Below are 111,665 nucleotides of genomic sequence, written 5' to 3' on the forward strand. Positions count from 1 at the left end.
CTCACCATGGGCATGGTGCTGTCGCTGCCGATGGTGCTGGCCGGCATCTGGGCGATGGCCACAGCCAAACCGGCGCCGCAACCACAGCCGGCATGACACGGCTGAAGACCCGCATCGTCGACCTGATCGGCGCGCTCGGCCCCCTCCCCGTCAACGAGTACATGGCGCTCTGCCTGTTCGATCCCAGCGACGGCTACTACACCACGCGCGAGCCGTTCGGCGCCGCCGGCGACTTCGTCACCGCACCCGAGATCAGCCAGATGTTCGGCGAACTCGTCGCCGTCTGGCTCTATCAGGCCTGGCTGGCGATCGGCCGACCCCTGCCGGTCACCATCGCGGAGATCGGGCCTGGCCGCGGCACGCTGATGAAGGACATGCTTCGCACCCTGACGCGGCTCGATCCGGCTATCGCCGCCGGAGCATCCTTCGCTCTGGTCGAGACCAGTCCGCGGCTGACTGAAATCCAAAAGCAGACGCTTGCCGAAACTTCGGTTGAGCTCGGCTGGCACGAAACCATCGCCACACTACCGCAGGCGCCGTTGCTGATTGTCGGCAACGAATTGTTCGACGCTGTGCCGATCCGCCAGTTCATCCGCGCCGGCGCCGGCTGGCGCGAACGGGTGATCGGCCTCGATGTCTCAGACGAGTTGAGCTTCTTCGCCGGCGCCGGCTCGGTCGAGGCGACGCTGCTGCCGGAAGACGCCGCCGAGGCGCCACAAGGCTCTATTTTCGAAATAGCACCGGCCCGCGCGGCACTGATGGCGACCATTGCCGAACGCATAGCCGACCACGGCGGCGCCGGGCTGTTCCCCGATTACGGCCATCTCCAGCCCGGTTTCGGCGACACATTGCAGGCCGTGCGCAGGCACGCCCCCGAAGATGTGCTGGCCAATCCCGGCGAAGCCGATCTCACCGCCCATGTCGACTTCGCGGCACTGGCCGCCGTCGTGCGGGCGCATGGCCTCGATGTGGAATTGGCGACGCAGGGCGACTTTCTGCTTGGCACGGGATTGCTTGAGCGAGCTGGCCAGTTGGGCAGCCAGGCAAGCCAAGAGGCACGACAAACCATTGCCGATGCCGTCGAGCGCCTGGCCGGCCCCGACGGCATGGGCACGCTGTTCAAAATCCTGAAAATCCTGCCGCATCAGCCAGTCTGACCCTCAGAGATCGTTACAAGCCGTCTCGCCATGTCGCTTGTGGTCGCATGCCTGCTTTTGGCCAATGCAAAGTCGACGCGGCAGCACTGTCGCAATCACTCGGCCGAACTTCGCCTTGACGAAAACGCCGGCGCGGACAACAAACCCATCCATGCTGAATCAGACCAAACCGGATCCTGTTCGCTCGCCGCTGCTGGAAGCGGCCAAGCCGCGAGGTATCCGCCATGGCTATTTCACCCGTATCGGCGGCGTCTCCGGCGGCATCTATCAGGGACTTAACATCGGCACCGGCTCGGATGACGATCAGATGCTGGTCGCCGAGAACCGCCGCCGCGTCGCTGCCTGGATGGGTGTGCCGGCCAGCCATCTCCTGACCGCGCATCAGGTCCACTCGCCCGATGTCGTTATTGCCAGGGAACCCTTTCCCGGCCCGCGGCCCAAGGCCGACGCCATCGTCACCGACCGGCCGGGCATCGCCATCGGCGCCTCGACGGCCGATTGCGGCCCCGTGCTGTTCGCCGATGCGCAAGCGCGCATCATTGGCGCTGCACACGCCGGCTGGAAGGGCGCTTTCACCGGTGTGCTTGAAAACACCATTGCCGCGATGGAAAGCCTCGGCGCCCGCCGTGAGCGCATCATTGCGGTTCTCGGTCCTTCGATCGGCCCCGACAATTACGAGGTCGGGCCGGAATTCGTCGCCCGTTTCGTCGAAGCCGATGCCGAAAACATCGGCTATTTCGCGCCTTCGGCCAATCCGGCGCATGCAATGTTCGATCTCAACCTCTATACGGTCGACCGGCTGAAGAAGGCTGGCGTGACCGCGCAGGGGCTTGGCCGCTGCACCTATGCCGAGGAGGATCTCTTCTTTTCCTACCGGCGCGCGACGCATCGCAAGGAACCGGACTACGGTCGGCAGGTTTCGGCAATTGTTTTGGAGAACGGATAATGGCGCTGCATTTCGAACGGTCGGAATTTGACGCCCGGCGTGACCGGTTGATGATCGAGATGACGGAAAAGAGGCTCGATGCTGTACTGCTTTTCGCCCAGGAGAGCATGTACTGGCTAACCGGCTACGACACGTTCGGCTTCTGTTTCTTCCAGTGCCTGGTTGTGAAGGCTGACGGCTCGATGGTGCTGCTCACCCGCTCGGCCGATTTGCGCCAGGCGCGCCACACATCGATCATCGACAACATCGTGCTGTGGACCGACCGCGACGGCGCCAACCCGGCGGTCGACCTGCGCAACCTGCTCAACGACCTCAATCTCCTCGGCGCCCGCATCGGCGTCGAATACGACACCCATGGCCTGACCGCCTTCAATGGCCGCCGCGTCGACGAGCAGCTGCAGACCTTCGGCCAGATCGCCGACGCCTCCGGTATTGTCGGCCGTCTGCGCCTGTTCAAGAGCCCGGCTGAAATCGCCAAGGCCGAAAAGGCCGCCAACCTTTCCGACGACGCGCTCGACGCGGCCCTGCCGCTGATCAAGCAGGGCGGCGACGAAGCGCTGATCCTTGCCGCCATGCAGGGCGCGGTGTTTGCCGGCGGCGGCGACTATCCGGCCAATGAATTCATCATCGGCTCGGGCATCGACGCGCTGCTCTGCCGCTACAAGGCCGGGCGCCGCAAGCTGACCAAGAACGATCAGCTGACGCTCGAATGGGCCGGCGTGTTCCATCACTATCACGCGCCGATGATGCGCACCGTGCTGACCGGCAAGGCGTCGAAGCGCCATCAGGAGCTGTTCGACGCCGCCCGCGCGGCTCTTCTGGCGGTCGAGAAGGCGATGACGCCCGGCAACACCTTCGGCGACGTCTTCGACGCGCATGCCCGCACGCTGGAGGCGCACAGCCTGACCAAGCATCGGTTGAACGCCTGCGGCTATTCCGTCGGCGCCCGCTTCACCCCGTCCTGGATGGATATGCCGATGTTCTACCAGGGCAATCCCGAGCCGATCGCGCCCAACATGACATTGTTCGCGCACATGATCATCATGGACTCCGAAACCGAGACGGCGATGACGCTTGGCCGCACCTACCTGACCACCGAATCCCAGCCGAAGCCGCTTTCACGCCATGATCTCGACTTGATCGTACAGTGAATCCATAATGGTTGGTCCACGCGGGGGGTTCGCGACTAAGGAGTTTTCGGGCAGATGAGACGATCGCATGTGACGACCGTGTCATTGCTCGCAGCGCTTGTGCTGGCCGCTTGCACCAATGCCAAGGACGTCCTTGAGCCGTCCGCCATCACGCCGCCGGCAGCCTCGGCCCAACCGGCTCAGCCCTTGGCTGCCCCGGGCATCGCGCCCGCCGCCACACCAGCGCCGGCCGTCGGCGCCACGACACCCGCCAACCCCGCGCAGAGCGCCGCCGCTTTGTCGAAGACCCGGCTGCAGATCGCGCCGATCGTCGGCGCCTCCGTGGAAGCGGCAACGCCGCTGACGGCCGAACTGCAGACACGCGCCAAGCAGCGCGGCATCACCCTTGCCGGCAGCGCCGACCAGGCCGCCACCCATGTGCTGAAGGGCTACTTCTCGACGATGACGGAAGGCAAGGATACCACCGTTATCTATGTCTGGGACGTCTATGACCCCGCTGGCAACCGGCTACACCGCATCAATGGCCAGCAGAAGGCGCCCTCGGTCAACGCCGCCGAAGGCTGGCCCGCGGTTGCACCCGCTACCATGCAGGCGATCGCCGACCAGACGATCGACCAGTTCGCGGCCTGGCTCGGCGGCAGCGCCGGCTGATCCGCCTGTTACCGGCTTCCGTTCACTATTGACGTTTTTGAGATTAGCCGGCGGATTCCCGTCAACGAGGCTTGCAATACCGGCACGGCTCGCTACAAGCCCGATTAAGAGGACCTCCCCATCCTTCGCCAGGAACGGTGCATGAAGCTTTTCGCGGGCAATTCCAACCGGGTGCTGGCCGAAGCGGTCGCCCGCTATCTCAATGTCCCGCTGGGCAAGGCCAGCGTCAGACGCTTCGCCGATCAGGAAATCTTCGTCGAAATCCAGGAAAACGTGCGCGGCGAGGATGTCTTCATCCTGCAGTCGACCTCGTTCCCGACCAACGATCATCTGATGGAACTGCTCATCATGATCGATGCCTTCATGCGCTCCTCGGCCAAGCGCATCACCGCGGTCATCCCCTATTTCGGTTACGCCAGGCAGGATCGCCGGGCCTCGGGCCGCACACCGATCTCGGCGAAGCTGGTCGCCAACATGATCACCCGCGCCGGCGTGGACCGCGTCTTGACGCTCGACCTCCATGCCGGCCAGATCCAGGGTTTTTTCGACATTCCGACCGACAATCTGTTCTCGGTGCCGGTGATGGCCCGTGACGTGAAGGCAAAATACAAACAGCTTGCCAATGTCGTCGTCGTCTCGCCCGACATCGGCGGCGTGGTGCGCGCCCGCGCGCTCGCCAAACGCTTCGACGCACAACTGGCCATCGTCGACAAGCGCCGCGAACGTCCCGGTGAATCCGAAGTGATGAACATCATCGGCGCGGTCGCCGGCAAGGATTGCCTGCTGATCGACGACATCGTCGATTCCGGCGGCACGCTGTGCAATGCCGCCGATGCGCTGCTCGCCAACGGCGCTACCAGCGTCACCGCCTATATCACCCACGGCGTGCTGTCGGGCGGTGCGGTCGCCAGGATCAGCGGCTCGAAGCTGCAGGAACTGGTGATCACCGATTCCATCCAGCCGACGCAAGGCGTGCTCGACGCCCCGAATATCCGCGTCATCTCCATCGCCGACCTGATGGGCGAGGCGATTTCGCGCACAGCGACCGAAGAGTCCGTGTCGAGCCTGTTCGATTAATCCATGTTGCCCAAAAGCGTGCCCCCGGGCCTGGCTCGGGGGTAATCTCGTTTTTGGAATCTGCCCCAAACCGTCGTGAAAGGAGCGCAGCTGATGCGCAATCGAATCAAGGCTGCAGGCATCGCAGGAATGCTTCTCGCAATCGGCATCGCCAGCGCGGCCTATGCGCCGACAATCGCTCCGGTTTCGACCGCGCAGGCGCAGACGGAATATCTTCCCACCGAAAAGGATTTCATCGGCAAATGGAGCATCGCAGGGTCGGCAATCCGGCCACCACGTGATCTGAAAGAGCCGGCGAAGCCCGACCAGGAAGCGGCTGCGACCGAATTTCAGCAGACTGTGACCGCCTTTTATGGCGCCTTCGACTATCTGGAGATCACGGCGGACGGCCGCTACAATTTTCACCAACCGGGTGACCCGGCATCGGGGCCTTGCGTCTGGTGCGGGACATGGTCGTTCAAGAACGATTCCGTGTGGCTCGAACTGGACACGGCACCCAGGCTCGACATCTACACCGAGGGCGGCGACATGCAGATGACCTACACGGCCGAGCCTGAAGAGACGTCACGATACAAATGGCTTGTTTTCAGCTGGACCAAGGCTGATTGAACTGAGGGGTGAGGCGTTCTCGCGCACGCCAACCGAAGCATCGGTGTCAAGCCCGATCTCCTGAGGCGGGCAGTCAGTCCATGGTTGCATTGTGCGAGGAGTTCACCATGGCCATACTGCCCTCCAATCAACGGAGGAGTAGCAGATGCGGCGTAGGACTTTGCTCGGGCTCGCGGTTTCCATCGCAGCCACCCTTTCAGTACCGGCGGCCTGGGCCGCCGATTTTCCGGACCGGACCATCACCATGGTTGTCCCCTTTTCCGCCGGTGGCTCGACGGATCTGGTCGCGCGCCTAGTCGCCAACAAGATGTCCGAAAAGCTGGGCCAGCAGATTGTCGTCGAAAATGTCGGCGGCGCCGGGGGCAGCATCGGCGCTGCCCAGGTCGCCCGAGCCGAACCGGACGGCTACACGATCCTGATGGGCACGGTCGCAACCCACGCGCTCAACCCGCTGATCCTGAAGACAAAGCCCTACGACGCGGAGAAGGATTTTGCGCCGATATCGTTGCTCGTGCTGGTGCCAAACGTCCTGGTCGTAAACCCTGAATTCCCCGCCAAGGACGTCAAGGAACTGATCGAGATGCTGAAGAAGGACCCGGACAAATATGCCTACGCCTCATCAGGCAATGGCACCCCGCTGCATCTCTCCGGCGAGCTTTTCAAGACGATGGCCGGCGTCAGTATGCAGCACATTCCCTACAAGGGCGCCGGACCGGCCTTGAACGACGTTATCGGCAATCAGGTGCCGATGATGTTCGACAACCTCCCCTCTTCATCGGGCCATATCAAGAGCGGGACGCTGAGAGCGCTTGGCGTCACCACCAAGGAGCGCGTTCCCTCCTTCCCCGACATACCGGCCATTGCCGAAACCATTCCCGGCTATGAAACCTACAGCTGGAACGCTCTGTTCGCGCCCGCAGGCACGCCGCCGGAGGTCGTCGCCGTTCTTCAGAAGGCGGCAGTTGAAGCCCTGAAAGACCCTGATGTGATCGCCCGCATGGCCCAGTTCAGCGCCTCGATCGTGGCCTCCACCCCGGAAGAGCTTGGAGTGCATGTGAAGGCCGAACTCGCCAAATGGGAACCGATCGTCAAGGCCAGCGGCGTTCAGCTGGACTAGGGCCTACGGCAAAGTACTGCGGGCTTTTCCTGGCGCTACGGCGCCGGGGCCTCAAGTCGAGGCTGAGCCCGCCGAATGCCTTCGTCGCGGGCGCCGCGCATATAGCCGCGCGGCGAGGCGCCGAGCATGCGCTTGAACATGGTTATGAATGCCGGCACGCTGTCATAACCGAGGTCGAGCGCCACCCTGGTGATCGGCTCGCCATCGGCGAGCCTGGGCAGGGCCGCAAACAGGCAGGCCTGCTGGCGCCAAGTCGACAAGGACAGTCCGGTCTGGCGCTGGAAGGCGCGGGTGAACGAACGGCGGCTCATGCCTGCGGCATCCGCCCACTCGTCGATCGTGGCGTGCGGCGAAGGTGCCGCGACAAAGCGTCGGCAGAGCGCCGCCAGCTTCGGGTCGGACGGGAACGGCAGCCCGAGCGGCCGTTCCGGCAAGGTCGGGATCTCGTGCAGCAACAGGTTCATGATCAGCCCGCCGCGGCCTTCCAGTTCGCCGCCTTGCGGCAGCTTTTCCGATTCGACGATCAGGCTGTGCATCAGCTCGGTGATGCCGACGACGCGCAAACCTTCCGGCAGGCCGGGGATAGCGCCCGGCATGACATAGACCGAGCGCATCGAGACATCGCCCAGCATTTCGACAGAATGCTCGGTGCCGGCCGGTATCCACATTGCGTGGTCGGGCGGCACCATCCAGCGCCCGTACCTGGTCGTCACCAGCACGACACCGACCAGCGCATGCAGCAGCTGGCTGCGGCTGTGGCGGTGTTGCGGCACGAGGTAACCGTCGGGATATTCGGTCGGCAAAGCCACCGCCGGCCCGGAAACCTCCTCCAGCCACTGCCAGCGGCTTTCGTGCAATCGGCCGAGATCGGCATTGCCGGCGCGGAAGATGTCCCTGCCATGTGGCATCGGCTATGGCCCACTTGCGAAACTATTGGACCAAACCACGAAAGAAGTCGCCTCGCAAGCGGCTTATAAGGCAGCCATCCCCAAGGCGCTCCGCACGGGCGTCGCCCAAGCGCTTCAGACGAGCGTCCTTAAGGCGGTCCGCGGGAGCGGCCGCCAAGCCTGCCCGCGGGCAAACACCCGCCAAAAAGACCTCGGAGCCTGCCTTGACCGATACGACAGCCACCAGCATTGCACCGCAGCCAAGCGCCAGCCTCCCTTCAGCCCAGGCGACCGCCTTCACCGTCATTCTGGCGGTGAGCTTTTGCCACGGCATCAACGACATCATGCAATCGCTGCTGCCGGCGATCTATCCGCTGCTGAAAGAGAATTACGGTCTCGATTTCTGGCAGATCGGTCTTCTGACCTTCACCTTCCAGGTCACGGCGTCGCTGCTGCAGCCGGTCATCGGCATGATCACCGACAAGCGGCCAATGCCCTATTCGCTGCCCTACGGCATGGCGTCCTCGCTGATTGGCCTGATCGTTCTGGCCTATGCCGGCCACTATGCGCTGCTTCTGGTCGGCGCCTCGCTGATCGGCATCGGCTCGGCGATCTTCCATCCGGAATCCTCGCGCATTGCCCGCTTTGCCTCCGGCGGCCGCTTTGGCCTGGCGCAATCTTTGTTCCAGGTCGGCGGCAATTTCGGCCAGTCGATGGGGCCGCTGCTCGCTGCCTTCATCGTTGTGCCCTTCGGCCAGACCAGCATTTCATGGTTCGCTGTCGGGTCTCTGATCGGCATCATCGTTTTGTCGCGGGTCGGCGGCTGGTACAGCCGGATGCGCGCCGCGCAGGGCAATCGCAAGGCGGCAAGCTTCGTCTCCCCCTTCCCGCGCAAGAAAGTGATGGGTGCGCTCATCGTCCTGACGTTGCTGGTGCTGACCAAGAATGCCTACATCGCCTCGCTCTCCAGCTACTACACCTTCTATTCCATCCATAAGTTCGGCGTGTCGGTGCAGATGAGCCAGGTCATGCTGTTCCTGTTCCTCGGCGCCTCGGCGCTGGGCATCCTGCTCGGCGGACCGTTCGGCGACCGCTACGGCCAGAAGGCGATGATCTGGTTCTCGATCGTCGGCGTGCTGCCGTTCACGCTGGCGCTGCCCTACGCCAATTTCGAATGGACGATGGTGCTGACGGTGCTGATCGGCCTGATCCTGTCCTCGGCCTTCTCCAACATCGTCGTGTTTGCGCAGGAGTTGGTGCCGGGACGTGTCGGCACCATCGCCGGGATCTTCTTCGGCTTCGCCTTCGGCATGGGCGGCATTGCAGCCGCCGTGCTCGGCGTCGTCGCCGACATGAAGGGCATCGATTTCGTCTTCCAGATCTGCTCGTATCTGCCGCTGCTCGGCCTGCTGACGGTGTTCCTGCCCAACATGAAGGAAGCCAGGAAGGCGCAAGCGGCGGCCAGATAAAACCGGTCGATTTTGCGGATTTGACGCAGGGCGCGGCATTGCTGCGCCCTCTGTGATTCTTTCACCATGCGCTGGTTGAAAAGCCTGCTAGAGATAGTCATCAACGAAGGCTTGGGGCCTTCGACGTCTCTGGGGGATGACATGCGCAAGATCGTATTGGCCGTATTGGGTGTGCTTCTTGTTACCTTGCCGGCGACGGCACGCATCGTTCCCTTTCCGCCGGGTTTCAAGACGCAGTCCGTCGAAACCAACGGCACCAAACTCTATGTGCGCGTTGGCGGCAAGGGTCCCGCCGTCGTGCTGCTGCACGGCTTTGCCGATACCGGAGACATGTGGGGCGCCGCGGCCATCGCCCTCGCAAAGGACCACACCGTCATCGTGCCGGACCTGCGCGGCATGGGTCTGTCGGCCCACCCGGAAGCGGGCTACGCCAAGAAGAACCAGGCCGTCGACATCGCCGGCGTGTTGGATGCCCTGAAGATCGACAAGGCAGATCTCGTCACCCACGACATCGGCAACATGGTCGGCTATGCGCTCGCCGCTCAGTATCCCAAGCGCATCACCAAATGGGTTATCATCGACGCGCCGCTGCCCGGCATAGGCGACTGGGAAAAGATCAAGCAAAGCCCGCTGCTTTGGCACTTCAACTTCCGCGGCCCTGATATGGAGCGGCTGGTCGCGGGGCGCGAGCGCATCTATCTCGACCGCTTCTACAACGAGTTGTCGGCTGACCCCAAGAAGATCGACGAGGCGACGCGCAGGCACTACGCCAAACTCTATGCCCGCCCGCATGCGATGCATGACGCCTTCGAGCAGTTCAAGGCGTTTGACCAGGACGCGATCGACAACCAGGCGATGCTTGCCGCCGGCGGCAAACTGACCATGCCGGTACTGGCTGTCGGCGGTGAAAAATCCGCCGGCACTACGCAGGCCGATCTCCTGCGGCTTGTTGCGACCGATGTCACGGGCGGCATCGTGCCCGCTTCCGGACACTGGATCATGGAGGAAAACCCCGACGACACCGTCAAACTGATCACTGGTTTTCTCGATAAATAGGCACTGTCCCGCTGACATTTCGACGAAAGCAAATGCACCCGCCCGGCGGCGGGTGCCTTGCCTATCCAACTGGACGATGTCTATTCAACTGAACGATTCTACGCCTTGAAGAACGCCAGCAGGTCGGCGTTGATCACATCGGCGTGGGTGGTCGCCATGCCGTGCGGGAAGCCCTTGTAGACCTTGAGCTCGCCCTTTTTGAGCAGCTTGACAGCCAGCAGCGCGGAGTCGGCGATCGGAACGATCTGGTCGTCGTCGCCATGCATCACCAGCACCGGCACCTCGATGGCCTTCAGATCGTCGGTGAAGTCGGTTTCCGAGAACGCCTTGATGCAATCGTAATGCGCCTTGGTGCCGCCCATCATGCCCTGGCGCCACCAATTCTCGACGACAGCCTGCGACACCTGGGCGCCGGGGCGGTTGAAGCCGTAGAACGGGCCGGCCGCAACATCGTGGAAAAACTGGGCGCGGTTGGCTGCCTGGGCGGAGCGGAAACCATCGAACACCTCGATCGGCAGGCCACCCGGATTGGCCGCCGTCTTCAGCATGATCGGCGGCACCGCGCCGAGCAATGCGGCCTTGGCGACACGGCCACCGGAGCCGTACTTCGCGACATAACGGGCCACTTCGCCGCCACCGGTGGAATGGCCGACATGGATGGCGTCTCTGAGGTCGAGATGCGCCGCAAGTTCCGCGACATCGGCGGCATACGTATCCATCTCGTTGCCGGTATCGGTCTGGGTCGAGCGGCCATGGCCGCGCCGGTCATGGGCAATGACGCGGTAGCCCTTGGAAAGGAAGAACAGCATCTGGGCGTCCCAGTCGTCGCTGCTCAGCGGCCAGCCGTGATGGAAGACGATGGGTTGTCCCGTTCCCCAATCCTTGTAGAAAATTTCGGTGCCGTCCTTGGTGGTGATCGTGCTGCTGCCGGGCTTGGTCATCTCGCTCTCCATTGATTGCTTCCGCGATAATCAATATCGCGATAACCATAAGATTAGCGCAGGTCCAAATCCTTGTCTACAGAAAAATATATCGCGATATCATTTTTCGTGGTACATATTGATGTGCTCAGTCGGCAAAGGAATGCCTCGTGCCTCTCCCGTTGGACAACCAGCTCTGCTTCACGCTTTACGCCACCAGCATGGCAATCAATCGCACCTACAAGCCCATGCTGGACGAGATGGGCATCACCTATCCGCAATATCTCGTGCTGAACGCACTTGCCGAAGCCGGCGGGATGTCGGTCGGCTCGATTGCGCACAGGCTCGCTTTGGAATCGAGCACCATCACGCCGCTGGTGAAGCGCATGGAACAGGCCGGTCTCGTCACCCGCCAGCGCAGCCAGACGGACGAGCGCCAAGTGCAGGTCGACCTTACGCCTGCCGGCGGCGCGCTGCTCGTCCAGTGCAACTGCCTCAACGAAACCCTGATCGAACGCTCGGGCATGACGATGGCTGATCTCGATGCCTTGAATCGGCGGATTCAGGCGCTGCGCGAAGCGTTGAGCAGCAAGCCGGACTAGCTGCCCTACAAACACGCCAGGCTTAATCCTTGCCGGCCAGCCAGCGCACGACGTTGCCCATCAGCTTGCCGTAGAGCGGCCATCCCAAAAAGTCCTGCGACAGCCAGTGCGGGCCGATGTCGGTCGCCCACGCGACGGTGCGGCCACGGCCATGCTCACGAACCGCAAGCAGCGGCCAGTCCGTGCCACGATAATGGCAGGTCGCCAGAAGCTGGGACGAGCCGTCGCGCCTGAAATCGAGTTTGTTCATGCCGAGGATCGGCGGCAACGGACCCGCGACACCGGCAAGGATCGGATGCGACGCCTGAAGGATCGACGGCTGCAGGCCTTGCGGCACTTCCAGCCCGTCCGAGAATGGCAGGCAGCGCACGGGCAGCACGTCCTCGACCGGGGTGTCGTGGAAACGCGCCGTGCCGAACATGCCTTGGAACCCCATATAGCCGCCGGCCAGCATCAGCCCGCCGCCGCCTTCGACATAGGCCTTGAGGACGTCGAGGCGGTTGACGCCGATGCGCCCGGCGCGGGCCTCCGGCGTGACCAGCAAGGTCAGCGCGCCGACATCGGAGATCACCACCGCCTGGTATTCGGCCAGCGCGTCGAGGTCATACGGAAATTCGGCCGCACAGCGATCGCCACCGATCTGCGTCACCGCTATGCCCTCTGCGGCAAGGGCGGCATTGAAGGCCGTCGCGCCATTCACCCATGTCGCACTTGTCAGAACGTCGCCGCCGGCAGCGACCGACGTCGTCGCCGCGAAGGTCTCGCCTGCCAGCAAAAGTTTCATCGTCGCCCTCACGCTTTTCGACTGAGGATTGAAAGGCGAGCGCCGGCTCGAGCCGGCGCCCGCAAAGCCTTGGGAGGCTTAGAACTTAAACTCGGCCAGATTTTCCGGCGTCACGATCTTGGCCGGGCCGAGGATCAGTTCACCGCTGGCGCCGATCGTGTACTCGCCGAGCCTGCCTGCCGTGAACTTCTCACCTTCCTTGCCGGTGATCTTGCACTGCGCCAGCGCCTGGGCCGCCTGATAGGTCAGGTAGCCGAGATCGGTGACATTCCACCAGATATCCTGGGCAGCGCCATCCTTGATGTATTTCGAAATCAAAGTGGCCGGCGCAAGGCCGGTCAGCTTGACCTTGCCGATCATACCGGCTTCCTCGAGTGCGCGCGCGGCCGCCGGAAGGCCTATGCCTGCCGGCACGATGATCACCTTGAGATCCGGAAACGCCTGCACCAGCGCCAAGGCCTGCTGCTGGTTGACCTGCTCGCTCTCCTCGCCATAGGCGACCTGCACCAGTTTCATCTTGGCGTATTTCGGCTCTGCCGCCATCTTCGCCTTCATGAAGTCGATCCAGGCGTTCTGGTTGGTCGCCGTCGGCGTCGACGACAGGATGGCGAACTCGCCTTCGCCGCCGCTGAGGTTGAATGCGCTTTCCAGCATCATTTCGGCCAGACTGTCGCCCTTCACCTGGTTCACGAACACCGCGCGCGCATCGGCCGCGACGTCGGAATCGTACGAGATCACCCGGACGCCTTGCTGAACGGCGCGCTTCAGCGCAGGCGCAACGGCATTGGCGTCGTTGCCGGCGATAGCGATGACGCCGACCTTCTGCGACACAAGGCTGTTGATGAATTCGATCTGTGCCTCGGCCGTCGCCTGCGACGGGGCGACCTGGGTGGCGGTGCCGCCAATTTCCTTCGCCGCCTCTTCGGCGCCGCCGAAAGCCACCTTGAAGTAGGGATCGGTGTCGAGCTTGGGCAGGAAGCCGACGGTCACCGGTTCCTTGGCGCATTCCTGGCTGTAGGCCAGCGAGGCCGGCGCAAGCAGAACCGCGGATGCGAGCAGGGCTATTCTAAACGCTTTCATTGTGTCTCCTCCGTCAGAATTCGGGCTTGAAGAAAGGGGCCCGAGATCACCCCTTGGTTTCGCGCAGGACGCGCGATCTTGACAGCCGCTCCTCCAGGGAGCGCCAGTAATTGCCGACCAGCAGCGAGCCGATCAGAAGCAGGCCGATGATCATGCCTTGAGCGTCGCCGCCGATCTGGTTGAGCGCCAGCACATTTCGGATGATGGCGATCAACAGCAGCGCCAGCATGACCCCCGTGAGCCGCCCCTTACCACCGAAGACGCTGACGCCGCCGAGCAGCACGATGGTGATGACATCGAGCTCCATGCCGAGCGCATTGTTGGCGCGGGCGTTGGAGAGGCGCGCGGTGTAGACGATGCCGGCGATGGCTGCGACCATGCCCGAAACGACGAACAGCTTCAGCACCATTTTGCGCGTATCGATGCCGGAATAACGCGCCACTTCGGGGCTGCCGCCGAGCGCATAGATGCGCTTGCCGGTCGGCGTCTTCTGCAGCACCACCGCGAAGATCGGCGCCAGCAGCAGGAACGGCACGATGGTCCACGGGATTTGTGTGCCCGGCAGATTGCTGATGCCGAAATCGACGACCGCCGGCGGCAATATGTTGACCGAACCGGTGCCGAGCAGGATGTAGCCAATGCCCCGATAGAGCGCCATGGTGCCGAGCGTCACCACCAGCGACTGCAGCCCCAGCCCTGAAACCAGATAGCCATTGAAGGCGCCGAGCAGGCCGCCGAAGACCAGCGTCAGCGGAATGGCCGCCAGCGTCGGCACGCCGCCCTGGACGAGCAGGCCAAACACCACGGATGTCAGCGCCAGCACCGAGGCGATCGACAGGTCGATCTCGCGGGTGATGATGAGCAGCGTCATCGGCAGGATCAGCAACGCCTTTTCCGAGGCGCTTGCGGCCAATTGCGAGAGGTTGAAGCCGGAGACGAAATTCGGCACGAAGACCGCCGCATAGATAAAGACGGCGAGGCAGGCGGTCGCCAGCAGCAGATCCCAGAAGTCGATCGAGCGGATAAACTTTCTCATCTCGCCCTCGCCTGTCTCGCCTGTTCGGCGCGCCGCACGATGAAGGTGTCGATGCCGATGGCAACCAGGATCACCAGGCCATAGACGCCCTGCAGCCAGAGCGGATCGACGCGCACCAGCGTCAGCCCGTTCTTGATGACCAAGAGCGTGAGCGCGCCAAGGATGATGCCGAGCAGCGTGCCCGAGCCGCCGCGGATGGCGACGCCGCCGACCACCGCAGAGGCGATCACCGTGAGTTCGAAGCCGAGCGCGACGCGGGCATCGATGGTGGCGTAGCGCGAAGCCCACAGGGCGCCGCACAGGCCGCCTAGCAGGCCGGCCATGCCGAAGGCCAGCAGGATGCGCCGGTCGACCGGAATGCCGATCAGCCTTGCGCCGTCCGGGTTGGAACCGGTGGCAAACAGCTCGCGCCCGGTTGCGGTGCGATAGAGCAGCACATAGCCGGCGCACAGGATGGCAATAGCGATGATGACGATCAGCGGCACGCCTGCGATCTTCAGCCCGGTCATGTCGAGCCAGGCTTGCGTGACTTCGTCGGCGCTGACCTGGTCGCCCGCCGCCCAGATCGAGTTGAAACCGCGGAAGATCGACATCGAAGCCAGCGTAACGACGATGGCCGGGATCTTTCCCCTGGTAACGACAAGGCCGTTGAGCAGTCCGGCAAAGCCGCCGACCGCGCAGGCGGTGATCAGGCCGATGCCGATGTCCAATCCGGGATAGGCCTGAACCATGCTGGCCGCCATATAGGCGGAGAGGCCGATCACAGCTGCGATCGACAGGTCGATGTTGCGGGTGATCAGCACCAGCATCTGCGCCAGTGCGGCGACAATCAGCAAGGCCGCGTCCATCGACACAGCGGTGAGGTTCGCCGCGCTCACCATGCGCGGGTTGATGATGGTGACCGGAATGGCGACGGCGAGCATCGCCGCAAGCAGGCCGAATTCCCGCCGCTTCAGAAAATCGAACGGTCCTTTTGCCTTTTCCTCCTCGGCGGCGCGTTCTATCTGCGCTGCCTGGCCGGCACGTTCATCGGTCCTGGTCGCCGATTCCAGTACCTTTTCCTGCGTGGCTTGCCCGCGCGAAAACTCAGCAGTCTGGCGGCCTTCGCGCAGCACGATAATGCGGTCGCACATGCCGATCAGCTCGGGCATCTCTGACGAGATCAGCAGGATCGCCATGCCTTGCGCGGCAAGGTCAGCGATCATTGCATGCACTTCCGCCTTGGTACCGACATCGATGCCTTGCGTCGGCTCGTCGAGGATGAGCACGCGCGGCTCGGTGCGCAGCCACTTGGCCAGCACCACCTTCTGCTGGTTGCCGCCGGATAACTCTTTCACCGGCTGCCCGTAGCCGGAAAAGCGCAGCTTCATGCGCTTCAGCCAGTCCGCCACCAGACCGATGGCGCGGTCGGTGCCGTAGAGACCGCGTTGTGCGGCCTTGTCGAGAACAGGTAGCACCGCATTGTCGAGGATGGAGAAATCCATCACCAGGCTCTGGCCCATGCGATCTTCCGACACATAGGCGATGCGCGCATCCATGGCGTCGCGCGCCGAGGCGAACTGCACGGGCTTGCCGTCGATCAGGATTTCGCCGGCGTCGGGCCGGTCGATACCGAACAGCACGCGCGCAATCTCGGTGCGTCCGCTGCCGACCAGACCGCCAAGGCCGAGCACCTCACCTGCGTGAAGCTTGAGGTCGATGCCGGTAAAGCCGCCGGCGCGCGAAAGTCCCTTCCCCTCCAGCACCAGCGCGTCTGAGGCATGGCGCCGTTCGGGATAGAGGTCGGTGACTTCGCGGCCGACCATCATGCTGATGGCGGCAGCGCGGCCAAGCTCGGCTTTCGGCTTGACGCCGATCAGGCGCCCGTCACGCAGCACCGCGATGCGGTCGGCGATGCGGAAGATTTCATCCATGCGGTGGCCGACGAACATCATCGCCACGCCGTGCAGCCTGAGATCGGCAACGACGGAAAACAGCCGCTCGACCTCGCGTTGCGACAATGCGGCCGTGGGCTCGTCCATGATCAGCACGCGGGCATCCAGCGACAGCGCGCGGGCGATCTCGACCAGTTGTTGTTCAGAGGTACGCAGTGTTCCCAGCCGCGTTGCCGCCGGCACGTCGAGCCCGACGGTGGCCAGCACCTTGCGGGCGCCGGCCAGCATGGCGGCATTGTCGATGCCGCCGAAGCGGTCGCGCGGCATGTGGCCGAGATAGATGTTCTCCGCCACCGACAGATCGGGAAACAGGCCAGGATGCTGGTGCATGACCGCAATGCCGGCCGCTTGCGCGTCATGCGGCGAATGGAAGACGGCTGATTTGCCGTCAACCTCGACATGACCGCTGGTGGGAGAATGCACACCGGCCAGAAGCTTCACGCAGGTGCTCTTGCCGGCGCCGTTTTCGCCAAGCAGCGCCAGCACCTCGCCGGAGCGCAATTCGAAGGAGGCGTCCTTGAGCGCAATCGTGCCGCCGAAAGCCTTCGCCGCCTGAACCAGCGCAACGGGAACAGCCCGCACCACCGCAGCGTCGGCTTCGCTTTGTGTGCCCGAGTGCAGCACGTCTCCTCCCGGTCTAGTTATTTTTTCAATTTGCTATATTAAATAGCGCAAAGGCGCAACGGCAAAAATTGACTTCCATGGTTCCGACGCGCACTGTCGCCGCCAACATAGGCACCGCAGGGTGCGCTCGGCCGCAGGTGGTTTGCGGGCTTCGCGCCGGGAGCGGGACATTTGGGGAGTGCGGGTTTTGTCAGGGAAAGGTAGCAATTCTGTCAAAGTTCGGCACTATAATGAGCGTTTCGTGCTCGACGCCATCCGCCGCCTCAAGGAAGCGTCCAAGTCCGATCTGGCGCGCGCGGCAAGCCTGACGCCGGCGGCGGTCGCTGCCATCGTCGACGGCTTGGAATCCTCCGGTTTCGTAAAGCAAGTGGGGAAAAGGTTCGGGCAACGCGGATCGCCCTCCACGCTTTACCGACTGACACCAGAACGCATCTACAGCGTCGGCATCAAGATCGGCCGGCGTGCGCTGGAAGCTGTTCTGGTCGACTTCGCCGGTGAAATCCGCGCAAGAGAGTCGCACGAATACCGCTTCCCCGATCCTGATCTGGTGCTGAAGGCCGGCAACATGGCGCTGGCCACGTTCGAGAAACTCGTCGACGGGCTTGGCGATGCAAGCATCGTCGGCGTCGGCATTGCCTCCCCCTATTTCCTCGGCGGCTGGAGCGAGGAACTCGGCTTTCCCGACGATCTCGGCAGCCGCTGGGAAACGATCGACCTGACGACATGCTTTGCCACGCCGGCAAAGACGCCGGTGTTCGTGGAAAACGACGCCACGTCGGCGGCGCTGGCCGAACTTGTCCAGGGCGCCGGCGCCCGCTTCCGCGATTTCATGCACATCTCGATCGACACTTTTGTCGGCGGCGGCCTGGTGCAAGGCGGCAGGGTCCACACGGGGCCGCATGGCAACAGCGCTGCCCTCGGACCCTTGCCGGTCTCGCCCTCAAGCCTCGATTCGGTGGCGGCGAAGCCTGCGCGCTACCAGAGCCTGCTGCATCGCGCCTCGATCTATGTGCTGGTCAATCACCTGAGGTCGCGCGGCGTAGTGATCAATCGTGTGCGGGAACTCGATCCGTTGCCACCCGAAGCGCGCTTGCCGCTGTTCGAATGGATCGACGATTGCGCGAGCGCGCTGGTCGAGGCGATCATCGCCATCACCTCCATCATCGACATCGAGGCCATCGTTCTCGACTCGATCCTGCCCAGGCCGATCCATCTCGAACTGCTGGCAAGGGTGCAGACCCAGTTCAACCAGGCCAGCGCAATCGGCATCGTGGCGCCGGAGATCGTGTCGGGGCAATTCGGCCCTGAGGCCTCCTCGATCGGCGCTGCCATGCTTCCGTTCTCGGCGCTGCTGGCGCCCGACAGCGGCGTGCTCATGATCGGCAAGGACCGGACGAAACTGCTGAGCGCTCTGTCCACGCTCGGTGGCGCCAAGGGAAACGGATCAAATCCGCCCACCGACCTGCCGGCCTGAGCGCAATGCGGCGCGCCCAACGCAGGCATCGGCCGCCCTTGCCCGCCATGGCTTGCACGCCTGCCCGCCTTCCGCTATAGAGCCGCCACCCGCGTAGACACCCTTGGAGGCAACGCGGCGGAAGGCTGCCTTCCCTTGTGATCCCGAACAAAGCTCCGCGTATGCGGTTTCTGGCATTCGGACATCCAGGCCTGGCGGCTTTCGACGTTTACGGTCCAGGCACACTGCCACCGCAAACGCTCCATAAAACGCGAAAGGAAATGCCATGAGCCACGATACTTACGAGCTCAAGGCCGAAGCGCGCGAACAGGTCGGTAAGGGGTCCGCCCGTGCAGTTCGCCGCAACGGTAAAGTGCCTGCAGTTATCTACGGCGACAGACAGCCTCCCCTGGCGATTGCGCTGAACTACAAGGACGTCTTCTACAAAATCCATGGCGGCGGGTTTTTGACCACGATCGCCACGATCGATGTCGACGGCAAGAAAATCCAGGTTCTGCCCAAGGATTTCCAGCTCGACCCGGTCAAGGATTTCCCGGTCCATGTCGACTTCCTGCGCATCGGCAAGGACACCGAGGTCAACGTCGACGTGCCCGTCCACTTCATCAATGAAGACAAGTCGCCCGGCATCAAACGCGGCGGCGTGCTCAACATCGTGCGTCACGAAGTCGAGTTCCACTGCCCGGCCAATGCGATCCCGGAATTCATCACCGTCGATCTCACCGGCGCCGACATCGGCGATTCGATCCACATCTCGGCGGTTACCTTGCCGGCCGGCGTCAAGCCGGTGATCTCCGATCGCGATTTCACCATCGCGACCATTGCCGGCTCCTCGGCGATGAAGCCGGAGACGGAAGAGACGGCGGAAGCGGCAGCCCCCGAAGCGGCGGCTCCTGCTGCCGAAGAGAAGTAATTTTCGGGCCCGGAGTTCACGATGCTTGTCTTTGCAGGCCTCGGCAATCCGGGCGCGAAATACGCTGATAACCGGCACAATGTCGGCTTCATGGCGGCGGACGCAATTGCCCGCCGCCATTCGTTTTCGCCCTGGTCGAAGAAGTTCCAGGGCCTGATCGCCGAAGGCACGATTGCCGGCGAAAAGATTCTTCTGATCAAGCCGCAGACCTTCATGAACCTGTCGGGACAGCCGGTCGGCGAAGCCCTGCGCTTCTACAAGCTCGGCCCCGAGGCGCTGACCGTCTTCTACGACGAGATCGACCTGCCGGCCGGCAAATTGCGGGTCAAGGTCGGCGGTGGCGCCGGCGGACACAACGGCATCCGTTCGCTCGACCAGCATGTCGGCAAGAACTTTCGCCGCGTGCGCATCGGCGTCGGCCATCCCGGCGTCCGGGAAATGGTGCAGTCCCATGTGCTCGGCGATTTCGCCAAGGCCGACCGCGAATGGCTGGACGTGCTGCTCGACACCATCGCCGACGATGCCGGGCTGCTGGCCAAGGGCGACGACAGTTCTTTCATGAACCGGGTGACGCTGGCCTTGCGCGACAAACTAACGCCAACCGGCGACGACGACCGGCCGCCGCCAAAGGCGCCGAAGGCTGAGGGCCCGAAAGCTCAAAGCCACATCCGCCAGGCACGGCCACAGCAGGCGCCGGCCAAGCTGCCGGAAAGCGGCCCTATGGCCGCCATGCTGAAGAAACTGTTCGGCAAGAAGGACTGAGCGTCGATAGGATCGGGACCGCGGGGCTTGACGTTGCTCACCCCTATCGCCCATAGCCCTCATCAAATTTCTAGTTTCCCGATAGGACCGGACACATGGGTTTCAAATGCGGCATCGTTGGCTTGCCCAACGTCGGCAAGTCGACGCTTTTCAACGCATTGACCAGGACGGCGGCGGCGCAGGCCGCCAACTATCCGTTCTGCACCATCGAACCGAACACCGGCGAGGTGGCGGTGCCTGATCCGCGGCTGCAGAAGATCGCCGCAATCGCCAAGTCTAAGGAGATCATCCCGACCCGCATCTCCTTCGTCGACATCGCCGGCCTGGTGCGCGGCGCCTCCAAGGGCGAAGGGCTGGGCAACCAGTTCCTCGCCAACATCCGTGAGGTCGACGCCATCGTGCATGTGCTGCGCTGTTTCGAGGATGACGACATCACCCATGTCGAGGGCAAGATCGACCCTGTCGCCGACGCCGATACGGTCGAGACCGAGCTGATGCTCGCCGACCTCGACAGCCTCGAGCGCCGCATCGTGCAGATCCGCAAGCGCGCCGGCAGCAAGGACAAGGAAGCAACCACCGTGCTGCCGATGATGGAGGCCGCACTCGAGCTCCTCCAGGCCGGCAAGCCGACCCGCATCCTGCTCAACGGCATTTCAGCGGAAGACCTGCGCATCCTGCAGGGACTGAACCTCTTGACCTCGCACCCCGTGCTCTATGTATGCAACGTCGCCGAAGCCGACGCCGCCACCGGCAACGAGCACACCAGGGCCGTGGAAAAGATGGCGACCGCGCAGGGCGCCGGCACCGTGGTGATCTCAGCCGCGATCGAAGCCGAAGTCGCCCAGCTCTCCGACGAGGAAGAGATGGAGTTCCTGTCCTCGCTCGGCCTCGACGAACCTGGCCTCAACAAGGTCATCCGCGCCGGCTACGATCTGTTGCATCTCATCACCTATTTCACCGCCGGGCCGAAGGAGACCCGCGCCTGGACGATCCACAAGGGCGACAAGGCCCCGCAGGCGGCCGGCGTCATCCACACCGATTTCGAGCGCGGCTTCATCCGCGCCCAGACCATCGCCTATAACGACTACGTCACACTGGGCGGCGAAGTGGCGGCCAAGGAAGCCGGCAAGGCGCGCGACGAAGGCAAGGAATATGTCGTCCAGGATGGCGATGTCCTGCTGTTCAAGTTCAACACCTGAGGCGCCGAGGCTCTCGCGGCTCGCGCGCTGACGGCGGCCGATCACGGCTTCGTCAAGTGGAGGAGCCGGCATGCCGCTTCGCTTGACTGCCCTTGGCACCGGGTCTATGGCCGTTTGCATGCGACTTGGCCGTCCCCGTGGGAACGGCGGCGCGTGCAAGACCCATCGCTATTAAACGAAACCTTGGGCTCAACCAACGGAGACCGGCGATGATCAAGGCCTTCGTCGTCGACAATGATCGCCTGCGCCTCGCCGACGATCTCGTGGCCAATGGCGATCAGGTCGTCTGGGCCGACCTTCTCAACCCGACCAAGGAAGAAGAAACAACGATCGAGACCTGGCTCGGCGTTGCCATCCCGACGCGCGAGGAGATGGAGGAGATCGAGATTTCGAGCCGCCTCTACATCGAGGACGGCGCCTACTTCATGACCGCCACCTTGCCAGCGCAGACCGAAATCGATGATCCCTTGATGTCACCGGTTACCTTTGTGCTTGCCGGCCCGAGACTGGTCACCATCCGTTATCATGAGCCGAAGGCGTTCAAGACCTTTCCCCTGCGCGCCGAGAAGGTGGCGACAGGCTGCACCACCGGCAACACCATCCTGATCGGCCTGCTGGAGGCGATCGTCGATCGCCTAGCCGATATTCTCGAACGCGCCGGCCGTGACATCGAGACGATCTCGCGCGATATCTTCGAAGCGCGGTCGACCAAGGTGAACAAGCGCAATCGCGACTTCCAGGAACTGCTCAAGGCCATCGGCCGCAAGGAGGACATTGCCTCCTCGATCCGCGACAGCCTTATCTCGCTGCAGCGCCTCACCGGCTTCCTTGCCCATGTCGCGACCCAGATCAAGATGAGCAAGGACGTCCGCGCCCGCATCAAGACAGTATCGCGCGACGTGCTGTCGCTCGCCGACCACGCCACCTTCCTGTCGCAGAAGATCTCGTTCCTGCTCGACGCGACGCTCGGCATGATCTCGATCGAGCAGAACGCCATAATCAAGATCTTCTCGGTCGCCGCCGTCATCTTCCTGCCGCCGACGCTGGTAGCTTCGATCTACGGCATGAATTTCGACGTCATCCCGGAGCTGAAATGGGAGCTCGGCTATCCCTTCGCCATCGGCCTGATGATCCTGTCGGCGATCCTGCCGTTCTGGTATTTCCGCCGCCGCGGCTGGTTGTAGGCCCAATAGAATTCGCTTGACCAAACGCCGCCCGGACGGCATCCGGATGCCCGGTGATCGTACAACCGGATTGGGATCATGACCGCAAAAAGCTGGGCCTACGAGGATTTCACCGAGGGCGCATCGATCGACCTCGGCGCCAAGCAGGTGAGTGCGGCCGAAATCATCGAATTCGCCACCGAATTCGACCCGCAGCCGATGCATCTCGACGAAGCCGCCGGCAAGGCCAGCATCCTTGGCGGCTTGGCCGCCTCCGGCTGGCACACCTGCGCGATCTTCATGCGCATGCTGTGCGACGCCTTCCTGCTCGACTCGACCGCGCAAGGCGCGCCCGGCATCGACCAGGTCAAATGGAAGAAGCCGGTGCTGGCCGGCGACACACTGGCCGGCAGCACCAGCGTGCTTGCCAGGCGCCTGTCGAAATCCAGGCCTCAGCTCGGCCTCGTCACCTTGCGCAGCGAACTGTTCAACCAGCGCGGTGAAAGCGTCTTCGAACTTGAGAACACTGTCATGTTCTTGACCCGCGAGGCCGGCGCATGAGTCTCGACGCGTTCTTCCGCATCGGCGATACCATCAACCTCGGTTCGCACACATTCGAAGCCGAGGCGATCAAGGCGTTCGCCCGCAAGTACGATCCACAGGTCTTTCATGTCGACGAGGAGGCGGCGAAGAAAAGCGTGTTCGGCCGCCTCTGCGCCTCAGGCTGGCACACCGCGGCCACCTGGATGAAGCTCAATCTCAAAAATCCTATGGACGCTTCTCAATGGACCGGACCCGGCCCGGTACCAGAATTCGGCCCCTCCCCCGGCTTCAGGAACCTGAAATGGCCAAAGCCGGTCTATGCCGGAGAAACCGTCACCTTCATGCGCACGGCCCTGTCCCACCGCCCGCTCGCCACCCGCCCCGGCTGGCGGCTGCTCGCGCTGCGCTCGGAAGGATTCGATTCTACGGGCGACAAGGTGCTGGAGTTCGACAGCGCGGTGCTGGTGAAGGCTGGGTAGGGCTAGGGTTTAGGCAGTAGGGATTAGGCAGCAGTGGGTGCTGCTCCTTGCACGGAATGCGGAGCTTCACTCCCTACTCCCTACTCCCTACTCCCTAATGCCCCTCAAACCCGATCAACGTCCGCACCGGCACGCCCAGCGCTTCGAGCTTCGCCCGTCCGCCGAGATCCGGCAGGTCGATGACGAAGCACGCGGCAAGAATATCGGCGCCGATCTGCCTCAGCAGCTTGACCGCCGCCTCCGCCGTGCCGCCGGTCGCGATCAGGTCGTCAACCAGGATCACCTTCTCGCCCGGCGCAACGCCGTCCTTGTGCATCTCCATCTCGTCCAGCCCGTATTCCAGGCTGTAGGCGACGCGTACCGTCTCGTAAGGCAGCTTGCCCTTCTTGCGGATCGGCACGAAGCCGGCCGAAAGCTGGTGCGCGACCGCACCGCCGAGGATGAAGCCACGCGCCTCGATGCCGGCGATCTTGTCGATCTTCTGGCCGGCATAGGGATGCACCAGCTCGTCGATGGCGCGGCGGAAGGCGCGCGCATTGCCGAGCAAAGTGGTGATGTCGCGAAACAGGATACCGGGCTTGGGGTAGTCCGGAATGGTGCGGATCGCGGCGAGCAGCGTGTCTTCGAGCGAGGATTTCATGGGTCGAGATTACCTGAAACGGAGGTTGTTGCGCGACAATTGTTCGATCGAACTGCAGCCCATCAGCTTCATGCCGCGCTCGATCTCGATCCGCATCTGCTCCAGCGCCCGCTCGACGCCCGGCTGTCCGGCCGCCGCCAAGGGGAACAGATAGTAGCGGCCGACGCCAACAGCCTTGGCGCCGAGCGACAGCGCCTTCAGCACATGGGTGCCGCGCTGCACGCCGCCATCCATGATGACGTCTATTCTGTCGCCGACGGCATCGACGATCTCGGCCAGTTGGTCGAACGCCGCCCGCGAGCCGTCCAGCTGCCGGCCGCCATGGTTGGACAGCACAATGCCGCTGCAGCCGATCTCGACGGCGCGCTTGGCATCCTCCACCGACATGACGCCCTTGAGACAGAACGGACCTCCCCACAGTCTGCCCATCTCGGCAACATCGTCCCAGGTCATCGACGGATCGAGCATCTCGGTGAAGTAGCGGCTGATCGACATCGTGCCGCCGCCCATGTCGACATGCTCGTCGAGCTGCGGCAGCTTGAACCCCTCATGGGTGAAATAGTTGATCGCCCATCCCGGCTTCAGCGCGAACTGCAGCATGCCGGCAAGGTTGAGCTTGAAGGGGATGGCAAAGCCGGTGCGCTTGTCGCGCTCGCGGTTGCCTCCGGTGATGCTGTCGACGGTCAGCATCATCACTTCGACTCCAACCGCTTTCGCCCGCTGCATCATCGCCCGGTTGAGGCCGCGATCCCGGTGGAAATAGAACTGGTAGACCTGCGGGCTGCTGCTGATCTTGCGCGCTTCCTCAAGACTGACGGTGCCGAGCGAGGACACGCCAAACATAGTGCCGAATTTGGCCGAAGCCTTGGCCACCGCGCGCTCGCCTTGATGATGGAACAGCCGCTGCAAGGCGGTCGGCGAGCAATAGACGGGCATGGCCAGCTTCTGGCCCATCACCGTCACCGACATGTCGATCTCGCTTACCCCGCGCAGCACGTTGGGAACGAGGTCGCAGCGCTCGAAACTCTCGGTGTTGCGGCGATAGGTGACCTCGTCGTCGGCCGCGCCATCGATGTAGTTGAAGATTGGGCCCGGCAACCGCTGCTGGGCCATGCGCCGGAAATCGGAAAAGTTGTGACAGTCGCGTAGCCGCATCATCGATCCAAATGCCCCTCTAGCCGGCTATCCGCCGGGCGCGCGTGCAATACCAATCGCATGGCGCCGTGCCAACGGACTTCTTACTGGACGGCTGCTGCGCCAAGATGCGAACCATGTCCGGTTTGGCAAGCAAAAAGGGCGTCCGAAGACGCCCTTTCCATTTCCGAGGAATAAGATGCGGCTTAGTGCGCCACGCCTTCCCATACCTTGCGCTTGGTCAGATACATCAGCGCCCCGAACAGAAGCAGAAACACCAGCACGCGGAAGCCGGTCTTCTTGCGGTCTTCCATATGCGGCTCGGCCGCCCACATCAGGAACGCCGAGACGTCGCGCGAATACTGGTCGATCGTCTGCGGCGAACCGTCATCATAGGTGACCTGGCCGTCGGAGAGCGGCTTGGGCATCTTCAGCGACACGCCGGACATGAAGTATGGATTGTAGTGGGTGCCTTCGGGGATCACCATGCCGGCAGGTGGCGTCTCGTCGTAGCCGGTCAGCAGCGAATGGATGTAGTCCGGGCCGCCCTGCGCATATTGCGTGAAGATGTCGAAGACGAAGCGCGGGAAGCCGCGCTCGACGCCGCGCGCCTTGGCCAGCAGCGACATATCCGGTGGGGCAGCGCCGCCGTTGGAAGCGGCAGCCGCCTCCTCATTGGCGAACGGCGCCGGGAAATGGTCTGACGGCTTGCCCGGCCGGTCGAACATGTCGCCGGCATCGTTGGGTCCATCATGGATGGTGTACTCGGCCGACAGCGACTTGATCTGCGCTTCCGAATAGCCGAGGTCCTCCAGCGTGCGGAACGCCACCAAATTCATCGAGTGGCAGGCCGAGCAGACTTCCTTGTAGACCTTCAGGCCACGCTGCAGCTGCGCCTTGTCGTAGGTGCCGAACGGACCGGCAAAAGTCCAGTCCATCTCCTTCGGCTCGTGGATCGGGAAATGCGTCGGTGCCGCCGCGTTGTGCGCCTCTTCAGCGGCGATCGCCACACTGCCGACGGCTCCGATGCCAGCGGCAAACACGCCTAGCAGGGCGAGCGAGGTGAGAATCTTTTTCATGCCAAATCCCCTTAGATTCTCACTCAGCCTTTGGTTTCCGGCGCGGCGGTCGCACCGGCCGGATGTCCTCCTCCGGCACCCTTGTTCTTCTCCAGCACCGCCTCGGTGATCGAATTCGGCAGTCTGCGTGGCGTCTCGATCAGGCCAAGCACCGGCAGGATGACGAGGAAGAACGCGAAGTAGAACAGTGTCGCCGCTTGAGCGTAGCCAACGTAGTTGCCCGAGACCTCACCTATCAGGAGGGTCAACAGACCGCCGCCTTCCGCCGGCTGCGAGCCAAGCCAGCCAAGCAGGACAGCGTCGGCGACGAACAGCCAGAAGAACAGCTTGTACCAGGGGCGGTAGACCGCCGAGCGCACCTTGGAGGTGTCGAGCCAAGGCACCAGGAACAGCATGACGATGGCGCCGAACATGCACAGCACGCCGCCGAGCTTGGAGTTGATCGGCCCGATGTTGAAGGTGATGGCGCGCAGGATCGCGTAGAACGGCAGGAAGTACCATTCCGGCACGATGTGGGCCGGCGTCTTCAGCGGGTTGGCGATCGTGTAATTGTCCGGATGACCGAGAAAGTTCGGCAGGTAGAAGACGAAATAGGCGAAGAAGAACAGGAACACGATCATGCCGAATGCATCCTTGATGGTCGCATAGGGCGTAAAGGCAACGGTGTCGGTCTTCGATTTCACCTCGATGCCGGTCGGGTTCGACTGGCCGACCACGTGCAGCGCCCAGACGTGCAGCACGACGACGCCGGCGATCATGAACGGCAGCAGGTAATGCAGCGCAAAGAAGCGGTTGAGCGTCGGGTTGTCGACGGCGAAACCGCCGAGCAGCAGTTCCTGGATCCAGTTGCCGACCAGCGGAATGGCGCTGAAGAAGCCGGTGATGACGGTGGCACCCCAGAAGCTCATCTGACCCCAGGGCAGCACATAGCCCATGAAGCCGGTCGCCATCATCAGCAGATAGATGATGCAGCCGAGGATCCACAGCAGCTCGCGCGGCGCCTTGTAGGAGCCGTAATAAAGCCCGCGGAAGATGTGGATGTAGACGGCGACGAAGAAGAACGAGGCGCCGTTGGAATGCATGTAGCGCAACAGCCAGCCCGAATTGACGTCGCGCATGATCTTCTCGACCGAATTGAAGGCGAGATTGGTGTCGGCGGTATAGTGCATGGCCAGCACGATACCGGTCAGGATCTGCGCCACCAGCATGATCGTGAGGATGCCGCCGAAGGTCCACGCATAGTTGAGGTTGCGCGGCACCGGATAGGCGATGAAGCTGTCATAGACCATGCGCGGCAGCGGCATGCGGGCGTCGAACCAGCGTTCGATACCGGTCTTGGGCGTATAGGTCGAGTGTCCCTCGCTCATCGAATTATCCCCTGCCTCAACCGATAAGGATTTTGGTATCGGAAATGAACTTGAATACCGGCACGGCCATATTTTCCGGCGCCGGGCCTTTGCGGATGCGGCCGGCGGTATCGTACACCGAACCGTGGCACGGGCAGAACCAGCCGCCGAAATCGCCTTCCTGGCCAAGCGGAATGCACCCCAGATGCGTGCAAACCTGCACCATCACCATCCAGGCTTCCTTGCCGGGCGTGGTGCGGTTGGCGTCGGTCGCCGGCGCATCGGCGGGCAGATTGGCGTTGCGGGCAATAGGATCCTTGAGGTCGGCAAGGTTCACGGCCTCGCCGTCCTTCATCTCCTGCTCGGTGCGGTTGCGCACCACGACCGGCTTGCCGCGCCATTTGACAATCAGCGACATGCCAGGCGTCAGCGAGGCGACATCAACCTCAACCGAGGCGAGCGCCAGCGTCGAGGCATCGGGGCGCATCTGGTCGATGAACGGCCAGGCAACGGCGCCTGCGCCAACGACTGCGGCCATGCCGGTGGCGACGTAGAGAAAATCACGACGGTTGGGATCCTGGGTGTCGGTTGCGCTCACGGGTGCCTGATCCTTTCGCCTCTTCCGAGCCGGCGGCCGAGCTTTGTCCCCGCTCCATCGCGCCGGCCCGACAGCGCATGGCGAACAAGCTAGCGAATTCCTCCGGCATTTGGATTTCGGTTTATGCGTGAAGCCCGTTTTTGTCCAGCGGGCTGAAGCCACAAGGGCAGATTGTCGCGGGGACAGAACAGCGCGTCAGTTGGCCAGATGCCCAAAGGTCGGCAAAGGCGGCTAAACAACAGGGAAATATCAGCAAATCCGAGGCTCCCCGCCTGTCTCGACAGGATAGGTTGCCGTGATCTAGTTTCGCCGGCATGGCACATATTATCGACCGCGAGACCTGGACCAGGACGCCCGGCCGCTGGCAGGGCGAACTGCAATGCGGCGCCTACGACTCCAACTCCTGCCTGATTTTCAACTATCAGGAAGAGATTGGCGGCGGCCCGCGCCTGCACACGCATCCCTATTGTGAAATCTTCATCATCCGGCAAGGCACCGGCCTGTTCACGATCGGCGACCAGCAGATAGAGGCCACGGCCGGCCAGATCCTGATCGTGCCGCCCGATACGCCGCACAAATTCACCAATCTTGGCCCAGGCCCGCTCGAAACGACCGACATCCACGAAAACGGCAGCTTCATCACCGAATGGCTGGAATGATTGTTGCCGGCTGGTGACCTCTAGCTTGCACCGAGCCTGACCAGCACGGCCCTTGGGATATCGTATTCGCGGATGGCCGACTCATGCCGGCGCAGGCCGCAGAGTTCACGCTGGATGAAATAGGCGTGCACCGCCGCGGCAGCCTCCTTGAGCAGCCGCGGTCGCTGCTCCTCGTCGCCGTTGTTCTGACGGAGCTTGGCCAGCGTTTCCTCGACCCGTTGGCCGGCACGGCCGAGCGCTGCGGCCTTTTCAGCCAATATCTCATGGCCGAGGGCGTCGAACGCGGCTTCGGCAGCCGAGGCGCCTAGGGATGGCGGACGCAGTGACATCTCAGCCTCCTTTTATGTCTTGAGAGAGCATCATGCGGTGCGTGACGAATTCTTCGCTCACCACCGGCTGGAAACCAAGCCGTTCATAGAACCCAAAGGCTTCTTGTGGCGCGCGGGTGTTCAGCACGGCAAAATGCTGACGTGCCCTGTCAATGACGGTCTCGACCAGCATGCGGCCAATGCCGCTGCGGCGATGACGCGCGCTGACGAACAGGTGCCTGACCCGGCCGCGGTCCCTGCCTTCGAAATAAGGATCGATGTTCAACCCGCACACACCAGCGAGTTCTCGGCCATGCCATGCACCAAACAGCGCCTCGCCTCGTTTCAGGAACTTGTTGCGGCCGCCCGCCCAGCCATCCGCCAGCCGCACCAGCATCCAGTAGCCTTCCAGCCGGCTCTCCTCCTTCAGCGCATCGAAGGCCGGCGCGGTTGGCCGCAGCCGCTTGAGGACGTAGCCGATATCAGGCGACGCTGCCATGCCCTACTCCGCCGGCCGTGTCTCTTCCAGCACGCTTTCCTCGTGGTAGAGGAAGCCGCCGGACTGCCGCTTCCACAGCCGCGCATAGAGCCCGTCGAGCGCCACCAGCTCGTCATGCGTGCCCTGTTCGACGATGCGGCCTCCGTCCAGCACCACAAGACGGTCGAGCGCGGCGATGGTCGACAGCCGGTGCGCTATGGCGATGACCGTCTTGTTCTCCATCAGCCTGGCCAGATTCTCCTGGATCGCCGCCTCGATGTCGGAATCGAGCGCCGAGGTCGCCTCGTCGAGGATCAGGATCGGCGCATCCTTGAGGAAGACGCGGGCGATCGCGACGCGCTGGCGCTGGCCGCCCGACAGTTTCACGCCGCGCTCGCCGACAAAAGCCTCGTAGCCGGTACGGTCCCGGTTGTCGCGCAGGCCCAATATGAACTCGTGCGCCTCGGCCTTCTTCGCCGCCGCGATCACCTCGGCGTCAGTTGCATCCGGCATGCCGAGCTTGATGTTGTCGCGTAGCGAGCGGTGGAACAGCGCCGTGTCCTGGCTGACCACGCCGATATTGGCGCGCAGCGAGTTCTGCGTCACCTCGGCGACGTCTTGCCCGTCGATCAGGATTTTCCCGCTCTCGAGGTCGTAGAGGCGCAGGATGAGATTGGCTAAGGTCGTCTTGCCCGCACCGGACGGCCCGACCAGCCCGACCTTCTCGCCAGGCTTGACCACAAGGTCGATGCCATTCAGCACGCCAAAACCCTTGCCGTAGTGGAACTCGACATTCTTCACCTCGATGCGGCCGCCGGCGACGACAAGCTCTTTCGCATCCGGCGCATCGACAAGGCCAAGCGGCTGCGAGATCAGCGCCTTGGAGTTTTCCAAGACGCCGAGATTTCGCAATATGCCGTTGAGCTGCATCATCACGCGCCCGAGCAGCATGTTGAGCCGCAAGACCAGCGACAGCGTGAACGCGACGGCGCCGACGGTGATCGACCCTTCGACCCAGAGATAGACGGCAAAGCAGCCAATCGCGGTGATCATGATGCCCGACAGCGTCGTCAGCGCCATGCGCACGCCGGTCAGCCGGCGGGTGAAGGGCCGTAGTGCATCGAGATAGATGTCGAAGCCGTTCTTGATGTAGCGGTCGTCGCCGTCGGCCGAGAACAGCTTCAGCGTCTGCACGTTGGAATAGGAATCGATGATGCGCCCATTGATCATCGAGCCAGCTTCAGCCGTGGCCTCGGCATGCCTGCGGATCGAGGGCAGATAGAGCTTGGCCAGCCAGGCGAACGCGAGGATCCAGATCACCACCAGCACGGCCAGGCGCAGATCCAGCCCGGCGACCAGCGCCAAGGTCGTCACCGTATAGATGAGCATGAACCAGATGACCTCGATGAAGCTCTCCATCAGGTCGCCGGTCGCCTGCCCCGCCTGCCAGACTTTTGTCGCGATACGGCCGGCGAAATCGTTCTGGAAGAAGGTGTAGGACTGGCGCGATACGTGCCGGTGCGCCTGCCAGCGCACCAGATTGTAGAACCCCGGCGTGATCGTCTGTTCGTTGACCAGCGCCGACAGGCCGACGACGATGGTGCGGATGACCAGCACCACTGCGATCATGAAGACAAGCTCAGGCCCGGCGGCGGTCCACAGCGCGTCCCAGCTGCGTTCACCGGGAAGCTGATCGAGAATATCGACCAGCCGCCCGACGAAGTAGAAAAGCCCGGCCTCGATCAGCGGCGCGATGCCGCCGATGACAAGCATGGCGAAGAAGGCGAACTTCGCCTGGCCGACATAGTGCCAGAGGAAGCCGCCGACGCTTGACGGTGGCCGAAGGTCCGCCGGCTCCCTGAACGGATAGACCCAGTCCTCGAACCAGCGATAGACGGCTGTCATCATGCTGACGTCATCACTCTGCGGCTTCACCCTTCACGCCGATGTCGTTGGCAACAGCGTCATTGGCGGCATCGACCGGACCGTCATCGAGCAGGAACCCGCCCGACTGGCGCTGCCAGAGCTGCGCGTAGAGCCCGCCGCTGGCGACGAGTTCCTCGTGCGACCCCTCCTCGATGACACGGCCCTTGTCGAGGACGACGAGCCTGTCCATCGCCGCGATGGTCGACAGCCGGTGCGCAATGGCGATGACGGTCTTGCCTTGCATGAGCTTGTAGAGATTCTCCTGGATGGCGGCCTCGGCTTCGGAATCCAGCGCCGACGTCGCTTCGTCAAGGATAAGTATCGGTGCGTCCTTCAACATAACGCGAGCAATGGCGATGCGTTGCCGCTGGCCGCCGGACAATTTGACGCCGCGGTCGCCGACATGAGCGTCGAGCCCTTTACGTCCGGTGTGATCCGAAAGCCTGCCGATAAACTCCAGCGCCTCGGCCCGCCCGGCTGCCTCGACAAGCATTTCCTCCGTCGCATCGGGCCGCCCGTAAAGAATGTTGTCGCGCACCGAACGATGCAGCAGCGAAGTGTCCTGCGTCACCATGCCGATCTGCGCGCGCAGCGAATCCTGCGTCACCGAAGCGATCTCCTGGCCGTCGATCAGGATCCGGCCGTTCTCGAGGTCGTAGAACCGCAACAGGAGATTGACCAGCGTCGACTTGCCCGCACCCGAGCGCCCGACAATGCCGACTTTCTCGCCGGGCTTCACCGTCAGCGACAGGTTCTCGATGACGCCCTTCTGCTTGCCATAGTGGAAACGAATGTCGTCGAAGCGGATCTCGCCCTTGGTGACGGCAATGTCCTTCGCCCCCGGCCGGTCTTCGACCAGGCGCGGCAGCGAGATCGAGGCGATGCCGTCTTGCACCGTGCCGATGTTCTCGAACAGGCTCGACATTTCCCACATGATCCACTGCGACATGCCCCACATACGGAGCACGAGGCCGATGACCACGGCGACGGCACCGATCGTCACCGCCTGGCCGAGCCACAGCCACAGCGCCAGCGCCGTCACCGAAAACAGGAGCAGCGCGTTGAGGATATAGAGCAGCCCGTAAAGCACCGTCACCAGCCGCATCGACCGGTAGACCGTGTCGAGGAAGCCTGCCATGCCTTCTTTGGCGAACGTTGCTTCGCGCCGTGCATGGGAAAACAACTTGACCGTCTGGATGTTGGTGTAGCTGTCGACGACGCGGCCGGTCATCGTCGAGCGCGCATTGGCCTGCGCCTCGCCGACCTTGCCCAGCTTCGGGATGATATAGCGCAACAACCCGATATAGCCGAGCAGCCAGACGCCGAGAGGTGCCGCCAGCCGCAAGTCGGCCGAGCCGACGATGAACAGCATGCCGAGGAAATAGACGATGACGTAATTGAGCACCTCGATCACCTTGATGACGCATTCGCGCACGGCGAGTGCCGTCTGCATCAGCTTGGTGGCGATGCGGCCGGCAAATTCGTCCTGGTAGAAGTTCATCGACTGCTTCAAGAGATAACGATGCACCTGCCATCGGATGCGCATGGGGTAGTTGCCCATCAGCGTCTGCTGGTTGAGCAAAGAATGCAGCCATACCGTACCCGGCAGCGCGAACAGCACGACGAAGGCCATGCCGGCGAGCTTCCAGCTCTCGGTCTGCAGGAAGGTTTCGCGGTTCTGCCCGGACAGCCAGTCGACGATGTGGCCCATGAAGCCGAACATCCACACTTCCGCGATGGCAATCGCCGTCACCAGCACCGCGTCGACGATGATGTATGGCCAGGCGCCGCGCGTATAATGCACGCAGAAGGCAACCAGCGTCTTCGGCGGCTCGACCGGTTCCGCTGCGGGGAACGGATCGAGCCTTCTTTCAAACCAGCTGAACATAGTGATGCTCACAAAACTTTTGTCCGCTCATGCGGCGCGGGAAAAATCCCCGGGGCGCTCCGCGTCCCCAGACCGTACGTCGGCGGGGACCGACGGCCCGGAATCACCCGGGCCATCGGTCCTGCTTCGCGCAATATAGGGACTTGCGGGCTTTTCACCGACAGGAGCCTTCGAATGAGCTGACGGCACGCCGCCGCCAGTCCGGTTTTTCGCGCCCGGCCGGATCAGCCGGATGATCCGGCGCACCAGCGACGGCCGGCTGTGGTCGGGAACCGCACGCGAGAAATCGACATCCGGCAACATGCCGCGATGCGGACGCCGGCGGGTCTGCGCGTGAACCGCCGACGAATAGGTCTCGCCGACCAGCAACGCCCAGGTCGCCGTCTTGCGTTCGTGCAGGCTTCTTGAACCCGGTATCTTATAGGGATCGAACATCGGTCCGTCCTCCGTGTGAAAATAGACATAAAAAGGCGAAGCAATGTCGTGCGCCGGCGTTCGGCCGGAGGCACGGATTGTATCCGTCGGGACACGAGGATAGGCCTCGGTCGCGACATGCTCAGCTGGGGCGCTTGGCCCCTTTAACCGGTTGAAAAACATCGCAGGATTCCTTCGAGAGCCGAAAATCGGGTTCGGCGGGAATCGGTGCGATCAGATCTAAGAAATCAGGTAAATCGTCGTACCGAAACCGCCAGCAGGCAGGTAAGCCCACGGGAGGGGCGCTGGATGTGCATGGTCATCATGAAATACCCCTCCATCGGTTCGGGTTGACAATGCGTGCGGTATAATCGACTTCGCAGAAAATGGCCACCCGCAGGTCCAGCAATTTCCAAAACCAGCCACCCGCTGTGGCCGATCTGCCACTTATTAGAAAGACGCGGAAATGAACCACCGTCTCCGCATCGCCCTCTACCAGCCTGACATCGCCGGCAACACCGGAACTATCCTGCGCTTCGCCGCCTGCCTCGGCCTTGGCGTCGACATCATCGAACCAGCCGGGTTTCCGCTCTCCGACAAAGCGCTCAAGCGTGCCGGGATGGACTACCTCGAAATGGCTGCCCTGACCCGCCATGTCGACTGGAACGCCTTCGAGGATTGGCGCAAGGGCGAAGCCTGCCGGCTGGTGCTGCTCACCACCAAAGCCGCGACCCCCTATGCGGGCTTCAGCTTCGCCCAAGGCGACATCCTGCTGTTCGGCCGCGAATCCGCCGGCGTGCCGGATCCTGTCCATCAGGCGGCGGATGGGCGGCTGACGATCCCGATGCAGCCGGGCACGCGCAGCATCAACGTCGCGCTGTCGGTCGCCATGGTCGCCGGTGAAGCCATCCGGCAGCTCGGCTAGACCCTTCAGCGCGTTGTCGTCATCGCCAACGGCCGTTGCGTCTTGCATCATTCTCACCCAGGCGCACATCGCCTTCTCCTCAATTGCCCTATCGACCTTTCCTGGCTACAAGCTCAACTTAAGTTGAGGTCAAGCGGAAAATCGAGATGGCTCCGGTAAAGGAATTGACGGTCGGCCAGTTGGCCATGCGCAGCGGCGTGGCGGTTTCGGCGCTGCATTTCTACGAGCGGCGCGGGCTGATCCGCAGCCACCGCACGTCGGGCAACCAGCGGCGCTATGGCCGCGACGTGCTGCGGCGGGTGGCAATCATCCGGATCGCCCAAGAGGTCGGCATTTCGCTAGCCGAGATCGGCGCCGCACTTGAATCGCTCCCAGAAGGCCGTACCCCGACGCGCGAGGACTGGAACCTGTTGTCGACCGGCTGGCGCGACGACCTCGATCGCAAGATCACTCAGCTAAAGAAGCTGCGCGACGGCCTGACCGACTGCATCGGCTGCGGCTGCATGTCGATCGACAAATGCCCGCTGCGAAACAGGGAAGATCGCTTGAGTGCGCAAGGGCCGGGCGCAAGGCGACTGCTTGCGGAATTCTAATCCGCCGCAGGCAGCCGCCGTATCGTGAATTCGATGACGTCGCCTGGCCGTTCGAACCAGCTTTCGATCTCGGTCCAGTAGGCCTGCTTGGGAAAGCGTTCGAACCATTCCTTGGCTTTGAGCCGCGCATCGGGGCGCGGCAAGACAAAGGTCTCCCGCAAAAACCCGTCACGCGGCATGCGCTCGCGCTCGGCGCGTGAACGATCGAGCCTTTTCTTCAGGCCATGCAGCGGCGGTCTTGCCGGCGTGCGCATGAAAGAACTCCTGGGCCGAACCAGATGACACTTGACCCTTGCCCCTAAGAGATTAGGGATCGCGCCCGGAAAAGGCTAGTGGTCCGATTCCAACATTCGCCTCCCTAATCCCCAGGCGCCGTTGCGAATGTTGGAATCACAAGGACCGCTAGCAAGTTTATGTTTCTAGCAGAGTTTTCGAATTTGACATTTGCGTCGTGCCCTGCGCCACGCTGTGTGCAAATGTCAAATTCACTCCACTAGGTCCTTTGTCGGCTGCGACCGGAGACAGCATTTTGGAACGACCAGAAATACCGGCAGGCCTGCCAGCCGACATCGAACAGAAGAAAATGAAGGCCAGGCTCTGGTTCGAGACGCTGCGGGAGCGCATCTGCACCACCTTCGAGCAGATCGAGCACGACTTGACCGGTCCGCTGGCAGAATGGTCGCCCGGCCGCTTCGAGAAGACGCCGTGGGAACGCGACAATGGAAAGGGCGGCGGCGGCACCATGTCGATGATGCGGGGCCGCGTCTTCGAGAAGGTCGGCGTCCACACCTCGACCGTCTATGGCGAGTTCTCGCCCGAATTCAGGAAGCAGATGCCCGGCGCGGAGGAGAATCCGAGCTTCTGGGCATCAGGCATTTCGCTGATTGCGCATCCGTGGAACCCCAACGTGCCGGCCGTGCACATGAACACCCGCATGGTCGTGACGTCGCGCCACTGGTTCGGCGGCGGCGCTGACCTGACGCCGGTGCTTGATCGCCATCGCACCGAAGACGACCCCGATACCATCGCCTTCCATCGAGCCATGCAGTTCGCCTGCGAGAAGAACGCTGCGATCGCCGACCACCCCAAATTCAAGGCCTGGTGCGACGAGTATTTCTATCTGCCGCACCGCCACGAGCCGCGCGGCGTCGGCGGCATCTTTTTCGACTGGCTGCATTCGGGGGAGGAGAAAGGCGGCTGGAATGCCGATTTGAACTTCGTCCAGGATGTCGGGCGTTCTTTCCTTGTCGTCTACGGCCACCTGGTTCGCGCCCATTTCAACGAGAACTGGACCGACGACGACCGCGACGAGCAGCTCATTCGCCGCGGCCGTTACGCAGAATTCAACTTGCTTCACGATCGCGGCACCATTTTCGGCCTGAAGACCGGGGGCAATGTCGCCTCGATCCTGTCCAGCCTGCCGCCGGAGGTCAGGTGGCCGTAAACTATCGGTGAGCGCAACGTGAGCCGCATTGACGTCCCATTCGCCGAATCTGGGCAGCCAATGTGGCATCGCCATTATCTTTTTCGTCTAATAGGCAATTGAAATAAAAAGACTATTTGTCGTTTCGGGCCGGGAAGCGCCGGCGGTTCAGTCCCGAACCGCGACACGACGCTACCGGACGGCCCTGAACAAGGCGGAGCATTTTCCAAACGGATGCCCGCATTTCCAGGAGTATTACATGCGAAAGCTCATTGTTTCGGCAGCCGCCGCTGCCCTTCTCGCTTCCGGTTCGGTCGCCTTTGCCGCGGTCAAGCACACCACCGGTACGGTCAAGACCTATGATGGCACGGCCATGAGCCTTGTTCTGGACGATGGATCCACCTTCACGCTGCCCCAGACCTTCAAGGATCCAGGCTTGAAGGCCGGCGAAAAGGTCCGCGTTTCCTGGGACATGAGCGGCAAGAACAAGGTTGCCGAGTCCGTCAAGATCGAGAAGTGACCGGGACAAGACCGAACGTTCTCGCCTTGGCTTAGCCCGGCAAGAGGGGCGGAGCAGCGCTGCTCCGCCTTTTTCGCACCCACGGCAACCAAAATGGTCGAACCGTGTTATGCTAGCTCCCCCGTGCGTGCCCCCGAAACCGACTGCTGTGACAGGGCGCGGAACAGAGATGGCGGAGCTTCGTGTGCCCATGAGAGACACAGGCTCCAAGGAGGAAAGGAGAAAATCCCATGAAGGAATTCCATTGCGGCTCGCTGGTTCCCGGCTGTGAGTGGCACACGCGTGCCGGTGAGGAAGCCGAGGTCATGCGCCGCGCCGTGGACCATATGCGCGAGACACATGGCGAAACGGTCATTCGCGAGACGATGATCGAGGCGATCCGCTCGCGCATCGAGAAAGTTCGCGACGCGGCCTGAGCAGTCCTATCTGGCCTTCAAGGCTTCCGCGGCGCGCTCCAGCAGCGCGTCGCGATCGAGCGCAAAGCCGGACCCGATCCATTCCTTTTCCAGGTTTTTCAGGATCGCACCGAGTATTGGCCCCGGCGACGCGCCAAGCGCCGTCAGATCGCCGCCCTTGACTGGGAACACCGGTTTTTCCCATTTCAGCGCAAAAGCGAGCAGGCGCGAAAACCCGCCGGCCTGAACCAGCGCGTCATTGTCCTCGAGAGCCCGCGCTCGCGCCGACGCCAGCGACAGCCGCAGGCGATCGAGAAAACCCTGGCGCTCGCCGGAATAGAGTTTCTTGGCCAGTTCCGCTTCGCTTGTCTTGGGCTCGACGGCAGCCGTCAGCGCCCAGTGGCGCAGGCGCTCCGCCTCAGTGGTCGAAAGTTTCAGCCGCTCGGCCACTGTCTTCATCCGCGCCGCATCGGGCGGCACGATCGCCTCCAGCCTGAGCAGCGGGTCCGGCGCCCAGCCCAGATCCTTCTCTGTCTTGGTCAGCCCATGAATGGCATCGATGCCCCATTTCTCGCTTTCCGGCAGGGCGCTGGTGAGCACGCCGGCCTGGCGCATCCACAGCAAGGCGCGCGACGGATCTGGGGCCGATAACAACTTCTTCAGCTCGGACCAGATGCGTTCGGCCGAGAGATGGGCGAGACCGTCCTTGAGCCGGGCGCAGGCCTTCAATCCCTCGGCATCGGGCCGACCCTCGCCATACCAGGCGAAAAAGCGGAAGAAACGCAGGATGCGCAGATAGTCTTCGCGGATCCGCTGCTCGGCATCGCCAATGAAGCGCAGCCTTCGTGCCTCGATATCGCCGACGCCGCCGACCAGGTCCACGACCGTCCCGTCAGCCTCCGCATAGAGCGCGTTGATGGTGAAATCGCGCCGTTCGGCGTCGGCCTTCCAGTCGCGGCCGAACGACACTTTGGCGCGGCGGCCATCGGTCTCGATGTCGGCGCGCAGCGTGGTGACCTCATAGGGCGCGCCGCCGGCAATCACCGTGATCGTGCCGTGCTCGATGCCGGTCGGCACCGCCTTGAAGCCCGCCGCCTCGGCGCGGCGAACGGTTTCCTCGGGCAGGCAAGTGGTAGCAAGGTCGATATCGGCGACCAGCTGCCCAATCAGCGCATTGCGCACCGCGCCGCCCGCGATGCGGGCTTCCTCGCCGCCCTGCGCCAGCACGGCAAGCAGCCGCTGCAGATGCTTTTCACCCAGCCAGTCGGCTCTGCCCGCCAGCGATATCGGATCACTCAAGCATAGAGCCTTTCATAGAGCGTGCGGATGATGCCGGCGGTGACGCCCCAGATGCGCTGGCCGCCATAGGGCATATCGTAGAAGAACCATTCCAGGTCGTTCCACATGCGGCTGTCCCTGGTGTGGTTGGCCGGATCCATCAGGAACGAAAGCGGCACTTCGAAGGCGGCGTCGACCTCGTCGGAATTGAGCGACAGCGTAAAACCGGGCTCGACGATCGCCAGCACCGGCGCGATGCGATAGCCGCTGCCGGCGACATAATCGGGCATGCGGCCGATGATCTCGATGCGGTCCTGGCCGAGCCCGATCTCCTCGAAGGTTTCGCGCAAGGCCGCTGCTTCCGGGGTCGCATCGGTGGGATCAATGGTGCCGCCGGGAAAAGCCACCTGCCCGGAATGGCTGCGCAGTTTTTCCGCCCGCTTCGTCAAAAGCACGGTCGCGTCGCGTCCATGATCGACGACCGGGATCAGCACCGCGGCGTCGCGCAGCGCTTTGAGCTGCGTCAACCGTGGATGGCCGGGGTTGAAGCGATGATCGCCATAATCGTCGCCGGCATGGGCTTCAGCTTGCGCCGCAACCCGCGCGCGAAAATCCGCTGTGGAAAACGGCGGCGGCCTCACCTGATCCATCATGCGCTCAGCCGCTTCAGTTTTTCCGCCGGCATGATCGGATAGATTTCGCCTTTCGAGCGCACGGCAAACATCGTCTTGCCGCCGATATCGATCTCCTCGCCATGCTCGACCAGTTCGTACATCACCGGCCGCGCCACCAGCGCTTCCAGCCTCCCGCGCACCAGCACATAGGGTTTCAGGCCGCCGGTCTCGTTCTCGTCGACGAAGCGCAGCGGATGGCCAGGCCCGGCCTCGACGACATCGCCGACATTGGTGCGGAAAGTGATGGTCTGCTCGGCGCCGGCGCCGGAAACATCCATTTCAACCGCGATGAAAGGCGCGTCCACGACGCGGATGCCGACCCGTTCGACCGGCGTCACCAGATAGGTCCTGCCATCCTCGTCCTTGCGCAGCACGCTGGAAAACAGCTGCACCAGCGGCATGCGGCCGATCGGCGTACCGAGATAGAACCACGTTCCGTCCTGTTTGATCTCCATGTCGAGATCGCCGCAGAAGTCGGGATTCCAGCGCTCCACCGGCGCCGCGCCCTTGCCGGCGCGAGCCGCACGCGAGATCAACGCTTCGAGACCGCGCGCCTCGGTTGCGGCAGCAAGGCTGTGTTCGCGATGTTCGGAGCGTTCCGTCATGGTCACGAAATAGTCACTGTTGTTCCGCTTGTCAGCCTAAGTCTGTGATTTAAATTCATTCGTAGGCGCCAGGCGAAGCCGAATCGCGGCATTCTAAGGCACTACAGTGCAAGCCGGTACTTCCAGCACAAGGATCGATGCGGCATGAGCGTAATGGTAAAGGAAAGCCCAATCAGCGAAAAGGACATGATCGCCCAGGCCGAGACGGCGCTGGCCGATATTTCCAGGGTGCGCGACGGCGTCGGCCGCGTCATTTTCGGCCAGGAAGTGGTGGTCGAGCGCACGCTGGTGGCGCTGCTTGCCGGCGGCCATGCGCTGCTGGTCGGCGTGCCCGGCCTTGCCAAGACCAAGCTGGTCGAAACGCTCGGTGTCGTGCTCGGCCTCGATTCGCGCCGCATCCAGTTCACACCCGACCTGATGCCGTCGGACATTCTCGGCTCAGAGGTGATGGAACAGGACGAGGCCGGCAAGCGCTCCTTCCGCTTCATCTCCGGCCCGATCTTCGCGCAATTGCTGATGGCCGACGAGATCAACCGCGCCTCGCCGCGCACCCAGTCGGCGCTGCTGCAGGCGATGCAGGAATATCACGTCACCATCGCCGGCATTCGCCACGACCTGCCCGCGCCCTTCCATGTACTGGCGACGCAAAACCCGCTGGAGCAGGAAGGCACCTATCCCCTGCCCGAAGCGCAGCTCGACCGCTTCCTGATGCAGGTCGACATCCTTTATCCCGAAATCGAGGCCGAGCGGCGCATCCTGCTCGAAACCACCGGCATCGAGGACGCCAAGGCGCAAAACGTGCTGCAGCCGGCGCGGCTGAGGGAAATCCAGACGCTGATCCGCCGTATGCCGGTGCCCGAAACCGTCGTCGACGCCATCCTCAAACTGGTGCGTTCGGCGCGTCCCGGCCAGGGCAATGCCGAGACCGACAAGCATGTCGCCTGGGGTCCCGGCCCGCGCGCCAGCCAGGCGCTGACGCTGTGCGCCCGTGCGCGCGCGCTTTATGACGGGCGGCTGGCGCCGTCGGTGGACGACATCCGCGCGCTGGCCGAACCGGTGCTGCAGCACCGCATGGCGCTGACCTTTGCCGCCCGCGCCGAGGGCACGACCGTGCGCGACGTGGTAGCGAAACTGGCCAAAGGAATCTGATGGCGCGTATCGGCGAAGTCCAGGCACCGGCAGCGACGCGCGACGCGCTCGCCAGGGGCCGGTTGCGGGCTTCGCTGGTGCCGGACCTGCTGGTCGAGGCACGCCGTATCGTCAATACGGTAATTGCCGGCTGGCATGGCCGCCGCAAGCGCGGCATCGGCGAGAATTTCTGGCAGTTCCGCCCCTATGTCGAAGGCGATTCCTCGCGCATCGACTGGCGCCGTTCGGCCCGGGACGACCACACCTATGTGCGCGACCGCGAATGGGAAGCAGCCCACACGGTGTGGCTTTGGGCCGACCCATCGCCCTCCATGCTCTACAAATCGACTGGCGCCAGCGTTTCCAAGGAATCGCGCGCGCTGGTGCTGGCACTGGCCATGGCCGAATTGCTATCTCGCAGCGGCGAGCGCATCGCGTGGCCCGGCCTGACCGATCCGTTCACCGCCCGCAACGGCGCCGAGCGCATCGCGGCGCAATTGATGCACGCCGCCGACCCGCCGGCAAAGCCTGACCTGTCCGCCGTCCGCCGCTTCTGCGACATCGTCGTCGTCAGCGATTTCCTCGACCCGGTCGAGGAGACCATGGAATGGCTCGATGTGCTGACGCGGCATGGCGTGCGTGCGCATCTGATCGAGGTTGCCGATCCGGCGGAGGAGACCTTTCCCTATGCCGGCCGCACCGAATTCACCGATCCCGAGACCGGCGACAAGCTGACCGCCGGCCGCGCCGAAATGCTCGGCGACGAATATCGCCTGCTCTACACCGCCCGCCGCCAGGAGCTGGCCAGCTGGTGCAAGCGCCTCGGCTGGAGCTATACCGTCAACCACACCGACCGCCTCGCTTCCGAGGCGCTGGTGCGCATCCACATGGCGATGACCGCCGATGGCGCATTCGTGGGAAGGGCCGGCGCATGAGCTGGCTGCCGCTCTCCTTTGGCGCTCCCATCGTGTTGTGGGGCCTGCTGGCGCTGCCGGTGATCTGGTGGCTGCTCAGGCTCACGCCGCCCAAGCCGCAGTCCGAAATCTTTCCGCCGCTGAAGATCCTCGCTCGCGTGCTGAAGCGCGAGGAAACGCCGCAGCAGAGCCCGTGGTGGCTGACGCTGCTGCGGCTGCTGATGGCAGCCCTTGTCGTCGCCGCTTTGGCCGAACCCGTCTTCAATCCGCGCGAAAAATTGCCGGCCGAGGGCGCCGCCCTGGCGCTGGTCATCGACAATGACTGGGCGAGTGCCGCCGACTGGGGCAAGCGCGTCGCCACCGCCCAGCGGCTGATCGCCGATGCCGGTTCGAACGGCGTACCGGTCGTCATCGCCTTCACCGCCGAAAAGCCGAACGCCGAGATCGGCCCCTTCGATGCGGCGGCTGCCCTCGACCGGCTGCGCGCCGCCAAGCCGAGGCCGATCCCGACCGACCGACCCGCTGTCTATGCCCGCGTCGCCGGCGTGCTGGAAGCCTTGCTCGGCGCCAGCGTTGCCGTTCTCGCCGACGGCCTTGCGGCAAAGGGCGACGAGGCCGCCTTCAACACACTGCTGTCGAAAAATGCCGCCCGTGTCGTCTGGGCCAATTCCGACCGGCTGGCGCTGACTGGGCTCACCGGCGCCGAGAACGAGGTCGACGGCTTCGCCCTGACCGCCATTCGCGCGCCCGGCGATCCGGCGCCGGCACAAGTCACAGCCGGCGCCTTCGACGACAAGGGCCGCCGCATCGCCGACGCGACGCTGACCTTCGCGCCGGGTGAGACCACCGCCACCGGCACGATGGCGGTGCCGTTCGAACTGCGCAACGACTTCGCCTCGATCGCGCTCGACGGCGAACGCCAGGCAGGTGCGGTGCGCGTGCTCGACGAAAGCTCCAAGCGCCGCCGCGTCGGACTTTTATCGCAGGCCGAGGCCGACCAGGCGCAGCCGCTTCTGTCGCCGCTCTATTACATCAGGCGCGCGCTGCAGCCTTTCGCCGATCTGGTCGAACCGTCGAGCGTCGATCTCGCCGACGCCATCCCGCAGCTTCTCGACCAGAAGCCGGCGATGATCGTCATGGCCGATATCGGTACCATTCCGCCGCAGGTCCATCAGCGGCTGGTCGACTGGGTCGACAATGGCGGCACGCTGGTGCGCTTTGCCGGTTCGCGGCTGGCCGCCGCCGGCAATGACGATGATCTGTTGCCGGTCAGGCTGCGCACCGGCGAGCGCTCGCTTGGCGGCGCGCTGTCATGGACAACGCCGCAAGCGGTGACCGAATTCCCGAAGAACGGCCCGTTCGCCGACCTCGCACCGCCGGCCGAGGTCACGGTGAGCCGGCAGGTGTTGGCCGAACCGACCCCGGACATCGTCGAACGCACCTGGGCAACCCTTGCCGATGGCACCCCGCTGGTGACCGGGTTGAAGAAGGGCAAGGGCACGCTGGTTCTGTTCCACATCACCCCGGAAGCGACATGGTCGACGCTGCCGATCTCCGGCAGCTTCGTCGAGATGCTGCGGCGCATCGTGCAGCTGTCGCGCAACCAGGGTGCGGCGGTCGCCAACGCCGAAGCCGCTGCTACGTCGCTGGCGCCTTATCGCATGATAGCCGCCGACGGCACTTTGGTGCCGCCGACGCCGGACGCACGACCGCTGGTCCCCGGCGCCGGCTCGCTGCCGGTGACGTTCGAGAACCCGCCCGGCCTCTATGGCTCGGAAACCGGCGTTTTCGCCCACAATCTGCTCGACCCGGCCACCGCCTTCGCGCCGCTGGTGCGCCCGCAATTCACAGTGCCGGTGACCAATATCCAGTACGCTTTCGATGAATCGCGCGACCTCAAGGGATCGCTGGTCACAGCGGCACTTGTGCTTATGCTACTCGACACGCTGGCGGTGTTCTGGATGGGCGGGCTGATGTCGCGCCGGCCGCGCCGCGCCCGCTCGGCTGCGGCAACGACGGCTGCGCTGCTGCTTGGCCTCGGCATGCTGTTTGGCCATGCCGACCTCGCCCGCGCCGACGATGCCAAGCCCGGCGATGCCGCGGCTATCGAGGATATTGCCAAGACCCGCATCGCCTATGTGCTGACCGGTGTGCCCGGTGACGATTCGATCAGCCGCGCCGGGCTCGAAGGCCTGACCCGCTTCCTGATCGAGAAGACCGCGCTCGAGCCGGGCGCGCCGGCGGGCGTCGATATCTCGAAGGACGAGCTTTCCTTCTATCCGCTGATCTACTGGCCGATCGATCCTTCCGCGCCGATGCCGAGCCAAGCCGCGATCGCCCGCATCGACGCCTATATGCAGCAGGGCGGCACGGTGCTGTTCGACACGCGCGACCAGTTCGCCAACGGCATCGGTGCGGATTCGGCGAGCCCGGCGACGGAACGGTTGCGCGACATTCTCGGCAATCTCAACGTGCCGCCGCTGGAGCCGGTGCCCGCCGACCATGTGCTGACCAAATCCTTCTTCATCCTGCCCGAATTTCCCGGCCGCTTCTCCGGCAGCCCGCTCTGGGTGGAAGCCTCGCTGGAGGCCAGCAATGCCGAGAATCGGCCGGTACGCGTCGGCGACGGCGTCTCGCCGATCCTGATCACCGCCAATGATTTTGCCGGCGCCTGGGCCGTCGACGAGAATGGTGACCCGCTTTTGCCGACCGTGCCATCGGATCCGATGCAGCGCATCTATGCGCTGCGCGCCGGCGTCAACATCATGATGTACATGCTGACCGGCAACTACAAATCCGACCAGGTGCACGTGCCGATCCTGCTCGAACGGCTGGGGCAGTAAGCCTATGAACTGGTCGGTTTCCTTCGAACCGCTGCTGTCCTGGCCCTTGCTGGCTTTGGTGCTCGCACCGCTGCTGGTGCTGGCGGCTGTCGGCTTGTGGTTTCGCCAGCGCGGCGCGATCTTCCGCTTCGCGGCGCTGATTGCGCTGGGCGCAGCACTCCTCAATCCGGTCTTCCTCGATGAGGAGCGCGAGGCGCTGAAGAGCGTCGTTGCCGTCATCGTCGACCGCAGCCAGAGCCAGGATATCGGCGACCGGACCAAACAGACCGACGAAGCGCTTGCCGGTTTGCAGCAGCGCCTTGGCCGCTTCAAGCAGTTCGACGTCCGCGTCGTCGAGGCCGGCAAGTCGGAAGCTGCCGACGAGCTCACCGAGACCAAGCTTTTTGCAGCGCTTGAAGGCGCCTTCCGCGACGTGCCGCCCTCGCGCATCGGTGGCGCCATCATGATCACCGATGGCGAGGTGCATGACGCCCCGGCCGCCCCCGACTTCAATGCGCCGCTGCACGCGCTGATCACCGGCAACGAGCACGAGAAGGACCGCCGCATCCGCTTCGAGAACGCGCCGCGCTTCGGCCTCGTCGGCAAGCCGCTCGACATGACCTACCGCGTCATCGCCACCGACGGCGAAACCGGCCCGGTCGATGTCCGCGTCTCGGTCAATGGCGAGCAGGTCGCGGTCGAAGAGGCGACCATCGAACAGGCGATGCCGCTGCAGGTGACCATCCCCGGCGCCGGCCGCAACATCGTCGAACTCTCCATTGACCGCGAGCCGGGCGAACTGACCGACGCCAACAACCGCGCCATCGCGCTGATCGACGGCATCCGCGAGAACTTGCGCGTGCTTTTGGTTTCCGGCGAACCGCATGCCGGCGAGCGCACCTGGCGCAATCTGCTGAAATCCGACGCCTCGGTCGATCTCGTCCATTTCACCATTCTGCGGCCGCCGGAAAAGCAGGACGGCACGCCGATCAACGAACTGTCGCTGATCGCCTTCCCGACCCGCGAGTTGTTCGTCGAGAAGATCAAGGATTTCGATCTCATCATATTCGACCGCTACCAGCACCGCGACGTGCTGCCGATCCTCTATTACGACTACATCTCCGAATACGTCGAAAAGGGCGGCGCGCTGCTGATCGCCGCCGGGCCGGAATATGCCGGCGACTCCTCGATTGCCCGCACCCCGCTAATGTCGTCGCTGCCGGCAATGCCGACCGGCGAAGTCATCGACAAGGCCTTCTATCCGCGCCTCACCGATCTCGGCCAGCGCCATCCGGTGACGCGCGGCCTCGACGGCTCGGCGACCGAGCCGCCGCGCTGGAGCCGCTGGTTCCGCACCATCGGCGTGCAGAACCCCGAAGGCGAAGTGGTGATGAAGGGCGCCGACAACCGCCCGCTGCTTCTGCTCGATCATAAGGGCGAAGGCCGCGTCGGCATGCTTCTGTCCGATCAGGGCTGGCTATGGGCGCGCGGCTTCGAGGGTGGCGGGCCGCATGTCCAGCTTTACCGCCGCATCGCCCACTGGCTGATGAAGGAACCTGAACTCGAGGAAGAGCGGCTGACCGCCGACGGCCGCGGCATGATGCTGGAAATCCGCCGCCAGACGATGAGCGACGATCCCGGCCCGGCGCAGGTGATCACCCCTTCGGGCAAGGCGCTGATCGTCAAGCTGGAGAAGTCCGAACCCGGCGTTTTCCTGGGCAGCATCGAGACCAAGGAGATCGGCCTCTACCAGATCGGCAATGGTGACCTGACCGCACTCGCCCATGTCGGCCCGGTCAACGCGCCGGAATTCTCCGACGTCGTCTCTACCGAGGACCGCTTGAAGGCTCCGACTGAGGCCACCGGCGGCAGCGTGCGCCGGCTGGCGGCCTCCTCCACCCTTGGCCAGCTCACCGGCAGCGTCGCCCTGCCCTCCATCGTCCCGGTCCGCGCCTCCGGTGCGGCCTCGGGCGCAGACTGGATCGGCCTGCGCAGCACCGACGACAGCGTGCTCAAAGCCGTCTCGCGCGTACCCCTGTTCGGCGGCTTCCTCGGCCTTTGCCTGCTGCTGCTGGCCATGGGCGCGATGTGGTACAGAGAGGGAAGGTAAGGATCCCTTCTCCGTCACTATACGGGGAGAAAGACGCTCAACCTACTCCTCCGGCTCCGTCGTAAACAGCAGCGGGTACCCCTTGGCCTTGGCCGCGTCGACGGCCCGTGTCGCCTTGGTCTCGGCGACATCCCTGGTGAAGACGGCAACGACGCAAACGCCGAGCCGGTGCGCGGTGATCATCACCCGGTTAGCCTGGTCTTCGCTGAGCTTGAACTCGCCCTTCAGCACCGTCACCACGAATTCGCGCGGCGTAAAATCGTCATTGATGAGGATGACCTTGTAGAGCTTCGGCCGCTCGGTCCGCGGCTTGGTCTTGGTGCGGGGTTTGGAACTGATTTCAGGCATCGGGAACCGGTATCGCGCGAGGGGTCGCTCTCACTTTGTCATGGGGGAAAGCCGTCGTCCATTTTGATCGGCGCGCCAAACCGGCTTCCCGGAAGTGCTGCCGTTCACAAATTTAGGAACTGTACGCTGCGGTTCAACGGCTCTGGCGATCGGCGACGCGACGAGCCTGGAATTGCCGTGCGCTGGATGCCGCATCCGGCCTTGATCCGGCCGCCTTGTATTCGACCCAGGCGACCGCGAGCCAGCCGAAGAAGCAGGCCAGCGCCGCGCCGGTGATCACGGTAAGCAGCAGGCTTTGCCATGGTGTGATGTATTGCCAGCTGCTGGAGATTGCCGGTGCAAACAGCGACGGCTCCGTGCGCCCGCTCACCGGATCGGGCACCGGGCTGGCGGTGAACTGGATCAGCACCCTGACCATTGCCGAGGCCACAAGGCCGCCGATGGCCATCGAGCGCAGAATGGATGAAAGCCGCTTCTTCATGCGGGCTATCCTACCGGACCGGCATTGCAAACGGGTTAAAGTCCTGGGTGGCCGGCACCCATCAACGGGTAATCATGCACTCACACGACAAGGCCGCTCCAGCCGGGGGGGTGCTGGAGCGGCCTTGTTACAGACAAGCCTGTTGGCTGTCTGGATCAGGCCTTCGGGGCGTCCGTCTTGACGACCTTCTTCGCCTTCTTGTGCTTCTTGACGGGCTTCTTGGCGACGACCTTCTTCACCGGGGGCTTGGCGGTCGTGGTCGCCGGAGCGGTGGTCGTGGAAGCAGCCGGAGCAGCGGTCGTGGTGGCAGCGGCATTGCCCAGAGCCGGCATTGCGAAAGCGAGAGCGACGGCGAGACCGGTGGCGGAGAGGATGGACTTTTTCATGGCTTCATTTCCTTCTTTGTGCGGGTCGAGTTTCGAGTGTCACTGAACCGGGTCGATCGGTGTCACTCCAAGCAGCTTCAAAGCGTTCGCGAGCATCCGGATACCCTGTGCCTGTTTCTTGTTGGCGCAGAACCGGTTTCCCTTTCTTTGCAGTGCTTTCGCCGCGGTGACCTGCGTTGCCGCGGCATGGGTTTCAAGGGCTTCGTCTACCTGGCGATTGAGATCGATGCAGCGCTCGCTCCTTGTGATCGGCGTCACCTTTGCGGTTGTGGCTCCGACCGCGGCTGTGACGAGCGGAATGCTGAGCAGCGCACCCATCAAGCTGATCGTGAACCTGTGCATTGGTGATGTCCGTTACTCCGGAGACTTCGCGTCGCAGCCGATGTCCTGACCGCCACGGCACCTTTTATGCCCTTGATTTTTTTCGGGAGTTTTTCCGGACTATAGAATTTTGTTTCTGGATTGTTTCTGGCAAATCGGCTTTGCGGGCGATCATCGCCGCTGGCCAACATGTGGCCAGAATTCTATCGTGTGGGTGACGCCACAGAAGCAGACTCAGAAGGCAGCCGCCGACCGGCCGCCAGCAATGACAGGATCGCCGTGAAATCCGATGCGCACATACTGATCGTCGACGACGACAAGGGCATTCGCGACCTGCTTCAGGAATTCTTCCAGAAGCGGGGCCTGCGCACTACGGTTGCCGCCGACGGCGTCGAGATGGAAGACATACTGCGCCGCACGCAGGTAGACCTGATCGTGCTTGATGTGATGCTGCCAGGAAAGAGCGGGCTGGAGCTCTGCCGCGACCTGCGCGCCAGCTACTCGACGCCGATCATCATGCTGACGGCGGTGACCGAGACCACCGACCGCGTCGTCGGCCTGGAAATGGGCGCCGACGACTATGTGCCCAAACCCTTCGATCCGCGCGAGCTGCTGGCCCGCATCCGCGCCGTTTTGAGGCGCAATGGTGCTGCTGAGCCGAAGCGCGCCACCACCAAGCAAATCTACCATTTCGCCGGCTGGACGATGGACTGCTCGCGCCGGCGGCTGATGGCGCCGGGCGATGTCAGGGTCGAGCTGACGATGGCGGAGTTCAACCTGTTGCAGACCTTCGTCAAAAGCGCGCACCGCGTGCTCACCCGCGACCAGCTCATCGAGCTTTCCGGCGGTGACAGCGACTATTCCTTCGATCGCAGTATCGACATCCTGGTCAGCCGTCTCAGGCGCAAGATGGAAGACGACCCCAAGACGCCGAAACTGATCCTGACTGTGCGCAGCGGCGGCTACCAGTTCCTGCCCGAGACCACCTCCGAATGAGACGTTTCCTGCCGCAAACCCTGCCGGTCTGGGTTTTGCTCATCGTCATTGCCGGCCTGCTGATCAGCCAGGTCGCCACGCTCTACATCGTCTCGCGCGATCGTGCCGTCGCCAATGACGAGGTCGATCTCTACCGGCTTAACGACCGCGCCTATTCGCTGGTGCAGCTGATGCATGACGACACGCCGGAGCAGCGCAAGCTGACGGCCTCCGGTCTGTTCAACGCCACCTATGCGCTCACCGTTTCGGACACGCCCGCGGTCACCTCGTCGATCGCCGGCGACGACGAACTGGCCGAGCTCGAGGACATTCTGGTCGGGCGGCTGTCGAAATTCGGCATCACCGACGCCCGCGTCCGGCGCGATCCGGCAACCCAGGCAGCCAACGCGCCTGGCGGTGTGGCCGTGACCAAGGATGTTGGCGCGGTGGAGCGCGACCTGTTATCGCTGGCGGCCAGCTTCGCCCAAAGCGACAAGCTGACGGCCTCTGTCCGCTTCGCCGACGGCCAATGGCTGAATTTCACCGAGCCCAACACGCCGGTCGGACCGATATTGAGCTTCGACAGCCTGCCGCTCTATTCGCTGATCGCGGCCCTGGTGGTGATCATGTCGATCTGGTCGCTGCGCCGGCTGACGGCGCCCTATCGGATGATGGAAACCGCGGTCAACCGGATCGGCACGGATCTGAAGAGCCCGCCGATCGCCGAGACCGGCAGCCGCGAAATCCGCGCCGCGGCCAAAGCCGTGAACGCCATGCAGGTGAGGCTGCGCGACTATGTCGAGGACCGCGAACATCTGGCCGCCGCGCTCGCCCACGATCTGCGCACGCCGCTGACCCGCATGCGGCTGCGCCTCGAACTGTTGCGCAGATCGACGGCGCGCGAGGCGCTCGCCCACGACCTCGCCGACATCGAGAGCATCGCCAGCTCCGTCATCGACTTCGCCACCTTCGAAGTCACCGAGGAGAAGAGCGAGCGGATCGATTTCTGGTCGCTGGTGGAATCCATCGCCGACAGTTTCGAGGACGTCACGTTCGACCATGACGGCGCCAGGCCGCGTGGCATGATCTGCATGGCGCGGCCGGTGGCGCTCAAGCGCTGCGTCAACAATCTGGTCCAGAATGCCGTGACCTACGGCAAGAAAGCCCATGTCAGCCTGCGGCAGTCGGACGGCACGGTCACGCTGGTTATCCGCGACGAGGGGCCGGGCATACCGCAGGCGCAGCTCGATCAGGTGTTCGGTTCCTTCGTGCGGCTGGAGCAATCGCGCAACCGCCAGACCGGCGGCCTCGGCCTCGGCCTGACCATTGCCCGCAACATTGCGCGTGCCGCCGGCGGCGATGTCAACCTGTCCAACCATCCCCGCGGCGGCCTGCTGACGGAGCTCAGCCTGCCGCTGGCGGCATAAGGCAGCAGACTAGCGTCTCGATGGGCTCCGGGGGTGGATCAACCAACCCGCCCTTGCAATAGTGCGGCCGCTCGAACAGGAGGAGATCGCCGCATGTTTTACGCCATCCTGGCCTATCACGTCGAACAGACCATCCAGTCCCTGACGCCGCAGCAGGATGCGGCGCTGATGCACGACCTGCTCGAAGTCAACGCCAGGCTGACCCGCGAAGGCAAGCTTGGGCCGGCGGCAAGACTGGGCGCGACCGCCGAGGCCGTCACGCTGCGCGGTCCGGGCGAAGGCATCGTCATCGACGGGCCGTTTGCCGAGACCAAGGAACAATTGCTGGGTCTTTATGTCCTCGACTGCGCCACGCAGGAGGCGGCGATTGCGGCTGCGCGCGACTTGCGCCGCGTGAATCCCTCGGCAGTCTACGAAATCCGGCCGATCACATTTTACCTTCCCGGCGTGACGTTTCCCGCTACGGAGAGCGATTTAAAGGAGGCCGCCAGCGGCTGAGAACTACCCCATGGCCGGTCAGGCAGAAGCGATCTCGTTGCCCAGGCGGACCGTTTCGGCGACGAGAAGGTCGAGATCCTCGCGCCGGGTCCGGTGGTTGTTGATCGCCACCCTCAGGCAATGCTGGCCTTGCACCGTGGTATCGGAAATGGCGGCGATGCCCTCTTCCTGCAGCCTCAGCATGATCTCGGTGTTGAGCGCTTTCGCGCGCTCGCCATCGAGACCATCCGCGCGATAGCGGAAGCAGACGATGTTGATGCTGGTCGGCGCCGTCAGTTCGAGCGCTGGTTCGGCCGCGATCAGCCCTGAGAGATACTGCCCCTGCGCAATGTTCTGGTCAATCAGGCGGCCGAATTTTTCGACGCCGTGTTCTCGCAATGCCATCCACACTTTGAGTGCCTTGAAGCCGCGTGACGTCTGCAGGCCGTAATCGTGCAGCCATTGGCCGGAGGCGAGGCCGCGCGGTGTCGACTCCAGATATTCCGGCGTCACCGCGAAGGTCTTGCGATGCGCCGAGGCATCCCGCACCAGCGCGCAGCCTGCCTCGAAAGGCGCATGCAGCCATTTGTGCGGATCGAGCGCGATGGAATCGGCCCATTCGATGCCGGCGACGCGATGTGCATTCTCAGGCGCGATCGCGATCAGCGCGCCGATGCAGCCGTCGACATGGAACCAGAGGTCCTCCTCATGCGCCAGCTTGGCCAGCGCCTGCAGATCGTCGATGGCGCCGGTGTTGACAGTGCCGGCGTTGCCGATGATGCAGGCCGGCTTGAACCCGGCCGCGCGATCTTCCGATATCGCAGTCCTCAAACCTTCAATGTCGATGCGCAGGCCGGCGTCGCTGGCAATGCGGCGCAGCGCCTTGTTGCCGAGACCGAGCGCTTCCATCCCCTTGCGGTGACAGGAATGGACCTGGTCCGAGCCATAGAAACGCAACGGCTTTTCGATGGCGGCAACGCCGTGCTCGCGCACGCCGATGCCGGCCTTGGTGTTGCGCGCCACGGTGAGCCCGATGATGTTGGCCATCGAGCCGCCGCTGACCAGCGTGCCGCTGGCCGAAGCCGGCATGCCCATCATCTGCTTGCACCAGTCGACCACCTGGCCGTCCATCAGGGCGGCGGCATGGTTGCCGCCGCCGAGATTGGAGCCCTGGATTGCCGCCAGGAAATCGCCGATCGCGCCGGTAAAATTGCTCGACCCCATATACCAGGACCAGAAGCGCGGATGGATGTTGCCCATCGGATAGGGCATCACCTTGTCCACGACATCGCCATAGATGTCGGCAAGCGGGGTCGGCGATTGCGGCAGCGAGGCGGTGAAGAAATCCCTCACATCTCCAGGCATCTCCTGCCACACCGGCCGTTGCCTGACATCGCGCAGGTAAGCGACGGCATCGTCAACGATCCGATGCGACAGGCTTTGCACATCGGCCCAGTCCGAGGGGTCAAGCGTTTCCTCGGTACTGGTAGCCGAGTGTCCAGGCATCGCGTCCATGCAATTTGCTCCCGCGTCATCATGCCGGGAACTGACAACCGGGCGTCGAGCGCGAGAGAGCAAGCTCTTCCGCATTCATCTCGGCCTCGATGCCGTCGAACAAAGGCGTGGTCATGTAGCGTTCACCGGTATCGGGAAGCATGCACAGGATCACCGATCCGGCCGGCGCCGTGCCGGCGATCTGGCGCGCCACGGCAAAAGCCGAACCGCCGGAAATGCCGGTGAAGATGCCTTCCTGCTGCGCCAGCGCCTTGGCCCATTTCATGCCCTCCGGCCCGGCGATCGGCATCACCTCGTCATAGAAGTTGCCATCGATGGCCTCCTGCAGGACGTGCGGGATGAAATCCGGCGTCCAGCCCTGGATCGGGTGCGGTTCGAAAGCCGGATGGCTGGCGGCCGGCGCTCCGCCGGCGCCACGCATCTGCGGCTTGCCGCTGCCGACAAGCTGCGCGTTGGCCGGTTCGGTGAGCACGATCCGGGTCTCAGGCCGCTCGCGGCGCAGCACCCGCGCCACGCCGGCGACGGTGCCGCCGGTGCCGTAGCCGGTGACGAAATAGTCGAGCCGCGAGCCGGCGAAATCGTTGACGATCTCGCGTCCCGTGGTAGCTTCATGAATGTCGGCGTTGGCCTTGGTCTCGAACTGGCGGGCCAGGAACCAGCCATTGGCTTCGGCCAGTTCCGCCGCCTTCTTGTACATGCCGAAGCCTTTCTCGGCGCGCGGCGTCAGCACCACCTTGGCGCCCAGCATCCGCATCAGCTTGCGGCGCTCGACCGAGAAACTGTCGGCCATCGTCACCACCAGCTTGTAGCCCTTCTGCGCACAGACCATGGCAAGACCGATGCCGGTGTTGCCGCTGGTCGCCTCGACAATGGTCTGTCCAGGCTTGAGCGCGCCGGTGCGTTCACCTTCCTCGATGATGTTGAGCGCCAGCCGGTCCTTCACCGACGCCGCCGGATTGAAGAACTCGGCCTTGACGTAGATGGTGGCGTGCGCCGGTCCGAGATTATTGACGCGGATGACCGGCGTGTCGCCGATGGTGTCGAGAATGCTGTCGAACAGGCGGCCGCGGCCGGCCGTGGTTCTGATTTTCTGCTGATGCAACATGGTAGACTCCTGGTTCTTGCTCACGGGCCGGTTACACACCGGCGGTTTGGGCGGCGAGATTTCGACACCTTGCCGCACTACAGGTCCTTGACGTGCGGCAGTGTGGTAAACACCACATTCGGCGCACAAATTTTGCGAGCCGGGTGCACTTTGTCGTGCTCGGTGGTAAAGCAGGGGCCGGCAGGTCAGCGTGGGAGCAGGCGTGGTATCTGGCGTGGAATCGAGCCTGGCGAGCAGCCATCAAGGTGTTGTCGTGCGCCTGTTTGGGCCGCCGACAATTGCGCGCGACGGCGTCCCGGTGGTCTTGCCGGCATCGCGCAAGCTGCGCGCGCTGCTGGGCTATCTGGCGCTGGCGCCCCATCCGGTCGGACGTGGCAAGCTCTGCGAGTTGCTGTGGGATGTTCCAAATGATCCCAGGGGTGAGCTGCGCTGGTGCCTGAGCAAGCTGCGGGCCGCGCTCGACGAACCGGGCCGCCGCAGGATCGAAACATCGGGCGATACGATCGCGCTCGATCTCGACGGCATCTCAGTCGACGTTCTGGATGTCGCGGCGGCGGCTGCCGCAGGCATCGAAACGCTCGAGCCGACGCGACTGCAGTTGCTCTCCGACCTGTTCGTCGGCGACTTCCTCGAAGGGCTGGAAATCGACCGCAGCCCTCTCTTCAACAGCTGGCTGACCGCGCAGCGCCGCCGTTTCGGTTCCTGCCAAGCTGCTATACTGGAACATTTGGTCAAGACGCTGCCGGCCGATTCCGAAGACGTCTCCGCCCATCTCGAAAAATGGCTGGAATTGACCCCGTTCGACAGCAGCGCCCATGTCGCACTCCTGGTGAGGCTGGCGCGGCGCGGCCAGTTCGGTGCCTGCGAGGACCATCTTGCCGCAGCAGCATCGCTCTTCCAATTGGAAGAGCTGGATTTCGGCCCTGTGCGCCAGGCGTGGCTTGCCATTCGCGCGGAACGTCACTGCGCGACTTTGCCGGCACAGCCTGCGGTAGCGCCGGTGGCGGGCCACAGCCCGATCGCGCGTGCCCCCACCGAAGCCGCGACGCCCCACAAAGCTTCGCTTGCCGTGATGCCATTTGCCGAAGATGCCCGCGGCGTTTGTGGTGGGCTGGCCGACGGCTTGACCCACGACATCATTACCCGCCTCGCCAAGCTCAGGGACTTCTTTGTAATCGCCCGGGGCTCGGTCTTTGCGCTGGCAGAAAAGAACATCGCGCCGGAAGATGCCGGCCGCAGGCTGAATGTCGACTATGTCGCCACCGGCATGGTGCGCAGCCTGACCGGCCGCCTGATCGTCACCGTCGAGCTTCTCGAGGTGCGCACGGCCAGGATCGTCTGGGCCGAGACCTTCGAGCGCAAGCCCGAGGACATCTTCATTGTCCTCGACGATATCGGCAACAGCATCGTGGCCTTCATCTCATCCGAGATAGAGATGGTCGAGCGCAACCGCGCCATGCTGAAGGCGCCCAATTCGCTCAATGCCTGGGAGGCCTACCATCGAGGACTCTGGCATATGTATCGCTTCACCCGCAGCGAAAACGAGCAGGCCAGGCATTTCTTCGGCATCGCACTGCAGCAGGATCCGACCTTTACCCGCGCCTATGCCGGCCTGTCCTTCACCCATTGGCAGAGCGCCTTCCAGCGCTGGGGCGACCGCGACCAGGACAGCGCGCTTGCCTTTGAGGCGGCCGGCCAGAGCGTTTTGGTCGACGATCATAATCCCGCCGCGCACTGGGCGATGGGCCGGGCGCTGTGGCTGCGCGGCGAGGGTGATGCGTCCGTGCTAGAACTGCAAAGAGCCGTCGACCTCAGCCCGAACTTCGCGCTTGGCCACTATGCGCTGTCCTTCGTGCATTCGCAGTCGGGCGACCCGCACGCGGCGATCGGATCGTCGGATCATTCGCGCCATCTGTCGCCGTTCGACCCGATGCTGTTCGGCATGCTGGGCGCACGCGCCATGGCGCATGTCCGCCTCGGCCAGTTCGACGAGGCGGCCGAATGGGCGCTGAAGGCGGCCGCCCGCCCCAACGCACATGTCATCATCCTGTCGATCGCCGCCCACTGCCTGGCGTTGGCTGGGCGGCTGGACGAGGCGAAAAACTTCGCCGCCGCCATCCGCAAGACGCTTCCGGATTACCGAGCCGACGACTTCATCGACACCTTCCGCTTCGACCGGGATGCCACAGCCCTGTTCAAGCTCGGCGCCACGCGCATCGGGCTGGCTTAGAGCATGATCCCAAAAAGTGGGTACCGGTTTTTGGAAAAGATCATGCTCCAACAAAGGGTTAGATCATGATGAGATTTCAACCAAATCTCATCATGATCTAGCGCCGCAACACCGCGCTCAGCACATCGCGTATCCCGATCGCGCCGACAAAGCGCGACTGGTCGTCGAACAGCGCCACGGGTGCCGTCTGCGAGCGGTGCATGGCCAGCATCACCGTCTTCAGCGAGGTCCCGGGGTTGGCCCAGAACACTTGCGCCGTCTCCTCCGGCTGCGCCTCGACATCGGCGCACGACACCCATACCGCCGGTTTGCCGTCGCGTTCCGCCGCCGCCACCAGCCCGTGCTCGTCGATCTTGAAACGCGTCGTCTTGCGCCGGTCGAGCCACACCCAGCCATTATCGCCGTGCTCGAGGTCGCGGCTGTCGCGCATGACGTTCCAGGCGGTCAGCACCGACAACGGATTCACATTGGCGATGAAGTCGCGGACATAGTCATTGGCGGGCTTGAGCACGATGTCTTCCGGCGCCCCGGTCTGCACGATGCGACCGCCCTCCATGATGGTGATGTGGGTGCCGATCTTCAGCGCCTCTTCCAGATCATGGCTGACGAAGATGATGGTCTTCTTCAGCTCCGCCTGCAGCTGCAGCAATTCGTCCTGCAGCTTGGTGCGGATCAGCGGATCGAGCGCCGAGAACGGCTCGTCCATCAGCAGGATCGGCGCCTCGGTGGCGAAGGCACGGGCCAGGCCGACGCGCTGCTGCATGCCGCCGGACAGCTCATGCGCGTATTTCTTCGACCACTGGTCGAGATTGACCAGTTTCAGCTGGCGTTGCACGCGCTCCTTGCGCTCTTGCTCCGGCACGCCGGCGAGTTCGAGGCCGAGGCCGACATTCTCCTCCACCGTACGCCAAGGCAGCAGGCCGAACTGCTGGAACACCATCGCCACCTGCTTCTGCCGCAGCCGCCGCAGCGTCGCCTGATCGCAGGTCACGACATCGACGATATTGTCGCCGTCCTTGACCAGCACCTGGCCGCGCGACACCACGTTGAGCCGGTTGACCGCCCGCAGCAGCGTCGACTTGCCGGAGCCGGACAGGCCCATCAGCACCGAGATTTCGCCCTCATGCACGGTCAGGCTGGCGCCGGCGCAACCCAGCACATTGCCGGTCTTTTCAAGGATTTCGGCGCGCGTGGCGCCGCCGTCGATCAGAGCCAGCGAACCGGCCTGGTCGGAGCCGAAGACGATATCGACATTTTTGAAATCGACGGCGACGGTCATTTCTTGCCTCCAACGCCGATACGCGTCATCCGGTCGAGCACGATGGCGAGTACGACAATCGCCAGGCCCGCCTCGAGCCCGAGATCGATGCGGCGCGAGCCGAGCGCGCGGTTGATTTCAGTGCCGAGGCCGCCGGCGCCGATCAGTGCTGCAAACACCACCATCGACAGCGACAGCATGATCGATTGCGTCAGCCCGGCCATGATGGTCGGCAAGGCCGAGGGCAGCTCGACCTTCCACAGCAGCTGCTGCTTGGTGGCGCCGAACGCCTCGCCGGCCTCGATGATCGACTTCGGCACCGAGACGACGCCGAGATGGGTGAGCCGGACCGCGGTCGGGATGACAAAGATGATGGTGACGATGAGGCCGGGCGCGTTGCCGAGACCGAACAGGGTCAGAACCGGGATCAGGTAGACGAAGGTCGGCAGCGTTTGCATCAGGTCGAGCACCGGCAGCATGATGCGGTAGACCTTCGGCTTGTGCGCGGCCCAGATGCCGAGCGGCACGCCGATGGCCATCGCCATGGCGGCGGCGGCCACGACCAGCACCAGCGTCTGCACCGTCTGCTTCCAGAGGTTCTGGTTGATGATGAAGATCAGGCCGAGAAAGACGCCTATGGCCAGCGGGCGCGAGCGCTGCAGCAGCCAGGCGATGATGGCGATGATCAGCGCCAGCAGCACCGGCGGCACCATCAAAAGGATGCCAACCAGCCCGTCGAGCAGGAAATTGAGGCCATTCGAGAAGGCCCTGAACACGGTGTCGAAATTGTCGGTGAGGAAACCGAAGAACGCCTTTCCCCAGGCGCCGATCGGTATCTTGTGATCGACCATGAATTTCGAAATCGGATCCATATCGCCCCTCTCATGCGAGAGACCGCCTGCTTCCGGCCTCCGCTCTCATTAGGTCATCTTCTCACAGGATATGAAAAAGGGCAGCCTTTTCTAGATTGGCTGCCCTTCCTGGTTCGGCTTGGCCGAATTAGTCGGCTCAGCTTCCGAGCGCGGTCTTGACCGCCGCTGCCGCATCGCCGCCATCGAAGGTGGTGACGCCGGCAATCCACGGCGCAACCGCGTCAGGGTGCTTCTTCAGCCAGTCGGCTGCGACCGTGTTGGCGTCGCCGCCCTTCAGGATCGCGTCCATCATCTCGCCTTCCATGTCCAGGTTGAACTTCAGGTTGGCGATGAACTTGCCGGCATTCGGGCATTCGGTGGTGTAGCCCTTGCGCACATTGGTGTAGACGGTGGCGGCGCCGAAGCCGCTGTCGCCCATGCCGTCGAGATAGGTGAGCTTCATGGCGCCCATCACCGGATGCGGCGTCCAGCCGAGGAACGCGATCCACTCATTGTTCTTGATCGACTGCTCGGCCTGCGTCAGCATGCCGGCTTCCGAGGACTCGACCAGCTCGAAGCCTTCGAGATTGTCCTTCGGGTTCTTGATCATGTCGAGGATGATGCGGTTGCCGTCATTGCCCGCCTCGATGCCGTAAATCTTGCCGTTGAACTTGTCCTTGAACTTGCCGATGTCGGTCAGCGACTTGACGCCGGCCTCCGCGACATAGGTCGGTACGACGATGCCGTAGCCGGCGCCGGTCAGGTTGGTGCCGATCGTCTCGACCGAACCATCGGCGGTGTAGTCCTTGATGTCGTTGGTCATCGACGGCATCCAGTTGCCGAGGAAGACGTCGAGATCCTTGTTTTTCAGCGACGCCATGGTCACCGGTACCGATAGCTGGATCGTCTGCGGCTCGTAGCCGAGCGCGGTGAGCAGCACCGAAGCGACGCCGGTGGTTGCCTGGATGTCGGTCCAGCCGACATCGGAAAGGCGCACCGCCTTGCAGCTCTCCGGATCGCCGGCAAGTGCAGCGCTCGTGGACAGAAAAGTCGCCAGGCCGAGGCCGGCGACGAAGGTGTTCATACGCGACATTGGCAGTCTCCCATTGTGATTCTTTGGCGAAGCGTAGTTACGGTTTCTCTGCCCGCCTTGTTTCGTCAGCCAAACACCATTCTGGTGTGGTTTCAAGCGCTAAGACAATCACGATCAACGGCGCGGACTGGCCAAACAGCGACACGCCCGCCGCTTTTTCGATTGCAGACGGCTTTTCCCATCAAATGCAGCGGTGCCCTCTCCCCGCGCCGCGCCAACTCGGCTTAAAAGGACGGCATGGCCAAGCTCTACTTCCACTATGCGACGATGAATGCCGGCAAAACGACAATGCTGCTGCAGGCCGCGAACGCGGTATGACGACGATGCTGTTCGTCGCCGGCCACTACAGAAAGGGCGACACCGGGCTGATCTCGTCGCGCATCGGCCTGGAGACGGAGGCCGAGATGTTCCGCGACGGCGACGATCTCTACGCTCGCGTCGCCGAGCATCACGAACATACGACGGTGCATTGCATCTTTGTCGACGAGGCGCAATTTCTCGAGGAAGAGCAGGTCTGGCAGCTCGCCCGTATCGCCGACCGGCTGAACATCCCGGTGATGTGCTACGGCCTGCGCACCGATTTCCAGGGCAATCTGTTTTCCGGTTCGCGAGCGCTTCTCGCCATCGCAGACGATCTGCGCGAAGTGCGCACCATCTGCCGCTGCGGCCGCAAGGCGACGATGGTCGTGCGTCTCGGCGCTGACGGCAAGGTGGCCAGACAAGGCGAACAGGTGGCGATCGGCAAGGACGTCTATATCTCGCTCTGCCGCCGCCACTGGGAAGAGGAAATGGGCCGCGCCGCGCCTGACGATTTCATTGGCTTCACCAGAGGCTGAACGGCCGGGACAACATGAAAATTCTGCAGTTCACAGTCGATTGCCCGTTTCCGCCGGTCTCCGGCGGAGAGATCCGGAACGCCGCCAATGCACGCGCCCTGGCATCGATGGGCGAGGTCCTGACGGTAAGCCTGACTGGCGCCCCGGCACCCTCCACACCGCCGAACATCCGTCACCGGATCATCGAGGCAGCGCGCGGCAGGGCGCCGTGGGGTAGGCGCGGCCCGCACCCGACCGTGCATATGATGCCGGACGACGAGCTGGCCGAGGCCGACGCCATCTGGAGGGAATTCGCGCCCGATCTCGTGGTAATCGAGGAGATCGTGCTTTCGCAGCTGCTGACGCTGGCGCCGAAGCATCGCGCGCGCACCGTCCTTGACCAGCACAACATCGATTCCCGGACGGTGTCCGACCGGATCGCCGGCCTGACGCTGTGGCAGCAAATTCGAGACTGGCGCCAAAACAGGCGAAGGAAGGCAGAGGCGCGCGAAGCCGACAGGTGTGCGGCTGCCGTGGCCGACCAGGTCTGGGTTTGTTCGCGGGCCGACGAAGCGCTTCTGTCCGCTCTCGGCCCCGTCAACGACATCAGGCTCGTCGGCAACCCCATTCCAGACGAGAGCGTGCTTTCCCTGCCGATTGCTGCCGAGCGCTTCAGTGAGCTCAGCCTGTGTTTCATCGGCCATCTAGGCTATTTCCCCAACATCGACGCCGTCAAGCAGATCGGCCGCGCGATGGCGCCGCGCCTCGCCGCTTCCGGCCGGCCCTGGTCGATCACCGTCGCCGGCAGAAACCCGCGCGATGTCGTGCGCGGTCTATGCACCAGGCATGGTCTGCGGTTGATCGAGAACCCGCCGCATCTGCCGGAATTGCTTGGCCGCGCCGGCTATGCGCCGATCCCGCTGCGCTTCGGCGGCGGAACCCGCATCAAGGTGCTGGAGGCGATGGCGGCGGGCTTGGTCGTCGCCGCCACCGAAAAGGCCGTCGAAGGGCTTGGCCTGCAGGCGGGCAGGCATTTCCTGTCCAGCGACGATGCCGGCAAGTTGGCATCGAAAATCATCGATCTCGCGACACGCCCGCAAGCGGCCGCCGAGATGGCGGAGATCGGCCGCGCTTTCGTGCGCGACAATCATTCGTCGGCGGCGATTGAAAAGCAAGTCAAGCAGGCGGTTGCGGCGATCCCGCGCACGGATTGAGCCCGGTCCGCTATCCAGCCGCCATACTGCGTTTGTTAAGGCCTGCTGCCTATTTTGCCCTCAACAAGAGCCAGCCGGGACCCGCCATGCTTCGAGCCATTTCATCAGCCCTTGTCATTTACTTGGCCGGTATCCTCGCCGCGCAGGCCGACGGCGATGCAGCACTTGGCAAGAAAGTATTCTACCGCTGCATGGCCTGTCACGAGGCGGCAAGCGACCGCGACAAGGTCGGCCCGCATCTCCTCGGTATCGTCGGCCGCACCGCCGGCACCGCCCAGAACTTCAACTATTCGCAGGCCATGAAGGACGCTGGCGCGGCCGGCCTCGTTTGGGACGAAGCCAACCTCAAAGCCTATCTCGGCGCTCCCAAGCTGAAAGTACCCGGCAACAGGATGGGCTTCTCCGGCCTGAGCAGCGACGAGGACATCGCCAACGTCATCGCCTATCTGAAGGCCGATCCGAAGCCTTGAACGGCGCGATGCGTAGCGTGATGGCGACGGCTTCCGCCAGCTGTCTCGCGCTTGCAACTCATTGAGCCCTCTGTCGAATTCAGCACACCCACACTGTCCGAGATCGACTTCTTCGCAGCCGTCAAAGTTCATGACAATTGAACAATACTTGGCCGGCTGGTTAATCACGCCATGACCCCGCCTTCATTGCCTTTCAAGACGACCAGGCATTTTTTTGTTTTCGGGGCGGGTCTTGTCTTGCGTCTTTCAATCCCCTGTTACCCCACATATATTCGCCGCTGTTCGCAGCCAGCGACCGGAAGCCGAAGCGGGAGGCCCCTATGGCGACATTGCAGAATTTCGATGCCGAAATTGCCAAGACCAGGCAGGTCGTGCAGGACATGCGCTCCAAGATCGAGCAGTCGGGCACGGTGCTTGATACGCTGGCCACCGCCGACAAGAAGATCGGCGACGCCAATTTCGACATCGAGAATGCCCGCATCGAGGACGTGCTGAAGCAGCAGAAGGTGATGGAAGGCAACATTGCCGACCTGATCATCGGGCTGGAAGACGCCACCAACGTCTTCGGCACCGAATTCGAGAGCATGAAGAACTACACCGGCTGGGAAAGCTTCGTCGGCGTCTTCTCGGCGCAACGCAAGCAGCGCATGCGCACCGACCGCGTCCGCAACATGTCGCTGGCCGGCAATCTGCAGGAGCTTCTGGTCAAGTCCGACACCATCGTCGGCATCCTGAAAGCGCAGAAAGAGGTCCTCGACCAGCGCTACAAGACCTCGGAAAACAGCCTGTCGCAGGTGATCGAGCGCCGCAAGGTCACCATGACCAACCTCGAGGCGGTGCAGAAGCGCATCGAGGAGGTCAATCCGCTGCTGCTCGACATCGAAAACAAGATCGCCGCTTCTACCAGTCAGAAGGAGCGCACGCAGCTTGAGGGCGAGCGCTCGAAACTGGCGACCGAATACAATGAAAAGCAGGCCAAGGAGCAGGAGCTTCTGGCCGAAAGCCAGACGCTGGAACGCTACACCTCGATGTTCCAGACCTTCGTCGATTCGCTCAACAATCAGATCGCAGCGCAGTCGACGCTGATCAACAAGCTGACAATCGATACCGAGCAGCGCATCGTGCTCTACAAGGCACTGGAAGATTCCTTGAAGACCGCCGCCCAGCAGGATGTCGCCCACAAGATCAACACGCTGGGCAGCCAGGTTGACAACACCGCCGAAGAGACCATGGCCGGCATTGGCGCCGCCTCGCAAAAGCACATCGGCGATCTCCTCGAAATGCACGAGAAGAACATGGTCGCCAGCTCCGACATCCAGCGCCGCAAGAAGCTCGCCGACGACGCCTTCGCCCGCCGTTTCGACGACGTGATGAAGAAGCACAATTCGGCCAACTACGTGCAGTCGTAAGGAGCGGCTGCACGCGGGCACACCGGCATGACTCCCGAAAACGAAGCGGCGGCGCGCTATTTTTCCGCCATCACGGCGGCACTCAGCGGCCTCGAAGTGTTCATGCGCGACGACCGCTCGCCGCTTTACCGGCACGGCATCGTCGCCAAGATTGTCGCCGAATACATTGCCCGGCTGGACAAATCGTTTTCCTGCTGGCGCAACCGGCTCGGCTTCATGGACACGTTCCGCATTTCGCGCGCCGACAGCGGCTATCCCGTCTTCCAGAACCTGCTCGAACTGGAAAACGACCGCCGCCAGGCCGAGGCGCGGCTGGCCAACATTCCGCTGGCCGGCGAATTGCGCGAGGAAATGGCCGACTTCATCCTGCGCCACAAGGAATTCCCCGAAGCGCTGCAGAAGTCGATGGCCGAGCGGCTCTATCTCGAGGACGTCAAGAGCGAACAGACTTTTGGCCCGTTCTCGCTGGCGCAGACGGCCAAGGTCTCGGTCAATCCAAAGACCGGGCGCCCCTATTACCTCGTGCACTGGGCGAGCTTCGACGGCAGCGCCAACCTGCCGCTGGTCTACATGGTGACGGTGGAGGATTCCTCCGAAAGCATGATCCGGCAGCTCGTTGACAGCAGCGGCAAGCTCAATGAACGGGTCGACATCCCGCTGCCGGTGGACGGCCTGCTCAACCCCGAACTCGCCCATCGCTTCGACGATTTCACCGAGAAGAATTCCGCCTACACGCTTTCGCCCGCAACGATTGCGGTCAATCTCGACAAGGATTTCGAGCCGCTGCACCCTAAGCAGCTGCGCCGCGTCGTGCTCGGCCCCTTTTATTCCGCAGGCATTACGGACAACAATTCGACCGTGACCGAGGTGCTGGCCAAGGTGCGCAAACCGGAAAATGCCTGGCTGCTCACCTGGACCATCCAGGAGGTCTACTCCAAGGGCGAGAAACCCGGCCGCAAGGGCCTGTTTTCGAGCGAGAAGACCACGCAGGAATTCTTTATCAACACCGACGATCTCGAAGCCGCGCGCCAGGGTGTGTCGAGCTACGAGAACCACGCCCTGATCCCGCACGAAGCCTATCAAGCACTCTACGCCGCCGGCGAAGCTCAAAAGATCTTTTCCGGCTACAAGGTTCACATCCTGTCAAATGGGCAGGTGATTTCAGATGTCTGACCGTCACATCGCGGAGCATCCTTCATGGACACCGGCCTGACCACCATTCCGGAAGCGGCTATCGAAAAGCACCGCGCAACCGCGCAAAGCTTCATCACTCGCGTCGTCGTGCTGGAGGATCCTTCACGCGAATCCGGCACCGCGCTTGCCGGCACCAACCGCCGCTTCGTCTCCACCGTCTCGGTCGGCTCGGTGCGCCGCACACGCGAGGTCGAGCTTACCAAGACCGTCGCCGCGATCCATCCCGACGACCAGTTGATGAGCATCCCGCAGCACACGCTTTTGTTTCGCGCCCGCCGCGGCCTGGCGATTGCGCTCGCCATTTCCGATGTCTTCGCCGAAGGCTCCGACCTTGAAAGCCTGCAGGCCAAGAACACCCGCGCACCGCTCGAAGGCGATGAAGCCGCGACCTTCAAGAAGCTTCTGTCAGCCTCTGCTTACGTTTCGGCCTTCAGCCTTGCCTCCTATCTGTTCCAGCTGATCGACAGCGATGGCGAGGCGCCCAACGATATCCCCGAACCCGACTTCCTGTTCGACACGCCGCAGGACGCGGTGAAGTCGATCGTGGCTGGGTTGGACAGGGCGATCACCGGGTCGAAGGACGATGGCGACCTGACGACCCGGGCGCGTGCTTTCGCCCGTGTTGCCATTGATGGGCTGCTGGCCCGCAAGGGCCGCTTCGACGGCATCGGCCCGTTCGAGAACGCCCATATCCGCATCGACGCCGACGATTTCACCCTCGACGGCTTCGACGTCGCGCCCGGCAAGCGCTCCAAGCCGCTGGTGATGACCTTCAAGAAGCCCGAAGAGGTCGTCGGCAACCACATCGCCAAATACCAGTCGGTCAAGCTCGCCAAGATGCTGATGGCCTATGATTTCGAGCGCGAGCTGAACCCGTTCGTCGAGCTCGGCGGCTTCCTCTTCACCTTCATCGGCGATGGCGCGCCGGGCACCGGCAAGACGACGCTGATCCAGATGATCGCCGGCCTCGTAAACGGCTATTGCCAGGTTGCCGGCTATCCCTTCGCCTATGAGAATTTCGGCGTCGACCAGATCTCGTCCTACCAGGGCAAATCCGGCCAGAACTGCCGCCAGTTCATCAACAATGTCTTGAACCCACGCGTCATCGGCTTCGGCACCGTCGACGACATCGACCAGGTGGCGGCCCGCCGCTCCGACGACCGCGCCTCGGCCGGCCAACAGGAAATCACCGGCGTCTTGATGGACGCCTTTGCCGGCGCCGGCACGGTGGTGCGCGGCAATTGCTCGTTCGGCATGTTTTCCAACTATCCCGAAAATGTCGACGATGCGCTGCGCCAGCGCGCCGGCGCCCGCTGGCTGGTCGACGGCCCACAGAGCCGCGACGACTATATCGACATCTTCGTCCTGCTTGCCGGCAAGAACCACAAGATCCCACTCGGCGACCACAAGCTCTACGCCGCGCAGGAGATCCAGCGCGCGGTGACCGAAGCCTATGAGGAGCACGAGAAGCCTCAGGAAGACGGGCTGATGAAGGTCTATGAGCGCTACATGAAGGAGAATGGCGCGCCGAAATCGATGGCCGACATCGGCACTTATCTGCACCTGATCAAGGATGCCGAGCCGCGCTTCACCGGCCGAGCCATCAAGAACGTCACCGACGCCATCAAAATGCGCGCCATGGACATCGAGCTGCCCGACGACTGGTTCGAGAAGCCGGAAGCCTTCATGCACAAGGGTTACAACGAAAAGAAAGCCATGATCGAGGAACTGCGTGGGCCGTTCTCGATGGACATGGTCATGCAGGAGATCAACCGCTACGCCGACTCGGAGTTCCGCTATTCCGACAAATCCGACGACGCCGCGGTGGAGAAGCTGCTGCGCGACGCACGCCTGCGCGAACGGGCGGGGCGCGAGATGGAGGAGATGAAGAAGAAGGGGCTCTGGAATGCGTGAGCTTCCTTCGCTGCCCGCGGGTGCTGAAAGGCTTGGCGCTAACGCTGACGCCCCCCTCTCCCCGTCCTTCACGGGGAGAGGGTAAGGGTGAGGGGCGGCGCATGCGTGGACCAGAGATCGCTACGACCATACTGGCAGCTATCGAACAGCGCCTCGATCGGCACATCCGGACCAATGATCTTCGATTTATTGACGCCAAAGGCCATGGGGAGACATGTCCTTGAATGCTAGCGCTGCCCCTCACCCTTACCCTCTCCCCGTGAAGAACGGGGAGAGGGAGGCGTCAGCGTTGGCGCTTCGCCACAACAGGCAACGCCACTCGGAACGTTCTGCATGAGCCACGCCAAAAAGCCCGACCTTCTCCGCGACAATGAGCTGATCTACGGTCGCTTGCTCACCGTCGACGAGTCGCACCTCATCCAGCGCTACAACAAGGCGCTTGTTGCCTTTGGCCTCAAGCCCACCAAGCTGAAGAGCTTCCAGATCGACCGCACCGGCTTCTCGCCCGAAGTGGCCGAGGAATGCGGCGATTACGATTATCTCGACCCCAATGAGGTCAACCGCCGCTTCATCATCCTGACGCCGTCGCAGATCGATCTGCCGGTGGTGCACACCGCCTTTTCCAACACCTCGCAGCTGATGTTCGAGTTCATGTCCAAGAACCAGCGCGCCATCGATGCGCTGACCATCAAGGATGTCATCTACGGGGAGATCGAGGATTCCGTTCCCCTGGTCAACGACATCGAGGATCTGCTGTCGATCAGCCAGGTCGAGTTCAGGGTGCTTTCGGCCGAGGACGTGCTGGGCAAGGCCGCCGAACTCGGCAAGCTGGTCGACCGGCTGAAGCAGGAGCCCGATGCCTGGCGCGACAACACCATGCTGAGCCGTATGGTGGAACTGGCGAAGGTGTGCGGCGATATCCGTGAGAATGCGCTGGTGCCCGACCAGGTGATCTTCCGCCACAACGCCTACTGGACCAGCCATTTCGGCGGCGTCTACGTCTTCGTCGATCCTGATATGACTACCGTCATCGGCGACCCGGCCGCCCCCGGCTTTCGCCGTTCGCGGCCTTGGCAGGTCAGCTATCTCTCGATCAACGATGCCGACAAGGTGTTCAAGTTCCTGGCCAGCACCGGCCGCATCGAATTGCCGCGCGCGTCATGGGTCGAAAGCTCGGGCTATCTCGAGCATCGCGCCGAGATGGTGGTGCGCTCTCTCATCCGCGACACAGAGCCGAACCGCAATTTGACCGAGGTCGACAAGGTCTGGCTGCAGACCTGGATCCATGGCCATGCCGATCTGATCACCAAGGACGGCAATTTCCCCTTTCTCAACGCCGCCAAGCGTGAGATCGCCCAGCTCGGCCATCTCAAGATCGAGGATGTGTTTCCGCAACAGCGCTTCCTGGTCGTGCGTGGCAAGCCCGACCATCCCGACGCCTGGCTGACCAACCAGCTGATCTCGGATTTCGTGCAGCAGGACTTTGTCTCGCGTTACGTCTTCAACAAGCCGGGCTTCTACAAGGACTATGACGGCTACAGCGACGCCTGGCGGTCGCATGTTGTGGACGTTCTGAAAACCACATATTTGAAAGACAAAGTGGCGTTTCGCACGCGCCTTTACGGCCTGACTGACTGAGGGGTGAACGAGAGCCATGCTTGATCCGATCGTGAATTTCTTCACCCGCATCTTCCAATGGATAGGCCGCGGCATCGGCCTCGTCATTGGCGCGATCCTGTGGCCGTTCCTCTGGGCTGGGCGCTGGTATACGCAGCGCGGCTGGATCCTGAAGGCTGTGGTCGGCCTCGCGCTTCTGGTATTGATCGGCCTCTACGCCAATTTCTTCTACGCCACCCAGTGGTGGAACAAGTTCGATCCCAACTACGTCGACAAATACACCTTCGAGAACCGCAACATTTCCGCCGGCGAACAGGTCGCCGCCGGCGCCGGCACCGACACCGCCAAGACCTGCGGCAATTCGGGCATCGCCCAGGTGGCGGCCGACCTGACGGACTTCAACGTCAACCAGAATGCCTGGATCTCGTCGATGATCCTCTACAAACTCGGCCTGTTCGGCATCGACTGGGACAACACGCCGTTCATGGACAACAAGGCCTCGTTCCAGCGCGGCATCAACCAGGCGGTGCGGCGTACCGCCACCGAGCTTGCCGACAATCTCGGCCGTGTTCGCACCACATCGCAGATCGACGGCGACCTGCAGGATGCGCGCGGCAATCTGCAGTTCGACGAGGAGACCTGGTATTTCGGCCTCAACCCGTTCGGCCCCAAGACGCCGACGCCGAGCTATTATCGCGATGCCGTCACCAAGCTACGCTCCTTCAACGCCCGCCTCGGCAGCTGCCAGGCGACGTTCGATGCCCGCGCCGACAATCTGAAGCAGTATATCGACCGCATCTCCTCCGACATCGGTTCCACCTCCGCGATCCTCAAGGAGCGCGCCGAAAACCATAACAATGGCTGGTTCGACTTCCGCGCCGACGACCGCTTCTGGTTCGCCTATGGCCAGCTCTATGCCTATTACGGCCTGATGAAGGGCGCCCAGGCCGACTTCGAGGACGTCATCAAGGAAAAGCATCTCGGCAATCTGTGGGACACGATGGATGCGCAATTCGTCTCGGCCCTGCGCATCCAGCCCTTCATCATCGCCAATGGCCGCGAGGATGGCTGGATCATGCCGACGCACCTGACGACGATGGGTTTCTACGTGCTTCGCGTGCGCTCCAACATGGTCGAGATCAGCAACGTCCTGACTCAGTAGCGTCCACAGCTTTCCCGGCGAGCGATGGCGAATTTGCGCCGTCGCCTCTGTCGCATTCCGTGCATTGGGCGGCTGTTTTGAGACGGCGGAACGTCGCGTCCTCTGGCTTCTATACGGCGCGGCAACGGAGCCAGGAAGAACCGGCGACAGGTCGGCCGGCCGCGGAGACACTTTCTTCATAGGAAACATAGTTGCATGCAAGTTGACGCCGCGGGAGCGACAGGGTTAGAACATGCCCGCGCCCTGGTTCAACATGCCTGCGAGTGAGATCAAACCCGTCCCCTCCACCGTCCAATCCGAAGGAAAGCCGTCATGGCCGAAGTGAAGTCCGACATCGAGATCGCGCGCGGCGCCAAGAAAAAGCAGATCCAGGAGATCGGCGCCAAGATCGGCATCCCGACCGAGCACCTTTTGCCCTACGGCCACGACAAGGCGAAGATTTCGGCCGAATTCATCAAATCGGTGAAGGGCAACAAGGACGGCAAGCTGATCCTCGTCACCGCCATCAACCCGACGCCGGCCGGCGAAGGCAAGACGACCACCACCGTCGGCCTCGGTGATGGCCTCAACCGCATCGGCAAGAAGGCGATCGTCTGCATCCGCGAGGCTTCGCTCGGCCCGAATTTCGGCGTCAAGGGCGGTGCCGCCGGCGGCGGCTACGCGCAGGTCGTGCCGATGGAGGACATGAACCTCCACTTCACCGGCGACTTCCACGCCATCACCACGGCGCACAATCTTCTGTCGGCGCTGATCGACAACCACATCTACTGGGGCAATGAGCTCGGCATCGACACCCGCCGCGTCGCCTGGCGCCGCGTCATGGACATGAACGACCGGGCGCTGCGCGAAATCATCTGCTCGCTCGGCGGCGTCGCCAACGGTTATCCGCGCGAGGCCGGCTTCGACATCACCGTCGCCTCTGAGGTGATGGCTATCCTGTGCCTGTCCACCGACCTCAAGGATCTGGAAAAGCGCCTCGGCGACATCATCGTCGCCTACCGCCGCGACAAGACGCCGGTCTATGCCCGCGACCTCAAGGCCGACGGCGCCATGGCGGTGCTGCTGAAGGACGCCATGCAGCCAAACCTGGTGCAGACGCTGGAGAACAACCCTGCCTTCGTGCATGGCGGCCCGTTCGCCAACATCGCGCATGGCTGCAACTCGGTGGTCGCCACCACCACGGCGCTGAAGCTCGCCGACTACGTCGTCACCGAAGCCGGCTTCGGCGCCGACCTCGGAGCCGAAAAATTCTTCGACATCAAGTGCCGCAAGGCGGGTTTGAAGCCGGCGGCTGCCGTCATCGTCGCCACCGTGCGCGCCATGAAGATGAATGGCGGCGTCAAGAAGGAAGATCTCGGCAAGGAAAACATCGAGGCAGTCAAGAAGGGCTGCCTCAATCTGGGCCGCCACATCGAGAATGTGAAACAGTTCGGCGTGCCTGCGATCGTGGCGATCAATCATTTCACCACCGATACCGAGGTGGAAATCCAGGCGATGAAGGATTTCGTCGCCTCGCTCGGCGCCGAGGCGATCCTGTGCAAGCATTGGGCCAATGGCTCTGCCGGCATTGAGGAGTTGGCGCGCAAGGTCGTCGAGATCGCCGAATCCGGCGCCTCGCAGTTCGCGCCGCTCTATCCCGACGCAATGCCGCTGTTCGAGAAGATCAACACCATCGTCCAGCGCATCTATCGCGGCGACGAGGCGATCGCCGACAAGTCGGTGCGCGACCAGCTGCATGCCTGGGAGCAGGCCGGCTACGGGCACCTGCCGGTCTGCATGGCCAAGACCCAATATTCCTTCTCGACCGACCCGAACCTGCGCGGCGCGCCGACCGGGCACACCGTGCCGGTGCGCGAGGTCAGGCTTTCGGCCGGCGCCGGCTTCGTCGTCGTCATCTGCGGCGAGGTCATGACCATGCCCGGCCTGCCCAAGGCGCCGTCCTCGGAAAAAATCTTCCTCAACGAGGCCGGCCAGATCGAAGGCCTGTTCTGAGATTTGTCTCGACAACCAAGGGCGCCGCAGCCATGCGGCGCCCTTTTGCTTGCCGGGCTTCTCACGCCACTGTCGAGGACCCGAACTTCTTGATCCCGGCGACCGACATGCTGACGAACTGGTCGAGAATGGTGAAGAAGATATCCAGACTGAACCCAAACAGGAAGGAGAAGGTGAAGAGGCTGAAGCCTATTCCCGAAGCCTCCTCTCCAAGCTTGGTGCCCGGTGCTACAAACCAGGCAAGCACCATGCCGGCCAGCGCCCCCAGTGCGATCCTGTGGATCAGCCGCGACAGCGGTGGATTGGGCAGCAGCGGATTGAGGATCATCCGCATGTGAAACATGATGGCTCCGAGCGCGCCGTAGAAGGCCGGGAGTATCCACAAGGCATATGGGCTGAGAACCTCGTCCAGCGTCTTTATCTGCGCGGTCAGCGTGTAGATCGAGTTCGGCGCGATCGTGATCACTCCGTCGCACTGCAGGCTGCGCGTTGCCTCGTCGAAATCGGCATTCACGTCCGTCACTTTTTCCGAAGACGTACCTTCAAGATTGTTCGGGTTTTTCTTTTCGGTGTTTATCTGCGCGCAATAGGCATCCGGCTGATTGGGGAGCTCCTTGAGCTTGTCTGGAGGCGTGGATTTACTCACCCCCAGCGGCTGGTCACAGAACTGGTCTATGGCACCTTGCTGGGAATACTGAGCCTGGCCCGCCGCTACGCCATCTGCCGTGGAGGTTGAATAAAATTTGCAGTACATCCATTGCATTCCCCAGATCGGGAATTGCGCGTCCTCAGTCATGAACCCTTGCGCTCTTCTCACCAGGGAGGAAAAGCGCTGGTCGAGAGCGTGAAGGCTATCTTCCGAATTGTAATAGGCGTCCTTCAGAAGCGTCAGATCCGTGGTCGAAGCCTGCTCGGACGATGCCGAGCTCAGTTGTTTCTTCGTCGCCCAAACCTGGCGTATCGCCTGTCCGAACCGTGCGCTGAAATCATTGTTGTCGATTTCTATGAGTTCGGAGTTTATCGCGACTCCCTTGTTGTAAATGTACGTCAATCTTCCGGTTACAACCATGAAAAGCACGGAAAGAGCCACGAGAAAGTACGTCGCCAGCGCGGTCTTGCGCGACATGTCACCGGGCGACCAGCCCGATCGCAGTGCCGCCAGGGTGGCAAATGGCACGGTGCCGGAACAATCGTTGAAAACCGTCTGAAGATTGACGACCTCAGGCTGGCTGGCCGTCGCATCGTCGAGCTTTTCGGCATTGCCGATGGCCGCAAACAGGGAACTGTCCTTGAACACACCGTAGCGGCCGTAGTTGGCGACCAGCTTGGCGTCCGCGATGAGTCCAGAAACGAGAGGGTCGGCCGGTGTCGTCGTCATCGTGAAATCCCCCCGCCTGACGACTACCCTAGATACCCCGGCACATAGCCGTATTGCGACGGGCACCCGCACGGATATCCGGGCGGGCCGGGCGGCTGCGCCCAGCACCAGAAGGATTGAGTGAAGCAGATCGTCCCCGGCGCGTGCGAAGGGACCTGGGCGAAAGCGGGCCATGGCAAGAGTGCCGCGGCACCAGCCAAGGCGAGAACGACTGTAGTTCGTGCAATTCGCGCTTTCACTTGTTTCTCCCGGGGAAGTCTACCCCGTCCCACCCCTTGATCCAGATATACCGTTCCTCGGAGAGAGGCCTTCGTCTGTGAAAGACTTCACTCTGTTCTCCAGTTCCCCATCCTGAGATAGAGCCCGATCTGAGTTTCTTGCGTTTAGCCGGCTCATCATCCGGGCCCAGCCGAAAAGACTTCCAAACGAGGCCACGCCCCGGTGTTCGTGATCAGGAACGCCAAGGGGCGCCGCAGACTGCGGCGCCCCTGTTCCTTCGCGGCAATTTGCCTATGCAGCGTAGCGCGCCAGCGCGCGCTGGTTGGACGCATAGGGCGTGTCGCGTTCGGGCAAAGCACCGGTCTTCAGGCAATCGATCCATTCGGCGGTCTTGAGCACGGCCGCAAAGCGCGACTGCAGGATGATGGACACCACGCGGTGGATCTCCTCGGCCGAGGCGTAGCCGGCGCTGTTGGCGTAAGGCAGCGAACCGGTGGCGTCGGACAGGAACTCGACCGCAAAGCCGACATGCGCGGCGTGGATGATGCTCGACAGGTCGCAATTATGCGTCATGTAGCCGATCACCGTTATCGTATCGATGGTATTGGCGCGCAGCCACGCCTCGAGGTCGGTGCCGGCAAAGGCGCTAGGCAGTGACTTCTCGACATAGTGGTCGCGGCTTCGCCGGGCGATCTCGGGATGCAGTTCGCCGCCATGGCTGCCCTTGGCGAAGACTGGCGAGGTCTCGGGCGCCATCTGCTTGACGACCACCACCTTCACGCCGGCCGCAGCGGCGGCATCCATAGCGCGCGCGACATTGACGACGCTGTCGCGGAACGGCGGACACTGGATGGCGAGGTTGCCGCCATCATAATCATTCTGGACATCGATAACGATGAGTGCGCGGCGTGGCGTGATATTGGCGGACATGGTGTTCTCCTTCGAGCTCGAATGGGACAGGAAATAGGCGAATCGCCCGACTGCCAAAAGTGGCCCGATTGACATCAGTCGAAAGAATTGGGACAATCCGCTTTTCGCTTGCTGGAAACACGCATGGCCGACCCGATCATTGCCGTTCTCGCCTTTGACGGCATCAGCCCGTTCCACCTCTCCGTGCCGTGCGTGGTGTTCGGCACCGACCGCACCATGCTTGGCCTGCCGCGTTTCGACTTTCGCGTCTGCGCGCTCGACGATGGAGCGATCCACACCGATGCCGGGCTGACCATCGCGGTGCCGTATGGCCTTTCCGCATTCGACGATGCCGACATCGTCATCGTTCCGAGCTGGAAGGATCTCGAGGCCCCACTTCCGCCGCCGCTCCTGGCAGCGCTCACCCACGCGCACCGGCGCGGTGCGCTGATCGTCGGCCTCTGTCTCGGCACCTTCGCCATTGCCGCCGCCGGGCTGCTTGCGGGCCGGCGTGCGACGACACATTGGGCCTCCACCGACCGGTTGCAGGCATTGTACCCGGACATCGAAGTCGACGCCGACGTGCTCTATGTCGACGACGGCGACATCGTCACCTCGGCCGGCGTCGCCGCCGGGCTCGACTGCTGCCTGCACATTGTGCGCGCGCGCTATGGCGCAGAGGTAGCGCTGCGGCTGGCAAGGCACATTGTACTGTCGCCGCACCGGCAGGGTGGGCAGGCGCAGTTCATCGAGCGCCCGCTGGCGAAAACCCCGGCCACCGACCGCTTCACCCTGGCGCTGGACACGGTGCGGGCAACGCTCGGACAAACGCACAACCTCGACCGCGTCGCGGAGGCCGCGGGCCTGACTCGGCGCACTTTCACCCGCCGTTTCCAGAAATCGATCGGCACCAGCTTTGGCGAATGGTTGGCCGGCCAACGCACCGAACTGGCGCAACGGCTGCTGGAGGCGACGGAAAAATCGATGGACATGGTGGCCTTCGAAGCCGGCTTCGGCAGCGCCACCTCGCTGCGCCAGCATTTCGCCGCACGGCTCAAGACGTCACCGGCCCAATACCGGCGTGAATTCTCGCGGCGAGCCGGTCCGGACGAGCGCATGGCACGTACGGCTTCATACTGACCGCCCACGACGAGTTCAGCCCCGCTTGACCGCCCGCGCCGGATTGCCGACCACTGTGGTGTTGTCAGGCACGTCGCGCGTCACCACCGCGCCGGCGCCGACTATGGCGCCATCGCCGATGCTGATGCCGCCGAGGATGATGGCGCTGCCGCCGATCCAGGCGTCATTGCCAATGGTGACCGGCCGGGCAATCTCCAGTCCCGCCTGACGGCCCGCGGCCTCCTTGTGGTGCTCGGCGCAGTAGATCTGCACATTGGGGCCGAGAAGCGTCCGCCTGCCGATACGCACCGGCGCGGTGTCGAGGATGGTGCAGCCGGCATTGAGGAAGGCGCCGTCGCCGAGATGGATGTTGAAACCGTAGGCGCAGTGGAACGGCGCCTCAATGCGGCCGCCCTCGCCCGTGCTGCCGAGCAGCACCGACAGCGCCGGACCGATATTGCCGCGTTGCTGGGGCGGTAGCGTATTATGCTCGAACACCGCATCGCGCGCGATCACCCGCAGCGCCTCTAGTTCGTCGTCGATGCAGGTGTACCATTCGCCTGCAATCATCCTTGTGCGTTCGCTTCCGGCCATCACAGCGACTCCGTCCGTTCGTCATGTTCGACTGGTTACCAAAGTACAATGCTCACTGATGGAAGAAGCACCATCGCCTACTCTCGTCAAACGCAGGACCTATGCTAGCTTGCCCTCGTAGGCCAGTCCCGGGCCTGCTTTCGAGGGGATCGACATGCTCTATTTGCTTGCACTTCTGATCGGCGTGATTGCCGGTCTTCGCGCCATGACCGCGCCGGGCGCGATCGCCTGGGGCGCCTATCTCGGCTGGCTGCCGGTGGCCGGCACCTGGGCAAGTTTCATGGGCCATTGGGCCGCCGTCGGTATCTTCACCATCCTCGCCATCGTCGAACTGGTCACCGACCAGCTGCCCTCGACGCCGAGCCGCAAGGTGCCGCAGCAATTCGGCGCCCGCATCCTGCTTGGCGCCTTCAGCGGCGCGGTGATCGGCGCCACCGCCGGTTCCACCATTGGCGGCCTGATTGCCGGCGCCATCGGCGCCGTCATCGGCACCTATGGCGGCGCCGAAGCGCGCGGCCGGTTGGCCGCCGCCTTCGGCAAGGATTTGCCTGCCGCCCTCATCGAGGACGCGGTGGCGATCATCGGCGGCCTGCTGATCGTGGCGGCGGTGGTATGACTGCCCAAGCCTCAGACGCCAAGACATACGACGCCATCATCATCGGCGCCGGACAGGCCGGCCCTCCTCTCGCCGGCCGGCTGACGTCAGCCGGCATGAGCGTGGCGCTGATCGAGCGCAAGCTGGTCGGCGGCACCTGCGTCAACACCGGCTGCATGCCGACGAAGACCATGGTCGCCAGCGCCTATGCCGCGCATCTGGCGCGGCGTGCCGCGGACTATGGCGTGACGTTCTCACGCCCTGTCGGCGTGGACTACAAGAGGATCAAGGCGCGCAAGGACAAGGTCACCAATGACTCCCGCACCAATCTGGAGACCTGGATCGCCGGCATGAAGGGCTGCACGCTCTATCGCGGCCATGCCCGCTTCGAATCCGCCAACACGGTGCGCGTCGGCGACGAGCTTCTGACTGCCGAAAAGATCTTCCTCAACACCGGCGGCCGCGCCTCGGTGCCCGACCTGCCCGGCGTCAACGACGTCGACTACCTCACCAACTCCTCAATGATGGACCTCGAAATTCTGCCGCGCCACCTCGTCATCGTCGGCGGCAGCTACATCTCTCTTGAATTCGCGCAGATGTTTCGCCGCTTCGGCTCTGAAGTCACCGTCATCGAGAAGAGTTCGCGCCTGACCGGCCGCGAGGACGAGGACGTGTCGGCGGCCATCCTATCGATCCTCGAAAACGAAGCCATAGAAGTCCATGTCGGCGCCGACGACATCCGCTTTGCCAGACAGGGCAAGGACATCGCCGTGACCTTCTCATCCGGCAAGCCGCCGGCGGTCGGCTCGCATGTGCTTCTGGCACTCGGCCGCACCCCCAACACCGACGACCTCGGCCTCGACAAGGCCGGCATCACGGTCGATCTGCGCGGCTTCGTCACCGTCGACGACCAGTTGCGCACCAGCGTGCCCGGCATCTGGGCGATGGGCGACTGCAACGGCAAGGGCGCCTTCACCCACACCTCCTACAACGACTATGAGATCGTCGCCGCCAATCTGCTCGACGACGATCCGCGCAAGGTCAGCGACCGCATCGAGGCCTATGCGCTCTACATCGATCCGCCGCTCGGCCGCTGCGGCATGACCGAGGCGGCGGTGAAGAAATCCGGGCGCAAGGCGCTGGTCGGCCAGCGACCAATGACCCGCGTCGGCCGCGCCATCGAAAAGGGCGAGACGCAAGGTTTCATGAAGATCCTGGTCGATGCCGACACCAGGGAAATCCTCGGCTGCTCCGTGCTCGGCCCCGGCGGCGACGAGGCAGTGCACTGCGTGCTCGACCTGATGTACGCCAAGGCGTCGGTCGATACGCTGGCGCGCGCCGTGCATATCCACCCCAACGTCTCGGAGCTGTTGCCAACCATCGCCCAGGAGCTGAAGCCGCTCGCCTGACATAGCCCCGCGTCAAGCTCAGCGCTTTCTGCATTGGTGCGTTGCAGCAATGTGCATTGCGCGCGGCAAGGCTTCTCGTTCAGTCTGAATTGAACCGATTCAGTCTGGATTTTCCATGCCTTTGCCGATCCTTGCGCTTGCCATTGCGTCCTTCTGCATTGGCACCACCGAATTCGTCATCATGGGCCTGTTGCCGGAGGTTGCGGCCGATCTCGGCGTGTCGATCCCCTCGGCCGGCCTGCTGGTCACCGGCTATGCGCTGGGCGTCGTCTTCGGCGCACCCATCGTCGCCATGGCCACCGCGCATCTGCCGCGCAAGCCAGTGTTGGTCGCGCTGACGGCGATGTTCGTCGTCGGCAATCTGCTCTGCGCCATTGCGCCCAATTACTGGCTCCTGATGGCCGCGCGCGTCTTCACCGCGTTCGGTCATGGCGCCTTTTTCGGCATCGGTTCCGTCGTTGCCGCCAGCCTGGTGCCGCGCAACAAGCGCGCCAGCGCCATGGCGATGATGTTCGCGGGATTGACGCTCTCCAACATTCTCGGCGTTCCTGCCGGCACCGCGCTTGGCGAAGCCTTCGGCTGGCGCTCCACCTTCTTTGCCGTCGTCGGCATCGGCCTGATCTCTGTTGCCGCCATCGCCTGGCTGGTGCCATCCAATGTCGTCGAACCGAGCGGCGGCGGCCTGCGCAGCGAACTGCGCGTGCTGGGCAAGCTGCAGGTCTGGCTCGCCATGCTGATCGCCTCGCTGGCCTCGGCCAGCCTGTTTGCCGTCTTCACCTACATCAAGCCCTACCTTACCGATGTCTCCGGCCTGTCGACCTCCGCGGTCACCTGGGTCCTGCTGCTGTTCGGCGCCGGCATGACCATAGGCAACATCATCGGCGGCCGGCTGGCCGACTGGAAATTGATGCCGACGGTCATCGGCACGCTGCTTTTGATGGCAGTTCTGTTTGTCGGCTTCATGCAGTACGGCGCGATCGCCAGCGTCGCCATCGGCATCGTCTTCTTGTGGGGACTGCTGATCTTCGTCGTCGTGCCGCCGCTGCAGATCCGCGTCGTCGAAGCGGCTTCGGAAGGGCCGAACCTCGCCGCCACGCTCAACCAGGGCGCATTCAATGTCGGCAATGCCAGCGGCGCCTGGATCGGCGGCGTGGCTCTGTCGGCCGGCGTTTCCTATGCTCATTTGCCGCTGGTCGGCGCGGTGCTGGCCCTGCTGGCGGTCAGCGTAGCCGTTGTCTCGCAGGCGCTCGAAGGATCGGCGCCGATAACGCCGGTTCCGGCCGCCGCCGAATAATTCCATTGCGCCCATGGCGGCGCGAACTGGACCAATCGACAGCCCTTCGGCAAAAGTGCATGTGTTCTGCCTCTTATCCTGGAGGCATCCCATGCAGAAATCGATCGAACGCATCGCCGGCGATACCGAAGGCGTTTCCTACGAATTCCCGGTGTTCCGCTTCGCCGGCGCCGACAAGGCAGCACCTTCGGCCTATCTGCAGGCAGCACTCCACGCCGGTGAATTGCCTGGTGTCGTCGCCATCGACGCGCTGATGCCGGCGCTGAACAAGGCCGAAGCGGAAGGCCGCATCAAGGGCAGCATCACGGTCGTGCCCTGGGCCAATCCGATCGGCCGCGCGCAATATCATTTCGGCGAGCACCAGGGCCGCTTTCATCTCGGCACCCGCAACAATTTCAACCGCGGCTTTCCGTTGCTCGCAGCACCGGACGCCAAGCTTTTGCCCGACACCACGCTTGGCACCCCCGACCAGCGATTGAAGACCCGTCTGGTGCAGCTGTCGCTCGGCCACGACATCGTGCTCGACCTGCATTGCGACGACGAGGGCCTTGCCTATCTCTACGTCCACGCCAGCCTGTGGCCGGCGATGGCCGATTGCGCCGCCGCCATGGGTATCGACGCCGTGGTGTTGTGGAGCGAGGACACCGACGGCACCTTCGAGGGCGCCACGATCATGCCCTACCAGAACGTCCCCGCCAACGTGGCGAAGCTCGACCGCCGCGTTGCCACCACGGTAGAATACCGTGGCATGCTGGATGTCGACGGCGCGCTGGCAAGTTCCGATGCCGAAGGCCTTTACCGGCTGCTGGCGGCGCGCGGCGTCATCGCCGATACGGCCCTTCCCGCACCCGGCGCGTTCAAGGGCCTCGTCGCGCCGCTGGAGAACATCGACATGATGCCGGCGCCCCGGGCCGGCGCCATCCTCTACGACGTCAAGCCCGGCGACCGCGTCGCCAAGGGCGCGCGCCTCGCCACCATCGTCCACACACCGGGCGAGGCCGGCGGCCGCACCGAAGTGCTGGCGCCGCAGGACGGCGTCATCCTGACCCGCCGCTCGCGCCGCATCATCCGCGCCGGCGAGGATCTCTTGAAGCTGGTCGGCGACAAGAAGAGCGCCGACGCGAGGTCAGGCACGCTGGAGGACTGAGCTAACCCGAAATCGCCAGCCGCGCCTTGGCCTCCAGCCATTCGGCCATCTGCCGGTACGGCACCGGGCCGTGGCTCACACGGGCGACACCAAGCTCGGCCAGGCGCTGGCGCGGCGGCACATGCGCCAGCGCGATGATGTTGACCGGCAGCACGGTGGCCTTGCACAGCGCCTCGATCAGACCCTCGTCGCCGAGCCCCGGCGCAAAGAAGCCGCTCGCTCCTGCCTTTTCATAAGCGTGCGCCCGCTCGATGGCCTGGTCGAGCAGCACGCTGTCATGCACATCCGGCTTGGCCTTGAGGAAAATGTCGGTACGGGCGTTGATAAAGGCGGGAATGCCGGAAGCCTTCACCGCCGCCGCTGCCGCCTCGATGCGCTTCACCTGTATGGCGATGTCGTGCAGACCGGCGCCGCCGACGATCTGGTCCTCGAAATTGAAACCGATGGCGCCGGCCTGCAGGGCACGTGTCACCGTCTGGGCGACAGTCACCGGCTCGACGCCGTAGCCGCCTTCGAGGTCCATGGTCACCGGCAGGTCGACTGCCGCCACGATGCGCTTGATGTTGTCCAGCGCCAGCTCCAGCGGAATTTTCTCGCCATCCGCATAACCAAAAGCAGCCGCGACCGGCCAGCTTCCGGTGGCGATCGCCTTGGCGCCCGCCTTCTCGACGATCTTGGCCGAGCCCGGATCCCAGGCATTGTAGAGAACGATCGGGTTGCCCCTGACGTGGAGCGCATGGAACCTGCGTGCGCGCTCGATCTGCTCGGTCATTGCTGTCTTCCCGTCTTTCCGATGTTGGACGAACAGTCTAGGCAGGACCCCAAGCCTTGGCGATGTGCCATGGGCTGCGGAAGCGGCGGCCACAAACAGGCCTTTCAAACCTGTTGCGCATCCGGCTTTTCGCCGCTATGGATTTCGCCCATGAACATGCGCTCGATCAAGACCATTTGGTGGTGGGCTCGCTGACAGCGGCCTGTTCGAACGCGTGCGCGTGAAAATAGAGGGTGGCCGCAACGGAATGTCCGGGCGGCCATTTGTTTTTTCAAAGCCAGTCCCGGGTCCGTTGCCCAACAAGCCATATGGAGACGGCAATGACGATCAAGGCTCTGGAAAACGGCGCGGAAAGCTTCGTGACCGCAGGTGGTGTCACCATCACCCGCGAACGCCACGACAAGCCTTACGCCGGTGCGATCGACGCTTATGTCGATGGCTTGAACTCGCGCCGTGGTGCGGTGTTTTCCTCGAATTACGAATATCCGGGCCGCTACACACGCTGGGATACGGCCATCATCGATCCGCCGCTGGTGATTTCCGCGCGTGGCCGCGCCATGCGCATCGAGGCGCTGAACGGCCGTGGCGAAGTGCTGCTGCCGGTGATCGGCAAGACGCTGGCCGGCATTACCGAGGTGACGATTGCTGAAACCTCGAAAAAGCTGATCCGCCTCGATGTCGCCAAGCCCGGCCGCGTCTTCACCGAGGAAGAGCGCAGCCGCGTCCCCTCTGTGTTTACTGTGCTGCGCGCCATCACCGCTTTGTTCAAGACCGATGAAGACGCCAATCTCGGCCTTTACGGCGCCTTCGGTTACGACCTCGCCTTCCAGTTCGATCCAGTCGACTACAAGCTCGAGCGCAAACAGAGCCAGCGCGATCTCGTGCTGTTCCTGCCTGACGAGATCCTGGTCGTCGACCATTATTCGACCAAGGCCTGGACCGACCGCTACGACTATTCCGGCGACGGTTTTTCAACCGAGGGGCTGCCGCGGGACGAAATTACCGAACCGTTCAAGACCGCCGACCGCATCCCGCCGCGCGGCGACCATGAGCCGGGCGAATATGCCAATCTGGTGCGCAAGGCGATGGACAGTTTCAAGCGCGGCGACCTGTTCGAGGTCGTGCCCGGGCAGATGTTCTACGAACGCTGCGAGACGCAGCCTTCCGAAATCTCGCGCAAGCTGAAGTCGATCAACCCGTCGCCCTATTCCTTCTTCATCAATCTCGGCGAAAACGAGTATCTGATCGGCGCCTCGCCCGAAATGTTCGTGCGCGTCAACGGCCGCCGCGTAGAGACCTGCCCGATCTCCGGCACCATCAAGCGCGGCGACGACGCCATTTCCGACAGCGAGCAGATCCTGAAGCTGCTCAATTCCAAGAAGGATGAATCCGAGCTGACCATGTGCTCGGACGTCGACCGCAACGACAAGTCCAGGGTCTGCGATCCGGGCTCGGTGCGCGTCATCGGCCGCCGCCAGATCGAGATGTATTCACGCCTGATCCACACCGTCGATCACATCGAAGGGCGCCTGCGCGAAGGCATGGATGCCTTCGACGCCTTCCTGTCGCATGCCTGGGCGGTCACCGTCACCGGTGCGCCGAAACTGTGGGCGATGCGCTTCATCGAGCAGAACGAAAAGAGCCCGCGTGCCTGGTATGGCGGCGCCATCGGCATGGTCAATTTCAACGGCGACATGAACACCGGCCTGACGCTCCGCACCATCCGCATCAAGGACGGCATTGCCGAGGTGCGAGCCGGCGCCACATTGCTCTTCGACAGCATCCCCGAGGAAGAAGAAGCCGAAACCGAACTGAAGGCATCCGCCATGCTCTCCGCCATTCGCGACGCCAAATTGGGCAATGCCGCAGGCGCCGAACGCACCACCGCGCGCGTCGGCGACGGCGTCAACATCCTGCTCGTCGACCACGAAGACTCCTTTGTCCACACACTGGCCAACTATTTCCGCCAGACCGGTGCCAATGTCTCGACCGTGCGTTCGCCGGTGCCGGAAGAAGTCTTCGAACGGCTGAAGCCCGATCTCGTCGTGCTGTCGCCCGGACCGGGCACGCCGAAGGATTTCGACTGCGCCGCGACCATCAAGAACGCCCGCGCCCGCGACCTGCCGATCTTCGGTGTCTGCCTTGGCCTGCAGGCGCTGGCCGAGGCCTATGGCGGCGAACTCAGGCAGTTGCACGTGCCGATGCACGGCAAGCCGTCGCGCATCCGCGTCTCCAAGCCCGGAATCATCTTCTCCGGCCTGCCCAAGGAAGTGACCGTCGGCCGCTACCACTCGATCTTTGCCGATCCGGTGCGGCTGCCCGACGATTTCATCGTCACCGCCGAGACCGAGGATGGCATCATCATGGCCTTCGAACACCGCAAGGAGCCGATCGCCGCCGTCCAGTTCCATCCGGAATCGATCATGACGCTCGGCCACAATGCCGGCATGCGCATCATCGAAAACATCGTTGCGCATCTGCCGCGCAAGGCCAAGGAAAAGGCCGCTTAGAAACGATGGCGGCGACGGACAACATGGCGGCGATCGCAGCGAAGGCAGCGGCCAGGCAAAGGATCGCCAGCCTTGCCTTCTGGTCGATTGTCATCGCCTGCGTGGTGCTCGCGCTCAAGCTTGCCGCATGGTACGTCACCGGCTCCGTTGCGCTCTATTCGGATGCGCTGGAGTCGATCGTCAACGTCATAGCCTCGGCCGCCGCCTATTGGGCGGTCCTGGTCAGCTACAAGCCGGCCGACCAGGACCATCCGTTCGGCCACCACAAGGCCGAGTATTTTTCGGCGGTGCTGGAAGGCGTGCTGATCGTGCTCGCCGCGCTTTTGATCCTCAACGAGGTCTGGCGCTCCTGGCAGACGCCGACCCCGCTCGAACAACCCTGGGAGGGCCTGGCGATCAACGGCGTCGCCACCGTCATCAACGCCTTCTGGGCCTGGACGCTGATCCGCGCCGGGCGCAGCGCAAAATCACCGGCGCTGGTCGCCGACGGCCGGCACATCATGACCGACGTCGTGACCTCGGTCGGCGTCTTCGGCGGCCTCGTCGGCGCTATCCTGACCGGTTGGCAGATCCTTGATCCGGCGCTTGCCGTCATCGTCGCGCTCAACATCCTGTGGCAGGGCTGGCACGTCATCGGCTCGTCGATGAACGGGCTGATGGACCGCGCAGTGGACACGACCGAACACATGCACATTCGCGACATCATCTCGGCCAATTGCAAGGGCGCGCTGGAGGTTCATGACCTCAAGACCCGCATCGCCGGCCGCGCCACCTTCATCGAGTTCCACCTGGTCGTCGACGCCGACATGACGGTCGGCGCCAGCCACGTCATTTGCGACCGCATCGAGGACGCGCTGAAGGCCGAAATCCCCTCGGTGCGCGTCACCATCCATGTCGAGCCGGACGACGAGGCGAAGCTGCCGAAAGGCACGACGGCGGTGCCGTTCGCGTGAGGCGAGTTACCACGTTTCGATAGTGAGATCTTTGATCCGCTCGAATTCCCGGATATTGCGGGTTATCAGCGTGAGGTCCCGAGCACGTGCCTGCCCGCCAATCAGCGCATCGTAGGGACCAATCGGGGTTCCCAGTGCCGCAAGCCCAGCACGAATCTCGCCGGCATGTCTCGCGTCGTCTCGGTCGAATTCAAGTACCGGGAACTGCAAAGCTTCGATGCGCGCCAGATTTTGGACCTTTCGCTGGCTCTTTTCAGCGCCGTAGTACAGCTCATGCAAAACGACCGCCGAGAGAGCAAAGTCTTGTGGTGCATGCCGTTTAAGCAAAGCCAGCAGACCCTCGTCGCCCGAGATGATCGCTATGACGGCATTGGTGTCGAGCAGGTAGGTCACTTAAAGAGGTCATCCAAAGCAGGTCGATCCTGACCATCCTGACGCTCCAGCGCTCCCTGGACGAAATCGTCGTCAACCGGTGCGATGACCTGGTCGAGCCATGCCCAATCCTGCGCAAGCGGCTCCAAGATGACAGTTCGCCCATGACGACGGATCGAAACCTCGTCTGCCTCGAACCGAAACTCCTTAGGCAAGCGCACAGCTTGTGACCGGCCTGACCAGAACACCTTTGCCTTGTCCATGTGCTATCCTCAAATGAGATATAGCAAAGATATATACCATGGTAGCGTCATAGACAAGATCGAACTCAACGAGTGCAGGCCGACTGCGGCATAGCCTCCAACCGGTAGACCTTGTCATCGGACTTGGTCTTGCCATCCGCCGAGCACAAATCGACGATCGCCAGGCTGCTGTTGGGATTGGCGAGCATCATGGTGCCGTTGGCGCCGCGCTTGAGGAAGATTTCCTTTTGCGCGATATCGCAGGAAAAGTTGCTCATCTTCGAACTGGCCGCGCAGCGCCATTGATCCGCTTCACCCTGGCAGGAATAGGTCTGCGTGACCTTCGTCCCGTTCTTCCTGGTGGTCACCGAAACGGCGACATCGGAGCCGTCGGGCCAGTTGGCGACATCGCCTGAGGCAAAGGAGGCGAGTTCGACCGGCCCGCGGAAGACCCGGATCGACTGCGTCACCTGGTCGGGATGCGAGGAGAGATGCGCGGCATCGTAGTCTCGCCCGAAACAGAAAGGCTGGTCCGGCTTCAGTCGCTCGCGCAAGGGAGCCCCAAGCGCCGGATCGATCGGGTCGATCTTGGCGAATTCAGCCTGGCAGGTTGCGGCCGGCATCGGGTCGAGGCGGAAATTATTGTCCTCCGAGCCCAGAGCCTGCCGGTCATATTCGGCTTCGCCCAGTTCGTCTTCCGATCCGGCGTCGAGATAGAGATCGGACGAGACGTCGGTGAGGATCAGGCGGCCTTTGTCATCGAGCTTCAGCGACGCCATGGTGCGGTCGCAGTCCATGCCGCAGCGGATCGGACCTGACTTGCCGTCCTCGGACTCGTGATTGCACCAGCCGCCGGCCCATTGCGGCGCCTTGGCGCCGCGCACCACGGTGGTGAGAAAACCGTTGTAGGAGGTGTCGGCGTTTGCCATCGGCTCCTCGTTCGGATGGCTCACCGGATCATGGCCATAGAGGAAGAAGATCCGCGCCACCTTCTGCTTTGGATGCGCCTTGAGGTGCGCCGCATCATAGACGCGGCCGAAACACGCATCGACGCCATTCGGGCTGAGTTCGGGTAATTTAAGCGCATCGCCGGCAAGGGCCGAACTTGCAAGCGCGCCGAGCAGCACGCAGCCAAATCCAGCGCTGGCAACAACCTTCCACTTCCTGAACGCCATGTGACCCCTCCTCGCATCGACAGGACGTAACGTCAATTTATGCTAGTATCATGGCCGCAGCCACGCAATTTGCGGGGAGCGCCAAGCCGAGAGGATGCCATGCGTCGACGCGACATGTTCCGGGCCAGCCTTGCCGGTGCCGCCGGCCTGTTCGGGCTGAGCCGGGCCGCCGCCGCTGAAGACAGACCGAAGGTCGCCTATCACCTCAGCGACCTCGATAAGGTCAACTTCGTGCTCGGCAACATCAACAACCACTATGAAGGCACCGGCGGCAATGTCGACATCGTGCTGGTCGTGCATGGTCCGGCCCTTGCCGGCTTCAAGTCGAAAGGCATATCGGCGGCGATCTCGGGACGCTTTGCCGGCCTCGTCCAGCAGGGCCTTGAGCCGCATGCCTGCGGCAACACCATGCAAGGCATGGAGATCACGCTTGCCGACCTGCTCGAGGGCTTCCACGCCGCCGACAAGGGCGGCGTCGTCAAGCTCGCCGAACTGCAGCGCCAGGGCTACGCCTATCTCCGGCCCTGAGCCGCCACGGGCTTGAACGTGAAGGCCATGAGAGCCTACGAAGGGTGGCCAAACAGCCCGAAGGAAAGTGCTCATGACTGCGACCACCCTCGTCATCCCCGATCTTGCCGGCAAGGTGGTGCTGGTCACCGGCGCTTCGACCGGCATCGGTGCCGCCCTTGCACTGGCCTACGCCGCCCAGAAATGCCGGGTCGCCCTGCACTACAATTCGAGCCGGGAGGCCGCAGAAACGCTGGCCAAAAACATCCGCGACAGCGGCGGTGAGGTGTTCCTGACACAGGGCGACTTCTCACAGGCAGCCGATGTCGAGCGGGTAGTCGAGGAGAGCGCCGAAACATTCGGGCGGCTCGACGGGCTGATCAACAATGCCGGCGGCATGCTCGGCCGCGTGCCCTATGCGGAGCAGACCGAGGCGCACTACGACGCGGTGATGGACCTCAATGCCCGCTCGGTGCTGACGGCCTCGCGCAAGGCGATGCCATGGCTGAAGAAGCAGGGCGGCTTCATCGTCAACACCTCGTCGATCGCGGCGCGCAATGGCGCTGGCGGCGGCGCCGGGCTGTACGGTTCGGCCAAGGCCTTTGTCTCCAATGTGACGCGCGGCATGGCCAAGGAACTGATTGGCTTCGGCATCCGCGTCAACGCGGTGGCGCCGGGCACCATCGCGACACCCTTCCATGAGCGCTATTCCACCGACGAGCAGATGAAGGGCATGGTCGCCACCATTCCTCAAGGGCGTGCCGGCACGGCCGAAGACTGCGTCGGCGCCTATCTCTTCCTGTCCTCCGATCTCCTGAGTGGTTACATCACCGGCCAGGTGATCGAGGTGAACGGTGGCCAGTTGATGCCGTGAGCCGGCAATTGCATACTGCGTCTCGCAACCATGCATGTCGTGCGCACGTTTGCTGAGGTTGGAAGAAAGGGGAGAGGCAATGTACGGATTGATCGGAAAGATGCGGGCGGCGCGCGGCCAGCGCGACGCGATCATGGATGTGCTGCTAGCCTCGACCGGCGCCATGCCGGGTTGCCTGAGTTATGTCATCGCCCGCGACCCGGCCGATGCCGACGCGATCTGGGTGACCGAAGTGTGGACCGACGCCGCAAGCCACAAGGCTTCGCTGCAGCTGCCGGAGGTCCAGGCAGCGATCGCCAAGGCCCGGCCGATCATCGCCGGCTTCGAATTCCAGGTCGAGACCCATCCGGCCGGCGGTTTCGGCCTGCCCGCCATCAAGAACGAGTGACATCCCAACGCGGGGTCGGGGTCGTGAATTTCGTCCGAGACAGCGTTCGCATTTTTCTCTTCCAGGTCTAAGACCCAAACATGGACTCTTCGCCAGACCAACCGGCCGTCGAACGCATGGCGCGCATGCGTCCGGTTCGGCAGTGGCTGGTGCTGCTGATCGTCTCGCTGCTGTTCGCCGGCGCGCTGGAATACGCCGCACTGCCGGCGGCGCTGCTGATCGGCCCGATGCTGGCGGCGATCCTTGCCGGCACCAATGGCGCCACGGTGCGCGTGCCGCGGCCGCTGTTCGCCGCCGCCCAGGCCTTGGTCGGCTGTCTGGTCGCGGCGTCGATCTCCACCGACATTTTTTCGGTGTTCTACAAGGAATGGCCGCTGGTCCTTGTCGTGGTGCTGGCGACCCTTGCGGCGTCCAGCCTGCTTGGCTGGTTGATCAGCCGCTGGCGCATCCTGCCCGGCACCACCGCGGTCTGGGGCTCGTCGCCGGGTGCTGCCACTGCCATGGTGCTGATGGCCGGTGCCTTCGGCGCCGATCAGCGCCTCGTCGCCTTCATGCAGTATCTGCGCGTCATCTTCGTCTCGATGACGGCAGCACTCGTCGCCAAGATGTGGGTCGACACTTCGGGCATCGAGGTACCAGCCATCGTCTGGTTCCCGCCGATCGAACCGGCAGCCTTTGCCGCCACGCTCGGCGTGGCGCTGGTCGGCGGCCTGCTCGGCCGGTTGTGCCGGCTGCCATCACCCTTCTTCCTCGGCACCTTCATCATCGGCACCATCGTCCATCTCGGCTTCGGCGTGGCGATGCAATTGCCGCCATGGCTGCTGGCGCTCTCCTATGCGATGGTCGGCTGGTCGATAGGGCTGAATTTTACCCGGGCGATCCTGCGTCATGCGACACGGGCGCTGCCGCAGATCGTCGGCTCTATCGTCGTGCTGATCGCCTTTTGCGGCGGGCTAGCCTGGCTGATCAGCCACGTCCTTGGTATCGATCCGCTGACCGCCTATCTCGCGACCAGCCCCGGCGGCATGGACAGCGTCGCCATCATTGCCGCCGCCGCGCAGAACGTCGACATATCCTTCGTCATGGCCTTGCAGTCGACCCGCTTCCTGGTCGTGCTCATCGCCGGGCCGAGCATAGCGCGGCTGGTGGCGAGAGCCGTCAGGGACTGAGATTCAAATATCCAGGGAAGAGGAAAAGTGCCCATGAAACGTCGTGTGAATGCCGTCGATCTCTCAGGCCGGGTCGCCGTGGTGACCGGCGGCGCGCAAGGCATCGGCCTTGCTGTCGCCCGGCGACTGCTGTCATCGGGCGCCAGCGTCGCCATCTGGGATGTGGACGAGACCGCCATGGCGAAGGCCGTTTCCGAACTCGCCCCGCTCGGCCGGGTCGAGGGTTTGCTGTGCGATCAATCGCTGATGGAGGCCGTCGACAGCGCCGCGACCGAAACCGAGCGCTCGCTTGGTCCGGTCGATCTGCTGGTAAACAATGCCGGCATCGCCGGACCGGCAGCGACGGTGGCGGATTATGATCCTGCCGCCTGGCGCCAGATAATCGACATCGACCTCAACGGCGTCTTCTACTGCTGCAAGCGCCTGGTGCCCGGCATGATCGCGCGCAGCTACGGCCGCATCGTCAACATCGCCTCGGTCGCAGGCAAGGAAGGCAATCCGAATGCCGCCGCCTATTCCGCCGCCAAGGCCGGCGTGCTCGCGCTGACAAAATCGCTCGGTAAGGAGTTGGCTGGCCACGACATCGCCGTCAATGCGCTGACCCCATCGCCCGCCCGCACCCGCATCCTCGAACAGCTCACTGAGGCCCAGGTCGCCTACATGCTGGGCAAGGTGCCGCGAGGCCGGTTCGTCGAAGTCGAAGAGGCGGCTGCGATGATCGCCTTCATGCTATCGGACGAAAATTCCTTCACCACCGGCGCAACGTTCGATCTCTCCGGCGGCCGCGCCACCTACTGAGAAGCGCCGCTGTTCCTTGCTGTCGCCGTCGCTGTCGGCCGCGAAGGACTAATTCAAGAGCCGCTCAGCGTCGCGGCAAGCCGGTCGGGAAGAAAGTCGACGAAGGCGCGAACCTTTGGCGACAAATGGCGATTGGACGGCCAAAGCAACCGGAACTGGCCGCGGCCGTCGACATGGTCGTCCAGCACCGTGCGCAGCAGGCCGTCACGCAGCGCCTCGCGGACCAGGAAATCGGGCATCGAGCTGATGCCGAGCCCGGCCATCGTGGCGCCCTTCAGCGCCTCCGTGTTGTTGCAGGTCAGCATCGAGCGGACCTGCGGCTCGGCGCTGCCGCCGATGAACGGCCAGCCTTGCAGCTTGCCGCTGTTGGGAAAGCGGAAGCGGATGCCGTAATGGTTCACGAGATCGTCCGGGCGGCTCGGGTTGCCGTGCTGCTCGATATAGGAGGGTGCCGCACACAACAGCAGCCGGAAGGGTGCAAGCGGCCGCGCCACCAGGCGCGAATCCGGCAGGTCGCCGCTGCGGATCGCGATGTCGACGCCTTCGTCGATGAGGTCGACGATGCGGTCGTTAAAGTCGATGTCGAGTTCGATTTCGGGATAGCGCGCCATGAACTCGGACAGCACCGGGAACAGCAAATGATAGGTCACGATCGGCGTCGAAACGCGCAGCCGCCCATGCGGTGTTTCGCGGCTCCGCGACAGCATCGCCTCGGCATCGTCGATGTCGTCGAGGATGCGCCGCACCCGCTCGTTGAACAGCTTGCCCTCTTCGGTCAGGCCAATGCGGCGCGTGCTGCGCTGAAGCAACCTTACGCCGAGATCCTGCTCGAGCCTGGCGACGCTCTTGCCGACGGCCGATGCCGAGATGCCGAGCGTGCGGCCCGCAGCGATGAAGCTGCCGAACTCAGCCGTGCGGGCAAAGGCCAGGAGCCCATTGAGGCGTTCCATCGCATCTCTCCATTCGAGCGTTTCAGTCCGGTATATCTGGAGATTTAACACTATTTTTCTCGAAGTGTCGCGAGCCTATCTTCCCGTTGCGACCGGCGCAGCAAGCTTGCGGCAGGCCGGCGGATCCTGGTTCAGATAGGAAATCCATGACCTCGAAGACCACAAACGGCGCGGTCGCGCCATGGCTTGTCCTGTTGTCGGTATGCCTTGCCGCCATGACAATGCCCTTGACCTTCACCGGCCCGGCCGTCGCGCTTTCCCGCATTGCGGCCGACCTCGGCGGCAGCCCGATCGCGCTCAACTGGGTGACCAACGCCTTCATGCTGACCTTCGCCGCCACCTTGATGGCATCAGGCGCGCTGGCCGACAATCATGGCCGCAAGCGGCTCTTCCTTGTTGGCCTCGCCACCTATGTGCTGGCATCGCTGGGATCGATGTTCGCCCCTGATATCGTCTGGTTCGATGTGCTCAGGGCTGCGCAAGGGCTCGGCAGTGCCGCCGCCTTTGCCGGCGGCGCCTCCGCTCTTGCCCAGGAATTCGATGGGCCATTGCGGCTGCGCGCCTTCTCCTTCCTCGGCACCAGTTTCGGCATCGGCCTCGCTTTTGGGCCGATCGCGTCGGGCCTGCTCATAGATGCTTTCGGCTGGCGATCGATCTTCGTCTTGGTGGCAGTGCTCGCGATTGCAGCCGCTTTGCTCGGCCTGCGCACCATCAGGGAATCGCGCGATCCGGATGCGACCGGCCTCGACTGGGCGGGAGCCGGCACCTTTACGATCGCGCTGGCATCGCTGACCTACGGCGTGCTGCAAGCGCCGCAGAGCGGCTGGACCGATCCCCTGGCGATCGGGCTTCTCGTGGCGGCCGCCCTTTGCTTTGCCGCTTTCGTCGTCGTCGAGCGGCGCGTGCGCCGGCCGATGCTCGATCTCTCGCTGTTCCGCTTTCCCCGCTTCGTCGGCGTCCAGTTCCTGGCGGCCGCTCCCGCCTATGGCTTCGTCGTCCTGCTGGTGCTGCTGCCGATCCGCTTCATCGGCATCGAGGGGATGAGCGAGATCAAGGCGGGGCAGTTGATGATCTGCCTGTCGGGACCGCTGTTGATCCTGCCACTGCTCGCCGGCCAGGTAGCGCGCTGGATCGCTCCGGCAACGATCTGCGGTGTCGGCCTGCTTGTGGCCGCCGGCGGCCTTGTCTGGCTGAGCCTGACACCGCCTGTCGTCGCAGCGCTGGTGGCGCCGCTGATCCTCATCGGCGTCGGCATCGCCCTGCCCTGGGGGCTGATGGACGGACTTGCCGTCGGCGTCGTGCCGAAAGAGCGTGCCGGCATGGCGGTCGGCATCTTCAACACCACCCGCGTCGCTTGCGAAGGCGTGGCGCTGGCGATCGTCATGGCAGTCCTGTCGGGTTTCACGGCAGCCCAACTGGCGGCTCAGGGAACGGCATCTTCCCTGGATGCAACCGCCGCCGCGCAGCTGCTGGTGACCGGCAACATCGGCGAAGCGGCAGCCCACTTGCCCGGTGCCGGAGCCACGGTCCTGGTCCAGGCCTATGAGACCGCGTTCGACAGGCTGCTGATCGTGCTGGCGGCAATCACCATCGTCACCGCTCTTGTCGTCTTTCTCGGCTTGCGCCGTGGATCGGCGGTGGAACACGAGACCATTGCTCTGCCGGTTTGCCAGGAAGGGTAGCTGAGCCGTGTCAGGAGATGGCGAGGCTCGCTATGCGGTGGCCGTCCAGCACGAAGGTCATGTCACCCTCGCCGTTGAAGCCATTGCCTTTCACGGCGATGCGGACGCGATAGCTGCCCTCGACCTCGGCGATGCGGACAATGCTAAGATTGGACTTCACGCCGATATTGTCCGACTGGTTCCAGCGCGCGATCTGCTGGCGGCCTTGGAAGGACCGCCCCCAGTCGGTCAGGGACGCGTCGGCTGTGAACGTGTCGAGAACGGCTTCGCTATCACCCGCATTGGTGGCCTCGATAAAGCGGCGGATAGGTTCGGGTGTGGCCATCAATCGAGCCGGTGCATCAGATCGTCATCCAGCCAGCGGCCGAAGAAATAGACCAGCTGCTTGTGCCACCATGGCCAGTCATGACTGACATCGCCGCCCCAATAGTCGACCCAGGCGGGAATGGATTTGTCGCGCAGGATCTGTTCCAGCCTGCGCGTCTCGACCAGCATCCGCTCTTCCCAGGCGCCCTGCCCGCAGCAGAAGATCATCCTCAGCGACTTCAGCCGGGCAAGCAGTTTTGGGTCTACGATGCCGGGCAGATAGTCGAGCGGCGAATTGTAGAAAATGTCGCCTTCCAGCACCTTGCCGAAGAAGTCGCCCGCCGAATAGACGCCCGACAGCGCGATGACGCCGCTGGCGAGTTCGGGAAAGCGAAAGACGAAGTTCGAGGAATGATAACCGCCCATCGAACAGCCGGTGAACAGCGGCTTTAATTTGCGCCCGCCATTGGCTTGCTCAGCGGTCGCCAGAAACTCCGGCAGCGCCTCCTCGCGCACATATCGGAAATAAGCCTCGTGGCGACCGATACGGTGGGCGGCGCCGGCATGCTTGTTGAAGAACGATTCCGAATCGACGCCGTCGACCGCAAACAGCTGGATGCGGCCGGTATTGATGAATTCGGCCAGCGCTCCAACCCCGCCGGAATCCTCGAACTGGTAGAACCGCCCCTGCGACGTCGGGAACACCACCACCGGCCGGCCGGCATGGCCGTAGCGCTTGTATTCCATGTCGCGGCCGAGGTTGCCGGAGAAATGCTTGTGATAGGAGATGTCCATCGCGTTCAAGCCTTTTCCGCGTGGATGTAGGCGACGGCCGCGCGCAGTGCTGCTTCGTCTTTCGAGCGCATCTGGTAGGCGTAATTTCCCATGGCGCGGCTGAAAACCTCTTCAATTGGCTGATGATGGACGATCTTGTCGCGATGCGCGGCTATCACGTCCTCATGGCTGTGCAAATAGTCGAGGCGCCGCTTGCGGCTGGCATAGGCGGTGAAATATTTGCCCTCGTAAGGCCCGCCGGCGGCATCCTTCACCACCATGTCCGCCCAGGCCGCGTAGACGTCGATGTCGAACGTGTAGTTGATCGCATCGGTCATCCAGGCGCCGGGCGGCCGCATGTTGACCTCAAGCGCGATGACGCGGTCGTCCTTGGTTTCGAACAGCTCGATGTGGAAGAAGCGCTCGCGCACGTCGAACGCCTTGAGGATTTTGCGGCCGGCCTCTTCGATCGCCGGTCGGACCTTGGGAAAGCAGGTGTAGCTCATGTGGCGATCCTTGTTGACCACTTCCATGATGCTCTGGTCGTAGCGGTGGCTGGCCGCCAGCACCACCTCGCCGTCACGGTTGACCAGCCCATCGAAGGTCACCACCAGCCCCTCGATGAATTGCTCCATGACGAAGGTCACGTCCTCGGGCTTGTCTCTGAAGAACTGGTCAAGCTCCCTGGCGTTGGAAATCTTGAAAGTGTTCGAGGCGCCGGACCCGGAATCGGGCTTCACCACCACGGGATAGCCGACGCGGCGGATGAAGGTCATGGCGCCGGCCCGGTCGGAGCATTTGCGCTGGGCGATGGTGTCGACGCCGCTCTTGCGGAAGAATGCACGCATGCGGCTCTTGCGCTTCAAATTCTTCACGAAATCGAGCTTGGTGCCGTAGATGTTGAAGTCGGTGCGGATGTTGGCTTCCAGCTCCAGCCAATGCTCGTTGAGGGACTCGAAGCGCTCGATCCGGCCCCATTTGTGGATGAAATGACCCATGGCCCGGAACACCGGATCGTAGTCCTCCATGTCGGCGATGCGGTAATATTCCGACAGGGCCACCTTCAGCTTCCCGTCCAGCGCCTCATAAGGCGCATCGCCAATGCCCAGCACCGTGGCGCCGGCCTTTTTCAGCCGGTCGCAGAAATCGGCGCCGTTGGCGGGAAAATGCGGCGAGAAGAAAACGAAATTCACGGATGACCCCTCAGACGGCGAAGCATTGCGGCCCCGGCTACACGCAAGTCTGGCGCATTTGCCGCGCATGGGGAAGAGTGCTCGCGAGTGGTGGAATGGCAGCCCACTTGCCTGTCCATGGCGGCTCCTGTATGAAACCCGCCATGAACACGCGCGTCTCCTCCGTCGCTTCCCGTCCGACCGGCTTTGCCGGCGAGACCGTGCGCGCGCTGGCATCGACCCTGCTTCTTCTCGGCCTTATCGGCGATCGCCGGGTTCGCTGAAGGAGCGCCCGGCGGTCGAACCGCCGCTTAGCGCACGCTCCTTGGCCAGTTCAGAAATTGGCAATTCACATCAAGCGAACGAAAATCTGATAAGGCGCTGCTCGCCCTGGAATCCGTCCGAAGACCGATCCGCGAGCCGCCGGGAGAACAAGACGATGAACGCACGAGAAGACATCCGCGCCGGCGAAGCCGAAAGCGTAAAACGCGCGGCCGGCCACATGCCGGGCGCGGCCCGAAAATACCAGCCCTACCCGACGGTCGGTCTCACCGACCGCACCTGGCCCAACAAGGTCATCGACAAGGCACCGGTCTGGTGCTCGGTCGATTTGCGCGACGGCAACCAGGCGCTGATCGATCCGATGGGTCATGAGCGCAAGGCGCGCATGTTCGCCCTGCTGCTCGACATGGGTTTCAAGGAGATTGAGATAGGTTTCCCCTCGGCCTCGCAGACCGATTTCGATTTCGCCCGCTGGTGCATCGAGGAAGGCAATGTGCCGGCTGATGTTTCGCTACAGGTGCTGGTGCAGTGCCGTCCCGAACTCATCACCCGCACCTTCGAATCTCTGAAGGGCGCCACCAACCCGATCGTGCATTTCTACAATTCGACCAGCGAGTTGCAGCGTCGCGTCGTCTTCGAGAAGGATGTCGGCGGTATCAAGCGCATCGCCACCGACGCGGCCAAGATGATCACCGACATGGCGGCCAAGGCCGGCGGCGGTTATCGCTTCGAATATTCGCCCGAAAGCTTTACCGGCACCGAGCTCGAAGTCGCGCTGGAGATATGCAACGCCGTCACCGAGATCGTGAAGCCGACAGCCGACAACAGACTGATCATCAACCTGCCGTCGACGGTCGAGATGTCGACGCCCAACATCTATGCCGACCGGATCGAATGGATGTGCCGCAACCTGGACGACCGCGAGAACCTGCTGATCTCGCTGCACCCCCACAACGATCGCGGCACCGGCATCGCCACCACCGAGCTCGGCCTGATGGCGGGTGCGGACCGCGTCGAAGGCACGCTGTTCGGCAATGGCGAGCGCACCGGAAATGTCGACATCGTGACGCTGGCGCTCAACATGTACACGCAAGGCGTCGATCCCCATCTGGATTGCTCCGACATCAACCGGATGAAGGACGTCTACGAATATTCCAACCAGCTGAAGATCTCCGAGCGCCATCCCTATGTCGGCGAACTCGTCTACACCGCCTTTTCCGGCTCGCACCAGGACGCCATCAACAAGGGCATGAAGGCCTTGAAGAAGGCCAACACGCCGGTCTGGGAAGTGCCCTATCTGCCGATCGATCCGGCCGATGTCGGACGCAGCTACGAGGCGATCATCCGCATCAACTCGCAGTCGGGCAAAGGCGGCATCGCCTATGTACTGCAGGCCGATTACGGCCTCAATCTGCCGCGCAACCTGCAGATCGAGTTCAGCCAGGAGATCCAGGCGATCACCGACGCCGAAGGCAAGGAAGTGCCGGCAAAACGCATCCATGACCGCTTTATCGAAACCTATGTCGACCAGCCCGGCGCACGACTGAAGTTCCTCGACCATCACACCTATCCCGATACCGAGAAAAAGGGCCGGCGCGTGGTCGAGGCGGTGATCCTCGACAACGGCAAGGAGACGACAATCGCCGGCTCCGGCACCGGCCCGATCGACGGCTTCGTCGATGCGCTGTCGCGTCATGTTGGCGTCGACATGTCGGTCCTGGATTATTCCGAACATTCGCTCCAGCGCGGCTCGAACGCCTCGGCGATTTCCTATGTCGAGATGGAATATCCCGGCGGCAAGCTGTTCGGCGCCGGCATCAACACCAACATCGTTGCCGCCTCGCTGGAAGCCGTTGTTTCGGCCGCCAACCGAATAATCGGCCGCAAGGCCGGCTGATATTTTCCTGGGCGCCGAATGTCCGCGGCGCCCGGAAATCCCTCATTTGCCGGGAGAAATTCCGGTTTTTTCGTGTCTCCACCAGTAACTATCCGGTGTGTTACGCGATCGCATAACATAAGCATGCTTGTATGGAAGTGCAGGCTCTATATGATTGCGCCTCAACCTGTGCCGAGTTCGAGAGGATCGACACTTGCAGCATGCCACGCCTGCCGCCCCCGCAGTGCGCGAGACACTGGAGCGACTGCTCGCCAGCGAAACGTTCGGCCGTTCCGAGCGCGCGCGCAAGTTGCTGCGTTATCTTGTTGAGCGCGAGCAGGCCGGCGAAGCCGACAGGCTCAAGGGTTTCTCCATCGCCATGGACGTCTTCGGCAAGGACGGCGATTTCGATTCGTCGACCGACGCCGTTGTCCGGGTGCAGGCAGGCCGGCTGCGCGAACTTCTCCAGCATTATTTCGCCAATGAAGGCATAGCCGAACCGGTTCGCATTGCCATTCCGCGCGGCGGCTACGTGCCGTCCTATGAGCTCAACGCCATACGCCTGCCGGTTGGGCAGGAGCCGCTTGCGGCGGCGGTAGCCGCCTTGCCCGGATCGCCCGACCAGGCGGCTCTTGACGCCGTTCCCGCTGCCGCGACAGCTTCGGGGGTTACAGAACCTGGGCCTTCGCTGGCGCGCCATCTCCAGTTCTTCTGGGTCGCCATGACGCTGGTCATTCTCATGCTGGGCGTGCTCATCCTGCGCCAGGGCAGCGGCGCATTGCTTGCCAGCAGCGATCCTACCGCGGTGGTCGAGACCGCGGGCGTAACGAGCAGCATCGCATCGCCGTCGATGGAGGCCCTGCCCCTCGTCTTCATCGCGGTGAAGGCCACCGGACCCGAGGCCGGCCGCGTCGCCGCTTCGCTGCGCGCCGGCCTTGCCGGTTTCGACACGATCGACTTCATCGGCCGCGACGCCGACAGCAAGCGCGATCCGAGCACCGACCCGACCAGCTTCGTTTTCGATGTCCTGCCGGGACCAATGGCAGGTGACGTGACGCTCGAACTGCAGAGCGTGGCGACCGGCCGCGTGCTTTTGTCCCGCAGTCTGACGGTCGCCGACAGCGCACCTGGCACCGTCGAGGATCGTATCGCCGCCATCCTCAGCTCGACCATTCCCGCCTCCGGCCCGCTCTACAGCTACATCGAACAGAACGGCATTCAGACCGGGCTGACGAGCTGCCTGATCCTCAACGACAGATACTATCTCGACCAGAGCACCAGGACGCACGAGGCTGCCTATCGCTGCCTGGACAAGCTCGCCGGCCAGGGTGCGAAATCGTCCTTGGTCTATTCGGAACTGGCCTCCCTGACCCTTGAGGCCGCCACCGATCATTACGCCTATCCGCCTGGCGCGACGGTCGATCAGGCAATGTCTTTCGCCCATCGCGCCATCCAGATGGGACCGACCAGCCCTTATGCGCACCGCGCCTATGGCTACCTCAACTCGCGCCTCGGCAACACCGAGGAATCGATCCGCTGGATGCGCAAGGCCTATGAGCTCAACCCCTACGACCTCGGCATGGCTGCCGCTTACGGCTATGGCCTGATCTTTGCCGGCAAATATGCCGAGGGAACACCGGTCCTGACCCATGCCGTCGAGACGTTCAGCGGGCATCCGACATGGTGGGATTTTGGGCTTTTCGCCGGACAGTTCATGCTGGGCGACATGAACAAGGCCGCGATAGCCAGCGAGTCGCTGCGCACGACGGCGATGAAATCGCATTATCTGGCGGCGCGGCTGATCGGCGCCAAGGCTGCCGGCCGCGAACAGCTGGCAGCCAAGCTTCTGGATGAGCTGACCACCAAATTCCCGAAATTCGCCGCCGATCCGCGCGCGGCCTTCGCCGAGCGCAAATATCCCGCCGATCTGACCGACCGGCTGGTTGAGGCGCTGCGCGCCGCGGGCCTCGGCAACGCCAGCTAGTCTTTCCGGATCGCGAAAACTTTACTGGCCATCGGTCTGGACTGGGAGCAATCCAGCCTCGATTCGAATTTCCTCTCCAGTCTTGCAATAATCGCACATTTTCATGGTCTCATCCCTCTATGTTGCCGAGCGGGGCGCCGGGCCGAAGACGGTCGTCCTGCTGCATGGCTTCGGTGGTTGCCATGATATCTGGCGCGAGGTGACCGCGTCGCTAGGGCCCGATGTCAGGACCTTGGCCTACGATCTTCCGGGACACGGACTGTCTCTCGTATTTCCTGGCAGCGGCCCGGCCAGAACAGCGGCGCGAGCGGTTCTCGCCGATATCGCCGCACGCGGGATAGCAAGGGTGCATGTCGCCGGTCATTCGATGGGCGGCGCGGTCGCCTCCCTGATGGCGCTTGCCGAGCCTGAAAGGATAGGCTCGCTGACGCTTCTGGCGCCGGGCGGTGTTGGCCCCGAGATCAACGGACCGCTGTTGCGCCGCTACGCCGCGGCCGCCGACAGACGGGAAATCCGCGCCTGCCTTGCCGCCATGTCGGGACCGCGAAGCCCGCCGCCCGAACGCATCGTTGGCGTCCTGGCGGACGTACGCCGTCGCCCCGGCCAGTTGCGCAAGCTGATTGAGATATCGGCCGTCATGACCAGGAACGAGCGGCAGGGGGTCATACCCCGCGAACAGCTGGACACGCTCGACATGCCGGTGATGGTGGTTTGGGGAACGGACGATCCGGTGCTGCCCTTTACCCAGGCTGATTGTCTGCCGGCGCATTTTCATATTCATCACGTGCTCGATGCCGGCCATATGCTGGTCGAGGAAGTGCCTGATGTGGTCGCCCAGGCCGTGCGCCGAAACATGGCACGCCGCGGCAGGCGCCTGCGTCCGACATTCGAGGCCGCGGCGAGCCTTGCGCCCCGCACCTCGCCAGTGCATTTTGCCGCCGCCTGTGTTAACTCGCAATTAACCATATCAGCGAGGCGACGCCGATGAAGGACACTGGCGAAAACATCACCCCCATCGACACCTCCCGCAAACTGTCCGACGCCGTTCGCGATGTGAAAAATGCCTTCGCCGATCGCGACGATGTCGTGGTCGACATGCGCGAGGCGCACCGGATGCGGCTTGATCTGCTCGCCGCCGAGCTCGCCCCGGTCTTTGCCGACGTGCCCGCCGACATGGACAATTTCGACTTCGTCATCTCCTCCGGCCTGCAGCCCCGCCTGTGGATCGACGCCGTCAGCCATGTCGCCATGGGGCGCGACCGCCGCACCTACCGCTTTCTCAGGGATACCCGCATCGGCCGCGTCGTGCTCGCCGAATCGACCGATATGAAACCGGTCGCCGATCAGGTCACGCGCTATGTGGCGGAGCGCATCGTCGAGCGCCAGCGCATGATGGAGGGCGGTGTCGAGCCGGCCGTCGCCGACCTGAAACGCGCCGCCGTGCCGGAAGCTGAGCCGCCCTTGCAAGCAGCCGTGCCCCGCAAGGGCTGGTCGACGTTCCTTTCCGGTCTCGGCTTGGTCGCCGCCGGCGCGCTTGTTGGCCTGGCGGTGGCGGCCGCCCTGTTTTGGGATCGCCTGATGGCGATGAAGATCAGCTTCTGATCAACGATCTGGAGGCCTCGGTGTCTGCGCGCCGAGTTCAATGACCTGCAGGTCCGATGGCGGCAAGGCCGGCCCGGTCAGGCCGCGCCGCGTCAGGCGAATCAGCCAATTGCCCTTCTCCCCGTCAATATCGAGCAGATTGTACTGTGCCGCCGGGTTCTTGCTGCCTGGCGACTGCCCGGCGGCGGCGACGCCGACGACCGGAATCCTGGCGCCGCGCCCGCCGATGAAGAACAGCGACGGCAGATGCGAATGGCCGTGCAGCACGAGTTCGGCGCCATGCCTATGAACGGTCTTGTGGAAGCGGGAGATGCCGAACAGGCGCTTTTGCTGGGCGACGGCGCCGCGCACCGGCGGATGATGGATCATGATCACCCGCAACAGGCCGCGTTTGTTCGTTGCGTCGAGCACTGTCGCCAGCCTTTGCGCCTGACCTTCGAGGAAGAAGCCGTTGGCCATGAACGGCGCCGTGGCGCGCGCCGTCGAAACGCCGATCAGCGCGACATTGCCGCGTACGCGCAGATAGGGAAAAGCGTTGCGGTCGATCGGCGCAGTCACGCCGTCGCCGCTCATCCACGCCGCCCAGGAGCGGCAGACCTTGTCGAAGGCGCCCGGCACATAGGCGTCGTGGTTGCCCGGCACCACCGAGACATCCTCCGGCGAACCCAGCGTCTCAAGCCAGTGCTTGGCCATCTCGATCTCGCCGTCGAGCGCCAGATTGACCAGATCGCCGGTAACGGTGAGGTGGTCGGGTGTGCTCGCCTTCATGTCGGCGACGATGGTGTCGATGACGGCATCGTGCATATGGCGGCGGCGGTTGCGCTGCCAGTTGACGTAGCCGACGACGCGCTTGGACGCGAGTTCGCGATAGGTTACACCGGGAAGCGGCCCCAGATGGACATCGGAAATATGCGCGAGCCTGAACATCCTTCCTTCATAGGCGACGCGCTCCCCGCTTTCCACTCACTGTTTCCTGCCCATCCACGGTTTCGCTAGTCATGGCTATATCGGACCCGGAGCAGGCGTTTCGCCAGACCGGCTGGGCAGGCCTCAGGGCAAGGCTGTTCCATCTCTATTTCCTGCTGCGGCGGCCGATGACGCTGGGCGTGCGCGGCCTGATCCACGATCGCGCCTCGAACACTGTCTTCCTCATCCGCCACACCTACGTTCCCGGCTGGCAATTGCCGGGCGGCGGCGTCGAGGTCGGCGAAACGCTTGGCGAAGCGCTGGCGCGGGAACTGGCCGAGGAAGGCAATATCGCGCTCACCGCCCCGCCGGTGCTGAAGTCGATGCATTTCAACCGCCGCTCCAGCCGCCGCGACCATGTCGGCCTCTATCTCATCGAAACCTTCAACCAGACCGCGCCGAAACTGCCGGACCACGAGATCGCCGAAGCAGGCTTCTTTCCGCTCGACCACTTGCCGCATGGCACGACGCCGGCGACGCTGCGGCGGCTTGCCGAGGTTTTTGAAGGCCAGCCGGTATCGCCGTACTGGTAGGCTGTCAATCCGATGCTCACGCCGCCTGCCTGAACCGCGCCCGGTCGTGCGGCGCGCCATAGTCGAGCCCAGGCCCGACCGGCACGATGCGCGTCGGGTTGATGCTCTCGTGGCTGCCGTAATAGTGCATTTTGATGTGGTGCAGGTTCACCGTGCCGGCGATACCAGGCACCTGGTAGAGGTCACGCAGATAGTTCGAAAGGTTCGGATAGTCGGCTATACGGCGCAGAAATGGCCGAAATAGACCGGGTCGAAACGCACCAGCGTGGTGAACAGCCGCCAATCGGCCTCGGTGACACGCTCGCCAGTGAGATAGCGCTGTTTTGACAGTCGGCCCTCCAGCGTGTCGAGCGCCGCGAACAGCTCGCCGAACGCCTCTTCATAGGCCGCTTGCGTGGTGGCAAAGCCGGCGCGGTAGACGCCGTTGTTTACGGCGGGAAAGACCAGCGCATTGACCTTGTCGATCTCGCCGCGCAGGCCTGGCGGATAGGAATCGAGAGCGGCATCGCCCCACTCGTCGAAGGCCGAATTGAGCATGCGGATGATTTCGGCGGATTCGTTGGAGACGATGGTCTCTTCCTTCTTGTCCCACAGCACCGGCACCGAAACCCGGCCCGAATAGGCTGGATCGGCCTTGGTGTAGATTTGGTGCAGGAAGTCGAGGCCGTAGAGCGTGTCGCCGGTGGCGCCATCCTCGGCCAAAAACGTCCAGCCCTCAGCACCGAGGAAATGATGCACGACTGAAACCGGGATGATGTCTTCTAGCTTCTTCAGCGCGCGAAAGATCAGCGTGCGGTGCGCCCACGGACAGGCGAGCGAGACATAAAGATGGTAGCGTCCGGGCTCGGCCTTGAAGCCGCGCGTACGACCTTGCGCCGGCGCGCCGTCGCGCGTGATCCAGTCACGCCACTGCGTCTCGGCGCGGATGAACCTGCCGCTGCTATCGACATTGGCCGGACGGTCCTGCCATTTGCCTTCGACCAGCAATCCCATACGAAATCTCCTTGCGTGCCTTGGCCAATGTAGTCGCAAGGCGGCAATGTCGAAGCCGTCATCTGCTGAACAGAGCGTCACTCGTATGAAACGCCGGATGAAAACAGCCGATTGCAGCCGCCGGAAATTGATGCTAGCGGACACTCCGCATGTTCGATCTTGGCTTGATCCGGTTTGACCGACGACGAAAGGGCGCCCGCGCTTAGAAAGCGCTGACTGGCGAACGCTGCCGCTTGCAGCAACCTTTCCTCTTTATCGGACCGCGAAGACCATGAGCCTTGCCGACGTGAAATACCTGCCGGAAACTCCGGCGCATGATCCCGAAATCGAAGCCATCAACGACGAAGCCTTTGGCCCCGGCCGTTTCGTGCTGGCCGCCTACAAGATTCGCGAGACCGGCGGCCACGAGCGCTCGCTATCCTTTGTCGCCATGGATGGCGACATCGTCGTTGCTTCGGTGCGCATGACCCGCATCGCCGCCGGCGCCGGACGCGCGCTGATGCTCGGGCCGCTCGCCGTGCGGCCCGCCTTCAAGAATCTCGGTATCGGCCGCCGGCTCGTGGCGATCGCGCTGGAGGCGGCCGCCAAGGCCGGCGCGCCGGCGGTGATCCTTGTCGGCGACGAGCCTTATTACGGCCCGCTCGGCTTCAGAAAGATCCCCCGCGGCCAGATCTCCATGCCGCGCCCGGTCGACCTCGACCGGCTGCTGTCCCACGAGATCGTGCCCGGTGCCGTGGCGCGGCTCTCCGGCGAGGTCGGCCATGCCAGCCTTGCCAGGATCGCGGAGCAGGCACCAGTGATGGCCTGAGCTCCAGGATCGGTCGCGGCGCCGGTCGCGATGGATCCCCATTGGTCAGGTTGCACCATGGCGGCGACCTCCGTAGCATGACCCGGAACAGCACGGAGCATGCAGCATGAACCCGAACGGCCAGATTGCGATCATAACCGGCGGCGGCTCCGGCCTCGGCGAGGCAACCGCCCGCGCGCTGGCCGACAAGGGCGCGCGCGTCGCCATCTTCGATATCGGCATCGACCGGGCATCGAAGGTAGCGGGCGACATTGGCGGCGCCGCCATCCAGTGCGATGTGAGCAGCGCCGACAGCGGTGCGGCCGCGGTCGCCGAGGTGGAAAAGAGACTTGGGCCAGCGCGCATCCTGGTCAATTGCGCGGGCATTGCCATCGGCGTGAAGACGATCGGCAAGGATGGTCCACATCCGCTCGACCAGTACCGCAAGGTGATCGAGATCAATTTGATCGGCACCTTCAACATGATCCGCCTCGTTGCCGACCGTGCCGCCAAACTCGAACCGCTGCAGGGCGGCGAGCGCGGCGTCATCGTCAACACCGCGTCGGTGGCCGCTTATGATGGCCAGATCGGCCAGGCCGCCTATGCCGCATCCAAGGGCGGCGTCGTCGGCATGACGCTGCCGGTTGCCCGCGACCTGGCGCGCTCCGGCATTCGCGTCTGCACCATCGCGCCCGGCATCTTCAAGACGCCGATGATGGCCGGCATGCCGCAGGAGGTGCAGGATTCGCTCGGCGCGGCCGTGCCCTTCCCGTCCCGCCTCGGCGAGCCATCCGAATATGCCGCGCTCGCCCTGCATATCGTCGAAAACCAGATGCTGAACGGCGAAACCATCCGCCTCGATGGGGCAATCCGCATGGCGCCGAAATAGACGGCCATGGCGGCCGGCGCAGTGAAGACCGGTCCGCTGGCCGGCCTGAAAGTCATCGAGATGGCTGGGCTCGGCCCGGTGCCGCTGGCCGGGCTGATGCTGTCGGAGATGGGCGCCGAGGTGCTGCGCATCGAGCGCACCGGTTCGGACCAACCCCTGCTGCCGCTCTCCGATGCGCACAATCTCGACCGTCACGGCCGCTCCATCCTGCGCGTCGACCTCAAGCAGGCAAAAGGCACGGAACTGCTGCTGCGCCTTGCCGAAAAGGCCGATCTGTTTGTCGAAGGCTTTCGCCCCGGTGTGATGGAGCGGCTTGGTCTCGGCCCGGATGCTGCATTGGCGCGCAATCCGGCGCTGATTTACGGCCGCATGACCGGCTTCGGCCAGGACGGGCCGCTCGCAGGTCGCGCCGGCCACGACATCACCTACCTCGCCTATTCCGGTGTGTTGCATGCCATCGGCCGGGAGGAAGGCCGGCCGGTGCCGCCGCTGAATCTGATCGCCGACAATGGCGGCGGCGCCATGATGCTGATCGCCGGGGTGCTTGCAGCGCTGTTCGAGCGCTCGCGCTCCGGCAAAGGCCAGGTGATCGACGCAGCGATGGTCGAGGGCGCTTCGATGCTGGCGGCCCCCATACACGCCTTCATGTCGGCAGGTCTGTGGAGCGACCGGCGCGGCGCCAACCTGCTCGATTCCGGTGCGCCCTTCTACGACACCTATGAGACGGCGGATGCACGCCACGTTGCGGTCGGTTGCCTTGAGCCGCGCTTCTTCGCCGCATTCGCAAGGCTGCTGCCGCTCGGCGAGGATTTTGTCCGCGGCCAATACGACAAGGCGTTGTGGCCGGACATGCGCGCGGCCATTGCCGACCGGTTCCGGCAGAAGACACGCGACGACTGGGACGCGCTGTTTGCCGCAAGCGATGCCTGCGTGGCGCCGGTTCTGTCGCTGGCCGAAGCCAGGGATCATCCGCACAACCGGGCGCGTCACGCATTTGTGAAGGCCGGTGCGCTCGAGCGCCCCGCGCCCGCGCCACGCTTCTCGGCCTCGCAGCCGGCGCTTGCCGGCATGTCTGAAGATGACGATCAGCTGCCCCAGACTGTGCTGGCGCGCTTCGGCTTTTCGACAGCCGAGATCAAAGCGCTTGTCAAAGCCGGCATGATTGGCCAGTAACTGGATTTAGAAAATCAACTTACCTGGTGAGCATTTTGGACCAGCCGAAGAAGGACGTCATTCGCGCGACGGACGCCGAGGCGATCAGGCTGGCCGCAACGCTGATTCGCAGCGCCCGTTTCGGCGCCCTCGCGGTGATCGAGCCGTCGACCGGCGCACCGCTGGCCTCCAGGGTCGGAGTCGCCACCGACATCGATGGCACGCCTCTGATCCTTGTCTCGGCGCTGTCAGCCCATACCGGCGCCATCCTTGCCGAGCCGCGCTGCTCGCTGCTTGTCGGCGAACCCGGCAAGGGCGATCCGCTGGCGCATCCCAGGATAACGCTGGTCTGCCGGGCGCAGCCGCTGGAACGCGGGTCGAGCGCGCATGCCCGCGCCGAGCGGCGCTATCTCAACCGCAATCCCAAGGCAAAGCTCTATGCCGAGCTCGGCGATTTCTCGATCTTTCGCCTCGAGCCGGAGCGCGCCAGCCTGAATGGCGGCTTCGGCAAGGCCTACCTGCTCGACCGTGGCGATCTCATCACCGAGGGGCCGATCGTCGACGAGCTGGCCGCCAGCGAACAATCCGCTCTCGACCACATGAATGCCGACCATCTCGACGCCATCGCCGTCTATGCCCATCATTTCGCCAAGGTTGAAGGTGATGGTTGGACCATGACCGGCTTCGATGCCGATGGCATGGACCTGGCATCGGGCGACACCGTTTGCAGGGTCTATTTTCCGCAGCCGTTGAAGACCGCGCGCGACCTGCGGCCGGTTCTGGTCGACATGGCCAAAGCCGGTCGTGCGCCAGCTACGCAAGGATAATCGTCATGAATCAAAAGCACGTCTTGAGATTTGGGCGAAATGATCTACGATTCAGGCGACGCTGAATCAGCAGCGTGATCCATAGCTGAATTATAGCAGCCAACGCTATTTGCCCCCATAGCGTTTGGATGAGCAGGAAAACATGGGGCATCGATGGTCTCGACCAAACTAATCGCCAATGCCGAATCGGCGGCGACATTTCTGACCCTTATGGGCAACGAAAAGCGGCTCTTGATCATGAGCTATCTGGCCGACGGTGAAATGTCGGTCGGCGCGATCGCCGAAAAGGTGATGCTCAGCCAGTCCGCTTTGTCGCAACATCTGGCCAAGCTCAGGGCGCTCGATCTTGTCGAGACCCGCCGCGACCGGCAGATGATCTACTATTCCTGCAAGTCCGAAGCGGTGCGCGAACTGTTGCGCATGCTGGACGGCATTTTCGGGATAGGCGACTTGTCCCAGATGGCAACGCGTCTGCGCCGCGCCGGGACTTGACCTGCAGGGCTTGACTGGCGGCTCCGATCGCTCCTTACCTCGCTGACGATTTTTCGCCGGCCGAGGTATTGATGGATCCGATCCAGATCGACGACGCGCGCGATCCGCGGGTCGCCGCCTATCTCGACATCCGCGAGCGCGATCTCACCGGCCGCCATGGCCGGTTCGTCGCCGAAGGCAAGGTGGTGCTGGACGTCCTGCTGTCAGCCGGACGCTTTGCTGCGGAGTCGGTCCTGGTCCTCGAAAACCGGCTGGTCGGGCTCGATGACATCCTGCGCAAGGCCCCTGCCGACCTGCCGGTCTACGTTGCGGCAAGCGCCGTCATGGATAGGATCGCCGGCTTCCACATGCATCGCGGTATATTGGCGATCGGCAGCAAGGGCACGCCACAGCCCGCCGAGGCCTTGCTCGACACCTTGCCTGCCGAAGCGTTGATCGTCGTTCTCATCGGCATCGCCAACCATGACAATATCGGATCGATCTTCCGCAATGCCGCCGCCTTCGGCGCCGATGCCGTCTTCGTCGACGCCACCTGTTGCGACCCACTGTATCGCAAGGCGATCCGCGTCTCCGTCGGCGCCGCGTTGAAGGTGCCCTTTGCGTCCTTCGGCGACACTGAAGCTTTCATCGCGAAGCTCGGCGAGTTGGACTTCGGCCAGGTCGCTTTGTCGCCGCGTGGTGAGGCTGACATTCGCGATGCTGCGCGACCGAAACGACTGGCGCTCTATCTCGGCACCGAAGGCGAGGGCCTCCCGGAGAGGCTGCTCACTCGCCTGCGGACGGTGCGGATCGCGATGTCGGGAGGGTTCGACAGCCTGAATGTTGCGGCCGCCTCAGCCATCGCGCTGCATCATTTTTCGCCCTGATAGGCGTAGTCAGGCAATTCCAAGCGGGGGCTCGAAACTCAGCTCGGCAAATCTGCCTTCTGCAACGCCCGGACGCGATCGGCGAGGCTGGTGGTTCCTGACCGCGTTTGCTGCGGCGCCGCCAGCGCCTTGGCGATCGGTGAATCCGGTCCTTCGAGCTTGGCCGTCAAATGGACGACCTCAGCCGCCAGATTGTTCATCTGTTCGCGCAAGGCAGAACCGGCATCATTGCCATTGCCGGGGCCATTCCCGGGCTTCGCGGATCCAGAACCGCCAAGCTCCGCCTTCATCCGCTTGTTTTCGCGGGCCAGCGTCGTCAGCCTGGCTTCGAGCCGCTCTCGGTCGCCTTCGAGCTTGGCGAGCGTCTTGTCGATGTCCTCGTTTCTGGCGCGGGCACTGTCTTGCGCACCAACCAGGCCAGCAGCCGCGGCGCCTCCCGCAGCCTCGCCCTTCACCCGTTCGCGAAGCCGGGCCAGTTCCTTTTCGCGGCGATCGAGCTTGTCCTCGCGATCGGCAAGCGTGGCGAGCAGACGCTCGAGCTTTCTGTCGAGGTCGGCGGTTCTTTTCTTTTCGGCCTTCAAGGCATCGCGCGTGGCCTTGGCCTCGGCGACGACTTCCTGATGGCGCCTGTCGGCCTCCTTGCGCTGGCCGCGCAGCACTGAAATGTCGTTGGCAAGTTTTTCCAGCTCGGATTCGCGAGCCACCAGTTCGATCTGACGATTGCTGGAGGAGAAGGACGCGTCGTCGTACATATGCTCGAGCTTTTCCAGCTCGAGCGCGCGCTTTTCCATCATGCGCTCTGTTTGTGCAAGCCTGTCCGACAGCTGTTGTATCTGCTGCTCGCGATGCAGCAGCAATTCGTTTTTTTCCCCGAGCTCCGAAAGCGCCTGCTTCTTGTCCTTGCGCTCGACCGCCAGGCCTTTCAGCGCCTCGTGGCCCCGATTGATTTCGACGAGTTGCTCATTCGCCTGCTCACGCAGCGTCTTGATGCTGATTTCGAGCCGGCGCGTCGTCATGGCGAACTCGGCCCGCAAGCTGTCCTTGTCGGCCTGGATCTCGGCCAGCGTTCGCGGCACCGACGCCTCGACACGCTTGCGTGTCAGCGCGACCGCCCTCCGCCAGATGGCCGGCGCGACCAGCAGTGCCAGAAAACCTGCACACAGAAAGCCGAGGGCGAAGAACAGGATCGACTGAACCAAGGTGACTACCCGTTACGGGCGGGCCGCTATCCGGCAACCGCCAAGTCTGGACTTTGCCATGTTCGCATGACGCAAATCCAGCGCTGCGGCAAGGGTTTGCCGCAGCTGCAGCGGGTCAGAATCTGTTGATCGGGTCGAAGTGTGGTCGGAATCGCTCAGAAGGGATTCCAGGTCGGCCTCTGCGTCAGCTTCAGATAGCCGAGATTGACGCCAAGCCGCGCGCCGACGCCGGTGCGGATCGGCACCAGCAGCACCCTGTTGTTCTGCAGCACGTTGAAGCCGACGCCGGCCACGACATAGGCCGAACCGGCAACGCCGCCGAACCGATTGTAGAGATTGCTGACGTCGTCGAGGTTATAGACGAGCATCATCACCCGCGATCCCTCGCCGCCGAAATCCCAGCCGAGCGAAGGCCCTTGCCAGAACACCTTATGGTCGCCGGCATTCTTGGTGTAGAGCGTACCTTCGCCATAGGTCAGGCCGCCGATCAGCGCGCCGGAGCCCTCTTCGCCGAGCAGATAGCCATTGGGCAGGCCGTAGGAGGCAAAAATCTTCTCGACGACGGTGGCGAGACCGCCCGACGTCGCGCCGAAGAACTTGTGACCGGAATCGACGATCTCCTGAGCGGTGTATTCCTGTGCCCGCGACGCAGAGGTTGAGAAAGCGAGAGCGCCCATGAGCGCAATCGCCATGAAGAAGACGCGGACAAACGTCCGGTCGTAGAATCGGGAAACCATGCTTCCAATCTCCGTCAGGGAGCACTTTCGCCGACGCCTCGCACCCCGTCCGGCTCTTTAGGCGGCCGTTAAGGATGACTGTTACGGGCAAACTATGCCGTAATCCTTTTTCAACCATTAACCTCCCACATGAACATGGCGGTTCGAAGGCTGTTTCTGACTGTCTGCGCGGGCTCCCATCCTGTGCAAAGATGCCGTTTTTTCTCACGAGAATTGTGGATTGTTGCTGCACGCTCGGGCGCTGTGTATTCAGAATGCCTGGGGGAAAGAGCGTGATTCGGGTGGTGAGCGTGGCTGTCGGCCGCGCGGCCACCAGGATGTGAATTTTAGCAGGGATTTTTCGCCGATGGCTGAGCTTTTCTCTCTCTCCGCACCCGATCTCGCAGCCTTGTTGTGCAGCCGAGTCTGCCACGACATCATTTCGCCGGTCGGCGCCATCAACAACGGCCTTGAACTCCTGGACGAGGGCGGCGCCGACGAAGACGCCATGAAACTGATCCGGCAGAGCGCCAGAAACGCTTCGGCCCGCCTGCAATTCGCCCGCATCGCCTTCGGTGCCGCCGGTTCGGCGGGCATGATGATCGACACCGGCGATGCCGAGTCCGTCGCCATCGCCTTCCTGAAGAACGAGAAGCCGGAATTGATCTGGAACGGGGTTCGCGCCCTGCTGCCGAAGAACAAGGTCAAGCTGCTGCTCAATTTGCTGCTTGTCGCCAATGCCGCCATCCCGCGCGGTGGCAGATTGGTGGTCACGCTGGAAAACCTCGACACAGAGCCGCGCTTTGCGCTTGCCGCAAGCGGCCCGATGCTGCGCGTGCCGCCGAAATTCCTCGAACTCCATTCCGGCAACAAGCCCGAGGAGCCTATCGACGCCCATACCGTCCAGCCCTACTACACGCTGCTGCTGGCGCGTGAGGCCAACATGACGATCTCGATTCACGCTACCGCCGAAGAGATCGTGCTGTCCGCGGCCTGAGCGAAGCCGCTCGGCAGGACGTCCGAGCATCAAGAACAATCAAGTATCTTTTCCCGCTGATATTTGCGGAAATTCAGAACAAGCAAGTTTCATTGCCGGCAACGCCCCTGCCGAATGGGGCTGCAAACGACATGTTTGTAAAAACTTTACCTAACGGCTTTTCTGCTTCTTTACCAGATTGGCCTAGTGTGCATCCCGATACCCGGATGCCGCCGGTTCGCACCATGGCAAAGAGGACCCGGAAATGAAGCGCTGCATGTTTGTCGACGATTCGAGCGTCATCAGAAAGGTTGCAAAACGGATTCTTGGCGGCTCCGACATGGTGGTGATCGAAGCGGCAACTGGACTTGATGCTGTCGAGATGTGCGCTGCCGAGATGCCTGATGTGATTGTCGTCGACGGCGCCCTGCCGGACATGCAAGCGGTCGACGTCATTCGCCAGGTTCGCGCCATGG

110 protein-coding genes and 2 pseudogenes (2 of these 112 only partly in view) are annotated in these 111,665 nt (G+C 63.3%); 67 read left to right on the forward strand and 45 right to left on the reverse strand.

Annotated elements, in window-relative coordinates; genetic code table 11:
• From lgt to NKJ64_RS03035, 8 genes are all read left to right on the forward strand, one after another.
• On the forward strand, positions 1-96 hold the 3' portion of the coding sequence (gene lgt, locus NKJ64_RS03000) for a prolipoprotein diacylglyceryl transferase (protein ID WP_352461949.1). The gene continues 789 nt to the left of window position 1, outside the view; 96 of the gene's 885 nt are visible here — the last part of the coding sequence; its start codon lies beyond the left edge, outside the window; the stop codon is at positions 94-96.
• Entirely contained in the window at positions 93-1,157 is a 1,065-nt protein-coding gene (locus tag NKJ64_RS03005; protein WP_023683719.1) for a class I SAM-dependent methyltransferase, read from the forward strand. Before lgt ends, NKJ64_RS03005 begins: the two co-directional genes overlap by 4 nt.
• A gap of 151 nt (positions 1,158-1,308) precedes the next feature.
• Positions 1,309-2,103, forward strand: a complete 795-nt coding sequence (gene pgeF, locus NKJ64_RS03010) for a peptidoglycan editing factor PgeF (protein WP_023695793.1) — start codon at positions 1,309-1,311, stop codon at positions 2,101-2,103.
• On the forward strand, positions 2,103-3,254 hold the full coding sequence (locus tag NKJ64_RS03015; protein ID WP_286488110.1) for a M24 family metallopeptidase: 1,152 nt from the start codon (positions 2,103-2,105) through the stop codon (positions 3,252-3,254). The genes pgeF and NKJ64_RS03015 overlap by 1 nt, the downstream gene beginning before the upstream one ends.
• Positions 3,255-3,308: 54 nt before the next feature.
• Positions 3,309-3,905 carry a hypothetical protein gene (locus NKJ64_RS03020; protein WP_023686118.1) on the forward strand — a complete coding sequence of 199 codons (597 nt, stop codon included), beginning with the start codon at positions 3,309-3,311 and terminating at the stop codon, positions 3,903-3,905.
• 141 nt (positions 3,906-4,046) lie between these two features.
• Positions 4,047-4,982 (forward strand): ribose-phosphate pyrophosphokinase, encoded by a 936-nt coding sequence (locus NKJ64_RS03025; RefSeq protein ID WP_023686119.1) that lies wholly within the window; start codon positions 4,047-4,049, stop codon positions 4,980-4,982.
• 93 nt (positions 4,983-5,075) lie between these two features.
• Complete coding sequence (locus NKJ64_RS03030) at positions 5,076-5,591, forward strand: hypothetical protein (RefSeq protein ID WP_023670049.1); 516 nt, start codon at positions 5,076-5,078, stop codon at positions 5,589-5,591.
• 145 nt (positions 5,592-5,736) lie between these two features.
• Complete coding sequence (locus tag NKJ64_RS03035; RefSeq protein WP_023670048.1) at positions 5,737-6,708, forward strand: Bug family tripartite tricarboxylate transporter substrate binding protein; 972 nt, start codon at positions 5,737-5,739, stop codon at positions 6,706-6,708.
• Between the two features lie 35 nt (positions 6,709-6,743).
• On the opposite strand, the gene NKJ64_RS03040 is transcribed toward NKJ64_RS03035, so the two are convergent.
• Positions 6,744-7,616 carry an AraC family transcriptional regulator gene (locus tag NKJ64_RS03040; RefSeq protein WP_023670047.1) on the reverse strand — a complete coding sequence of 291 codons (873 nt, stop codon included), beginning with the start codon at positions 7,614-7,616 and terminating at the stop codon, positions 6,744-6,746.
• A gap of 203 nt (positions 7,617-7,819) precedes the next feature.
• On the opposite strand from NKJ64_RS03040, the gene NKJ64_RS03045 reads away from it, so the two are divergent.
• A complete protein-coding gene (locus NKJ64_RS03045) occupies positions 7,820-9,064 on the forward strand; it encodes an MFS transporter (protein ID WP_023733351.1) in 1,245 nt (414 codons plus the stop codon).
• Between the two features lie 141 nt (positions 9,065-9,205).
• Complete coding sequence (locus NKJ64_RS03050; protein ID WP_023817450.1) at positions 9,206-10,120, forward strand: alpha/beta fold hydrolase; 915 nt, start codon at positions 9,206-9,208, stop codon at positions 10,118-10,120.
• A gap of 98 nt (positions 10,121-10,218) precedes the next feature.
• Here the strand turns inward: NKJ64_RS03050 and NKJ64_RS03055 are convergent, their stop codons facing one another.
• Entirely contained in the window at positions 10,219-11,061 is an 843-nt protein-coding gene (locus NKJ64_RS03055; RefSeq protein ID WP_155923731.1) for an alpha/beta fold hydrolase, read from the reverse strand.
• A 149-nt stretch (positions 11,062-11,210) separates the two neighbouring features.
• On the opposite strand from NKJ64_RS03055, the gene NKJ64_RS03060 reads away from it, so the two are divergent.
• A complete protein-coding gene (locus tag NKJ64_RS03060) occupies positions 11,211-11,642 on the forward strand; it encodes a MarR family winged helix-turn-helix transcriptional regulator (protein WP_352461951.1) in 432 nt (143 codons plus the stop codon).
• A gap of 22 nt (positions 11,643-11,664) precedes the next feature.
• Here the strand turns inward: NKJ64_RS03060 and NKJ64_RS03065 are convergent, their stop codons facing one another.
• From NKJ64_RS03065 to NKJ64_RS03080, 4 genes are all read right to left on the reverse strand, one after another.
• Positions 11,665-12,426, reverse strand: a complete 762-nt coding sequence (locus NKJ64_RS03065) for a glutamine amidotransferase (protein WP_023695801.1) — start codon at positions 12,424-12,426, stop codon at positions 11,665-11,667.
• Positions 12,427-12,504: 78 nt separating this feature from the next.
• Positions 12,505-13,506 (reverse strand): rhamnose ABC transporter substrate-binding protein, encoded by a 1,002-nt coding sequence (locus NKJ64_RS03070; protein WP_023701576.1) that lies wholly within the window; start codon positions 13,504-13,506, stop codon positions 12,505-12,507.
• A gap of 46 nt (positions 13,507-13,552) precedes the next feature.
• Positions 13,553-14,542 (reverse strand): ABC transporter permease, encoded by a 990-nt coding sequence (locus tag NKJ64_RS03075; protein WP_023670040.1) that lies wholly within the window; start codon positions 14,540-14,542, stop codon positions 13,553-13,555.
• Positions 14,539-17,100: an ATP-binding cassette domain-containing protein gene (locus NKJ64_RS03080; protein ID WP_352461952.1), complete on the reverse strand. Its 2,562-nt coding sequence runs from the start codon at positions 17,098-17,100 to the stop codon at positions 14,539-14,541. Before NKJ64_RS03080 ends, NKJ64_RS03075 begins: the two co-directional genes overlap by 4 nt.
• A gap of 241 nt (positions 17,101-17,341) precedes the next feature.
• On the opposite strand from NKJ64_RS03080, the gene NKJ64_RS03085 reads away from it, so the two are divergent.
• From NKJ64_RS03085 to NKJ64_RS03115, 7 genes are all read left to right on the forward strand, one after another.
• Positions 17,342-18,574 carry an ROK family transcriptional regulator gene (locus tag NKJ64_RS03085; RefSeq protein WP_352461954.1) on the forward strand — a complete coding sequence of 411 codons (1,233 nt, stop codon included), beginning with the start codon at positions 17,342-17,344 and terminating at the stop codon, positions 18,572-18,574.
• Between the two features lie 265 nt (positions 18,575-18,839).
• Positions 18,840-19,484: a 50S ribosomal protein L25/general stress protein Ctc gene (locus tag NKJ64_RS03090; protein WP_023686131.1), complete on the forward strand. Its 645-nt coding sequence runs from the start codon at positions 18,840-18,842 to the stop codon at positions 19,482-19,484.
• A gap of 21 nt (positions 19,485-19,505) precedes the next feature.
• Complete coding sequence (pth, locus tag NKJ64_RS03095) at positions 19,506-20,246, forward strand: aminoacyl-tRNA hydrolase (RefSeq protein ID WP_023701571.1); 741 nt, start codon at positions 19,506-19,508, stop codon at positions 20,244-20,246.
• 95 nt (positions 20,247-20,341) lie between these two features.
• On the forward strand, positions 20,342-21,445 hold the full coding sequence (ychF, locus tag NKJ64_RS03100) for a redox-regulated ATPase YchF (protein WP_023686133.1): 1,104 nt from the start codon (positions 20,342-20,344) through the stop codon (positions 21,443-21,445).
• Positions 21,446-21,654: 209 nt separating this feature from the next.
• Positions 21,655-22,629 carry a magnesium/cobalt transporter CorA gene (corA, locus tag NKJ64_RS03105; protein WP_023701569.1) on the forward strand — a complete coding sequence of 325 codons (975 nt, stop codon included), beginning with the start codon at positions 21,655-21,657 and terminating at the stop codon, positions 22,627-22,629.
• A 78-nt stretch (positions 22,630-22,707) separates the two neighbouring features.
• Positions 22,708-23,169 (forward strand): MaoC family dehydratase, encoded by a 462-nt coding sequence (locus NKJ64_RS03110; protein WP_023670033.1) that lies wholly within the window; start codon positions 22,708-22,710, stop codon positions 23,167-23,169.
• Complete coding sequence (locus NKJ64_RS03115; RefSeq protein ID WP_023695809.1) at positions 23,166-23,630, forward strand: MaoC family dehydratase; 465 nt, start codon at positions 23,166-23,168, stop codon at positions 23,628-23,630. The genes NKJ64_RS03110 and NKJ64_RS03115 overlap by 4 nt, the downstream gene beginning before the upstream one ends.
• Before the next feature lie 94 nt (positions 23,631-23,724).
• Here NKJ64_RS03115 and NKJ64_RS03120 read toward each other — a convergent pair whose 3' ends face one another.
• The 5 genes from NKJ64_RS03120 to petA all read right to left on the reverse strand — a co-directional run bounded on the left by NKJ64_RS03120 (position 23,725) and on the right by petA (position 28,427).
• Positions 23,725-24,270: an adenine phosphoribosyltransferase gene (locus NKJ64_RS03120; protein WP_013529989.1), complete on the reverse strand. Its 546-nt coding sequence runs from the start codon at positions 24,268-24,270 to the stop codon at positions 23,725-23,727.
• A gap of 9 nt (positions 24,271-24,279) precedes the next feature.
• Positions 24,280-25,425 carry an alpha-hydroxy acid oxidase gene (locus NKJ64_RS03125; RefSeq protein WP_352462036.1) on the reverse strand — a complete coding sequence of 382 codons (1,146 nt, stop codon included), beginning with the start codon at positions 25,423-25,425 and terminating at the stop codon, positions 24,280-24,282.
• Positions 25,426-25,610: 185 nt separating this feature from the next.
• Positions 25,611-26,483: a cytochrome c1 gene (locus tag NKJ64_RS03130; protein ID WP_023670029.1), complete on the reverse strand. Its 873-nt coding sequence runs from the start codon at positions 26,481-26,483 to the stop codon at positions 25,611-25,613.
• Positions 26,484-26,506: 23 nt separating this feature from the next.
• Entirely contained in the window at positions 26,507-27,850 is a 1,344-nt protein-coding gene (locus tag NKJ64_RS03135; protein ID WP_023670028.1) for a cytochrome b, read from the reverse strand.
• A 16-nt stretch (positions 27,851-27,866) separates the two neighbouring features.
• Positions 27,867-28,427: a ubiquinol-cytochrome c reductase iron-sulfur subunit gene (petA, locus tag NKJ64_RS03140; RefSeq protein ID WP_023670027.1), complete on the reverse strand. Its 561-nt coding sequence runs from the start codon at positions 28,425-28,427 to the stop codon at positions 27,867-27,869.
• Between the two features lie 314 nt (positions 28,428-28,741).
• Here petA and NKJ64_RS03145 point away from each other — a divergent pair, with 314 nt between their 5' ends.
• Positions 28,742-29,086, forward strand: coding sequence for a cupin domain-containing protein (locus NKJ64_RS03145; RefSeq protein WP_023683696.1), 345 nt, complete (start codon positions 28,742-28,744; stop codon positions 29,084-29,086).
• Between the two features lie 20 nt (positions 29,087-29,106).
• Here the strand turns inward: NKJ64_RS03145 and NKJ64_RS03150 are convergent, their stop codons facing one another.
• The 5 genes from NKJ64_RS03150 to NKJ64_RS03170 are packed head-to-tail and all read right to left on the reverse strand — an operon-like array spanning position 29,107 to position 34,283.
• Entirely contained in the window at positions 29,107-29,415 is a 309-nt protein-coding gene (locus tag NKJ64_RS03150) for a DUF6665 family protein (RefSeq protein ID WP_023670023.1), read from the reverse strand.
• Position 29,416: 1 nt separating this feature from the next.
• Positions 29,417-29,893: a GNAT family N-acetyltransferase gene (locus tag NKJ64_RS03155; RefSeq protein WP_352461955.1), complete on the reverse strand. Its 477-nt coding sequence runs from the start codon at positions 29,891-29,893 to the stop codon at positions 29,417-29,419.
• Positions 29,894-29,896: 3 nt separating this feature from the next.
• A complete protein-coding gene (locus tag NKJ64_RS03160; protein WP_023806006.1) occupies positions 29,897-31,780 on the reverse strand; it encodes an ABC transporter ATP-binding protein in 1,884 nt (627 codons plus the stop codon).
• 10 nt (positions 31,781-31,790) lie between these two features.
• Complete coding sequence (locus NKJ64_RS03165; RefSeq protein ID WP_023806007.1) at positions 31,791-33,686, reverse strand: ABC transporter ATP-binding protein; 1,896 nt, start codon at positions 33,684-33,686, stop codon at positions 31,791-31,793.
• 27 nt (positions 33,687-33,713) lie between these two features.
• Entirely contained in the window at positions 33,714-34,283 is a 570-nt protein-coding gene (locus tag NKJ64_RS03170) for a hypothetical protein (RefSeq protein WP_031356133.1), read from the reverse strand.
• A gap of 283 nt (positions 34,284-34,566) precedes the next feature.
• Between NKJ64_RS03170 and NKJ64_RS03175 the strand changes: the two genes are divergently transcribed.
• Together NKJ64_RS03175 and soxR are read left to right on the forward strand one after the other, a co-directional pair.
• Positions 34,567-35,025, forward strand: a complete 459-nt coding sequence (locus NKJ64_RS03175; protein WP_023806009.1) for a tRNA (cytidine(34)-2'-O)-methyltransferase — start codon at positions 34,567-34,569, stop codon at positions 35,023-35,025.
• Positions 35,026-35,171: 146 nt separating this feature from the next.
• Positions 35,172-35,618, forward strand: coding sequence for a redox-sensitive transcriptional activator SoxR (soxR, locus tag NKJ64_RS03180; protein WP_023806010.1), 447 nt, complete (start codon positions 35,172-35,174; stop codon positions 35,616-35,618).
• Here soxR and NKJ64_RS03185 read toward each other — a convergent pair.
• Positions 35,615-35,872 carry a hypothetical protein gene (locus NKJ64_RS03185; protein WP_023683688.1) on the reverse strand — a complete coding sequence of 86 codons (258 nt, stop codon included), beginning with the start codon at positions 35,870-35,872 and terminating at the stop codon, positions 35,615-35,617. The two genes, soxR and NKJ64_RS03185, sit on opposite strands and share 4 nt — an antisense overlap.
• 275 nt (positions 35,873-36,147) lie before the next feature.
• Between NKJ64_RS03185 and hemF the strand changes: the two genes are divergently transcribed.
• The 3 genes from hemF to NKJ64_RS03200 all read left to right on the forward strand — a co-directional run bounded on the left by hemF (position 36,148) and on the right by NKJ64_RS03200 (position 37,977).
• The gene (gene hemF / locus NKJ64_RS03190) at positions 36,148-37,062 is read left to right on the forward strand and encodes an oxygen-dependent coproporphyrinogen oxidase (RefSeq protein ID WP_352461956.1); all 915 of its coding nucleotides are present in this window, start codon (positions 36,148-36,150) and stop codon (positions 37,060-37,062) included.
• Between the two features lie 238 nt (positions 37,063-37,300).
• Positions 37,301-37,561 carry a DUF1344 domain-containing protein gene (locus tag NKJ64_RS03195; protein WP_023754584.1) on the forward strand — a complete coding sequence of 87 codons (261 nt, stop codon included), beginning with the start codon at positions 37,301-37,303 and terminating at the stop codon, positions 37,559-37,561.
• Between the two features lie 230 nt (positions 37,562-37,791).
• A complete protein-coding gene (locus NKJ64_RS03200) occupies positions 37,792-37,977 on the forward strand; it encodes a DUF1059 domain-containing protein (RefSeq protein WP_023670013.1) in 186 nt (61 codons plus the stop codon).
• Positions 37,978-37,983: 6 nt separating this feature from the next.
• On the opposite strand, the gene NKJ64_RS03205 is transcribed toward NKJ64_RS03200, so the two are convergent.
• The 3 genes from NKJ64_RS03205 to NKJ64_RS03215 are packed head-to-tail and all read right to left on the reverse strand — an operon-like array spanning position 37,984 to position 40,513.
• A complete protein-coding gene (locus tag NKJ64_RS03205) occupies positions 37,984-39,255 on the reverse strand; it encodes a CCA tRNA nucleotidyltransferase (protein ID WP_031196468.1) in 1,272 nt (423 codons plus the stop codon).
• On the reverse strand, positions 39,252-39,884 hold the full coding sequence (locus NKJ64_RS03210) for a CoA pyrophosphatase (protein WP_023724971.1): 633 nt from the start codon (positions 39,882-39,884) through the stop codon (positions 39,252-39,254). Before NKJ64_RS03210 ends, NKJ64_RS03205 begins: the two co-directional genes overlap by 4 nt.
• Entirely contained in the window at positions 39,884-40,513 is a 630-nt protein-coding gene (locus tag NKJ64_RS03215) for a DUF1285 domain-containing protein (RefSeq protein ID WP_023670010.1), read from the reverse strand. The genes NKJ64_RS03210 and NKJ64_RS03215 overlap by 1 nt, the downstream gene beginning before the upstream one ends.
• 144 nt (positions 40,514-40,657) lie before the next feature.
• Here NKJ64_RS03215 and NKJ64_RS03220 point away from each other — a divergent pair, with 144 nt between their 5' ends.
• From NKJ64_RS03220 to NKJ64_RS03235, 4 genes are read left to right on the forward strand one after another with little or no spacing between them, the layout of a single operon-like run.
• Positions 40,658-41,662, forward strand: a complete 1,005-nt coding sequence (locus NKJ64_RS03220) for an AAA family ATPase (RefSeq protein WP_023754586.1) — start codon at positions 40,658-40,660, stop codon at positions 41,660-41,662.
• Entirely contained in the window at positions 41,662-42,576 is a 915-nt protein-coding gene (locus NKJ64_RS03225) for a DUF58 domain-containing protein (protein ID WP_352461957.1), read from the forward strand. The genes NKJ64_RS03220 and NKJ64_RS03225 overlap by 1 nt, the downstream gene beginning before the upstream one ends.
• Positions 42,573-45,398 (forward strand): DUF4159 domain-containing protein, encoded by a 2,826-nt coding sequence (locus NKJ64_RS03230; RefSeq protein WP_023825366.1) that lies wholly within the window; start codon positions 42,573-42,575, stop codon positions 45,396-45,398. Before NKJ64_RS03225 ends, NKJ64_RS03230 begins: the two co-directional genes overlap by 4 nt.
• Before the next feature lie 4 nt (positions 45,399-45,402).
• Positions 45,403-47,487: a hypothetical protein gene (locus tag NKJ64_RS03235; protein WP_352461958.1), complete on the forward strand. Its 2,085-nt coding sequence runs from the start codon at positions 45,403-45,405 to the stop codon at positions 47,485-47,487.
• A 42-nt stretch (positions 47,488-47,529) separates the two neighbouring features.
• On the opposite strand, the gene clpS is transcribed toward NKJ64_RS03235, so the two are convergent.
• The 4 genes from clpS to NKJ64_RS03255 form a co-directional block, all read right to left on the reverse strand.
• Entirely contained in the window at positions 47,530-47,835 is a 306-nt protein-coding gene (gene clpS / locus NKJ64_RS03240; protein WP_023670006.1) for an ATP-dependent Clp protease adapter ClpS, read from the reverse strand.
• 133 nt (positions 47,836-47,968) lie between these two features.
• Positions 47,969-48,316: a hypothetical protein gene (locus tag NKJ64_RS03245; RefSeq protein ID WP_023670005.1), complete on the reverse strand. Its 348-nt coding sequence runs from the start codon at positions 48,314-48,316 to the stop codon at positions 47,969-47,971.
• A 155-nt stretch (positions 48,317-48,471) separates the two neighbouring features.
• Positions 48,472-48,702, reverse strand: a complete 231-nt coding sequence (locus tag NKJ64_RS03250; RefSeq protein ID WP_023670004.1) for a hypothetical protein — start codon at positions 48,700-48,702, stop codon at positions 48,472-48,474.
• A 39-nt stretch (positions 48,703-48,741) separates the two neighbouring features.
• Positions 48,742-49,044 carry a hypothetical protein gene (locus NKJ64_RS03255; protein ID WP_023683677.1) on the reverse strand — a complete coding sequence of 101 codons (303 nt, stop codon included), beginning with the start codon at positions 49,042-49,044 and terminating at the stop codon, positions 48,742-48,744.
• 258 nt (positions 49,045-49,302) lie between these two features.
• On the opposite strand from NKJ64_RS03255, the gene NKJ64_RS03260 reads away from it, so the two are divergent.
• The 3 genes from NKJ64_RS03260 (at position 49,303) to NKJ64_RS03270 (ending at position 51,923) form a co-directional block, all read left to right on the forward strand.
• Positions 49,303-50,019, forward strand: a complete 717-nt coding sequence (locus NKJ64_RS03260) for a response regulator (RefSeq protein ID WP_352461959.1) — start codon at positions 49,303-49,305, stop codon at positions 50,017-50,019.
• Positions 50,016-51,425 (forward strand): ATP-binding protein, encoded by a 1,410-nt coding sequence (locus NKJ64_RS03265; RefSeq protein WP_023670001.1) that lies wholly within the window; start codon positions 50,016-50,018, stop codon positions 51,423-51,425. The genes NKJ64_RS03260 and NKJ64_RS03265 overlap by 4 nt, the downstream gene beginning before the upstream one ends.
• Before the next feature lie 93 nt (positions 51,426-51,518).
• Positions 51,519-51,923: a YciI family protein gene (locus NKJ64_RS03270; RefSeq protein ID WP_352461960.1), complete on the forward strand. Its 405-nt coding sequence runs from the start codon at positions 51,519-51,521 to the stop codon at positions 51,921-51,923.
• Positions 51,924-51,941: 18 nt separating this feature from the next.
• Here NKJ64_RS03270 and NKJ64_RS03275 read toward each other — a convergent pair whose 3' ends face one another.
• Together NKJ64_RS03275 and NKJ64_RS03280 are read right to left on the reverse strand one after the other, a co-directional pair.
• Positions 51,942-53,417, reverse strand: a complete 1,476-nt coding sequence (locus NKJ64_RS03275; protein ID WP_352461961.1) for a pyridoxal phosphate-dependent decarboxylase family protein — start codon at positions 53,415-53,417, stop codon at positions 51,942-51,944.
• A gap of 19 nt (positions 53,418-53,436) precedes the next feature.
• Positions 53,437-54,522 (reverse strand): PLP-dependent cysteine synthase family protein, encoded by a 1,086-nt coding sequence (locus tag NKJ64_RS03280; protein ID WP_352461962.1) that lies wholly within the window; start codon positions 54,520-54,522, stop codon positions 53,437-53,439.
• Between the two features lie 202 nt (positions 54,523-54,724).
• Between NKJ64_RS03280 and NKJ64_RS03285 the strand changes: the two genes are divergently transcribed.
• Entirely contained in the window at positions 54,725-56,752 is a 2,028-nt protein-coding gene (locus NKJ64_RS03285) for a transcriptional regulator (protein ID WP_352461963.1), read from the forward strand.
• 97 nt (positions 56,753-56,849) lie between these two features.
• Here the strand turns inward: NKJ64_RS03285 and choV are convergent, their stop codons facing one another.
• The 3 genes from choV to NKJ64_RS03300 form a co-directional block, all read right to left on the reverse strand.
• Complete coding sequence (choV, locus tag NKJ64_RS03290; protein WP_023669996.1) at positions 56,850-58,031, reverse strand: choline ABC transporter ATP-binding protein; 1,182 nt, start codon at positions 58,029-58,031, stop codon at positions 56,850-56,852.
• Positions 58,028-58,882 carry a choline ABC transporter permease subunit gene (gene choW / locus NKJ64_RS03295; protein ID WP_023669995.1) on the reverse strand — a complete coding sequence of 285 codons (855 nt, stop codon included), beginning with the start codon at positions 58,880-58,882 and terminating at the stop codon, positions 58,028-58,030. The genes choV and choW overlap by 4 nt, the downstream gene beginning before the upstream one ends.
• Before the next feature lie 136 nt (positions 58,883-59,018).
• Complete coding sequence (locus tag NKJ64_RS03300) at positions 59,019-59,954, reverse strand: choline ABC transporter substrate-binding protein (RefSeq protein ID WP_023686157.1); 936 nt, start codon at positions 59,952-59,954, stop codon at positions 59,019-59,021.
• Between the two features lie 237 nt (positions 59,955-60,191).
• On the opposite strand from NKJ64_RS03300, the pseudogene NKJ64_RS03305 reads away from it, so the two are divergent.
• The 6 genes and pseudogenes from NKJ64_RS03305 (at position 60,192) to NKJ64_RS03330 (ending at position 66,970) form a co-directional block, all read left to right on the forward strand.
• Positions 60,192-60,790, forward strand: a pseudogene (locus tag NKJ64_RS03305) (thymidine kinase).
• Between the two features lie 14 nt (positions 60,791-60,804).
• Positions 60,805-61,983, forward strand: coding sequence for a glycosyltransferase (locus NKJ64_RS03310; protein WP_023828134.1), 1,179 nt, complete (start codon positions 60,805-60,807; stop codon positions 61,981-61,983).
• Between the two features lie 86 nt (positions 61,984-62,069).
• On the forward strand, positions 62,070-62,453 hold the full coding sequence (locus NKJ64_RS03315) for a c-type cytochrome (protein ID WP_023737794.1): 384 nt from the start codon (positions 62,070-62,072) through the stop codon (positions 62,451-62,453).
• Between the two features lie 320 nt (positions 62,454-62,773).
• On the forward strand, positions 62,774-63,862 hold the full coding sequence (locus NKJ64_RS03320; RefSeq protein WP_023669990.1) for a hypothetical protein: 1,089 nt from the start codon (positions 62,774-62,776) through the stop codon (positions 63,860-63,862).
• 27 nt (positions 63,863-63,889) lie between these two features.
• On the forward strand, positions 63,890-65,035 hold the full coding sequence (locus NKJ64_RS03325) for a hypothetical protein (RefSeq protein WP_023669989.1): 1,146 nt from the start codon (positions 63,890-63,892) through the stop codon (positions 65,033-65,035).
• Positions 65,036-65,059: 24 nt separating this feature from the next.
• On the forward strand, positions 65,060-66,970 hold the full coding sequence (locus NKJ64_RS03330; RefSeq protein ID WP_023828135.1) for an AAA family ATPase: 1,911 nt from the start codon (positions 65,060-65,062) through the stop codon (positions 66,968-66,970).
• 68 nt (positions 66,971-67,038) lie between these two features.
• Here NKJ64_RS03330 and NKJ64_RS03335 read toward each other — a convergent pair whose 3' ends face one another.
• Positions 67,039-67,176 carry a hypothetical protein gene (locus NKJ64_RS03335; protein ID WP_023749803.1) on the reverse strand — a complete coding sequence of 46 codons (138 nt, stop codon included), beginning with the start codon at positions 67,174-67,176 and terminating at the stop codon, positions 67,039-67,041.
• Positions 67,177-67,303: 127 nt separating this feature from the next.
• Between NKJ64_RS03335 and NKJ64_RS03340 the strand changes: the two genes are divergently transcribed.
• From NKJ64_RS03340 to NKJ64_RS03350, 3 genes are all read left to right on the forward strand, one after another.
• Positions 67,304-68,608: a DUF6638 family protein gene (locus NKJ64_RS03340; RefSeq protein WP_023754946.1), complete on the forward strand. Its 1,305-nt coding sequence runs from the start codon at positions 67,304-67,306 to the stop codon at positions 68,606-68,608.
• 16 nt (positions 68,609-68,624) lie between these two features.
• Complete coding sequence (locus NKJ64_RS03345) at positions 68,625-69,749, forward strand: DUF2333 family protein (RefSeq protein ID WP_023686165.1); 1,125 nt, start codon at positions 68,625-68,627, stop codon at positions 69,747-69,749.
• Between the two features lie 312 nt (positions 69,750-70,061).
• Complete coding sequence (locus NKJ64_RS03350) at positions 70,062-71,741, forward strand: formate--tetrahydrofolate ligase (protein ID WP_023683662.1); 1,680 nt, start codon at positions 70,062-70,064, stop codon at positions 71,739-71,741.
• 61 nt (positions 71,742-71,802) lie between these two features.
• On the opposite strand, the gene NKJ64_RS03355 is transcribed toward NKJ64_RS03350, so the two are convergent.
• Together NKJ64_RS03355 and NKJ64_RS03360 are read right to left on the reverse strand one after the other, a co-directional pair.
• Positions 71,803-73,119 carry a hypothetical protein gene (locus NKJ64_RS03355; protein WP_023691612.1) on the reverse strand — a complete coding sequence of 439 codons (1,317 nt, stop codon included), beginning with the start codon at positions 73,117-73,119 and terminating at the stop codon, positions 71,803-71,805.
• Between the two features lie 510 nt (positions 73,120-73,629).
• Positions 73,630-74,268: an isochorismatase family protein gene (locus NKJ64_RS03360; RefSeq protein ID WP_352461964.1), complete on the reverse strand. Its 639-nt coding sequence runs from the start codon at positions 74,266-74,268 to the stop codon at positions 73,630-73,632.
• 123 nt (positions 74,269-74,391) lie between these two features.
• Between NKJ64_RS03360 and NKJ64_RS03365 the strand changes: the two genes are divergently transcribed.
• Positions 74,392-75,387, forward strand: coding sequence for a GlxA family transcriptional regulator (locus tag NKJ64_RS03365; protein WP_023699691.1), 996 nt, complete (start codon positions 74,392-74,394; stop codon positions 75,385-75,387).
• 15 nt (positions 75,388-75,402) lie between these two features.
• On the opposite strand, the gene NKJ64_RS03370 is transcribed toward NKJ64_RS03365, so the two are convergent.
• Positions 75,403-75,960 carry a sugar O-acetyltransferase gene (locus tag NKJ64_RS03370; RefSeq protein ID WP_352461966.1) on the reverse strand — a complete coding sequence of 186 codons (558 nt, stop codon included), beginning with the start codon at positions 75,958-75,960 and terminating at the stop codon, positions 75,403-75,405.
• Positions 75,961-76,114: 154 nt separating this feature from the next.
• Between NKJ64_RS03370 and NKJ64_RS03375 the strand changes: the two genes are divergently transcribed.
• From NKJ64_RS03375 to NKJ64_RS03390, 4 genes are all read left to right on the forward strand, one after another.
• Entirely contained in the window at positions 76,115-76,576 is a 462-nt protein-coding gene (locus NKJ64_RS03375) for a membrane protein (RefSeq protein WP_023669981.1), read from the forward strand.
• Positions 76,573-77,964 (forward strand): FAD-containing oxidoreductase, encoded by a 1,392-nt coding sequence (locus NKJ64_RS03380; RefSeq protein WP_352461967.1) that lies wholly within the window; start codon positions 76,573-76,575, stop codon positions 77,962-77,964. The genes NKJ64_RS03375 and NKJ64_RS03380 overlap by 4 nt, the downstream gene beginning before the upstream one ends.
• A 115-nt stretch (positions 77,965-78,079) precedes the next feature.
• On the forward strand, positions 78,080-79,258 hold the full coding sequence (locus NKJ64_RS03385) for an MFS transporter (RefSeq protein ID WP_023695829.1): 1,179 nt from the start codon (positions 78,080-78,082) through the stop codon (positions 79,256-79,258).
• A 91-nt stretch (positions 79,259-79,349) separates the two neighbouring features.
• Positions 79,350-80,405: a succinylglutamate desuccinylase/aspartoacylase family protein gene (locus tag NKJ64_RS03390; RefSeq protein ID WP_023695830.1), complete on the forward strand. Its 1,056-nt coding sequence runs from the start codon at positions 79,350-79,352 to the stop codon at positions 80,403-80,405.
• Position 80,406: 1 nt separating this feature from the next.
• Here the strand turns inward: NKJ64_RS03390 and NKJ64_RS03395 are convergent, their stop codons facing one another.
• A complete protein-coding gene (locus NKJ64_RS03395) occupies positions 80,407-81,177 on the reverse strand; it encodes an isocitrate lyase/PEP mutase family protein (protein WP_023695831.1) in 771 nt (256 codons plus the stop codon).
• A 320-nt stretch (positions 81,178-81,497) separates the two neighbouring features.
• Between NKJ64_RS03395 and NKJ64_RS03400 the strand changes: the two genes are divergently transcribed.
• Both NKJ64_RS03400 and NKJ64_RS03405 read left to right on the forward strand, forming a co-directional pair.
• Positions 81,498-83,687: an anthranilate synthase gene (locus NKJ64_RS03400; RefSeq protein ID WP_023695832.1), complete on the forward strand. Its 2,190-nt coding sequence runs from the start codon at positions 81,498-81,500 to the stop codon at positions 83,685-83,687.
• A gap of 23 nt (positions 83,688-83,710) precedes the next feature.
• Positions 83,711-84,640 (forward strand): cation diffusion facilitator family transporter, encoded by a 930-nt coding sequence (locus NKJ64_RS03405; RefSeq protein WP_196813681.1) that lies wholly within the window; start codon positions 83,711-83,713, stop codon positions 84,638-84,640.
• Between the two features lie 6 nt (positions 84,641-84,646).
• On the opposite strand, the gene NKJ64_RS03410 is transcribed toward NKJ64_RS03405, so the two are convergent.
• From NKJ64_RS03410 to NKJ64_RS03420, 3 genes are all read right to left on the reverse strand, one after another.
• Complete coding sequence (locus NKJ64_RS03410) at positions 84,647-85,033, reverse strand: type II toxin-antitoxin system VapC family toxin (RefSeq protein ID WP_023741041.1); 387 nt, start codon at positions 85,031-85,033, stop codon at positions 84,647-84,649.
• Positions 85,030-85,275 carry an antitoxin gene (locus NKJ64_RS03415; RefSeq protein ID WP_023669974.1) on the reverse strand — a complete coding sequence of 82 codons (246 nt, stop codon included), beginning with the start codon at positions 85,273-85,275 and terminating at the stop codon, positions 85,030-85,032. Before NKJ64_RS03415 ends, NKJ64_RS03410 begins: the two co-directional genes overlap by 4 nt.
• Before the next feature lie 65 nt (positions 85,276-85,340).
• Positions 85,341-86,429 carry a hypothetical protein gene (locus NKJ64_RS03420; protein ID WP_352461969.1) on the reverse strand — a complete coding sequence of 363 codons (1,089 nt, stop codon included), beginning with the start codon at positions 86,427-86,429 and terminating at the stop codon, positions 85,341-85,343.
• A gap of 99 nt (positions 86,430-86,528) precedes the next feature.
• Here NKJ64_RS03420 and NKJ64_RS03425 point away from each other — a divergent pair, with 99 nt between their 5' ends.
• From NKJ64_RS03425 to NKJ64_RS03445, 5 genes are all read left to right on the forward strand, one after another.
• Positions 86,529-86,957, forward strand: a complete 429-nt coding sequence (locus NKJ64_RS03425; protein WP_023669972.1) for a DsrE family protein — start codon at positions 86,529-86,531, stop codon at positions 86,955-86,957.
• 73 nt (positions 86,958-87,030) lie between these two features.
• On the forward strand, positions 87,031-87,810 hold the full coding sequence (locus NKJ64_RS03430) for an SDR family NAD(P)-dependent oxidoreductase (protein WP_023699699.1): 780 nt from the start codon (positions 87,031-87,033) through the stop codon (positions 87,808-87,810).
• A gap of 79 nt (positions 87,811-87,889) precedes the next feature.
• On the forward strand, positions 87,890-88,198 hold the full coding sequence (locus NKJ64_RS03435) for a putative quinol monooxygenase (RefSeq protein ID WP_023691624.1): 309 nt from the start codon (positions 87,890-87,892) through the stop codon (positions 88,196-88,198).
• Between the two features lie 80 nt (positions 88,199-88,278).
• Entirely contained in the window at positions 88,279-89,367 is a 1,089-nt protein-coding gene (locus tag NKJ64_RS03440) for an AbrB family transcriptional regulator (protein WP_023711109.1), read from the forward strand.
• Positions 89,368-89,412: 45 nt separating this feature from the next.
• Complete coding sequence (locus NKJ64_RS03445; protein ID WP_023669968.1) at positions 89,413-90,165, forward strand: SDR family NAD(P)-dependent oxidoreductase; 753 nt, start codon at positions 89,413-89,415, stop codon at positions 90,163-90,165.
• A gap of 53 nt (positions 90,166-90,218) precedes the next feature.
• Here the strand turns inward: NKJ64_RS03445 and NKJ64_RS03450 are convergent, their stop codons facing one another.
• Positions 90,219-91,115: a LysR family transcriptional regulator gene (locus NKJ64_RS03450; RefSeq protein WP_023669967.1), complete on the reverse strand. Its 897-nt coding sequence runs from the start codon at positions 91,113-91,115 to the stop codon at positions 90,219-90,221.
• Between the two features lie 146 nt (positions 91,116-91,261).
• Here NKJ64_RS03450 and NKJ64_RS03455 point away from each other — a divergent pair, with 146 nt between their 5' ends.
• Positions 91,262-92,797, forward strand: a complete 1,536-nt coding sequence (locus NKJ64_RS03455) for an MFS transporter (RefSeq protein ID WP_352461970.1) — start codon at positions 91,262-91,264, stop codon at positions 92,795-92,797.
• Between the two features lie 10 nt (positions 92,798-92,807).
• On the opposite strand, the gene NKJ64_RS03460 is transcribed toward NKJ64_RS03455, so the two are convergent.
• From NKJ64_RS03460 to NKJ64_RS03470, 3 genes are read right to left on the reverse strand one after another with little or no spacing between them, the layout of a single operon-like run.
• Positions 92,808-93,122 carry a nuclear transport factor 2 family protein gene (locus tag NKJ64_RS03460; RefSeq protein ID WP_031202628.1) on the reverse strand — a complete coding sequence of 105 codons (315 nt, stop codon included), beginning with the start codon at positions 93,120-93,122 and terminating at the stop codon, positions 92,808-92,810.
• Entirely contained in the window at positions 93,122-93,898 is a 777-nt protein-coding gene (locus tag NKJ64_RS03465; RefSeq protein WP_023821620.1) for an esterase family protein, read from the reverse strand. Before NKJ64_RS03465 ends, NKJ64_RS03460 begins: the two co-directional genes overlap by 1 nt.
• Before the next feature lie 5 nt (positions 93,899-93,903).
• Complete coding sequence (locus tag NKJ64_RS03470) at positions 93,904-95,070, reverse strand: ATP-grasp domain-containing protein (RefSeq protein WP_023686186.1); 1,167 nt, start codon at positions 95,068-95,070, stop codon at positions 93,904-93,906.
• A 481-nt stretch (positions 95,071-95,551) separates the two neighbouring features.
• Here NKJ64_RS03470 and leuA point away from each other — a divergent pair, with 481 nt between their 5' ends.
• The 4 genes from leuA (at position 95,552) to NKJ64_RS03490 (ending at position 100,793) form a co-directional block, all read left to right on the forward strand.
• Positions 95,552-97,228 carry a 2-isopropylmalate synthase gene (leuA, locus tag NKJ64_RS03475; RefSeq protein ID WP_023683640.1) on the forward strand — a complete coding sequence of 559 codons (1,677 nt, stop codon included), beginning with the start codon at positions 95,552-95,554 and terminating at the stop codon, positions 97,226-97,228.
• A 193-nt stretch (positions 97,229-97,421) separates the two neighbouring features.
• Positions 97,422-99,191, forward strand: a complete 1,770-nt coding sequence (locus NKJ64_RS03480; protein WP_352461971.1) for a tetratricopeptide repeat protein — start codon at positions 97,422-97,424, stop codon at positions 99,189-99,191.
• A gap of 103 nt (positions 99,192-99,294) precedes the next feature.
• Complete coding sequence (locus tag NKJ64_RS03485) at positions 99,295-100,179, forward strand: alpha/beta fold hydrolase (protein ID WP_023828142.1); 885 nt, start codon at positions 99,295-99,297, stop codon at positions 100,177-100,179.
• Positions 100,176-100,793 carry a hypothetical protein gene (locus NKJ64_RS03490; protein ID WP_023695842.1) on the forward strand — a complete coding sequence of 206 codons (618 nt, stop codon included), beginning with the start codon at positions 100,176-100,178 and terminating at the stop codon, positions 100,791-100,793. Before NKJ64_RS03485 ends, NKJ64_RS03490 begins: the two co-directional genes overlap by 4 nt.
• Here NKJ64_RS03490 and NKJ64_RS03495 read toward each other — a convergent pair whose 3' ends face one another.
• Positions 100,794-101,720 (reverse strand): metallophosphoesterase family protein, encoded by a 927-nt coding sequence (locus tag NKJ64_RS03495; RefSeq protein WP_023683636.1) that lies wholly within the window; start codon positions 101,718-101,720, stop codon positions 100,794-100,796. It lies immediately after the preceding gene.
• 71 nt (positions 101,721-101,791) lie between these two features.
• On the opposite strand from NKJ64_RS03495, the gene NKJ64_RS03500 reads away from it, so the two are divergent.
• On the forward strand, positions 101,792-102,292 hold the full coding sequence (locus NKJ64_RS03500; protein WP_352461973.1) for an NUDIX domain-containing protein: 501 nt from the start codon (positions 101,792-101,794) through the stop codon (positions 102,290-102,292).
• A gap of 16 nt (positions 102,293-102,308) precedes the next feature.
• Here NKJ64_RS03500 and NKJ64_RS03505 read toward each other — a convergent pair.
• Positions 102,309-103,285: pseudogene (locus NKJ64_RS03505) on the reverse strand (glutathione S-transferase family protein).
• A gap of 271 nt (positions 103,286-103,556) precedes the next feature.
• Between NKJ64_RS03505 and NKJ64_RS03510 the strand changes: the two are divergent.
• From NKJ64_RS03510 to NKJ64_RS03535, 6 genes are all read left to right on the forward strand, one after another.
• Positions 103,557-104,093 carry a GNAT family N-acetyltransferase gene (locus tag NKJ64_RS03510; RefSeq protein WP_023686191.1) on the forward strand — a complete coding sequence of 179 codons (537 nt, stop codon included), beginning with the start codon at positions 103,557-103,559 and terminating at the stop codon, positions 104,091-104,093.
• Positions 104,094-104,199: 106 nt separating this feature from the next.
• A complete protein-coding gene (locus tag NKJ64_RS03515; protein WP_352461975.1) occupies positions 104,200-104,961 on the forward strand; it encodes a 3-hydroxyacyl-CoA dehydrogenase in 762 nt (253 codons plus the stop codon).
• A 6-nt stretch (positions 104,962-104,967) separates the two neighbouring features.
• Entirely contained in the window at positions 104,968-106,134 is a 1,167-nt protein-coding gene (locus tag NKJ64_RS03520) for a CaiB/BaiF CoA transferase family protein (RefSeq protein ID WP_352461977.1), read from the forward strand.
• Between the two features lie 35 nt (positions 106,135-106,169).
• The gene (locus tag NKJ64_RS03525; protein WP_023754968.1) at positions 106,170-106,940 is read left to right on the forward strand and encodes a HugZ family pyridoxamine 5'-phosphate oxidase; all 771 of its coding nucleotides are present in this window, start codon (positions 106,170-106,172) and stop codon (positions 106,938-106,940) included.
• A 153-nt stretch (positions 106,941-107,093) separates the two neighbouring features.
• Positions 107,094-107,432 carry an ArsR/SmtB family transcription factor gene (locus NKJ64_RS03530; protein WP_023669951.1) on the forward strand — a complete coding sequence of 113 codons (339 nt, stop codon included), beginning with the start codon at positions 107,094-107,096 and terminating at the stop codon, positions 107,430-107,432.
• Between the two features lie 71 nt (positions 107,433-107,503).
• Positions 107,504-108,298, forward strand: coding sequence for a TrmH family RNA methyltransferase (locus tag NKJ64_RS03535; RefSeq protein ID WP_023754969.1), 795 nt, complete (start codon positions 107,504-107,506; stop codon positions 108,296-108,298).
• Between the two features lie 38 nt (positions 108,299-108,336).
• Here the strand turns inward: NKJ64_RS03535 and NKJ64_RS03540 are convergent, their stop codons facing one another.
• Positions 108,337-109,497, reverse strand: coding sequence for a coiled-coil domain-containing protein (locus tag NKJ64_RS03540; RefSeq protein ID WP_352461979.1), 1,161 nt, complete (start codon positions 109,495-109,497; stop codon positions 108,337-108,339).
• A gap of 155 nt (positions 109,498-109,652) precedes the next feature.
• Positions 109,653-110,189: a DUF1134 domain-containing protein gene (locus NKJ64_RS03545; RefSeq protein ID WP_245259859.1), complete on the reverse strand. Its 537-nt coding sequence runs from the start codon at positions 110,187-110,189 to the stop codon at positions 109,653-109,655.
• 391 nt (positions 110,190-110,580) lie between these two features.
• Between NKJ64_RS03545 and chpT the strand changes: the two genes are divergently transcribed.
• Entirely contained in the window at positions 110,581-111,210 is a 630-nt protein-coding gene (gene chpT / locus NKJ64_RS03550) for a histidine phosphotransferase ChpT (protein WP_023669947.1), read from the forward strand.
• A gap of 244 nt (positions 111,211-111,454) precedes the next feature.
• Positions 111,455-111,665 carry the 5' portion of a response regulator transcription factor gene (locus NKJ64_RS03555; protein WP_023669946.1) on the forward strand. 158 nt of this gene lie beyond the right edge of the window, so the window shows 211 of its 369 coding nt (coding positions 1-211); its start codon is at positions 111,455-111,457; its stop codon lies beyond the right edge, outside the window.

Origin of the sequence: Mesorhizobium sp. M0062, from assembly GCF_040323125.1 — a bacterium.
GTDB lineage: Bacteria > Pseudomonadota > Alphaproteobacteria > Rhizobiales > Rhizobiaceae > Mesorhizobium.

Bases quoted from the DNA above. Each gene is read 5' to 3' on its own strand.
- NKJ64_RS03005 (WP_023683719.1), top strand. From the start codon at position 93: ATGACACGGCTGAAGACCCGCATCGTCGACCTGATCGGCGCGCTCGGC.
- pgeF (WP_023695793.1), top strand. From the start codon at position 1,309: ATGCTGAATCAGACCAAACCGGATCCTGTTCGCTCGCCGCTGCTGGAA.
- NKJ64_RS03015 (WP_286488110.1), top strand. From the start codon at position 2,103: ATGGCGCTGCATTTCGAACGGTCGGAATTTGACGCCCGGCGTGACCGG.
- NKJ64_RS03020 (WP_023686118.1), top strand. From the start codon at position 3,309: ATGAGACGATCGCATGTGACGACCGTGTCATTGCTCGCAGCGCTTGTG.
- NKJ64_RS03025 (WP_023686119.1), top strand. From the start codon at position 4,047: ATGAAGCTTTTCGCGGGCAATTCCAACCGGGTGCTGGCCGAAGCGGTC.
- NKJ64_RS03030 (WP_023670049.1), top strand. From the start codon at position 5,076: ATGCGCAATCGAATCAAGGCTGCAGGCATCGCAGGAATGCTTCTCGCA.
- NKJ64_RS03035 (WP_023670048.1), top strand. From the start codon at position 5,737: ATGCGGCGTAGGACTTTGCTCGGGCTCGCGGTTTCCATCGCAGCCACC.
- NKJ64_RS03040 (WP_023670047.1), bottom strand. From the start codon at position 7,616: ATGCCACATGGCAGGGACATCTTCCGCGCCGGCAATGCCGATCTCGGC.
- NKJ64_RS03050 (WP_023817450.1), top strand. From the start codon at position 9,206: ATGCGCAAGATCGTATTGGCCGTATTGGGTGTGCTTCTTGTTACCTTG.
- NKJ64_RS03055 (WP_155923731.1), bottom strand. From the start codon at position 11,061: ATGACCAAGCCCGGCAGCAGCACGATCACCACCAAGGACGGCACCGAA.
- NKJ64_RS03065 (WP_023695801.1), bottom strand. From the start codon at position 12,426: ATGAAACTTTTGCTGGCAGGCGAGACCTTCGCGGCGACGACGTCGGTC.
- NKJ64_RS03070 (WP_023701576.1), bottom strand. From the start codon at position 13,506: ATGAAAGCGTTTAGAATAGCCCTGCTCGCATCCGCGGTTCTGCTTGCG.
- NKJ64_RS03075 (WP_023670040.1), bottom strand. From the start codon at position 14,542: ATGAGAAAGTTTATCCGCTCGATCGACTTCTGGGATCTGCTGCTGGCG.
- NKJ64_RS03090 (WP_023686131.1), top strand. From the start codon at position 18,840: ATGAGCCACGATACTTACGAGCTCAAGGCCGAAGCGCGCGAACAGGTC.
- pth (WP_023701571.1), top strand. From the start codon at position 19,506: ATGCTTGTCTTTGCAGGCCTCGGCAATCCGGGCGCGAAATACGCTGAT.
- ychF (WP_023686133.1), top strand. From the start codon at position 20,342: ATGGGTTTCAAATGCGGCATCGTTGGCTTGCCCAACGTCGGCAAGTCG.
- corA (WP_023701569.1), top strand. From the start codon at position 21,655: ATGATCAAGGCCTTCGTCGTCGACAATGATCGCCTGCGCCTCGCCGAC.
- NKJ64_RS03110 (WP_023670033.1), top strand. From the start codon at position 22,708: ATGACCGCAAAAAGCTGGGCCTACGAGGATTTCACCGAGGGCGCATCG.
- NKJ64_RS03115 (WP_023695809.1), top strand. From the start codon at position 23,166: ATGAGTCTCGACGCGTTCTTCCGCATCGGCGATACCATCAACCTCGGT.
- NKJ64_RS03120 (WP_013529989.1), bottom strand. From the start codon at position 24,270: ATGAAATCCTCGCTCGAAGACACGCTGCTCGCCGCGATCCGCACCATT.
- NKJ64_RS03125 (WP_352462036.1), bottom strand. From the start codon at position 25,425: ATGCGGCTACGCGACTGTCACAACTTTTCCGATTTCCGGCGCATGGCC.
- NKJ64_RS03130 (WP_023670029.1), bottom strand. From the start codon at position 26,483: ATGAAAAAGATTCTCACCTCGCTCGCCCTGCTAGGCGTGTTTGCCGCT.
- NKJ64_RS03135 (WP_023670028.1), bottom strand. From the start codon at position 27,850: ATGAGCGAGGGACACTCGACCTATACGCCCAAGACCGGTATCGAACGC.
- NKJ64_RS03145 (WP_023683696.1), top strand. From the start codon at position 28,742: ATGGCACATATTATCGACCGCGAGACCTGGACCAGGACGCCCGGCCGC.
- NKJ64_RS03150 (WP_023670023.1), bottom strand. From the start codon at position 29,415: ATGTCACTGCGTCCGCCATCCCTAGGCGCCTCGGCTGCCGAAGCCGCG.
- NKJ64_RS03155 (WP_352461955.1), bottom strand. From the start codon at position 29,893: ATGGCAGCGTCGCCTGATATCGGCTACGTCCTCAAGCGGCTGCGGCCA.
- NKJ64_RS03160 (WP_023806006.1), bottom strand. From the start codon at position 31,780: ATGATGACAGCCGTCTATCGCTGGTTCGAGGACTGGGTCTATCCGTTC.
- NKJ64_RS03165 (WP_023806007.1), bottom strand. From the start codon at position 33,686: ATGTTCAGCTGGTTTGAAAGAAGGCTCGATCCGTTCCCCGCAGCGGAA.
- NKJ64_RS03170 (WP_031356133.1), bottom strand. From the start codon at position 34,283: ATGTTTTTCAACCGGTTAAAGGGGCCAAGCGCCCCAGCTGAGCATGTC.
- NKJ64_RS03175 (WP_023806009.1), top strand. From the start codon at position 34,567: ATGAACCACCGTCTCCGCATCGCCCTCTACCAGCCTGACATCGCCGGC.
- soxR (WP_023806010.1), top strand. From the start codon at position 35,172: ATGGCTCCGGTAAAGGAATTGACGGTCGGCCAGTTGGCCATGCGCAGC.
- NKJ64_RS03185 (WP_023683688.1), bottom strand. From the start codon at position 35,872: ATGCGCACGCCGGCAAGACCGCCGCTGCATGGCCTGAAGAAAAGGCTC.
- NKJ64_RS03195 (WP_023754584.1), top strand. From the start codon at position 37,301: ATGCGAAAGCTCATTGTTTCGGCAGCCGCCGCTGCCCTTCTCGCTTCC.
- NKJ64_RS03200 (WP_023670013.1), top strand. From the start codon at position 37,792: ATGAAGGAATTCCATTGCGGCTCGCTGGTTCCCGGCTGTGAGTGGCAC.
- NKJ64_RS03210 (WP_023724971.1), bottom strand. From the start codon at position 39,884: ATGGATCAGGTGAGGCCGCCGCCGTTTTCCACAGCGGATTTTCGCGCG.
- NKJ64_RS03215 (WP_023670010.1), bottom strand. From the start codon at position 40,513: ATGACGGAACGCTCCGAACATCGCGAACACAGCCTTGCTGCCGCAACC.
- NKJ64_RS03220 (WP_023754586.1), top strand. From the start codon at position 40,658: ATGAGCGTAATGGTAAAGGAAAGCCCAATCAGCGAAAAGGACATGATC.
- NKJ64_RS03225 (WP_352461957.1), top strand. From the start codon at position 41,662: ATGGCGCGTATCGGCGAAGTCCAGGCACCGGCAGCGACGCGCGACGCG.
- NKJ64_RS03230 (WP_023825366.1), top strand. From the start codon at position 42,573: ATGAGCTGGCTGCCGCTCTCCTTTGGCGCTCCCATCGTGTTGTGGGGC.
- NKJ64_RS03235 (WP_352461958.1), top strand. From the start codon at position 45,403: ATGAACTGGTCGGTTTCCTTCGAACCGCTGCTGTCCTGGCCCTTGCTG.
- clpS (WP_023670006.1), bottom strand. From the start codon at position 47,835: ATGCCTGAAATCAGTTCCAAACCCCGCACCAAGACCAAGCCGCGGACC.
- NKJ64_RS03245 (WP_023670005.1), bottom strand. From the start codon at position 48,316: ATGAAGAAGCGGCTTTCATCCATTCTGCGCTCGATGGCCATCGGCGGC.
- NKJ64_RS03250 (WP_023670004.1), bottom strand. From the start codon at position 48,702: ATGAAAAAGTCCATCCTCTCCGCCACCGGTCTCGCCGTCGCTCTCGCT.
- NKJ64_RS03255 (WP_023683677.1), bottom strand. From the start codon at position 49,044: ATGCACAGGTTCACGATCAGCTTGATGGGTGCGCTGCTCAGCATTCCG.
- NKJ64_RS03265 (WP_023670001.1), top strand. From the start codon at position 50,016: ATGAGACGTTTCCTGCCGCAAACCCTGCCGGTCTGGGTTTTGCTCATC.
- NKJ64_RS03270 (WP_352461960.1), top strand. From the start codon at position 51,519: ATGTTTTACGCCATCCTGGCCTATCACGTCGAACAGACCATCCAGTCC.
- NKJ64_RS03275 (WP_352461961.1), bottom strand. From the start codon at position 53,417: ATGGACGCGATGCCTGGACACTCGGCTACCAGTACCGAGGAAACGCTT.
- NKJ64_RS03280 (WP_352461962.1), bottom strand. From the start codon at position 54,522: ATGTTGCATCAGCAGAAAATCAGAACCACGGCCGGCCGCGGCCGCCTG.
- choV (WP_023669996.1), bottom strand. From the start codon at position 58,031: ATGACCGTCGCCGTCGATTTCAAAAATGTCGATATCGTCTTCGGCTCC.
- choW (WP_023669995.1), bottom strand. From the start codon at position 58,882: ATGGATCCGATTTCGAAATTCATGGTCGATCACAAGATACCGATCGGC.
- NKJ64_RS03300 (WP_023686157.1), bottom strand. From the start codon at position 59,954: ATGTCGCGTATGAACACCTTCGTCGCCGGCCTCGGCCTGGCGACTTTT.
- NKJ64_RS03310 (WP_023828134.1), top strand. From the start codon at position 60,805: ATGAAAATTCTGCAGTTCACAGTCGATTGCCCGTTTCCGCCGGTCTCC.
- NKJ64_RS03315 (WP_023737794.1), top strand. From the start codon at position 62,070: ATGCTTCGAGCCATTTCATCAGCCCTTGTCATTTACTTGGCCGGTATC.
- NKJ64_RS03320 (WP_023669990.1), top strand. From the start codon at position 62,774: ATGGCGACATTGCAGAATTTCGATGCCGAAATTGCCAAGACCAGGCAG.
- NKJ64_RS03325 (WP_023669989.1), top strand. From the start codon at position 63,890: ATGACTCCCGAAAACGAAGCGGCGGCGCGCTATTTTTCCGCCATCACG.
- NKJ64_RS03330 (WP_023828135.1), top strand. From the start codon at position 65,060: ATGGACACCGGCCTGACCACCATTCCGGAAGCGGCTATCGAAAAGCAC.
- NKJ64_RS03335 (WP_023749803.1), bottom strand. From the start codon at position 67,176: ATGGCCTTTGGCGTCAATAAATCGAAGATCATTGGTCCGGATGTGCCG.
- NKJ64_RS03340 (WP_023754946.1), top strand. From the start codon at position 67,304: ATGAGCCACGCCAAAAAGCCCGACCTTCTCCGCGACAATGAGCTGATC.
- NKJ64_RS03345 (WP_023686165.1), top strand. From the start codon at position 68,625: ATGCTTGATCCGATCGTGAATTTCTTCACCCGCATCTTCCAATGGATA.
- NKJ64_RS03350 (WP_023683662.1), top strand. From the start codon at position 70,062: ATGGCCGAAGTGAAGTCCGACATCGAGATCGCGCGCGGCGCCAAGAAA.
- NKJ64_RS03355 (WP_023691612.1), bottom strand. From the start codon at position 73,119: ATGACGACGACACCGGCCGACCCTCTCGTTTCTGGACTCATCGCGGAC.
- NKJ64_RS03360 (WP_352461964.1), bottom strand. From the start codon at position 74,268: ATGTCCGCCAATATCACGCCACGCCGCGCACTCATCGTTATCGATGTC.
- NKJ64_RS03365 (WP_023699691.1), top strand. From the start codon at position 74,392: ATGGCCGACCCGATCATTGCCGTTCTCGCCTTTGACGGCATCAGCCCG.
- NKJ64_RS03370 (WP_352461966.1), bottom strand. From the start codon at position 75,960: ATGGCCGGAAGCGAACGCACAAGGATGATTGCAGGCGAATGGTACACC.
- NKJ64_RS03375 (WP_023669981.1), top strand. From the start codon at position 76,115: ATGCTCTATTTGCTTGCACTTCTGATCGGCGTGATTGCCGGTCTTCGC.
- NKJ64_RS03380 (WP_352461967.1), top strand. From the start codon at position 76,573: ATGACTGCCCAAGCCTCAGACGCCAAGACATACGACGCCATCATCATC.
- NKJ64_RS03385 (WP_023695829.1), top strand. From the start codon at position 78,080: ATGCCTTTGCCGATCCTTGCGCTTGCCATTGCGTCCTTCTGCATTGGC.
- NKJ64_RS03390 (WP_023695830.1), top strand. From the start codon at position 79,350: ATGCAGAAATCGATCGAACGCATCGCCGGCGATACCGAAGGCGTTTCC.
- NKJ64_RS03395 (WP_023695831.1), bottom strand. From the start codon at position 81,177: ATGACCGAGCAGATCGAGCGCGCACGCAGGTTCCATGCGCTCCACGTC.
- NKJ64_RS03400 (WP_023695832.1), top strand. From the start codon at position 81,498: ATGACGATCAAGGCTCTGGAAAACGGCGCGGAAAGCTTCGTGACCGCA.
- NKJ64_RS03405 (WP_196813681.1), top strand. From the start codon at position 83,711: ATGGCGGCGATCGCAGCGAAGGCAGCGGCCAGGCAAAGGATCGCCAGC.
- NKJ64_RS03415 (WP_023669974.1), bottom strand. From the start codon at position 85,275: ATGGACAAGGCAAAGGTGTTCTGGTCAGGCCGGTCACAAGCTGTGCGC.
- NKJ64_RS03420 (WP_352461969.1), bottom strand. From the start codon at position 86,429: ATGGCGTTCAGGAAGTGGAAGGTTGTTGCCAGCGCTGGATTTGGCTGC.
- NKJ64_RS03425 (WP_023669972.1), top strand. From the start codon at position 86,529: ATGCGTCGACGCGACATGTTCCGGGCCAGCCTTGCCGGTGCCGCCGGC.
- NKJ64_RS03430 (WP_023699699.1), top strand. From the start codon at position 87,031: ATGACTGCGACCACCCTCGTCATCCCCGATCTTGCCGGCAAGGTGGTG.
- NKJ64_RS03435 (WP_023691624.1), top strand. From the start codon at position 87,890: ATGTACGGATTGATCGGAAAGATGCGGGCGGCGCGCGGCCAGCGCGAC.
- NKJ64_RS03440 (WP_023711109.1), top strand. From the start codon at position 88,279: ATGGACTCTTCGCCAGACCAACCGGCCGTCGAACGCATGGCGCGCATG.
- NKJ64_RS03450 (WP_023669967.1), bottom strand. From the start codon at position 91,115: ATGGAACGCCTCAATGGGCTCCTGGCCTTTGCCCGCACGGCTGAGTTC.
- NKJ64_RS03455 (WP_352461970.1), top strand. From the start codon at position 91,262: ATGACCTCGAAGACCACAAACGGCGCGGTCGCGCCATGGCTTGTCCTG.
- NKJ64_RS03460 (WP_031202628.1), bottom strand. From the start codon at position 93,122: ATGGCCACACCCGAACCTATCCGCCGCTTTATCGAGGCCACCAATGCG.
- NKJ64_RS03465 (WP_023821620.1), bottom strand. From the start codon at position 93,898: ATGGACATCTCCTATCACAAGCATTTCTCCGGCAACCTCGGCCGCGAC.
- leuA (WP_023683640.1), top strand. From the start codon at position 95,552: ATGCCGGGCGCGGCCCGAAAATACCAGCCCTACCCGACGGTCGGTCTC.
- NKJ64_RS03485 (WP_023828142.1), top strand. From the start codon at position 99,295: ATGGTCTCATCCCTCTATGTTGCCGAGCGGGGCGCCGGGCCGAAGACG.
- NKJ64_RS03490 (WP_023695842.1), top strand. From the start codon at position 100,176: ATGAAGGACACTGGCGAAAACATCACCCCCATCGACACCTCCCGCAAA.
- NKJ64_RS03495 (WP_023683636.1), bottom strand. From the start codon at position 101,720: ATGTTCAGGCTCGCGCATATTTCCGATGTCCATCTGGGGCCGCTTCCC.
- NKJ64_RS03500 (WP_352461973.1), top strand. From the start codon at position 101,792: ATGGCTATATCGGACCCGGAGCAGGCGTTTCGCCAGACCGGCTGGGCA.
- NKJ64_RS03510 (WP_023686191.1), top strand. From the start codon at position 103,557: ATGAGCCTTGCCGACGTGAAATACCTGCCGGAAACTCCGGCGCATGAT.
- NKJ64_RS03515 (WP_352461975.1), top strand. From the start codon at position 104,200: ATGAACCCGAACGGCCAGATTGCGATCATAACCGGCGGCGGCTCCGGC.
- NKJ64_RS03520 (WP_352461977.1), top strand. From the start codon at position 104,968: ATGGCGGCCGGCGCAGTGAAGACCGGTCCGCTGGCCGGCCTGAAAGTC.
- NKJ64_RS03530 (WP_023669951.1), top strand. From the start codon at position 107,094: ATGGTCTCGACCAAACTAATCGCCAATGCCGAATCGGCGGCGACATTT.
- NKJ64_RS03535 (WP_023754969.1), top strand. From the start codon at position 107,504: ATGGATCCGATCCAGATCGACGACGCGCGCGATCCGCGGGTCGCCGCC.
- NKJ64_RS03545 (WP_245259859.1), bottom strand. From the start codon at position 110,189: ATGGCGATTGCGCTCATGGGCGCTCTCGCTTTCTCAACCTCTGCGTCG.
- chpT (WP_023669947.1), top strand. From the start codon at position 110,581: ATGGCTGAGCTTTTCTCTCTCTCCGCACCCGATCTCGCAGCCTTGTTG.